This is a genomic window from Variovorax paradoxus (genome assembly GCF_030815975.1).
GTDB lineage: Bacteria > Pseudomonadota > Gammaproteobacteria > Burkholderiales > Burkholderiaceae_C > Variovorax > Variovorax paradoxus_N.
Genome location: NZ_JAUSXL010000002.1, coordinates 1,115,484 through 1,228,728, shown reverse-complemented (window position 1 = coordinate 1,228,728; position 113,245 = coordinate 1,115,484). Strand labels below are relative to the sequence as shown.

Below are 113,245 nucleotides of genomic sequence, written 5' to 3'. Positions count from 1 at the left end.
CGGCCGAGGTCCGGCAGGTGTTCCTGTCGAACCTGAGTTCGCCGTTCGGCATGGCGCTGGTGGGCAACGAGCTGTTCATCGCCAACGCCGACGCGCTCGTCAAGGTGCCCTACACCGAGGGCCAGACCTCGGCCAGCGCAACGCCCACGGTGGTCACGCCGCTGCCCGCGGGCATCAACCACCACTGGACCAAGAACGTGATCGCCAATGCCGAGGGCACCAAGCTCTACGTCACGGTCGGCTCCAACAGCAACATCGGCGAAAACGGGCTGGCCGCCGAAGAGGGCCGCGCCGCCGTCTGGGAAGTGGACGTGAAGAGCGGCGAAAAACGCCTGTACGCGAGCGGCCTGCGCAACCCCAACGGACTGGCCTGGGAGCCCGAGACCAAGGCGCTCTGGACCGTGGTCAACGAGCGCGACGAAATCGGCAGCGACCTGGTGCCCGACTACCTGACCTTGGTGAAGGACGGCGCCTTCTACGGCTGGCCCTGGAGCTACTACGGCGGCCATGTGGATGCGCGCGTCACGCCGCAGAAGCCCGACCTGGTGGCCAAGGCCATTGCGCCCGACTACGCGCTCGGCTCGCACGTCGCGCCCCTGGGGCTGGTCTTCTCGGACGGGCGCGGCATGCCCGCCGAGTTCGCGACCGGCGCCTTCATCGGCGAGCACGGCTCCTGGAACCGCAAGCCGAAGTCCGGCTACAAGGTGGTGTTCGTGCCGTTCATCGGCGGCAAGCCGAGCGGGCCGCCGGTCGACGTGCTGACCGGCTTCCTCACGGCCGACGAAAAGGCGCAGGGCCGGCCCGTGGGCGTGGCGCTCGACAAGAACGGCGCGCTGCTGGTGGCCGACGACGTCGGCAACGTGGTCTGGCGCGTGTCGCGGGCGAGGCCGCAGTAGCCGTTTCGCCTCTGCCTCTAGCGCTGCGGGCGGCCGATTCGAAAGAGCCGGTGCCGGCGCAGCGCGTGCCCCTCGGGCACGGCCGGGTGATCGAAGGCGCCCCCCGCGTCTTCGCGCATGCCCAGGCGTTCCATCACCGCCGCCGAGCGGAGATTGCCGAGCGCGGTGAACGCCACGATCTCTTCGAGTCCGAGCCGCTCGAAACCCACTTGCAGGGCAGCGCGCGCGGCCTCGGTCGCGAGCCCATGACCCCACCATTTGCGCGCGAAGCGCCAGCCGATCTCGACGCAGGGCGAAAAGGGCAGCGTGGCCAGCGGCACGTTGAGGCCTGTGAAACCGGCGAACTCGCCCGATGACTTGTGCTCCACGGCCCAGAAGCCCCAGCCGTTCGTGGCGATGCGCGCCTTGAAGCTTCCCGCCAGCGCATCGCTGTCGGCTCGCGTGGCGACCGGCAGCAGGAACGCCATGACTTCGGGGTCGGCCGCAAGCGCGGCAAATGGTGCGAGATCGCTCTCGCGCCATTGCCGCAACCGCAGGCGCGGGGTTTCGAATTCGATAGGGGGCTGGATGATGCGTTCGGCCATGCGGCCGATTGTGCTCAGGTCGGGCTCAGAACCCCGCGAGCACCACCTTGCCCTGCGCTTTGCCGCTTTCGATCAGCGCATGCGCCTTCCTGAGGTTGGCGGCATTGATGGTCCCGAAGCTCGCATTGGCGGTGGTGCGGATGCGCCCCGCATCGACCAGCGCGGCCACTTCGGCCAGCAGCGCGCCCTGCCGGTCGATGTCCGGCGTTTCGAAGCGCGAGCGCGCGAACATCATTTCCCAGTGCAGCGAGATGCACTTGGTCTTGAGCGGCATCGCGTCGAGCGAGGGCAGGTCGTCGATCACCGCGAGCTGGCCCTGGGGCTTGAGGCTTTCGATGATCTGCGCGTAGTGCTGGCCGGTCTGCGTGAGGCTCGCGACCATGTCGACCTCGCCGATGCCCGCGGCCTTGAGCTCGGCAGCGAGCGGCTTCGAATGATCGATGACCACATGCGCGCCGAGCGCCAGGCACCACGCCCGCGTCTCGGCGCGGGAGGCCGTGGCCACCACGCGCAATTGCGTGAGCTGGCGCGCGAGCTGAATGAGGATCGACCCCACGCCGCCGGCCCCGCCGGTGACCAGCAGCGTCTGGCCCGCGCCGCCGTTCTTCGGCACCCGGAGGCGATCGAACAGCAGCTCGTAGGCGGTGATGGTGGTGAGCGGCAGCGCGGCGGCCTGCGCATCGTCGAGGCTCCTGGGCGCGAGGGCCGCGATGCGCTCGTCCACCGCATGCAGTTCCGCATTGGTGCCGGGCCGCACGATCGAGCCGGCGTAGTAGACGCGGTCGCCGGCCTTGAAGTTCTTCACCCCGGCGCCGACGGCCTCGACCGTGCCCGCGGCGTCCCAGCCCAGCACCTTGGGCTGGCCGGCCTCAGGCGCCATGTTCCTGCGCACCTTGGTGTCGACCGGATTGACCGAGATGGCCTTCACGCGCACCAGCAGGTCGCGCGGGCCGGCCACGGGGGCGGGCAATTCGATGTCCTGCAGCGACTCGGGGTTGTCGATGGGCAGGGGCTGGTAGTAGCCGATGGCTTTCATGGGGAGGAGACCTTTCCTTGTGTGTTTCCTGAACGATGGCTCGACTGTAGGATGGCAACCAGAAATTGATAAGGCGGGCTGAACAAGCAATACTTTCAAATGAAAATTGAAAATCTCTCGGACCTCCAGGTGCTGGTGCAGACGGCCCGCGGCGGCACGCTCACGGCCGCCGCCCACGCGCTGGGCATGACGCCCGCCGCCGCCAGCGCCACGCTCAAACGGCTGGAAACGCAGCTCGGCGCCCGGCTGTTCGAGCGCTCGACCCGCGCCATGCGCCTGACCTCGCAGGGCCAGACGCTGCTCGACTACGCGGTGCGCGCCTTCGAGTTGCTGGACGAAGGCGAATCGCTGGTCACGGCCGAACGCGGCGAACTCGTCGGCACCTTGCGCGTGGCCGCCCCGTCGGACCTCACGCGCAGCACGCTGCTGCCCTGGTTCGATGAATTCCTTGAACTGCACCCCGGCGTGCAGCTGTCGCTGTCCGTCGGCGATCGGCTGCTCGACGTGACGCGCGACGAGGTCGACGTGGCGCTGCGCTACGGCGCGCTGGCCGATTCGCGGCTGGTGGCACGGCCGTTCGCGCTGACCAATCCGCTGCTCACCGCATCGCCCGCCTACCTGCGCCGCCATCCCGCGCCGAAGACGCCGCAAGACCTGGTGCATCACAACTGCCTCACCTTCGACCGCGGCGGGCGCCGCCACCGCACATGGCGCTTCGGGCAGAACGGGCAGTGGACCGAAGTGCGCGTGAAGGGCGACCGCAGCGTGGACGACGCTTCACTCGCGCGCGAGTGGGCCGTCGCGGGGCGGGGCATCGTGCTGAAGTCGGCGCTCGACGTGCGCGAAGATCTTCGCAAGGGAACGCTGGTGCGCCTCTTGCCCGAGTGGGACACCGAGCCCTATCCGCTGCACGCCCTGCTGCCCAGCGGGCGCTTCGTGCCCGCGCGGGTGCGGGCGCTGGTCGACTTCCTGGCCGCGAAGTTCGAGGCGCTGACGGGCGGTTAGATCATTGGCGTCACGGCGCCGTCCATCGCGACGATCGCACCGGTGACGTAGCTCGCCTTCGGCGAGGCCAGGAACACGACCGTGTTGGCAATCTCTTCCGGCGTGGCGATGCGCCCGAGCGGCAGGCGCGCCGTGGCGCGCTGCAGCGCCTCGTCACTGCCGATGCCCTGCAGCTTCGCGTCGGCCTTCAGGCCTTCCTGCAGCCGCTCGGTCAGCGTGAGGCCGGGGTTCACCGCGTTCACGCGCACACCCTTGGCCGCATAGGCCGCGGCCATGCCGGCGCTCACCAGCATCAGCGCCGCATTCGCCGCGCCGCCGGCCATGTGGACCGGGCTCGCGACCTTGCCGCCCTGGCCGATCACGTTGACGATCGCGCCGCGGCCGCGCTGGCCCATGCGCTTGACCACCGGATCGATCATGTGGATGTAGGTGAAGTACTTGGCGTCCATCGCGTCGTGCCAGGCGGTGGCGTCCAGCTCGTCGGGCGGCGTGCGGCGCGCGGCGCCGGCCGAATTCACCAGCACGTCGACCGGTCCGAAGGCCTGCTCGGCCGCATCGAGTGCGGCCACGGCGCTGGCCGGGTCCTTGAGGTCCGCCGCATGCACCGACACCCGGCCCTCGGCCTGCGCGAACGCCTCGGCCAGCGTCCTGCGGCCCCGCTCCAGGTTCTGCAGGTCGCGCGAGACGAGGCTCACGCGCGCGCCCTCCTGCAGGAAGCCCAGCGCGCAGGCCAGGCCGATGCCCTTGCTGCCGCCGGTGATGAGAACGTGCTGATCCTGGAGCTGGAGATCCATGTGGTTGTCCTTGTGTCGTCGAAGAGAGCGCGGTGGCGCGGGGTCGCGTGGATTGAATCACCGCTCTAAGATCGGCGGATGAATGCATCCCCGGTATCCCTGCCCCGCTACTGGTCTCAACTGACGACGCGCGACTTCGCGGCGCTCGATGTGGCAGCCACCGTCGCGGTGCTGCCTCTTGGCGCCACCGAACAGCACGGGCCCCATCTGCCGCTGGGCGTGGACACGGTGCTGGCCGACGGTATCGTGGCCGCGTCGCTGCCGCTGCTGCCGGCCGAACTGCCGGTGCTGTTCCTGCCGACGCAGCAGATCGGCCTGAGCCCCGAGCATGCGCGCTTTGCGGGCACGCTCACGCTGTCGGCAGAGACGCTGATGCGCATGTGGAAGGAGATCGGCGCCGGCGTGGCCCGTGCCGGCGTCAAGAAGCTGGTGCTGTTCAACGCGCACGGCGGTCATGTGGGTGCGATGGACATCGTGGCGCGCGAGCTGCGCGCGGCGCACGGGCTCATCGTCTACAGCGTGAGCTGGTTCAACCTGCCGCTGGGCGATGCGGGCGCGCAGTTCGGCGCGGACGAACACCGCTTCGGCGTGCATGCCGGCGAGATCGAGACCTCGATGATGCTGGCGCTTGCGCCGCAGCAGGTGCGCATGGCCGAGGCGAAGAATTTCCGCTCCACTTCCGAGCAGCGCGCGGCCGACTACGCGATTCTCGGCAACGGCAAGAGCGCCAAGCTCGGCTGGGCCATGGAGGACTACAACGCGCAGGGCGCGGCCGGCAATGCAGCCGCCGCGACGTCGCCGCGCGGACAGGCGGTGGTCGATGCGGCCGCGCAGCAGCTCGCGCTGCTGCTGGCCGAGGTGTCGCGCCTGCCGCTGGACACGGCCAATATCGGGCCGCTGCCGTAGCTTGCTTTGTTGTTTTTCAAGCGCTGTGTTCAGGGCGCGCTCCCGCCGACGGGGTACCTTGCTCCGCGAATGTCCTCCGGCCTGCGGCCTCCCCCTTTATTTCGCTGCGCAAGGCACCCCATCGACGGGAGCGTTGGACAGAGCGGTCGTTGATCAGCTGTGCACCCAGAGCGTGCCCAGGTGCACAGGGCATCGGGTGCTCCCCGCAGCGAAATCAAGGAGGAGCCGAAGGCGGGGGACATTCGCGGAGGGGAGTACCCGGTGGCCTGTGCACGCGCCCTGGACAAGAGCACCAAGAAGAACAGCGCCCTGAACAAAAGCCCCGAACACTCACGCCCAAGTTTTCACACACGCCATGCCGCTGCGCCAACGGACAGGGGTGAATCTCACGAGCGGCCTTTGCTACTTGCGTTCCGTCAGCGCCACGCGCACCGCCAGTGCGGCCAGCACGCTGCCCATGACGTAGCGCTGCGCTCGCAGCCAGCCGGCGCTTTGCGAGAGCACGGCCGTGATGCTCGCGGCGCCGAGGATCATCACGGTGTTGACCGCGGCGCTGCTGGCCATCTGCGCTGCGCCCAGCTGCATGCTCTGCAGCAGCACCGAGCCGCGTTCGGGATGGATGAACTGCGGAAAGAACGAGAGGTAGAACATCGCGACCTTCGGGTTCAGCAGGTTGGTGAGAAAACCCACGCGAAACAGCTTGGCCGGCGGATCGGCCGGCAGCGCGCGCGCCTCGAAGGGCGCATTGCCGCCGGGCCTGACGGCCTGCCAAGCGAGCCACAGCAGGTAGGCCGCGCCGGCCAGCCGGATCGCGTCGAACGCGACCGGCACGGCCAGCAGCAGCGCGGTGAGCCCGAGCGCGGCCGCGAACAGGTGGGCCAGGAAAGCCATCATCACGCCGCCGAGCGAGACCAGCCCGGCGCGCCGGCCCTGTATCAGCGTGCGCGACACGCAATAGATCATGTTCGGCCCCGGCGTGAGCGCCAGCAGCAGCGAGGCGAGTGCGAACCAGGCGATTTCGGTCAAGCTCAGCATGTCAGAGTCCTTCGGATTGAAGCGTGACGGGGCCGCGGGGCGTGTCGAGCACGGCCACCAGATTGGGCGCGCCGGGCTGCACCGCCATGCCGGCCATGCCGATGGCCGACAGCGCGGCAGCCAGGTCGGCCGCGCGTGGATGCGTGGCCTGCAGCGATCGCATCGCCAGCCCCGAAGCCGGCATGGCATCGGTGGGATGCACGGGGCCCCACTGGATCAGCGTGGGCAGTGCGCCATAGAAGAGGCGCTGGCCGTCGTCGCGCACCGTGATCTGCCATTCGAACCGGCCGGCGGGCGTGTCGCGCGAGGCTTCGAGCAGCTGGCCGCGGTCGATGTGCGCGTGCTCCTCGTGCGCCAGCGCCTGCAGCGCGGCCCGCGCGTCGGGCACGCGCGCAACGAAGTGCACCAGCCGCGGTCCGCTTTGTGCGAGCCCCGCCTGCAGCACGGGGTCGTCGAGGTCGAACCAGCGGCGCGTGCCGGGGCGCGATGGCCGCTTGCCGGGCTCGATCGCGATGATTTCCAGGTAGGCCTGGGGAAAGGCCGCGGTCGCGATGTTCAGCAGCCGGTTGTGCGTGCCCATCAGCGGATGCGAGCCGCCGGGGCCGGGCACGACGCCCAGCGTGGCCTCGCACCACGCCACGCCCTCGGCCAGCGAGGCGGCGGCGATCACCAGGTGGTCGAGCTGCGCGCGCATGGTGCCTTGCCCCTACAGCGTGACCTGGCCGTCGACGCAGGTCACGGCATCGCCGCCAACCCACACCTGGCCGTCGCCGTCGCGTTCGATGTGCACGCGCCCGGCACGGCCGAGGCATTGGCCCTGCGCAGCCAGGTAGCGCTCGGGCATGTGGCCGTCGGCAATCAGCCATTCGGCGAGGCTGGCGTTGAGGCTGCCTGTGACCGGGTCTTCTTCCACGCCGATGGGCGCGGCAAAGGCGCGCACCTCGAGGTCGATCTTCGGGCCGTCGTCTTCTTCGGTGGCGGTGGCGGTGGCCTTGCCGCCGAAGGCGCGCGCCTCGCGGTTCGAGCGGCCGATCAGCATCGACGAGCCCTCTGCCACGGGCATGCCCGCCACGCCGGCCTTCACGCCCAGTTCCTTGAGCATGCGGTGGTCGGGCACCAGCCGGAGCACGGTGTCCGCATCGCTGAGCAGCAGGCCGAACCAGACCGGCCCGTTGTCGAGCACCTGCGCCGCGACGACCTGCTGCGCCTTCAGGCCCAGCGCGCCCGCCACCTTGGCCAGCAGCGTGGGGCTGGGCGCGCTGCGCTTGAGCGGCGGGGCCGAGAAAGCCAGGCGCTCGCCTTCATGGCGCAGCGGCACCAGGCCGGCCGCGCACTGCTGCACGATCCGGCCCGCCGCCTTGGGCTTGCCGCCGGCCTGCAGCCAGGCATGGCAGCTGCCGATGGTGGGATGGCCGGCAAAGGGCAGCTCGCCGCCGGGCGTGAAGATGCGCACGCGGTAGTCCGCCGTGGGCTGCGTCGGCGGCAGCAGGAAGGTGGTTTCCGACAGGTTGGTCCACTGCGCGAAGCGCTGCATCTCGGCGTCGTCGAGGCCGCCGCCATCGAGCACCACGGCAAGCGGATTGCCGAAGTAGGGCGTGGCGGTGAAGACGTCGACTTGTTTGAACGGGCGGGGTTTCATGCTTTTCATTCGAGCGGAAGGTCGAGCACGCCGCGCGTGCCCGGACGGGAGATCAGTTCGCCGTACCAGCGTTCGAGGTTCGGCCAGCTCGGGCGCTGGTATTCGGCCGGCGGCAGGCCGAACCAGCGGTGCGCCTCGCAGCCGATCGGAATGTCGGCCATGGTGAAGCGGTCGCCGGCCATGAAGGGCTGCCGGGCCAGGTGCGCGTCGAGCATGGCGAACAGCGCCTCGCTCGCATGGACCGAGGCCGCGATCAGCGCCGGTTCGCGCTCGGCCGGCAGCGTGCGCACCCATTGCACGAAGGCATCGCGGCTCGCGCGGTTGAGCGTGGTCTGCTGCCAGTCCATCCAGCGCTCGGCATCGAAGCGCGCGGGCAGTTCGCTCGGGTAGAACTTGCCGTGCGAATGCTTGGCGCAGAGATAACGCACGATCACGTTCGATTCCCACAGCGTGACGCGCTCGCTGCCTTCGCCGTCGTCGATGGTGGGCACCATCGCGTTCGGATTGAGCGCCAGGTACTCGGGCGTCTGCACCACGCCGAACCGGCCGCCGGCCTCGGTGCGTTGAAAGTCGAGCCCGAGTTCCTGCGCGCACCAGACGACTTTGCGCACGTTGATCGAACTGATGCGGCCCCAGATATTGAGCATGGTGTTCAGCTTCCTTGGACAGGTGTGGCGGACAAGGCGGATGGCACGGCGGGACGGTCGAGCAGCAGCAGGCGGATCGCCAGGCCGACCATCACCAGGGCCAGCAGGCCGCGCTGGAGCTTTTCGGCCCCCGGGCGGCGCTGCAGCCAGCGGCCGACCTGCCCGCTGCAGGCGCCGAGCAGCGTGTTGAACGCGAGCGCGGCTGCCGACAGCATGACGCCGAGCTGCACCAGTTGCAAGGGCACGCTGCCGCGCGCCGGGTCGACGAACTGCGGCAGGAACACCATGAAGAACAGCAGCGCCTTCGGGTTGACGAGGTTGTTCAGGAAGGCCATGCGCACGATGCGTGCGAAGGCGGACGGTTGCGGCTTCGCATGGGTGGGCAGGCCACCGCTGCTGCGCAGGGCCTGCACCGCGAGCCACAGCAGGTACAGCGCGCCCGCATAGCGCAGCAGGTCGAACGAGGGTGGCCAGGCCGCCACCAGCGCGGTCACGCCGGTGGCGGCGAAGAGCGTGTGCACCAGGTCGGCCGACGAGATGCCGAGCGCCGCCGCGAAGCCGCCGCGCGGGCCGTGGGCCACGCCGTGCGAGAGCACGAAGGCCATGTTCGGCCCCGGCGACAGGAACAGCGCCAGCACGGCCAGCAGGAAGAGCGCGAGCGTGGCGAGGCTGATCATGATGCGTCCTGCAGCGCTTCCTTCAGACAGCGGCGGCCGTGGCCGCAGGAACCGACGGAAGATAAGGCTCGATATTGCGCAGCGCGCGCGCCACGTAGTCTTCCTTCTCGCCCACCGGCGCCACATAGTGCAGCGCGCTCCTCGCGGCCTCGATGCCTTCGCTGCGTGCGATGAGCCAGGCCGCGAGGTAGGGCGCCGACAGGCAGCCGCCGGCAGTCGCCACGTTGCCCTTGGCGAAGAAGGGCTGGTTGAGCACCTCGATGCCGGCCTCCTGCACCCAGGGTTTGGTCGTGAGGTCGGTGCAGGCCGGCACCGCGCCCAGGAGGCCCAGCTTGGCGAGCAGCAGCGTGCCCGAGCATTGCGCGCCGATCAGCTGCCGCTTCGCATCGAGGCGGCGCAGCGCGCCCATGATGGCCGGGTCGGCCGCAATCTCGCGCGTGCGGATGCCGCTGCCGACGAGCACCGCGCCGGCTTCGGCGGCTGCTTCGAGCGTGGAGCTCGCATGCACGGTCACGCCGTTCATCGAGGTGACCGTGGCGCTGGGCGCGGCCAGCGTCACGCGCCAGCCCGGCTTCTTGATGCGATTGAGCACCCCGAGCGCAACCAGCGAGTCGAGTTCGTTGAAGCCGTCGAAAGTCAGGATGGCGATGTGCATCGTGGTCTGCCTTGTGTTGCCGCTCAGACGGGCTCGGGTGCGAGCCTGCGCTCGCCCAGCAGCGCCAACTCTTCGCGCAGCGTCAGGGCCAGCGCGGCGATGGCGGTGTCGATCTCCTCGACGCTGGCCGTCACGAACGACAGGCGCAGCGTGCGCGGATCGCCCTGGTCCGCATAGAAGGGCGCACCCGGCACGAAGGCCACGTTGCGTTCCACCGCCTTGGGCAGCAGCGCGACGGTGTCGATGCCCTCGGGCAGGCGCGCCCACAGGAACATGCCGCCCTTGGGCGCGTTGAACTTCACGTCCAGCCCGGCCATCTCGCGCGTGAGCGCGGCCATCATCGCGTCGCGCTGGCGCTTGTAGAGCGCGCGGATGGTCGGCACGTGGCGCTCGAGGAAGTTGTCCTTCATCACGGCCGAGACCATGCGCTGCGTGAAGATCGGCGTGTGCAGGTCGACCGCCTGCTTGGCCTGCAGCAGCTTCGGGAAGATGGCCTTCGGCGCAACCAGGAAGCCCAGGCGCAGGCCGGGCGCGAGCACCTTCGAGAACGAACCCAGGTAGATGCAGCCATCGGGGTTGCGCGCGGTCAGCGGCAGCGGCGGGGCTTCGTCGAACCACAGCTCGCCGTAGGGGTTGTCCTCGACGATCGGCAGGCCGGCCGCGGAAGCGGCAGCCGACACGGCCGCGCGGCGCGCCTCGGTCATGGTGCGGCCGGTGGGGTTCTGGAAATTCGGCAGCAGGTAGACGAAGCGCGCGGCGTCTTCCGAAGCGCGCCCGCCGGTCGCACGGGCCTTGGCCACCAGGTCTTCGACGATCACGCCTTCGTCGTCGCTCGCCACGCTCACCGGGTTGGGCTCCATCGGGCCGAAGGCCTGCAGCGCGCCCAGGTACGTCGGCGTCTCGACCAGCACCCTGCTGCCCGGATCGATCAGCACCTTGGCCACCAGGTCGAGGCCCTGCTGCGAGCCGGTGGTGATGAGCACCTGCGCAGGATCGACGTTCCACGGCAGCATGTCGGCCACGGCCTGGCGCAGCGGCGCATAGCCTTCGCTCGCGGCGTATTGCAGCGCCGCCTGGCCGTCGTTGTGCAGCACCTCGGCACAGGCGTCGGCAAAGGCCTGGATCGGGAAGGTCTTGGGCGAGGGCAGGCCGCCGGCCAGGCTGATGATGCCGGGGCGCTCGGTGACCTTGAGGATTTCACGCAGCACCGACGGATTCATCTTGGCGGCGCGGGCGGCTAGTTTCCAGTTCATGGGGTCTTCTTTCAGGCGAGTGAGGTGAGATCAGGATTGTTCGACAGGCGCTGTGCGCGGCGAAACGGCAGGAACGGGCTGCGGCTGCGAAAGGCGCTTGCCGAGCACCACCGTGCAGACCACGGCAATGGCAAAGCCCAGCGTGACCACGTCGAGCGGTTCGCCCAGCAGCGGAATGGATGCAAGGATAGAGAGAAAAGGCTGCAGCAGCTGGGTCTGGCTCACGCGCAGCGCACCGCCCAGCGCCAGGCCGCGGTACCAGGCGAAGAAGCCGATCCACATCGAGAACACGCCGACATAGACGAAGCCCAGCCAGGCCGAGGTGGCGATGGGTTCCGTGGGCCACATGGCCAGCGTGGCGGGCAGCGTCACGGGCAGCGCCATCACGCAGACCCAGCAGATCACGCGCTCGGCGCCGAGCGACGGCGTCACCTGCGCGCCGTAGATGTAGCCGAACGAAGCCGCGACCACCGCGCCGACCAGCAGCAGGTCGGCCCATTCGAAGCCGAAGCCATGGCCGTTCTGGCTCGCGCGCAGCACCGAGAACATCACCACCAGCAGGCTGCCCGCGATGGCGCAGAGCCAGAAGCCGAGCCGTGCGCGCTGGTGCAGCACCCAGGCCGCGACCGCCGCGGTCACGAGCGGCAGCAGCGCCGTCACCACCGCCGCGTGGCTGGCCGTGACCACGCGCAAGGCATAGGCCAGCAGCAGCGGATAGCCGATCACGTTGCCGAGCACCGCCATGCCGAGGGGCTTCCACTGGTGGGGCGCGGGCCGCGGCGAGCGCGTGGCCAGCAGGAACACGGCCGACAACAGGCCGGCCAGCGCCGCGCGCCCGAGCGTGACGAACCATGGCGACAGCTGCGGTGCGCCCTGCGTGCCGGTGGCCAGCCGCGTCATCGGCAGGGTGACCGCGAACAGCGCCACGCCGATCACGCCGAGCCACATGCCGAGCGTTTCGTCCTTGATAGGGAGGCGGCTGCTCATACGCTCAGCATCCACCACGCGGTGAGCACCAGCACGGCCGCCATCGCACGGTTGAACCACAGCAGGCGCTTGCTCTTGGAGAGCCATTCGCGCAGCAGCGCGCCCGCCAACGCATAGGTGAAGTTGCTGACGAAGGCATAGACCAGCATCACCGGCGCGACGATGGCGAAGCGCCCGAGCGCATCGGGCTGCCCCGCGATCCAGCCGGCCACCAGCGTGAGCGCGAGCAGCCAGGCCTTGATGTTGACGAACTGCAGCATCACGCCCTGGCCGAAACCGACCGAGAGGCTGGCGCCGTCTGCGCGGCCCAGCGTGCCGCTGCCGCTCAGCTTGTAGGCCAGCCACAGCAGGTAGCCCACGCCCAGCGCCTTGATGCCCAGGCGCAGCGAAGGCACCGCCACCACCAACGCGCCGATGCCGGCCGCGCACAGCGCCAGCAGCAGCGTCCAGCCGACCGGCACGGCCACCACGAAGCGCATCGCGCGCGGCAGTCCGCCATTGGCCGCCAAAGCGGTGGAGAGCGTGGTGTTGGGACCGGGCGAGAAACTCATCGCCGTGGCCAGCACCAGCAGCGCGGTGAATTCTTGCCAGTTCATTGCATACACTCTAAACTTTCACACCATTACAGTTCCAATACAGTTAATCGAACATATGCTCAATCTGTATTGGTCTTTCTTTCGACACAGCCTGCACAGATGCTGACACGAACCTCCACCCAGTCGCTCACGGGGCAGTTGGCCGACCGGCTGGCAGAACGCATCCGCACCCGGCTGCTGCCGCCCGGTGCGCGCCTGCCCTCGGTGCGCGAATGCGCGCGCCAGCAGGGCGTGAGCCCCTACACCGTGGTGGCCGCCTACGACCAATTGCTGGCGCAGGGCCTGGTCGAGGCGCGCCGCCAGCGCGGGTTCTACGTGCGCGACTCGGCGCCGGCGCAGGACGGGCGCCCGCCCAATGCGGCGCCCATGGTCGCCCAGATGATGGCCTCGCGCGTGCCGGCCGATGCAAGCTCGCTCATCCGCAGCATGTTTCACCGGCCCAGCGACAAGCCGCAGCCGGGCATGGGGGTGTTTCCGCCCGAATGGATGTCGTCCACCTTCATGCCGACGGCCGTGCGCCGCATGACCAGTACAGCGGCGCTGCAGGAGCTGTCGCTCCAGTACGGCGAACCCTCTGGCGACGCCGCGCTGCGCCGCAGCCTGTCGAACAAGCTCGTGGGCATCAACGTGCCCGCCGCGCCCGACCAGATCGTGACCACGGTGGGCGCCACGCACGCGCTCGACATCGTGAGCCGCACGCTGCTGCGCGCGGGCGATCCGGTGATGGTCGAGGAGCCCGGCTGGGCGCTGGAGTTCGCGCGGCTCGAGGCGCTGGGCATGCGCATCCTGCCGGTGCCGCGCCGCGCCGACGGGCCCGACCTGGAGGTGATGGCGCAGTATTGCGCGCTGCACAGCCCCAAGCTCTTCGTGAGCGTGAGCGTGCTGCACAACCCGACCGGCTACAGCCTCACGCCCGGCAGCGCGCACCGCGTGCTGAAGCTGGCCAACGAGCACGACTTCCACATCGTCGAGGACGACACCTACAGCCATCTCGCGCCCGAGCACGCCACGCGGCTCAGCGCGCTCGACGGGCTGCAGCGCACCATCTACGTCAGCGGCTTCGCGAAGATCCTGGCGCCCAACTGGCGCATCGGCTTCCTGGCTGCCTCGCCCGAACTGAAGGAGCGGCTGCTCGAGACCAAGCTGCTGGCCACGCTCACCACGCCCGCGCTGTTCGAGCGGGCGCTGTCGTGGTGCATCGACCAGGGCCAGTTGCGGCGGCATGCCGAGCGCGTGCGCATCCGGCTCGACGGCGCGCGCGGCCGCGCGGTGAAGCTCGCGATGGCGCACGGCTGCACCTTCGCGTCGGAGCCGGCGGGCCTGTTCGGCTGGGTCGACACCGGCGTCGACACCGACGCGCTCACCCAGCGCATGCTCGACCAGGGCTACCTGCTCGCGCCGGGCTCGCTGTTCCATGCGCGGCGGCCGCCGAGCACCATGATGCGGATCAATTTCGCGACCTCCCAGGAGGCAGCGTTCTGGAAGGTGTTCAGCAAGGTGCGCGCGGAACTCTGAGGGGCCGGCGGGAGGGCTTGCGGGCCCAAAACCGCAATCCCTTGGAGTAAGCTGGCATTACAAGAAAACCCAACCCGGAGACCTCCGCATGAGCAATGCCAGCCAACCCTTCGACTTCAGTCAATTCGTCCCCGGATTCGATTTCCTGAAGAACCTTGCCGGTGGTGCCGCCGGCGGCCCGGCGGGCGGCGCGGTGCCCGGATTACCGAGCCTCGCGAGCTGGGTGGCCCCCACCCTGAGCGTGGAAGAGGTCGACAAGCGCATCCAGGAGCTCAAGACGGTCCAGTATTGGCTCGAGCAGAACGGCCACGCGCTCAAGGCCACCATCCAGGCGCTCGAAGTGCAAAAGATGACACTTTCGACCTTGCGCGGCATGAACGTGCGGATGGAAGATATCGCCAGCGCGTTCACCAAGCAGGCGGCCGCCGTGGCGCCTGCTGCTGCTGCAGCGGCTCCCGCACCGGCAGCCGCTGCGCCGGCCGAACCGGAAGCCGAGCCCGAGGAAGCCCCGGCAAAGAAGGCGCGCAGCAAGCCGGCTTCGGCCACGGCCGCTTCGGGCGGCAATGGCGGCGGCGCCGGAGTGATCGATCCGATGCAGTGGTGGGGCTCGCTGACCGAGCAGTTCCAGCAGATCGCGAGTTCGGCGCTGCAGGATGCGGCCCAGCTCAAGGTGCCGGCCATGGCCCAGCCATTGGCCGACGCGGTGGACAAGGCCATGGGCAAGCCGGCGGCGGCTGCTCCCGCGGCTTCGAAACCCGCAGCCAGGAAGGCGGCAGCGCCCGCTGCCGCAAAGAAGACATCGGCCGCCGCGCGCAAGCGAACGACCGGCCGTCGCTGACGTCATACACACATTCCTAGATTGAAGAGAACGGGTTGGCACGCATCATGAAGCTGTTTCCTTCCGGCCACGCCACCCACCCGCAATGGCGCATGGCAGCCGGCCTCGTGCTGGCCCAGTTGCGCGCGCAGATGGCGCTGCCCGACTACGCGCCATCGCCGACGCTCGGGCTGCTCTACATCACCGACCACTACGCGTCGGACGCGCAGGACATCCTCGACCACCTGAGCGCCGAACTGCCCGAGGTCACCGACTGGTCCGGCACGGTCGGCATCGGCGTCTCGGCCAACAACGCCGAATATTTCGACGAGCCCGGCCTGAGCCTGATGCTCTGCGCGCTGCCGAGCGACCAATACCGCGTGTTCTCCGGCGTGGCGCCGCTGGGCAATTCGGAAATGAGCGGCTTCGAGGCCCACACGGCGCTCGTGCACGCAGACCCCGCCACCCCCGACCTGACCGAACTCATCGGCGAGATGGCGGGCCGCACCAACACCGGCTACCTCTTCGGCGGACTCTCGTCGGGCCGTGCGGGCGCGCTGCAGTTCGCGGTGGGCGGCAACGGCAACATCCGCGGGCATGGCGCCGCGGGCGGCGTGTTCTCGGGCGGCCTGTCGGGCGTGGTGTTCGGCGAGGGCGTGCGGCTGGTCTCGCGCGTCACGCAGGGCTGCCAGCCGCTGCGCTCGGGCGCGGGGCGCGAGCGCGAGATCACCGAAGCCGACGGCAACCTGCTGCTCAAGCTCGACGGCGAGCCCGCGCTCGACGTGCTGCTGGCCGACCTGCAGGTGTCGCTCGAGCGTCCGCAGGAAGCCATCGATGCCGTGCGCGCCACGCTGGTGGGGCTGGCAGCCGCCGGCAGCGACGGCATCCGCCGCACCGGCGACCTGGGGGCCGACGTGCTGGTGCGCCACATCATCGGCCTGGACCCCACGCGCCGCGGCATCGCGATTGCCGACGTGGCGGAGCCCGGCATGCGCCTGACCTTCTGCCGCCGCAATGCGCAGGCCGCGCGCGCCGACCTGATGCGCATCTGCGCGGAGATCCGCGAAGAACTCGAGCCCGAGGAGCAGACGCTGGCCACCGCGCGCGCTGTCGCGGCAGGGGAGGCCGAGGCGGCGCCGCATCCGGCGCGCCGCATCGCGGGCGCCGTGTACGTGAGCTGCTCGGGACGCGGCGGACCGCATTTCGGCGCGCCGGGCGCCGAACTGCAGATCGTTCGGCATGCGCTGGGCGACGTGCCGCTGGTCGGCTTCTTCGCCGCGGGCGAGATCGCCCGCCATCACCTGTATGGCTACACCGGGGTGCTGACGGTGTTCACCAGCAAGGACTGAGCCTCGCCCTGCCTGCCGGCGTTCAGGCCGGCTGCAGCACGCGCGCCACCGGCGCAGGCATGCCGGTGAACGCAAAGTCCACCTCGGGCGCGAGCCCGCTCACGATGCGCGCGATCGACTTGCCCGAGCCGCAGGCATGCGTCCAGCCGAGCGTGCCGTGGCCGGTGTTCAGATAGAGGTTCGGCAGTTTCGTCTTGCCGATCAGCGGCACGTTGCTCGGCGTCGCGGGGCGCAGGCCGGTCCAGAACTGGGCCTGCGTGGTGTCGCCGGCACTTGGGAAAAGCTCTTCGACGCGCCGCACGATCGCCTCGCAGCGCACGCGGTTCAGGTCGCGGTCGTAGCCGTTGAGCTCGGCCGTGCCGGCAATGCGCAGGCGGTCGCCAGAAGCCGAGGTGTAGCGCGAGAACACGAGCTTGAACTCGTCGTCGGTCAGCGAAACCTGGTGCGCCCTGGAGGCGTCCTTCACCGGCAGCGTCACCGAATAGCCCTTGGCCGGATAGATTGGCAGCCGGATGCCCAGCGGCGCGGCGTAGAGCGGGCTCAGCGAACCCATCGCAAGCACGAAGGCATCGCCCCGGATGCGCTGGAAGCGGCCTTCGCTGTCGGTGGCTTCGACGTGGTCGATGCTGTCGCCGGCCTCGCGCAGCGCGGTCACCGTGTGGCTCATGAGGAACTTCACGCCGGCTGCGGCCGCGCGCCTGGCCAGCTCGCGCGCAAAAAGGTTCGCGTCGCCGGACTCGTCCTCTGCCGTGTAGGTGGCGCCGGCCAGCTTGGGGCGGATGTGTGCGAGGGCGGGCTCGATCTTCACGGCCTCGTCGGCCGAGATCACCTGGCGCTCGCAGCCCAATGCGCGCATCTGTTCGGCCGGCTTCAGCGCGCCGTCGAACTCTTTCTGCGTCGTATAGAAATGCAGGATGCCCTGGGTGCGCTGGTCGTAATCCAGGCCGGTGTCGCGGCGCAACTGCTGCAGCACGTCGCGGCTGTAGGTGCCCAGGCGCACGATCTGCTCGATGTTGTGCCGGGTGCGCGCCGGCGTGCATTCGCGCAGAAACTGCAAACCCCAGAGCCATTGCCGTATGTCGGCGCGAATGCGAAAGAGCAGCGGGGCGTCTTCCTTGCCCAGCCATTGCAGCACCTTGAGCGGCGCGCTCGGGTTGGCCCAGGGTTCGGCATGGCTGACCGAGATCTGCCCGCCGTTGGCAAAGCTGGTTTCGGCGGCTGGCGTGGCCTGCCGGTCGATCACAGTCACCTCGTGGCCGAGTCGCTGGAGGTAGTAAGCCGAAGTCACGCCGAGCAGGCCGGCGCCAAGAACGATCACGCGCATTTCAAGTACCTTTTGAAGATTGGCGCTTGAACGACGGAGTTGATGTGCTACTGATTCAATAGCAAGCAACCGGACGACCGCCGTCCAAGTTGCCGCTCCCCCTGTCCTTGGTACCTGAGAGATTCACCTGTTGCGCCTTGCAACGGGTTTGCTCCTTCGGTGCATCACGCGAGGTGATGGCTCTCCAGACGGCGTATCAGTTGATGCAGTACATGCCACGAAACTCTTTGAAAGAACTTCAAGGATTCCGTTCGGCCGACCTGAGCGTTTATGGGAGTTTGCGCCTTCGGTGGAGTAGCAATAAGTACTACTCGCTCTCCTGCAGTGAAACGATTGTAGGCGGGGACCGCAAAGCCGCCAACCATGAATTTTGACAATTCGGACCAATGGGATAATTGTCATCGATTCGAAACTTCGGGGAGACTCATGATCCTGGTAACCGGCGGCGCGGGCTTCATTGGCGCCAACTTCGTACTCGACTGGCTGGCGCAAAGCGATGAGCCTGTCGTGAATCTCGACAAACTGACCTACGCCGGCAACCTCGAGACGCTCGCGTCTCTCAAAGGCGACCCGCGGCACATCTTCGTGCAGGGCGACATCGGCGACAGCGCCCTGGTCGACCGCCTCTTGGCCGAGCACAAGCCGCGCGCCATCGTGAACTTTGCCGCGGAATCGCACGTGGACCGTTCCATCCACGGCCCCGAAGACTTCGTGCAGACCAACGTGCTCGGCACCTTCCGCCTGCTCGAATCCGTGCGCGGCCACTGGAGCGCGCTGCCGGCCGGGCCCAAGGCCGCCTTCCGCTTCCTGCACGTGTCCACCGACGAGGTCTACGGCTCGCTCTCCAAGACCGACCCCGCCTTCACCGAAGACAACAAGTACGAGCCCAACAGCCCCTACTCGGCCAGCAAGGCCGCCAGCGACCACCTCGTGCGCGCCTGGCACCACACCTACGGCCTGCCCGTCGTCACCACCAACTGCTCCAACAACTACGGGCCCTTCCACTTCCCCGAGAAGCTCATCCCGCTGATGATCGTCAACGCGCTGGCCGGCAAGCCGCTGCCCGTGTATGGCGACGGCATGCAGGTGCGCGACTGGCTCTACGTGAAGGACCACTGCAGCGCCATCCGCCGCGTGCTCGAGGCCGGCCAGCTCGGCGAAACCTACAACGTCGGCGGCTGGAACGAGAAGCCCAACATCGAGATCGTCCACACCGTCTGCGCATTGCTCGACGAGCTGCGTCCCAAGGCCGACGGCCAGCCCTACAAAGAGCAGATCAGCTACGTCACCGATCGCCCTGGCCACGACCGGCGCTACGCCATCGATGCGCGCAAGCTCGAACGCGAACTTGGCTGGAAGCCCGCCGAAACCTTCGACAGCGGCATTCGCAAGACCGTCGAGTGGTACCTTGCCAACGGCGAATGGGTGCGCAACGTGCAAAGTGGCGCCTACCGCGAATGGGTCGAGAAGCAATACGACGCCGCCCCCGCGGCCAAGGCCGCAGCATGAAGCTGCTGCTGCTGGGCAAGGGCGGCCAGGTCGGCTGGGAGCTGCAGCGCAGCCTCGCACCGCTGGGTGAACTGGTCGCGCTCGATTTCGACAGCACCGATCTGAACGCCGACTTCAGCCGCCCCGAGCAACTGGCCGAAACCGTGCTGAAAGTGCGCCCCGACGTCATCGTCAATGCCGCGGCCCACACCGCCGTCGACAAGGCCGAGAGCGAGCCCGAGTTCGCCCGCAAGCTCAACGCCACCTCGCCCGGCGTGGTGGCCGAAGCCGCGCAGCAGATCGGCGCGCTCATGGTGCACTACTCCACCGACTACGTGTTCGACGGCAGCGGCAGCAAGCCCTGGAAAGAAGACGACGCCACTGGCCCGCTCAGCGTGTACGGCCGCACCAAGCTCGAAGGCGAGCAGCTGGTGGCCCAGCACTGCGCCAAGCACCTGATCCTTCGCACCAGCTGGGTCTACGCCGCGCGCGGCGCCAACTTTGCCAAGACCATGCTGCGCATCGCCAAGGAGCGCGATCGCCTGACCGTCATCGACGACCAGCACGGCGCGCCCACCGGCGCCGAACTGCTGGCCGACATCACGGCGCACGCCATTCGCGCCACGCTGCAGGACCCGGCCAAGGCAGGGATCTATCACGCCGTGGCCGGTGGCGAGACCACCTGGTGCGGCTATGCGCGCTTCGTGCTCGAGCAGGCCAAGGCGGCTGGCGTCGAGCTCAAGGCCGGGCCCGCGGAAGTCGATGCCGTGCCCACCAGCGCCTTCCCCACGCCAGCGACACGCCCCGCCAACTCGCGCCTGGACACGCGCAAGCTCCAGACCACTTTCGGCCTGGTGCTGCCGCACTGGCAGCAGGGCGTGGCCCGCATGCTGCGCGAGACCCTTTGACAGACAGCAGCGCCAGCGAAGCAAGCACGCAAGCAAGCAAGAAGCGGAGAACACAACACAATGACCACGAAGACCACGCAACGCAAGGGCATCATCCTGGCCGGCGGCTCCGGCACCCGGCTACACCCCGCCACGCTCGCACTCAGCAAGCAACTGCTGCCGGTGTACGACAAGCCGATGATCTATTACCCGCTCAGCACCCTGATGCTCGGCGGCATGCGCGACATCCTGATCATCAGCACGCCGCAGGACACGCCGCGCTTCCAGCAGCTGCTGGGCGATGGCAGCCAGTGGGGCATCAACCTGCAGTACGCGGTGCAGCCCAGTCCCGATGGCTTGGCGCAGGCCTTCATCATCGGCGACGAGTTCCTGGGCAATTCGCCGAGCGCGCTGGTGCTGGGTGACAACATCTTCTATGGCCACGACTTCGCGCACCTGTTGAGCGGTGCCAATGCCGAGCAGTCGGGCGCTACTGTGTTCGCCTATCACGTGCACGACCCCGAGCGCTACGGCGTGGTGGCCTTCGACGCCAATGGCAAAGCAAGCAGCATCGAAGAGAAGCCGGTCGCACCCAAGAGCAGTTATGCAGTGACGGGCCTGTACTTCTACGACAACCAAGTGGTCGAGATTGCCAAGGCCGTGAAGCCCAGTGCGCGCGGCGAACTCGAGATTACCGCAGTCAATCAGGCTTACCTGGACCTCGGCCAGCTCAATGTGCAGATCATGCAGCGCGGATACGCCTGGCTGGACACGGGCACGCATGAGAGCCTGCTGGAGGCCGCGCAGTTCATCCAGACCCTGGAGCATCGGCAAGGGCTCAAGATTGCCTGTCCTGAAGAGATTGCGTGGCGCAATGGATTCATCGATCGCGAGCAATTGGCAAGGCTTGCCGTGCCGCTGCAAAAGAACGGCTACGGCAAGTACCTGAACCATCTGCTGGCCGAGGAGGTGCGCTCGTGAAGGCCACGCCGACCGCCATTCCCGAGGTGCTGATCATCGAGCCGAAGGTCTTCGGCGATGCGCGCGGCTTCTTCTACGAAAGCTTCAACGGCAAGGCGTTCGACGAGGCCGTTGGCCGGCATGTCGAGTTCGTTCAGGACAACCATTCGCGCTCGGCCAAGGGCGTGCTGCGGGGCCTGCACTATCAGATCCAGCAGCCCCAGGGCAAGCTGGTGCGCGTGGTACGTGGTGCCGTGTTCGACGTGGCGGTGGACATTCGCAAGTCGTCGCCGACGTTTGGGAAATGGGTGGGGGCGGAGCTCCGTGAAGACAACCACAAACAGTTGTGGGTTCCCCCCGGCTTTGCGCACGGTTTTCTGGTGCTCAGCGAGACCGCAGACTTTCTTTACAAGACCACTGACTATTACGCGCCGGCGTTCGAGCGGAGTATCAAATGGAACGACGCCCAGTTGGCCATCGATTGGCCGGGTGTGGGCACCGAGTTGAAATTGTCAGCCAAGGATGCGGGTGGGGCGGAGTTGGCTGCGGCCGAACTGTTCGATTGACTGATCGACCGTTTGACTCATTGGTGGATGACGGCCGCTGAAAATAGGCGCTAGGTAATAAATGTTTAAAAAAACGCTGCGGGAGCTGTATCAGCAGCATCAGGGCAAGGTGTCCGACAAGTGGTCGATTTATCTCACTGAATACGACCGGTTTTTTTCTTCATACAGAAACCAGTCGATTCGATTTCTGGAAATTGGAATTCAAAACGGCGGATCGCTGGAAATCTGGAGTGAATTCTTTCCGCAAGCACTAAAAATCGTTGGATGTGATATCAATCCCGATTGTGCGAGGCTCACTTATGCGGACCCTCGTATATCCGTCATAGTCGGCGATGCCAATACTGACGCTGTCGAAGGCAGGATTGCTGCGATAAGCCCTGAATTCGACCTGATCGTCGACGACGGATCCCACACCTCGGGGGATATCGTTCGGTCGTTCGCACGCTATTTTCCTCGCTTGGTCGATGGCGGCCTCTTCGTCGCGGAAGACTTGCATTGCAGTTATTGGGAGAATTTCGAAGGCGGCCTTTTTCATCCGGCTTCGAGCATTGCTTTTTTCAAACGGCTGGCAGATATCATCAGTCATGAGCATTGGGGGGTGCCCTCTCTGCGCAAGGACGTCCTTGCGAGCTTCATGCGAAAATATAACTTCGATATCGATGAAAACCTGCTTTCGCACATTCATTCGGTCGAATTCGTCAATTCACTTTGCGTAATTCGCAAGGCCTCGCCAGCCCAAAATGAACTGGGGCCACGTTTTATCGCAGGAACGGATGAATCGATTGTCGGCGGACATCGCACGCTTCACAATGCACGTCAACCGGTCATTAACGAAGTTGGCAATGCATGGTCCACGCGGATGGAGTTGCCGGAAGATGAATTGGAATCCAAGTCTGCCAGACTCGCGGTGCTCGAGTCTCAATTGTCGAAGGAATCGGCCAAGCTGGCTTTTCTGCGCTCTACCCTTCTTGAGAGCGGTTCAAGAATGGCGAAAACCGGCGCGCTGTTGCGAACCACGGAGCGTGAATTCAGTCGGTTGAAGCAGCAGCACGAAATCATCGCGGCATTCGCTGATTCCAACGGACTGAAGCTTAAAGACCTGCCGGGCGCGTTCGACGGATGTCAACGGCAAATTCAGGAGATGCGCGCATCGCATAGTTGGCGTGTCACTGCGCCGTTACGATGGGGTGGGAAACAGGCAAGACGGGTATTGCGAACACTGAGGATTGTTCTGCCGGCGGTTAGAAAAGCCGGAGATCCCATTTCGGCCTTCAAGAAAATCGTGGAAATACTTCGCGAATCCGGCTTGGGCGGACTGCGTCGTTCAGCCGGGCTGTTCGAGGCTCGATTGGCTGCGCCAACTTTCGTGAAAGGAGGGATGGCGCCCGAAGCGTCTCCAAATACCTACGGTGATTGGCTGAAACTCTATGACCCTGATCCCATGGAGGAGCATGCGCAAGCGGAAATGCGTCGAAGAATCGGGGGCATGAAAAGGACCCCGCTCATTTCAGTTGTCATGCCGACCTACAACGCAAAGTCGGTCTGGTTGCGAGAGGCGATCGAATCCGTGCGCCGGCAGATTTACCCGCACTGGGAGCTTTGCATTGCGGATGACGCATCGCCTTCTGCCGAGACACGTGAGGTCTTGGCTGAATATGCGGCTCGTGATTCTCGAATAAAGGTTGTTTTTCGACCTAAAAATGGCCATATCGTCGAAGCCTCCAACAGCGCGCTGGAACTCGTTTCCGGCGAATGGGTGGCATTAATGGATCACGATGATCTGATTGCCGAACATGCGCTTTTCTGGATTGCAGACTGCATCAACCGCAATCCTGATGCGCAGCTTATTTATTCGGATGAAGACAAGATCGATGAAAATGGCGTGCGCTCGGGGCCATATTTCAAATGTGACTGGAATATTGATCTTTTCTATTCACAAAATATGTTTTCTCACCTCGGGGTTTTGCGAACCGATCTGGTGAGAAATGTCGGTGGATTTCAACCGGGCATGCAGGGCTCCCAGGACTGGGATCTGGTGTTGCGTTGCACGGAGCGCGTATTGCCGTCGCAAATACTGCACGTGCCGCGTGTCCTTTATCATTGGAGAATTCACGACAACAGCACGGCGCGGTCGCCGGATGCAAAGCCTTATGCAGCTATTGCGGGCGAAAGGGCACTCAATGAGCACCTTGAGCGCCAAGGTTTGAACGGAAAAGCCGAATACTTCGGAACCGGGTATCGGGTCCGGTACGCATTGCCACCGAATCCGCCTCTGGTCTCGTTGATCATTCCAACGCGTAACGGCCTTGAGCTTCTTCGCCAGTGCGTGGACAGTATTCTGGTGCGAACGACATACGATAATTACGAGATTATCATTGTCGATAACGGATCAGATGACCCGGCCACTTTGGCTTATTTCAAATCTTTCAAGGACTTGGAGTTGGTCAGGGTGATCCGGGATGACCGCGAATTCAACTACTCTGCGCTGAACAACATGGCGGTCGCCCATGCAAAGGGTGAAGTCGTGGGGCTGATCAATAACGATATCGAGGTCATTTCTCCGGAGTGGCTGTCCGAAATGGTTTCGCTTGCAATGCAGCCGGGCGTGGGTGCAGTTGGCGCGAAGCTGTGGTATCCCGACAAGACTATCCAGCACGCGGGAGTGATCCTAGGTGTTGGTGGTGTTGCAAGTCATGCGCACAAGGGAAATTCCGAAGGGGACAATGGATATTTCGGACGTGCGCATTTGATTCAGTCGTTCTCGGCGGTGACCGCGGCTTGCCTTGTTATCAAAAAAGATCGCTATCTCGCGGTAAATGGTCTTGACGAAGAAAATTTGAAGGTCGCATTTAACGATGTCGATTTCTGCCTGAGATTGCGTGAGGCGGGGTACCGGAACGTATGGACGCCGTATGCCGAGCTTTTTCATCATGAATCTGCGACACGCGGAATTGACTCCACTCCTGAGAAGCAGGAGCGCTTCAGTCGTGAAGTAAATTTCATGCTCGCTCGTTGGGGATCGTTGCTCAATGCAGATCCTGCTTACAACCCCAATTTGACGTTGCTTGCGGATGATTTTTCCTATGCTTGGCCACCGCGGCTGGAATTGCTTTCGACTGCCCATCTCCAATGAACTCGGGCGAAAAATCCAACGCCGAGGTGCCGAGCGTCCCGCGGCGCGTAATTGCTGTCGATCTCGATGGCACGCTGATTCGCTCGGACATGCTCATTGAAAGCCTCTTTCTATTTTGGCGCATCAATCCCCTGCGCGTCTTTGAATTGATCGGCTGGTTGTTCAAAGGCAAGGCCCATTTCAAGAGAAAAATCGCGGAAGCCGTCAATCCCAATGTCGAGACGTTGCCCTACAATCGGCCGTTGATCAATTGGCTTGTCGAGCAACGCGCAGGGGGTGCGACTATTGTGTTGGCAACAGCGTCCGACGTGCGCCTGGCCCAGGAAATAGCGAGCCATCTTGCGATATTCGACGATGTACTCGGGACGCAAAATTTGAATCTGGCCGGTGTGCACAAGCGCGACGCGCTGGTGGCGCGCTATGGCGAGCGCGGCTTCGAGTACGTGGGCAATTCGTCTGCAGATATCCGCGTCTGGCACTCCGCCTCTTTGGCGCATGTCGTCAACCCAGAACGCGGTGTTCTTGCGCGCGCTCGTCGCGTGGGCCGCATGGGGCAGGGGTTCGACGACCAGTTGAGCTATGCAAAGGGTTTGCGTAAGGCTTTCAGGCTGCACCAGTGGGCAAAGAATCTTCTGGTGTTCGTGCCCTTGCTCGCTGCTCACAAATTCGCGGACCTTCACCTCGTGGCAAGCGGGGTGCTTGCATTTCTGTGCTTCGGAGCCTGTGCGTCCAGCGTCTATCTGCTGAATGACATGCTCGATCTGCAGGACGACCGGCAGCATCGGACCAAGCGCAACCGGCCCTTGGCGGCCGGAACGTTTCCGCTGTTCCACGCCATGCTCTGGATCCCGGCGCTGCTCTTTATCTCCTTCGCCGCCGCGCTGATTTGGTTGCCGTTCAAGTTCTCGCTGGTACTGCTAGGCTACTACGTGCTGACCTTGGCCTACTCGTTGGTGCTCAAGCGGGCGGTGATGATCGACGTGGTCGTGCTGGCGATGCTCTACACAACGCGGGTCGTGGCGGGCACCGCAGCCATGTCGATGAAACCGACCTTCTGGATCCTGGCGTTCTGCATGTTCATTTTTCTCAGCCTAGCCTTGGTCAAGCGCTACACCGAGTTATACGAGGTTCGAGAACGAAGGGGACAAGAGAAGGCCCCGGGCCGTGGCTATCTGGCATCGGACTTCGAATTGCTGGCTTCGCTGGGTGGCTCGGCTGGATACATGTCCGTGCTTGTGCTGGCGCTCTATATCAACGATCCGCAAGCGCATGCGCTGTACCGTCATCCGCAGTGGCTATGGGCGGCCTGTCCGCTACTGCTTTTTTGGTTAAGCCGTGTGTGGATCATTGCCCATCGCGGAGAAATGCACGATGACCCCATCGTGTTTGCATTGAGAGACCGCATGAGCCGCTGGGTCTGCGTCTGCTTCATCGCGATTTTTGGGATTTCGGCGTTCTGATGCCGACGCTCGGCTCATGGGGGCGCTATCCCCACCATCCCCAGACCCCTCATTCTGTCGGATGGCCCTTCGAGATCGGCAATGCCTTCTCGCGCATACAGGGCGCAGGGGTGGCATCGACGCTGGGCTATGGATGCGGACGCAGCTATGGCGATTCGTGCCTCGCGCAGTCCGACCATGTGATCGCATTGGCTGGAATGGACCGTGTGATTGCCGCAGACTGGCAGACGGGCGTGGTTACGGTACAAGCCGGGGTGACGTTGGACGGACTGATTCGCATCGCCTTGCCTAATGGCTGGTTCCTGCCGGTCACGCCCGGAACGAAGTTCGTGACCTTGGGTGGGGCCGTGGCAAACGATGTGCATGGCAAGAACCATCATGTGATGGGAACTTTCGGGCGGCATGTGCGCCGGATCGTCCTCCATCGCTCCGATAAGGGCGTTTGCGACTGCTCTCCCGCAGAGAATGAAGAACTTTTCAATGCCACGGTCGGTGGTCTGGGCCTGACCGGAATCATTCTCGCGGTGGAGCTTCAACTTCGCGCGGTGCGCTCCAGCGACATCGAGCAGACCTGCATCAAGTTCGGCGATCTCGACGAGTTCTTTGCCCTGTCTTCGCAGCAGGATTCCAAATACGAATACACCGTGTCATGGGTCGACTGCCTGGCCGGCGGAAAGAGCGCCGGTCGCGGTCACTACATCGGCGGAAATCATTCGGCTGCAGGCGAACTGAAAGTAGCGGACGGCCACGCGAAGCGCATGCCGGTCGACCCGCCGTTTTCCCTGGTCAACACGCTGACATTGAAGGCGTTCAATGCGCTGTACTACCAGCGTCAAGTGCGCAAGGTTGTGGAAACCCGGGTCAGCTACGACCCCTTTTTCTACCCGTTGGACAAGTTGCTGCTGTGGAATCGGATGTACGGCAAGGCTGGGTTCCAGCAGTACCAGTGCGTGATTCCTCCCGAATCCGGACGCGACGCGGTTGCAGCCATTCTTCGGGAGACTTCGATCAATGGCGCGGGATCGTTTCTCGCGGTACTCAAGCAATGCGCGGACATCAAATCCCCGGGCTTGCTGTCGTTTCCAAAGGCAGGTGTTTCGCTGGCGCTGGACTTCGCCCAACGCGACGCACTCAATACGCGGTTGTTCGCTCGACTCGATGCACTGGTGCACGAAGCGGGAGGGCGACTTTATCCGGCGAAGGATGCGCACATGAGTGCCCATCATTTCCAGTCGGCATATCCCGCATGGGCCCGGTTGGAGTCGCTGCGCGATCCATTGCTCATGTCGAGGTTCTGGCGGCGTGTGACTTCTTGAATGGTTGGATCATGAGCAAAAAAAACGTACTTATCATCGGGGCCAGTTCCGGCATCGCCGAAGCGGTCGCCCGTCGCTACGCAGAGCAGGGCAGCAATTTCGTGCTGGTGGCGCGCAGTCAGGCGAAGCTGGATGTCATTGCCGCCGACCTGATCGCGCGCGGCGCGAAGGGTGTCCAGACGAGGCTCTGGGAGGGGCACGACACCGCGTCATTGCCCGAAATCGCTGGCTTCGCCTGGAGCGCGCTGGGAACCGTCGACCTTGCGCTAATCGCGCATGGCACCTTGCCGGATCAGCCTCGTGCCCAGCGCGATCTGGCCTACGCACTGGAGCAGTTCCGCACCAATGGAGAAAGTGCCGTGGCTTGCATGCTCGCGCTGGCAGGGCATTTCGAGGCTCAAGGCAATGGCGTGCTGGCCGTCATCGGATCGGTCGCGGGCGATCGTGGCCGGGGGAGCAATTACGTCTACGGTGCTGCAAAGGCAGCGGTGGACGCCCTCGCCTCGGGCTTGCGCGCGCAACTCTTCAAGAAAGGCGTGCATGTGCTGACGATCAAGCCCGGATTCGTCGCCACGCCGATGACCGCCGAGCTCGATTTGCCGGCGGCCTTGACCGCAACGCCTGATCGCGTAGCGGCCGACATCCAGAGGGCTGTTGATGCCCGTTGCAATGTTCTCTACACACCGTGGTTCTGGACCTGGATCATGCGGATCATCCGGTTCTTGCCGACGGCGATATTCAAGCGCTTGAGCCTGTAGGGCGCGTGATGAGGAACGACGATGTGCGCTCGGATCCAGGGCGGTTCACGCTGCTGCTCCAGTTCATTGCGTTTGGGGCGATCTTGCTGGGCCTGAAGCTATGGCTTATTCATTCGTATGGAAACGAAGTGCCATTCTGGGACCAATGGGATGCCGAAGCCGCGCGGTTGTATCAACCGTTTCTGCGCGGTGAACTGTCGTGGCTTGAGTTGTTTTCTCCCCATAACGAGCATCGCATCTTCACCACGCGAGTTCTCGGCCTGTTGCTGCTGGCAGTCAACGGCTTGTGGAGCCCTTTGCTTGAGATGGTGGTCAATGCCGTTCTGCATGTCCTTGCGCTTGGCACGGCCGTCTGGTTGATGAGCAAGGCAGCGAACAAGTCGTCGCTTCCCGCGCTGCTCCTCTTGGGTTTGCTTCTGTTCGGTATCCCGTTCGGCTGGGAGAACACCTTGGCGGGGTTTCAGGCGCAGTTCTATTTTGTTTTGCTGTTCAGTGTCTTGTCGATCTGGTGGCTCGTCACTGCGCAGGCATTGAGCCGTTGGTGGTGGCTTGGCGTTTTAAGCGCCATCACGGCCTATTTCTCGCTGGCTTCGGGCGTGTTTGCGCTCGCGGCGGCATCTCTGATTTTGCTGGGGCGCTTCGTCCTCATATCGAGAGACAAGCGTGAACTGGCCGGCGCTGTATTGCTCCTTGTCCTCTTTCTGGCGGGCGCCTCCGCGACGCCCGTCGTTGCGCCCCATGCGCAACTCAAGGCGGTGGACGCAAGGCACTTTTTCGAGGCGCTGAGTGTGGTCCTTGCGTGGCCACTTCAAATTTCTCCCGAAGCCGTCAAGGCAGCCAGCGAATGGCCATTACTGAAGGAGTGGCTGCTCGTAATGGTGAGAAATCTCCCGGCAGCCGTGCTCGTGTGTTGCGTGATCTGGAAGCGGCCTTTGCGCAGCAACCCCGTGTGGTTTCTCGTCGCTCTTGCAGTCTGGCTCGGTGGGCAGGCTGCTGCCGTCGCTTATGGACGCTCGAATGATGCGCTCTCATCGCGCTACCTCGATCTGCATGCGATGGGTGTGCTCGTCAACTTAGCGGCGCTTGTCGCGATCTGCACGACGTCGCAGCGATGGCTTCGGGGCGTTGCAGTGGTCGGAGGGGGCCTGTGGCTACTGGCAACGGTAAGTGCCCTTGCAGACACCGCGGGTCGAGGGCTCTCGGCAGCCTTGGCGGAAAAGCGCGATACGTCCTCTGTGCAGGAGTCCAACGTAAAAAACTACCTCGCCGACAAAGATGGCGTCAAATTTCGCGCCCTGCCTTTTCTGAAGCTGCCTTATCCGGATGCCGGCCGTTTGGCAGGACTGCTGGATTCTCCCGACATCCGCAACATTCTTCCAAAAAATCTTCAAGCGCCTTTGCAGCCCGTTGCACTTCCACCCGTCGAGGCGGCCTTTGAGCGCGGTGGCGCATACCCCAGCGTGCCGCCGTGCCATTGCGATTTCTGGGGCAGCTTCGGCGCCAAGGCAGATATTGGAATGGGTGAGACTTTCATGAGATACGACCCGTCCATGGCACCGGTGCGAACAGGGGCCGTCTTCATGCTGAAGGTTGCGGGCTATCCGGCGACGGCAGGGCGCATCGACATCATTCAGGGCGGCAAAACGAGGCGTCTTCGTTTTGCAAAAGATCCACGCGAAACATGGGTCGAACGCTATATCTCCGTTCATCCCGACCAGCCGTTTACCATTCGTCTTGTCGACCAGAGTCCGATGGCATGGCTGGCGGTGAGTCAACCAGTACCTGCTGGCCGATTCGATCCATGGGTGTCGGCCGTGCTTAGCCACTACGGTGCGTTCCTCGGAATTGGAGCGGCCGCACTTGGGCTGCTGTTCCTGGGCTGGTTGAGACCAGGTCGTGAAAAGTCTCTGGGCGCTTCGCATCAGGAGCTCGCCTTGTGAGCGCAGCTCGGGTAGTGCCTGTACCGGGCGCACGCGCGCTTGTTCTCGGATGGGCGGTATTGGGCTTGGTTGGCAGTTGGCTGTTCGTGGGCAGTTCGGCTGTTACCCACACCGTTATTGCCATGTTGGCATGGCACGGCGTGGTCCTGGCATTGCCGTTCATCGCTGCTGTTCTGGAGGCGCTTCATCGCGGGGTCGACGACCCGATACTCTTGGCACTTTGGGGGGGGGCCGTCAGTAGCATTTGTGCATATCTGTCGTTTTGGTGCCTGTTCTTCGATCCGGTGTTCGCGCCCGTCTTGCTGATCTCGGCGCTGATTTCGGCGGCGGTGGTGGTATGGAGATCGAGCATTCGGTTGACCTCGCTCCAGCGCCGCATTTGCAAAGAGCTTTTGACGCCGTTCGGTTTGTGCCTAGCTTATACCGCGGTCCTGCTGATTGTCGCCATTGCGCCATCCGGCGCTATCGACCAGCCCCTGGAAGTCGCTAGGTCGCGATTCAGTCATGCGTTGCCAATGGACAATGCGCTGCCCTTCTTATTCTCGAAAAACGTGCTGGCGAATAACTATCCGTCGCCGATGTTCGGAGACTGGTTGGGCAGCGATCGCCCGCCGCTGCAGTCCGGCTATTTTCTATTTTCGACGCTGGGCATCGGCCAGTTGCCGTGGTTCCGGCCGCATGAAGAATTGAGTTACCAGGTTCAAGGGACGCTTCTGCAATCCTTCTGGTTGGCGGGGCTCTGGATCCTGTTGAACTCCATGAAATTGCGCCGCAGCGCGGTCATTGGTGCAATGGCCGCTTGTGCGATTTCGGGCTTCGCCTTCGTGCATGGTATTTTTGTTTGGCCGAAGTTGCTGCCTGTTTTTTTTCTGAGCTTGATCGCGGGATTTGTTTTCTCCAGTGATCGATCGCAGCTGTCGGGTGCACGAACTGGCGCGCTGCTGGGGTGTGGCGCAGCCTTGACGCTCCTTAGCCACGGCGGCAGTTTTTTTGCAATTGCTGGGCTGGTGATTTACGCATTGATGGCATGGAAAATACCGACCGCCCGATTTTTGATTGCTGCGATCCTGGCTGGGGCCGCCACGCTGCTGCCCTGGAGCCTTTTTCAGAATTACTTCGATCCACCTGGTGACCGGTTGCTCAAGTGGCATCTGGCCGGTGTCGTGAATATAGATGGGCGTTCTTTTGCGACCGCTTTAAAAGATGCCTATCGCGGGATGACTTTCCGGGGGTTTTTCAGCGCAAAATTAGATGGAATCAGCGCGGTGGTCGGGGTGCTTCGGGAGTGGCCTTGGCTTCAATTCAAAACGCTGGTCCTTCAAATATCGGTGCCCGAGGTTTTGCGGCTGCGAGCCAGCCAGTTTTATAATTTGATGGCAACACTAGGCTTCTTTGCCTGGGCTCCTTTCTTGTTTCTTTTTGCGCGGCGAGACGCTTCGAATGCGCAAATGATCGCGGCGAAAAGGTTGCTGGGCCTGAGCATGCTGATTGTGGCGGTCTGGATTTTCGCGATGTATGAACCCGGTTCAACAGTCATTCATCAAGGCAGCCTGGCGATGGTTGCATTTGCATTGGCAGGAAGCTTCTTGTTCTGCTTCGCATGGTGGCCGCTGTTTGCATGGCTCTTGCTTTTTTGCCATTTGATGGTGTCGGTCTTTCTTTATTTTCTTCCGATAAAAGAAGAGGGGCTGCCGAGTTTCGGTTATTTTTCAATGCCGATATTTGACGATGCATTTGCCTTATTTTTGCTATTGGTTGCGGCATTTTTTGTAATGAGGTGGGGCATGAATGGGTCGCAAAGTGCAGTGCGCGCTCCGCCTTGAATTCACATGTTTTCAATGATTCCGCCGAATCTATTTTTTCCTGCGTCCCCCAGAGAGATACTTCCATGAATAAGATTGTTTTGCCTGGCGGCGCTGGCTTGGTCGGCCAAAATCTTGTCGCCCGATTGCGTGCCAAGGGCTATTCGGACATCGTTGTGATCGACAAGCACAAGGAGAATCCTGGCAACGCTCAAGAGCGTGCAGCCTGATGTTCTGGTCGAGCTTGCAGATCTGTCCAAACCCGGCAACTGGCAACGCCATTTCGAAGGTGCCGCGGTCGTGGTGATGCTGCAGGCCCAGATCGGCGGCATCCATTACCAAGAGTTCGTGGACAACAACGTGTCATCCACAAGCATCATTCTTGAAGAAGTGCGCAAGAACGAGATCCCGCAGCTGATTCACATCAGTTCGTCGGTCGTGGAGTCGGTAGCCGACGATTTCTACACGAGGTCAAAAAAGGAGCAGGAAAACTTGGTTTTGGCTAGCGGTATCGAGTGTCCCGTCCTTCGGCCCACGCTGATGTTCGGCTGGTTCGACCGCAAGCATCTTGGTTGGCTTTCGCGTTTCATGGCTAGGCTGCCTGTATTTCCGGTGCCGGGTGATGGGCGTTTCATGCGGCAACCGCTCTACGTGGGCGACTTCTGCAATGTGATCATCAGCTGCATCGAAAACAATGTGAGGCAGGGCGTCTTCAACATCTCGGGTCACGAAAAGGTCGACTACATCGACATCATTCGCGAGATCAAGCGTGCAACCGAAGCCAAGGCAAGAATCGTCAAGATTCCCTATGGCTTGTTCTATGCCTTGCTGTGGGTTTGGGCAATATTCGACAAAAAACCGCCGTTCACGACGCAGCAGTTGCAGGCTTTGGTTGCCAAGGACGAGTTCGAGGTCATCGATTGGCCGGGAATGTTTGGCGTTCGCAGCACGCCTTTCGCCGAAGCGATCAATGAAACCTTCAATCACCCGATCTACAGCAAAGTCGTGCTGGACTTCTAGGCCATGACCCAACCACAACAACGTATTGCCGTACTTGGTGCTGGTCCCATGGGACTGGCGGTTGCCTATCAGCTGGTGCTGGATGGCCATAGGCCCGTGATATTCGAAGCCGATGACCGAGTGGGCGGGATGACGGCAGCCTTCGATTTCAGCGGCTTGCAGATCGAGCGCTACTACCATTTTCACTGCATTTCAGACAGCGCCTTTCTTCGGGTTCTCGCAGAGTTGGGACTGTCTGAAAAAATGAACTGGGTCGCTACCAAGATGGGCTACTGGTACCAAGACCGGTTGCAGCCTTGGGGCAACCCGATGGCGTTGTTGACGTTCAAGGGCCTCGGATGGGTCGCAAAGTTTCGCTACGGGTTGCACGCGTTCCTCTCGACAAAGCGAGACGACTGGAAGCCGCTCGATCATGTGGAGGCGACGGGCTGGATCAAGCGCTGGGTCGGCAAGGAAGCCTACGAGGTGCTTTGGCGGCGCCTCTTCGACTACAAGTTCTATGACTACAGTTCGAACCTGTCGGCCGCATGGATCTGGAGCCGAATCCGCCGGATAGGACGCTCGCGCTACAGCCTGTTCAAGGAGAAGCTGGGCTATCTGGAGGGCGGATCGCAGACCTTGCTAGATGCGCTCAGGTCTGCGATAGAAACCCGAGGCGGGGAAATTCGTTTATCGACGCCGGCCTCCGAGGTGGTCATCGAACACGGAGAGATCAAAGGTGTTCGCACCGCCGTGGGCTTCGAAGCCTTCGACAAGGTCGTCAGCACTGTTCCCTTGCCCTATGTGCCGAAGCTGATCCCCGGTCTGCCGGCATCGACGCTCGAGGCTTTTGCCGCGCTCAAGAACATCGCGGTCGTTTGTGTGATCGCAAAGTTGCGCAAGCCACTCACTGAAAACTTCTGGCTCAACATCAATGACCCGGAAATGGACATTCCCGGTTTGGTGGAGTACAGCAACCTTCGGCCGCTCGATCCGCATGTCTTGTATGTGCCGTTCTACATGCCGGGCGACCATCCCAAGTTCAAGGACGCCGACGAGGTCTTTCTGGCCAAGGTCAGAAAGTACTGCATGAAGATCAACCCAGACCTTGCGCCTGAAGATTTCGTTGACATGCGGGCGAGTCGCTATCGTTATGCGCAGCCCATCTGCGATCCCGGCTATCTCGATCGCCTGCCACCCGCGATGCTGCCGGTGAAGGGGCTGTGGGTCGCGGACACGTCCTACTACTACCCCGAAGATCGCGGGATCTCGGAGAGCATCGGCTTCGGGCGGAAACTGGCAACTGCAGCCGCCGCCGGGACGGGCATGCCCGCATGCTGAGTTCCCAGTTCATCCGGTTCCTGATCGCCGGCGGCGTTGCGGCCGCGGCGAACTATGGGTCGCGCTTTCTGTTCAGCATCTGGCTGAGCTATGGGCCGGCGATCGTGCTGGCGTATCTGGTGGGGATGAGCGTCGCCTTCGTTCTCATGCGCCAGCATGTGTTCTCCGCCGCGGGCGGTGCATTGGGGCCGCAAGTCGCCAAGTTCGTCGCGGTCAACCTTCTGGCGGTGATACAGACCCTGATCATCAGCCTGGTACTTGCACGCTGGATCCTGCCGAGCCTTGGCGTTGTGACGCATGCCGAAGCCATCGCGCATCTCGCGGGGGTTCTCATCCCCGTGGCGACCAGCTATTTCGGGCATCGTATGCTGACTTTCAAAAAGGCGTGAACACACCGGTAGCGGAGTCGAAGGCGCTGCAGGGCAGGCCCATGCACCGAATGCTGCGTTGGCTGGTTCTGTTCGTGCTGCTGGGCGCCGCCTTGAGCATTGGCGGCATGATCTGGAGCGGCTGGGAAGAGGTAAGCCGCGCACTTGCGCGGTTGAGCGGGCTCTTGCTGGTCGGCGCGGCGATCGTTGCCAGTATGGCCTATGTGATTCGGTTCGGACGATGGCACATGGCACTCCGGTGCCTGGGTCATCGCGTGCCGCATGGGACCAACCTTGCGATCTACCTTTCGGGCCTGGCGCTCACCACCTCGCCGGGCAAGCTGGGTGAAACCATCCGATCCTTGTTTCTGCTGCCGATGGGGGTACCCCTTGCCAAGAGTCTGGGCGCGTTCGTGGCAGACCGTTTGTCGGACGTGCTCGGCGTGTGCCTGCTGGGGGCGGCCGCGGGCCTGCTTGCAAGAGGCTCGCTCAACATTGTGGGCGTCATGATGGGCGTTGTCGTAGTAGGCAGCTTTGCCTTTTGCCGACTCGTACGAAGCTCTTCGATGTTTGCTAGTGCAATGGCATTTGCAAGCAGATGGGGCTTCGCGCCCGGGCGGCTTGCCGTCGAGGCGTTGGCGCAATGGGCGCAGATATGGACACTTCGCAATGTGACCTTGTTCACCCTGCTCGCCGCCTTGGCCTATGGCATTCAGGCTGCTGTGTTCACTGTGCTTTGCACGGTATTGAGCCTGACATTGCAGCCAGCGGTAGCGTTGGAGATCTTTGTGAATGCCACGCTGCTCGGTGCCGCCAGCATGGTTCCGGGAGGGCTCGGAACCATGGAGGCATCACTGGTTTTTCAGCTGATGGCGCAGGGCGCGGAAAAGGCGGATGCGGTCGCAATAGCGATCGCAACCCGATGCGTCACCCTCTGGTGCGGCGTTTTCATCGGACTGGTTGCTTTTGCTGGCGTTTGCGTGCGCACGAGGCCGAGCAAGCTCTAGCTTTGCTTGGCAAGCAACATGCGTTTGAGGGTGTCTTCCAGCGCGGGTTCATTCAAGATGGCTCCTTGCCTGGACAAGAGCGCATGCAGCTTCTGCGGGTCGCCACACAGACGGTGCACTTCATTCCCCCTGACGAAGGCCGGATTGATCTCGATGCGCAGGTTGTGCGAGGTCATCCGTGCAAAAGTCTCGATGATTCGGCGCAGCGCATACGGCCGGCCGGAGCAGATGTTGTAGGTTTCGCCCGGCTCTCCATGGGCGAGCAGCAACAGGTAAGCATCACAGACCATCTGCACATCGTTGAACTCGCGTTCGACATCCAGATTGCCCAACTCGATCGACGGCGCACGCGCGGCAAAGTGCGCGGCGAGTTTGGGAGTCAGAAAATGAGCGTCCTGTCCAGGCCCGGTGTAGTTGAAGGGACGCGCGACTACGAGGTTCAATTGCTCGTTGTAGGTTCTTGCCATGAACTCCACGGCAAGTTTGCTCATGCCATAGTGGTTGATCGGCGCCGGCGGCTGGCTCTCGGCAATGGGCGATCGGGCCGTGTTGCCGTAGACGTTGGCGCTGCTGGCCAAGAGAACGCGGGCAGGCCTGGCAGGCAGTTGCACCAGTGCGTCCAGCAGATGGGTGGTCCCGACCACATTGACTGCATAGAACGCTGCTTCGTTGGCGTGCCCCACAAAGCTGATGGCTGCCAGGTGCACCACGGCTTCGGGCGCAAGCGCCAGCACTTCCTGGTGCAGCGCGTCGCGATGCGTCAGATCGGACTGAAGTGCGTTGACGATGTGACCGGCCGCAACGGCTCGCTTGGCAAATACCTGGCCGGTGAATCCTTCGGCACCGGTCAGCAATATCCTCAAAACGACAAACCCTGGGCGTTTCGCCGGAGGTCTGCCTCCACCATCAATTGGCACAACTGTTCGAGCGTGGTGGCGGGTTCCCATCCGAGCTTGGCCTTGGCCTTGGCAGGATTGCCGATCAGAAGCTCCACTTCGGCCGGGCGATAGAAGGCTGGATTGATGCGCATCACGGTCTTGCCGGTGGCCGCATCGACCGCAAACTCCGCTTCGCCGGTGCCTCTGAACTCGACGTCGATACCGGCGCTCCTGAATGCCATGGCAGTGAAATCGCGCACGGTCTCCGTGCGATTCGTTGCGAGCACGTAGGTGTCGGGTTCTTCCGCCTGCAGCATGCGCCACATGCCCTCGACGTATTCCTTCGCAAAGCCCCAGTCGCGCTTGGCGTCGAGATTGCCGAGTTCCAGCACCTCCAGCTTGCCGAGCTTGATCTTTGCAACCCCGTCGGTGATCTTGCGGGTGACGAACTCCCGGCCCCGCAGTGGGCTTTCATGATTGAAGAGGATGCCGCTGCAGCCGAAGATGTCATAGCTCTCGCGGTAGTTGATCGTCATCCAGTGGGCATAGAGCTTTGCAACGCCATAGGGACTGCGCGGATAGAAAGGCGTGTCCTCGGTCTGCGGGATGGCTTGGACCTTGCCGAACATCTCGGATGTCGAGGCTTGATAAAAGCGGATTTTCGGGTTGACCAGGCGGATGGCTTCCAGCAGATGCAGCGTACCCAGGCCGGTGATCTGCGCGGTGGCAATGGGCTGATTGAAGCTGACGCCGACGAAGCTCTGGGCCGCAAGGTTGTAGACCTCGTCCGGCGCTGCGTCGCGGATCAGCGTGATCGAGCTGCCGAGGTCGGTCAGGTCATGCTCGATAAGGTGAAGATCGGGGTTGTTCTGGATTCCAAGCTCTTCGATGCGCCAGAAGTTCACTGAACTGGTGCGCCGGTAGGCCCCGTAGACAACATAACCCTTGGCAAGCAGCAACTCGGCCAGATAAGCGCCGTCTTGTCCGGTGATGCCTGTAACAACCGCATGTTTCTTCATGGAATCCTCTCTCTTGATTCAAGGAAAGCGCCCAAATTTGCACGCTGGATGCCGATACGTGCTGTAGACGCTTGAATTCTGCCTTGGAAGAGAGGGATTTGACACATGGGCTCTACCTGCTTGCCCATGCGTGCGCCGGCAAGGCAGGTCCCTAGGGCCGGTCGTCCAGTTCTGTCGCGTCCACGATCTGGGAAATCTCGGCGGCTTCGAGCCGTCCATGGCTGAGCTTCACGACCATATTGCATTCCTTTGCGATCAGCGCCGGCGAGTGCGAGGCAAGGACCAGGATGCCCGACTTGGAAACGACGTCCCGCATGCGCTTTTCCGCTTTTTCGGTGAAGTCGGCGTCGCCCACCGAGAGCCATTCGTCCATGAGGAGAATATCGGCCTCGACGCTGGTGGAAATCGAAAAGGCGAGCCGCATCATCATACCGGTGGAGTAGGTGCGCACGGGCATGTTCACATACTGCCCAAGTCCGCTGAACTCGCAGATCTCCGGGATCCGTGCGTCGATCTCCTTTTTGCTCAGACCCATGACGAGCCCGCGCAGCATGATGTTCTCGATGCCCGTTGCATCGGGCTCGATGCCAAGGGAAGGATCGATCAGGCTCGATACCGTTCCCTCGCGCTTGAACTCGCCAGCGGAAGGCTCATAGACGCCAGCCAGTGTGCGGAGCAAGGTCGATTTGCCCGCGCCGTTGTGTCCGATCAGGCCCAGGCGGTCGCCGCTCTTCAACTCGAGGTTGATGTCGCTCAGTGCCTGAACGACGGTGACGCCGGTCTCCTTGCCAAACCTGCCGCCGGTGACGGATGCCGCCAGCGTCTTCTTCAATGACGCTGCACCAGCGCCATAGATCGGAAAATTGACAGCAACGTTTTTGAGTGAAATAGAAGCCATGTGTCAGAGCCAATAGACAACGCGTCGACGGTATCTGGAAAACAAAATTGCGGAGCCGACGAGAGTCAAGGCCGACCATCCCAAGATGCCCAGCCAGCTGTGCGCAGCGGCAACTCCGCCCATCAGCGGCGTGCGCAGCAGGTCGAGCATCTGGGCAAACGGATTCCACAGGATGTATTGGGCGCGGTCCGGAAGACTCTCGGGCAGCCAGAATACGGGAGTCAGGAACATCAGCATCTGCATGACGCTGGTCACGATTTGGGTGACGTCGCGGAAACGGGTGCAGATGAGTCCGAGCAGCAGCCCCAGCGCGTGCGCATTGATAATCGCAATTGCCATTGCAGGAATGACCAGCATGACAGACCACGAAAGCGAGATGCCCGCCCAAATGGCAACCGGGATGTACAGCACGATCTGATGCGCAAACTGAATCAGATTCCGAGCCAGACTGCGCCAGACGAACAGACTGATCGGAAAGTAGCCTTGCTTGAGGTAGTTGGAGGATCCAACGAAGGCGTTGCATGACTCCGTGACAACGCTGGAAAAGAAGCCCCAGAAAATGATGCCCAGCGCGAGGTGGGGGAAGAACTTGGAGAGTTCCGTCCCGAACAGCGAACTGTACAGAGGCCCCATGCCGCCGATCATTGCACCCATGCTCAATGTGAGCCAGAGCGGCCCCAGCATCGAGCGGCGATAGCGCAGCACGATGTCGAACCAGGCGAGCGTCCACCAGATGTCGGTGCGGCGGGTACCTTCCCACCAGTCAGCCCATGGGCTGCGATGCAAATTGGAATGGACTTGGCTCATGGACGCCCGCAGGTGTTGGTCAGGCGGACGAAGCCGTCCTCGACTGGATGTTCTCGACACTGGGCTTCAATAAGCACCAGAGCCTCGTTGCCGATGTTCGTCAATCGATGGTTCTCTTTCAATGGATATCGCGGTATTCGCCGAGGAGGGAGCTCGTATTCGACGAGTTTTCCTGTGGCAATGCCAGGCCGACCCGGGATTCTGCGCCTCTCGGGAGGACGGCTGACAGCACGCGCATTTTCTTGTTCGAATGTGAAGAAGTGGATAATTTTACCGGCCCTCGTCTTGGGAGGCTCGTAACTATTGGAACCCGCTATTTTTCATGAGCACCGCTCGCCCCCTTGAGGTCTCCGTTGCTCTCTGCACCCACAACGGCGCGCATTTCCTGCGCGAGCAGGTGCGCAGCATCTGCCTCCAAACCTTGCCGCCCGTGGAAATCGTGCTGTCCGACGACGCGTCGACCGACGGCTCGGTGGACGTGGTGCGCGCTGCAGTGGCCGAGTGCGCGGCCGAACGGCCGGCGCACCCCGTGGCCCTGCGCATTTTCGAGAACAGGCCCGCGCTGCGCGTCGTCAAGAACTTCGAGCAGGCCATTGGAGCCTGCACCAGCGAACTGGTTGCGCTCAGCGACCAGGACGACGTCTGGCTCCCCGAGCGCCTCGCCCAGATGGTGCCGCTTTTCGAGAGTGATCCGAATCTTCTGCTTTTGCACACCGATGCGCGCCTTGTCGACGCCGAGCGGCGCGACATCGGCGATACGCTGTTCCATGCGCTCGAAGTCACCCCCTCGGAAATCGAACGCATCCATGGCGGCAAAGCCTTCGACGTGTTCCTGCGGCGCAACCTCGTGACCGGCGCGACCACGGTTTTTCGCCGATCGCTGCTTGAGCACGCGCTGCCTCTGCCCGTCGAATGGGTGCATGACGAGTGGCTGGGCATCATCGCGTCGGCCATCGGCCGGGTCGATCTTTTGGAGCAGCCGCTGATCGACTACCGCCAGCACGCGTCGAACCAGATCGGGGCGCGACGCGACACCTTCGCAGCCAAGGTGCGCAAGGCACTGGCTTCCAGGGGTAACACGCATGTCGAGCGGGCCATCAAGGCTGAGTTGCTCTTTGGACGGCTGCAGAAGATCGGAGACAGGGTGTCGCCCGAGATTCTCGACAAGGTGCGTAGCAAGATAGAGCACCAGCGCTTTCGCGCGGCCTTGCCCGAGTCTCGATTGGCGCGCTGTGTGCCCATCCTGCGCGAAGCCATGTCCGGCCGCTACGACAAGTTCGGCCGTGGCTTCCGGGGCGTGGTCCGCGACCTCTTCGAATCTGTGTAGGTTGCGCCAAAGCGAATTGCGTCACTCCAGAAAAACAATGACCACCACGAATCCCTTTTCAGCAGCCATCGCCGGCGCCTCAGGCCCATCACCTTCCTGCGATCCTTCGCAAGGGCTACAGCATCACTTCGTGGACAGCCTACCTGCCGATCGCGGTTCGCCGTAGGGTCGCATGTCGTTGCTCCCGGCTCTCTTGGCTGCGGTACTTGCCGGCTCCACCCGCACTTCGGCCTTTACTTTCCGAATAATTGACCCATCCATGAGGCCTTCGCTGTCCGCGCCATCCCCCGCTGCCCATGTCCGCGCCGTCGGGGCCACCGTCCGAGCCACCGCATGACAACTGGTCTGGCCATGCGGCGCCGGATCGCCAGCATCCTGGGCAAGGTGCGCGGCGCCATCGCCCGGGGCCGTGGCATCGGCGCCACCTTGGTGCGGGGCGCATTCCCGGTTCTGCGCGAATCGGGGCTTGGCGGTTTCGTGCGCGCGGCACGCGCCCTGCAGCGGGGCGAGGGGCCTCCGTTGCTGACCGATCCGCAAGGCCCCGATCGCTTCCGGTATCGCGAATGGATCCGGCGCTACGGCCAGCCTGCCGCGACCGGCTGGTGGCGCCTGACCGATGCGGCGGCCCGCGTACGCGCCGAAGCCATGACGTTCACCGTCCTCATGCCGCTCGATGCTGGCACAGGCGAGCAGTTCGCCCGCGCCGTCGCGTCGGTTCGCCAGCAGGTGCATCCGAACTGGACGCTGCACCTCGTGGCCGCGCCAGGCCAGCGTACCGGTCTCCACGGGTCGGCGATGCGACTTGCCGCTGAAGACGCGCGCATCGCATATTGTGAAGCGCCGTTGCCGCAGGCGATCGCGAGCGTCGCAACCCCTTGGCTGGCGCTGCTGGACGCGCGCGATGCCCTCGCACCCGATGCGCTCTTGCGTGTCGCCGAGGCGCTGGTTTCTGAGCCGCAGGTGCGTCTGGTCTATTCCGACGAAGACCGCGTCGACGCCCACGGACAGCGATCCGCGGGTTGGTTCAAGCCCGACTGGAACCTCGATCTGCTGCGCTCGCAAGACTTCATGTCGCGGCTGGCGGTCCATGACGCGCGGCTGGTGCGAGAGGTGGGTGGACTGGACGCGGCCTGTGGCGAAGCGGCACCCTATGACCTCGTGCTGCGCTGCGTCGAACGGCTCGCGCCGGCGCAGATCGCGCACGTGCCGCAGGTGCTCTATCACCGGCACGTGGCGGCGGCGGACAACGGGCATGCCGATCTGTCCGATGGTGCACCGGCAGGCGGCGAGCAGGCGCTGCAGGCCCACCTGGCACGCTGCGGCGTGGCCGGCGCGGTGCAGCGCGTTTCCTTCGGCTTCAAGGTGCGTTACGCGCTGCCGGCCGACGCGCCGTTGGTGTCGTTGATCATTCCCACCCGCAATGCGTTGGCGCTGGTGCGGCAATGCATCGAAAGCATCCTGGCGAAGACGGCGTATCCGCGATTCGAGATCATCCTGGTCGACAACGGATCCGACGACCCCGAGGCGCTGCGCTACTTCGACGCACTTGCGCGGCGTCCCGACGTGCGCGTGCTGCGCGACGACGGCCCATTCAACTACTCCGCGCTCAACAACCGGGCCGCCGCGATCGCGCGGGGCGAGTTCCTCGGGCTCGTCAACAATGACATCGAGGTCATCGCGCCAGAATGGCTGGTCGACATGGTCGGCATCGCGCTTCAGCCCGGCGTCGGAGCAGTTGGCGCGCGCCTTTGGTATCCCGACCGCACGCTGCAGCATGGCGGCGTGGTGCTGGGCTACCGCGGCGGCGTGGCCAACCATGCGCACCGCGGGCTACGGCAGGGCGAGCCGGGCTACTTCGGCCGCGCGGCGCTGACGCAAAGCTTTTCCGCCGTGACGGCCGCGTGCCTCGTCGTGCGCAAGCGCCTCTACGACGAACTGGGGGGACTCGACGAGGAACACCTCACGGTGGCCTTCAACGATATCGACTTCTGCCTGCGCCTTCGCGAAGCCGGTTACCGCAATGTCTGGACGCCCGAGGCCGAACTGTTCCATCACGAATCAGCGACGCGTGTCTCGGATTTCGCCGGGCCGGCGCTGCAGCGCTTTCTTCGTGAAGAGCAGTTTATGCGCCGGCGCTGGGGCGCGCTGCTGACGGCCGACCCCGCCTACAACCCCAACCTGAGCCTCGCCGCCGAGGATTTCAGCTACGCTTGGCCGCCTCGAAACCCTTGGCTCCCCCCTTCGACATGACAGCAGGCCCGAACGCCGCCGCCGCGCCAACGCCCCCTTTGTTTCCGTCGCGCTGTGCACCTGGAACGGCGTGCGCTTCGTGCGCGAGCAGGTGCGCAGCATCTGCCCGCAAGTCCGACCGTGTTGCACCGGATACCATACACAAGGCGCGCGACAAGCTGGTGTATCAGCGCTTCCGGGCCGCGCTACCGCAATCGCGCCTGGCGCGCTGCGTGCCGGTATTGCGCGAGGCGGTGCCCGGCCGCTACCAAAAGTTCGGCCGTGGCGTCCGCGGCGTCGTGCGCGACCTGTTCGAGGCAGTGTAGCCCCGGGGTTCGTCGCACCCCTGTCCGTGCCTTCCCAAAAAAAAGACCTGCATGAACCCTGTTACCCGTCGCTTCAATCCTCCGGACCCAACCGTCGTCGTGATCATTCCTTTCTACGACGGTGCGAGCTTCATCGAAAGGGCCGTGCGGAGCGTGTTCGAGCAGACCGTTGCGGCGGACGAAGTCGTTGTCGTCAACGACGGCTCGTCGCCCGAAGAGCGATTGGCGCTGGGCCTCTTGGCTGAGCGCTATCCGTTTCGCATCGTCGACAAGGAGAACGGCGGACAAGGGTCGGCCAGAAACGCGGGCGTGAAGGCATCGAGCGCGAACTACATCTGCTTTCTGGATCAGGATGATTTTTATCTGCCTAACCACATCGAGATCCTGGTCGAAGCGATTCCCGCTAACGAGGCGCGGTTCGGCTTTGTCTATGCGGATCTCTACGAGGCCGATGCGGACGCCAATGTGATCCGGACCGGCGTGGTCAAGCTGGGCGCCAAGTCGCACCCCAAAACGGATCTCTTCGACCTGCTGCGCCACGACATGTTCGTCCTGCCATCGGCCAGCCTGATCAGCCGAACCGCCTTCGATGCTGTCGGGGGGTTCGATCCGCAGTTCACGGGGTATGAAGACGATGATCTTTTTCTGAGGATCTTCAGGAAAGGCTACACCAACCATTTCGTCGATCGGGCCGTGACGGTCTGGTGCATCCACACCGCGAGCACCTCGTTCGGCATCCGCATGGTTCGCAGCCGCTTCAGGTATTTCATGAAGTTGGTTGCGGCCTTTCCGGATGAACCGCGGCGGTCGCTGTTCTACCTGCGTGACTACCTGGTGCCGAGATTCCAGTCGTACTTCGTGGATCATGCAATTGATTCGGCCAAGCACGACAGCCAGTATCGCGCCGAGATGCTCGACATCCTGATCCAGTACGCCGCGGTGATCTTCGCGAGTCCGTCGGTGCAAACCAAGTCGAAGCTCAAGCTGCGCATCACCATCTTCCTGCTGCGCCACGTATCGCCTTCCATGGTCGCAGGGATCGGCTCCCTGACCAAGCTGCCAGGGCTTCGCGCGGTCAGGCGCCTGCTCGACTGATGGCGCCTGGCGTCGTCGGGGCGAGCTGAGCGGCCGGCCTGGCCTTCATAGGCCGTGGCCCTCGAGCAGGATGTCGTCGAGGTAGGGCACTGTCCGAGCGTAGTCCGATCGAAAATGGTCACGATCTTTGTACACCGGCGTCCCGTCGGGCAGTGCCCGGACGCATTGATTCTCGGGGCACAGGAAAGGCAGCGGATCAACAGTCGCTGCACCGCTGCGGACGGCGATCTCGGCCATGCGCCGGTTGAGGTCGTTCTGCGTTGTGCGAAGCGCAATGCGAGGTGTCATCCGCCCGACGTGCATGGTGCCGAGCCGGTGGCCGCTGATCAGATGCTCGGGGCTGTATTCCAGCCCGATCGGGTTGTCCAGCAGCAGGTAGACCTTCTTCCTGGAAGCGATGCGTTTCAGCAGAATCTCCAACGAGGCCAGCGATGCGTCCACCCCGCTGCCTTCGCGGAAGAGAAGTTTTTGTGGGCCTGCGCGGAAGTAGAACCCTTCCTCGCTGAGGGGGCCCGTGGCCGGCTGGGCCTGATCGATGAAATAGCAGTTCCAGCATCCCCCGATGACGATGGTGTCGACATCGTCGGTCAAGGCGTAGTCGATGAAGGCCGTTCGCAACTCGTCGCAGCCCGGCGTGGCGTCGCGAAAAATCCCCGGAACGAACGGACATCCGGGTGCGGTTGCGAACGTGATCGAGTTCATCTGCTGCGCTGGATCCTTCGCCAGTTGTGCGGCACGGATCCCATATTGCTCGACGTGGCTGTCGCCCATGATCAAGACACGCTCCTTGCCGGAGCCGACCCGAAAGACGGTCTGTCCGCTTTTCAGTTTTGCCGGGGTGAGGCCGTCCCCGTACACCCAGTTCTTCCGTGCCGCCTCGACCGTGTCGAAGTAAGTGTCATCCAGGCGGCCTGTGAGCCGGCTCGTCAGGGCGAAGACACCGAGCACAGCCAAGCAGGCCACGGCTGCGCCGAGCGTGCGCGCCATGCGCGGCGCCGACGAGACTCGTGCCGGGCGTTCGACAAATCGGTAGGTGATCCAGGCCAGCAGAACCGCTGTCGCCAGCAGAAGGGCACGCAGGCCTTCGGATGGCAGGCCGCCTTCCACGATGCGCGCGAACACCAGCAGCGGCCAGTGCCAGAGATAGAGCGGATAGCTGATCAGGCCGACCCACACCATCGGCTTCGAGGCGAGCACGTAGCGGTTGAGCACGCCGGTCGGGCCGGCCGCAATGCAATAGAACGCGCCCAGCGTGGGCAGGATGGCCCAGAACCCCGGAAACGCCTTGTCGCTGCGGATGAATGCGAGGCCGAGGCCGATCAGCGCCAGCCCGGCGATCGACTGCGCATGGCGCCCCCAGCCCGGCTTGGGCAGCGGCCGGTGCAGCCGCATGTACGCCAGCATGCCGCCGATCATCAGCTCCCAGAAGCGCGAAAGCGGCGAATAGAACGCCGCCGTGCGGTGGCTGTGGATGGTCGTGACATTGAGCAGGAACGACATGGCCGCCACCGTGCCCACCACCGCGAGCACGCGCCACTTGCGCTTCCAGGCCAGGCCGATCAGCACGGGCCAGAAGATGTAGAACTGCTCCTCGATGCCCAGCGACCACAGGTGCAGCAGCGGCTTGGTCTCGGCCGCGTTGTCGAAGTAGCCGGCCTCGCTCCAGAAGGCGAAGTTCGAGACGAAGCCCGCACCCGCGGCCACGTGCTTGCCGAGCTGCTCCCATTCGTGCGGCAGCAGCGCATACCAGCCGAAGGCAAAGGTGGCCGCCAGCACCAGCGCCAGCGCCGGAAAGATGCGCTTCACGCGCCGGGCGTAGAACTCGCGGTAGCTGAACCCGTCGCCCTCGAAGCTGCCCAGGATGATGGTGGTGATCAGGAAGCCCGAGATGACGAAGAAGATGTCGACCCCGATGAAGCCGCCCTTGATCCACTGCGGAAACGCGTGGTAGCCGAGCACCGAAAGCACGGCGACGGCGCGCAGGCCGTCGATGTCGGGTCGGTACTTGGGATGGAGCAGGTGGGCGTGTTCCTGCGGGGCTGTCGGGCTGCTCGTGGTCGTCATCGTCGTCGTAGGGGAGGGGAAGCGCCTGCGGGTGTCTGGCTTTCCGGCCCCGGATTGTCTTCGCAAACGCAAGCGCGTCCTTTTTCAGGCCCCGCCGGATCGGGCTCGCAGATAGCGCCAGAAAGCGCCCGAGCTCCACACCTTGAGCAGGCTGGTCACGTGCCAGTAGAGGTGCTTCCTGCTGCTGCGGCTGGCGCGCTGGGCCTCGTGGCGCGCGAGCAGGTCTTCCCCCACCTGCAGCTTCCAGCCCGCGAGCCGGGTCCGGGCGCAGATGTCGAAGTCTTCGCCGTACATGAAGAAGCGCTCGTCGAAGCCCCCGATCTGGCGGTAGGCCTGGCTGCGAAACAGCATGAACAGGCCCGGAATCCAGTCCGGCACCGTCGGGCGCACATACCCCGGCTTGCGGCGTGTGAGGATCTCGAGCGGCGTGATGATGGCGCGGTGCTGCTCGGGGGTGCTTTGGCCCGGTTCGAGGATGCGCGGCGTCAGCAGGCCGGCGTCGGGCGCGGCCTGGGCCATCAGCGGCGCCAGCACGTCGCCGTCGAGGCGGATGTCGGGGTTGAGCACCAGGAACCACGGCGTATCGCAGCGCCCGAAGGCCTGGTTGTGGTTGGCGCCAAAGCCCTTGGGGCTGGCGTTTTCGATCCGCTCGACCGCAAACCCCCATTCCAGGCCGGCCAGCACGTCGGGTTCGGGGATGTTCAGCGTGAGCACGACCTTGGCGGTCGAATTGCGGCAGAAACGGTCCAGTTGATCGAGCAGCGGGCGCACCAGCGCGAGCTGGCCGTGGCTGACGATCGAAATGGTGATCGGGGGGGTAGAAGGGGAAGGGGGCGCTGGCATGGTCTAATTTCGCTCGGGAATTCTAGGGTTCCCCAACACCCACACATGATTGCTCTGATCGTCATCAGTTTCTTCGTCTCCGCCTTCGGGGTCCAGCTGTTCATGCGCCGCGCGCGCAGGCACGCCCGGCTCTATGGCGCGGACATGCCCCAGCGCTTCCACAAGGGCCACGTGCCGCGGCTCGGAGGGGCGGGCATCATGCTCGGCATGGGGGTGGCATGGCTGGCCTCCGGCATCACCGGCACCGACCCGTTCAACGTGTCGTGGCCGATCAAGACGTCGGCGCTCACGCTGCTGTGCATTGCGCCGGCGGTCCTCGGCGGCATCGTCGAAGACGTGACGCAGAACGTCAAGGTGCGCTGGCGGCTGGCGCTGACCATCGGCTCCGCCCTGCTGGCGTGCTGGGTGCTGGGCCTGGGCCTGTCGCGCACCGGCATCGAGGCGGTCGACGGCTGGCTGGCCATGGTGCCGTACGGCGCCGTGCTGTTCGCGGCCCTGGCCATCGGCGGGCTGCCCCATGCCTTCAACATCATCGACGGCTACAACGGGCTGGCCGGCACGGTGGCGGTGCTGGTCTGCCTTGCCATCTCGCACGTGGCCCTGCAGGTGGGCGATCGCCAACTCGCGGCCATGATGGTGTGCCTGGTCGGCGCCACCATCGGTTTTCTGATCTGGAACTATCCGCGCGGCAAGATCTTTGCGGGCGACGGCGGCGCCTACGTGTGGGGCATGGTGATTGCCGTGGCCTGCGTGACGCTGGTCCAGCGGCACCGCGTGGTTTCGCCGTGGTTCCCGATGCTGCTGCTGATCTACCCGGTGTGGGAGACGCTGTTCTCCATCTACCGCAAGCTCGCGCGGGGGCAGTCGCCCGGCACTGCCGACGCGCTGCACTTCCACCAGCTGATCTTCCGGCGCATCGTGCGCGTGGCGTTCGCGGACGACGAGGCGCGCCAATTGCTCGCCCGCAACAACCGGACCTCTCCATACCTCTGGATGTTTGCCGCGCTGTCGGTGGTGCCGGCCGTGCTGTTCTGGAACAACACCATCGTGCTGATGCTGTTCTGCCTGCTGTTCGTCACGACCTATGTGGGCGCCTACCTGATGATCGTGCGCTTCAAGGTGCCGCGCTGGCTGCGCCCGTGACGGCGTCCTTGCCGCAAGAATTTTTTCCTTCCATCGTCCTCAACGTTCTGGAGCCCGCCCGCCCATGACCGATCCCGTCCTCAACATTCCCCCGCGCGACAAGGCCGAGATCCTGGCCCAGGCGCTGCCGTACATCCGCAAGTTCCACGGCAAGACCATCGTCATCAAGTACGGCGGCAATGCCATGACCGATCCGGCGCTGCAGGCCGACTTCGCCGAAGACGTGGTGCTGCTGAAGCTGGTCGGCATGAACCCGGTCGTGGTGCATGGCGGCGGCCCGCAGATCGAGGCGGCGCTCAACCGCCTGGGCAAGAAGGGCAGCTTCATCCAGGGCATGCGCGTGACCGACGCCGAAACCATGGAGGTGGTCGAATGGGTGCTGGCCGGCGAGGTGCAGCAGGACATCGTGGGCCTGATCAACCAGGCCGGCGGCAAGGCCGTGGGCCTGACCGGGCGCGACGGCGGCATGATCCGCGCGCAGAAGCTCAAGATGGCGGACCGCACCGATCCGAACCTGCACCACGACGTGGGCCAGGTCGGCGACATCGTCTCCATCGACCCCAGCGTGGTGAAGGCGCTGCAGGACGACGCCTTCATTCCGGTGGTCAGCCCGATCGGCTTCGGCGAGGAGAACGAGAGCTACAACATCAACGCCGACGTCGTCGCCGGCAAGCTCGCCACCGTGCTCAAGGCCGAGAAGCTCATGCTCCTGACCAACACGCCCGGCGTGCTCGACAAGGACGGCAAGCTGCTCACCAACCTGAGCGCGCGCGAGATCGACGAGCTGTTTGCCGACGGCACCATCTCGGGCGGCATGCTGCCCAAGATCGAGGGCGCGCTCGATGCGGCCAAGAGCGGCGTGAACGCGGTGCACATCATCGATGGCCGCGTGCCGCACGCCATGCTGCTCGAGATCCTGACCGACCAGGCCTACGGCACGATGATCCGCGCGCGCTGAGGCCGCAGCAGCCTCAGCCGCCGTTCGCGCCCACCCTGGCAACCGCGGGTTTCCGGCCGAGGAACTCGAAGCCCGCGGCGCCCACCTCCTGCACCGACTGGGGCAGCTTCTCGAAATCGGTCCACAGCGGCGTGCCGCGCAGCGACGGATCGCGCCACAGGTCCACCAGCTCGCCCGTGGGGGCATCGCGGAAGCGCTCCGCGGCTTCGTCGGACACGTTGGCGCGCAGCGCCTGCTCGCACTCCGACGCGAGCCAGCTGACGGCATGGCTGGGCGCGAAATTCTCCGACACCCGCACGCGCTCGGCTTCGAACTCGCGGAACCACTGCTCCAGCCCGTAGCGGGTGCAGTTGAAGAAGTGCCACGGCCGCTCGTGCAGCGGCTGCATGAAGGCGGTGCGAACCAGGATGCGGCCGCCGGGCTTGAGCACCCGCAGCAGTTCCGCCGCCACCTTCTGTGGTTCGCGATAGTGCTCGAAGGCGTTCATGACGATCGCGGCGTCGAAGACCTCGTCGTCGAACGGCAGCACGTGGGCGTCCGCGACCACGTCCGTGTGCCTGAACAGGCTGTATTCGACCTCGACCACGTTGTCGAGCTTTTCCTGCGAGCCGCCGCCACTGAGATTCAGCACCCATCCCTTGGTGCTCCTCGCGAGCTTCAGGGCTTCGGGCGGCAGCGCGTTGCTGACGTGCTCGGCGGGCTTCACCTCGGGCTCGCCGATGTCCTCGCAAAGAACCGGCCGGCCCTGGACGACGGGCCAGCTCCTCCAGCCGTCCACGGTCACCAGTGCGCCGCTTGCCGCGTCGGCCGTGAGCTTGAGTCCCGTCTTCGGACAGCGAAGTATCGGCAGCAGCGTCTGGAGCCGCGACTTCGCGCCGTCGTCGCCGAGAGCCACCTGCAGGGCCGGCGGCTTGCGCGCAAGCCGCTCGTCGATCAGCGAAACCCAGGGGTGCTGGGCCTTGAAGTTCTCGATCAGCCGGCGGTAGTTCTCTGGAACCGTGGTCTCGGCCTTGATCATCGAGCCCGCATGCACGCGGTAGTCCGCGAGCGTTTGCGGCTCCCGCACGCCGCGCTGGCCCTGCTCTGCGAGCCGGCACCAGAAGTCGAAGTCCTCCCAGCCGTGGCGAACATGGTTGTAGCCGCCGACGATCGCCCACGCCTCCTTCGAGACCAGCGCCATCGCATCGATGTAGTTGCCGGCCACGAAGCGCTGCGGCTCGTAGCGGGCGTCGCCGAGCATCGCGCTGGACGCGCCGAAATGCTGGATGGTCGGGTAGGCGAAGGCCACGCGTTCGGTGCGGATGGCGCGGCGCAGCTCCTCGCAGCATTTCGGCCGCAGCCGGTTGTCCGCATCCAGCGGCAGCACGTACGGACTGTCCGCAAGGTTGAAGCCGGCATTGCGAGTCAGCCCCAGGCCGCAGTTCGACGCATGCTGGGCGACCACCACGCGGTTGAAGCGCCTGGCGTGCTGCCGAGCCCATGCCAGTGCGGTGTTCAGCGAATCGTCGGTCGAGCAGTCGTCCACCACCACCAGGTCCAGCACCGCGAGCGTCTGGGCGCGCACGGATTCCAGCGCCTCGACGATGAACTGCTCGTAGTTGTAAAGCGGAATGACGACCGAGACTTCGGCGATCTCGCCCTCGTCGGCCCTGTGTTCGAACAGCACTTGCAACGGCATCAGGCTGGGGCGGCGGATCGGCGCCGAGCGAATGCGCGCATCGAGCGCAAAGCCGCGCGCGGCCAGTGCGTCGCCCTGCAGCTGATCGAGCACGCGGCCGAACTGCGCGGCGCGCTGCAGCGGGCCGTATGAGGCCATGGCATGCAGAAACGCGGCCGAGCCGATGCGGGCCCTGAGCGCGGGGTCCGCCGCAAGCGTCGAAAGGTAGTGGTACCAGTCGTCGGCGGTGGTGGCCAGGAAGCCCGAGACGCCGTGCTCGATCGTCCGCCTGAACGGGCCGGTCGGCGAAGCGATGGTGGGAACGTCGACCAGCGCGGCTTCGAAGAACTTCAGCTCGCTCTTGGCCTCGCAGAACGGGTTGCCGAACTCCAGCGGCGCGATGTTGATGTCGAAGCGCGCAATTTCGCGCGGCAGGGTTTCCAGGGTCTGGAAGGGCCGCCATTCGATGCGGTGCTCCAGGCCGGCCATCGCGGGGTATTCCTCCACGTCGACCAGGCGCATGCCCGATTCGGTCTGGAAAAGCACGAGGCGGCACAGTTCGTTTTCGCGCAGCACGCGCGCAATCGCCTCGATGGCCAGGCCCAGGTCGCGCTGGTGCGTGCGCGATCCGCCGGCATAGCCGATGCGCACCAGGTTGTCGGGCCGCGCGCTGCGCCATTGCGTTGCGCTCTGCCTGGAGAGCTCGAAGGTCTGGTCGTCGAAGCCGTTGAACAGCACATGGGTGGCCTTGCCCGCCCAGCGCATGTGGTAGGCCAGCTCCTGCGTGCTGGCAATGCACACGTCGGCCGCGAGCATCGCCCTGCGCACGCTTGCAAAAAGCGCTCGCACCCCTTCTTCCGGATGGGCGTTGGACCGGATGCCGTCGATCACCTTGGTGTCGGCCAGGTCGGGCTCGATCATCAGGTCGTCGATGTCGAACACCACCTTCTTGCCTTGCGCATGCATCAGCGCGATGGCTTTTTCGAGCACCGGGCTCCACTGGGTGCGCCAGAGAATCATCACGTCGTTCCGCGAGGTCAGGTCGAGCCGCGCTTCGAGCTGGTCCTGCGGGACCCACTCCGCCGGAACGCCGTTCATCCGTGCCGCTTCGATGTAGCGCGCAACCCGGTACAGATGGCCGGGCGTATCGGCCTCGCCGGACACGTAGAAGATCGAGAAGACCCGGCTCGGCAGCGGGGGAATGGGTGGCGGCTCCGTGTCGTCGCTGCCGAGCAGGCCGGCGCGCCGGCCCTCCCGCGCGCCGACCAGCATGTAGTGAAGCAGCGGGTTGAAGCCCGCCGCATCGGCGTAGCGCGCCGCATATTCAGCGCCGCTGAACCAGGGGCCGGGCTGGCGCCCTTCGGCCGCGCCGTGGGTGACGTAGTGCTCCGCGGGGTCCGTGCCGGCCGATGCGACGTCCGGGTAGGTCTTCAGGTACCACTCCCGGTCGAAGTAGGGCGAGAAACGCACGGTCTCCACCGCGCCCAGGTCCACGGGCTTGCCGGCAAGGCGCCGGGCAAGCAGCCGCAGGCGCCTGCGCAGCTTGGCCTTGACGCTCAGGGAGGGGTCGACCCGCAGACGCGTGAAGCGCTCCATCAGCGATTCGACCCGGTCGTCGGCATGGCCTTTCCATGCCAGCGCGGTGCGCTGCTGCAGGCTCTTGGCTTCGCTGGTCTCCTTCAGGTCGTCTCGGGCCTTGTTCAGGTCGGTGGCCAACTGCGCCACGACGTTCCGAAGCTCGGCCACGCGCCGGTTCGCCTGCTCGTGGGCGAAGCCGGTTGCGCGGGCGGCAGCTTCGGCCTGGGCGGCCTTCGCCTGCGCATCGCTGGCCTGCCTGTTCAGGTCTGCCAGCTGGGCGGCCTTCTGGGCCACCTCCTGGGACAGGGCGTTCACCTGGCCTTCGGCGCTGGCGCGGGCCTCGGCCTCGGCCGCGCGGGCGGCCGCCACCTGGGCCAGCTCGGCTTCCACCGGCGCGCGCTGGGCATGGGCCTCGTGGATGCGCTGATGCAGGTCGGCCGAACCGAGTTGTTCGCGCGTGGTGACGAACCAGCGCGTTCCCAGGTGCGAGAAGCGCGCCCTGGCGGCATCCGCGCGCTCGGGTTCGAGGTTGCACAGCGCCATGGCGGCGGCCGGCGCGCGGTCCCCCACGGCCAGCACGCCGAGCCCATGGCCGTGCAGGAACTCGAAGGAGGGATAGTGCCGCGCCTGTTCGGCAAAGAACCGGAACACGCCGAAATTGCCGCTTCGCACATTGGTGTCGTGGAACAGCACCACGGCCTTGTCCGACAGCTTGGGAAGCCAGGTTTCGAAGTCGTGCTTGACCGCCTCGTAGGTATGGAAGCCGTCGATGTGCAGCAGATCGATGGAGCCGTCGGCGAAGTACGGCAAGGCATCGTCGAAGGTGGACTTCAGCAGCTCGGAGAAGGCGCTGAAGTGCTTGTCGTGGAAGTCGCGAAGCTCGTAATAGACCTGGGAATCGAAATGCCCCGCATGCTCGTCTCCGGCCCAGGTGTCCACGGCGTAGCAGCGCGTGGCCGACTTGAGCCGCGCGACGGCCTCGCAGAACGCCGCATACGACACGCCGTTGTGCGTGCCCAGTTCCACCAGCAGGCCTGGCTTGCAGGCGGCCACGATCCAGAACGCGAATGGCGTGTGCGTCCACCAGGCGCTCGCCTTGCCGAGCAGGTGCGGCGTCCAGAAGATCGGATCGAGCACCGGGTGCGTCAGCACGTCGAGCGATTTGTCGACCGTCGGAAGGATAAGTGTGGGTTCTTTCATTTGTATTCCTGCCCGGACGAGTCCGGGCCTCCGCTAGAAAGTCGATGAAACCGCGGCGCCCGGTTCAGCGCGCGAGCTGCCAGGGCTGGCCGGCGTTGTGGGCCAGGTGCGCGCCGGTGAGCCAGTCCAGCTGGACATTCGGGTTGTGATAGGGGTCGTGCTCGAAGCGATCGATCCACTTGGTGCTGGCGTGCGCCTGCTCGCGCTCTGCCCGCCGCTGCTTTTCTTCGGACACATGGTCGTGCCCGCGCGAGGCGCTCTCGAGGTGCAGCAGGGACGCGAACGGCGTGCAGATGTTGCGGTAGCCCGCATCGTTCACCTTCAGGCACAGGTCGATGTCGTTGTAGGCCACCGGCAGGTGCTCGCCGTCGAAGCCGCCCACCTGCTCGAACACCGAGCGCCGAACCGCCAGGCAGGCGCCCGTGACCGCCAGGTAGTCGCGCGTGCCGGCGAGCCGCCCGTCCAGGCCGGTGTCGGTGGCGCCGTCGGTGCGGCAGACATGCATCGCCAGCGGGCCGCGCTGCAGCATGACGCCGGCGTGCTGGACCGTGCCGTCGCCGTACAGGAGCTTGGCGCCCACGCAGCCGATGTCCGGCCGCATGGCTTCGCCGACCATCTCCCTGAGCCATCCGCCATCGAGGATCTCGATGTCGTTGTTCAGGAAGAGCAGCACCTCGCCGGTCGAGGCTTGCACGCCCACGTTGTTGATGGCCGAGAAATTGAACGGGCCGGGAACGCGCAGCACGCTGACGCGAGGGTCCGCACGCAGCTCGGCGAACAGCGACAGGGTTGCCGGCTCGACGCTGTCGTTGTCGAGGACGAGGACTTCGAAATCCGGGTAGTCGGTCTTGCGCAGCAGGCCGTCCAGGCAGGTCCTCACCAGATTGGCGCGGTCGCGCGTCGGCACGAGCACGCTGACCCGTGGCGCGGGGCTGGGCAGCGGGCGGCGCACATGGTTGACGAACTCCGCGATCGGCGAGGGCAGCACCTCGGCCGCCACGCCCGTCTGCCGGAACGCCGCTTCAGCCGCCACCCGCCGGGCCACCGCCGCATAGGCCTCGACGGCTTGCCGGGTGTCTCCCGCATCCATCACCGGCGGGACCTGCCGGTGATACAGCACCGAGGGAATATGGCGCACCTGGCTGCAGGGCAGCGGCATGGCCACCCTGCAGTGCAGGTCGTAGCCGGCGGCCGGCTCGAATTCGGCGCGAAAGCCTCCGGCCGCCAGCACGTTGGCGCGCTTCATCACGCACAGGCCGTCGAGCAGGTCGAAGCCGAGCTGCGCCTCCGGATCCCATGCCGACTTGAAGCGCGGCTTGCATCGTGTCCCGTCCTGGGCGATCCAGTCTTCGTCCGCATAGACGACGGCCGCATCGGGCCACTTCGCGAGCGTGAGCTGGATCGACGAAACGGCCTGCGCGGCGAGCCGGTCGCCCGCGAGGATCACGCCGAACCAGGGCTCGGCCGTGTGTTCGAGCGCGAGCTGCTGCAGTTCGAGCCGGCTCGCCGGCGCGCTCGCGGCCACCAGCCGCACGTGAATCGAATCGCGGACGAACAGGAGCAACTGGCCGACCGCTTCGGCGCGTGAAGGGCTGCATGTCACCACCACGTCGAAGCGCTGGCACAGCTGTGCGCAGAGCGAAGCCAGCGTGTTGCGCAATGCCTCGTCGCTGCCGCTGTCCGCGATCGCGAAGGTCAAGCCGTCGCGGTACGGAAGATTCTTCAGCGCCAGTTGAAGCGCTGGCTGTTCTGCCTCGTGGCGGGATGCTTCTGCGTGTGTCCACGCACGGTAGGCGGCATCGGTGAACGGCGAGAACCGGCACGCCGCGGCCCATTGGGCGTATCGCGCTTGATCGATAGGCAAATCATTCCCCCTACTCTGCAAGAGATGGCACAACCCCTGGGGCTTGCCGGCATGCAGAGCCCCCCATCAATTCAGAATAGCGACGCGAAAGATCGGTTGGGTAACAATCGGCTTAACATTTGTTGCCGACAGGTTCCAGCGTGTGCATTCGTTACATGCCCCAGAAAGCATCTGGGAGCTTCTTTCCGGAGGCGCAGCCGGGAGCGGTCAGCAAGTGGTCAGTGACCTTTCGTATCCGTTCGGATTGCCCTGCTGCCAGCGCCAGCTGTCGGCGCACATCTGGTCGAGCCCGCGGTGCGCGCGCCAGCCCAGCGTGGCCTCTGCCAGCGACGGGTCGCCCCAGTACGCGGGCACATCGCCGGGCCGGCGCGGGCCGATCTCGCAAGGCAGCGCCCGCCCGCTCGCGCGCTCGAACGCACGCACCACGTCGAGCACGGAGGCGCCGCGGCCCGTGCCGAGGTTCAGCGTGACCAGGCCCGCATGGCCCTGCGCATGCCGCAGGGCCGCCACGTGCCCTTCGGCCAGGTCCATCACATGCACGTAGTCGCGCACGCCGGTGCCGTCGGGCGTGGGATAGTCGTTGCCGTGGATCAGCAGCTTGTCGCGCTGGCCCACGGCCACCTGGCACACGAAGGGCATCAGGTTGTTCGGCTTGCCCTGCGGGTGTTCGCCGATGAGCCCGCTTTCATGGGCGCCCACGGGGTTGAAGTAGCGCAGCAGCGCAATGCGCCAGCCGGGCTGGGCGTGCTGCAGGTCGGCCAGCGCTTCTTCCACCATGCGCTTGGAGCGGCCATAGGGGTTGGCCGGCCTGCAGGGCGCGTCCTCCGGAATGGGCGAGTGGTCGGGCTCGCCGTACACGGTGGCGGACGACGAGAAGATCAGTGTCCGCACGCCCGCCTGCTGCATGGCCGAGGCGAGCACGAGGCTGCCGTGCACGTTGTTGTCGTAGTAGGTGAGCGGGTCGGCCACCGAATCGCCCACCGCCTTGAGGCCCGCGAAATGAATCACGGCGGAAAAGTTCTCTTCGCCCAGCACGCGGTCGAGCAGGGCCCGGTCGCGCACGTCGCCTTCGATCAGCCGCGGAGCGCTGCCGGTGATCTGCCGCAACCGCTCCAATACCCGGATGTCGCTGTTGCCCAGATTGTCGAGAATCACCGGTGTGTATCCGGCGGTGGCCAGCGCGACGCAGGTGTGGCTGCCAATGAAACCTGCGCCACCCGTCACCAGAACGCTTGTTGAGGCCATGAGAACTTTTGCTTGGTTGAATGGGCTGATTCTGTACGAGCTTTCCCGGGGCTGGTTTGCGCGCGCTCACTGCGCGGCCCTGTGCGAGAATCAATTGATTACATCTTTGCACGCGCTGCCATGCAGAACGAAGAGACAAGCTATCCCGGCATAGAAACCCAGACCGAAACGTTGACGCCCGTCGCGCCGGTCCGAAAACGCCCCAAGCCCGGGGAGCGGCGCGTGCAGATCCTGCAGGCGCTGGCCGCCATGCTCGAACAACCCGGCGCCGAGCGGGTAACGACCGCGGCATTGGCTGCGCGGCTCGACGTCAGCGAGGCCGCGCTCTACCGCCACTTTGCGAGCAAGGCGCAGATGTTCGAGGGCCTGATCGACTTCATCGAGCAGAGCGTCTTCACGCTGGTGAACCAGATCCTCGAGCGCGAAGGTGCGACGGGGGCCCAGCAGGCCGCAAAAATTCTCACGCTGCTGGTGCAGTTTGCCGAGCGCAACCCCGGCATGACGCGCGTCATGGTGGGCGACGCGCTGGTGTTCGAGAACGAGCGGCTCCAGCAGCGCATGAACCAGTTCTTCGACAAGATCGAAGCCACCCTGCGCCAGGTGCTGCGCGGAGCGGCCGCCGCAGACGGCTCGGCCACCCCGAGCGTGGATGCGCAGGTGCGCGCCGCCGCGCTCACGGCCTTCGTGGTCGGCCAGCTGCAGCGCTTCACGCGCTCGGGCTTCCGCCGCGCGCCTTCGGAACACCTCGAAGCCACGATCGCGCTGATCGTCTAGGTCGGCCGCCTCCTATCGAGGCGATAGCTCAATGCGATGCGGCAAGGCTGCATCCATTGAGCACCCCGAGGACACCTCGTGCAGGCCGGCGACCTCTATCGCCTGATGGACGAGGAAGTGAGCGTGCAGGTCGGCAAGCCGGCGCACGACGCGAGCCGCAGCTGAGGATCCGCGGTGGCGATGGGGTATCCAGGGTAGGCGCCGCGCTCGACTTGCTTCATGGCGAAGCGTAGGATCAGCGCCCCCTTGCCGCTGAGTCGCGGCGACAAGCCTGTGTTCGTGTAGCTTCTGAACGGAGGTTCGTATGAGCTATCACCTGGAAGGTCGCCTGCTCGAAGTTTGCAACTGCAATGTCCTGTGTCCCTGCTGGATCGGCGAGGACCCGGACAACGGCACATGCGACACCATCGTCGCGTGGCGCATCGACAAGGGAACGATCGACGGCATCGACGTGGGTGGCAACACCATCGCGGCCGTGGCGCACGTGCCCGGAAACATCCTCGAAGGCAACTGGACGGCGGCGATCTTCGTCGACGACAACGCCTCCAAGGAACAGGAAGAGGCGCTGCTCAAGGTCTACACCGGACAGGCCGGCGGGCCGATCGCCGATCTGGCCGCTCTCATCGGCCAGGTGGTGTCGGTCGAGCGGGCGCCCATCCGCTTCACCGTGAACGAAGGCAAGGGCGAACTGGAGATCGGCACCAACTACTACGCCGAACTCGAGCCCTACCGCGGCGCCACCGGCGGCCAGACCACGCTTTCGGATACCGTGTTCTCCACGGTGCCGGGCGCGCCGGTGTTCGTCGGCAAGGCCCCCACCTACCGCTCGAAGAACGCCGCGCTCGGTATCGATCTCGACATCAAGAACCACAACGCCCTGCAGAGCACCTTCGTCTTCGATTCATGAGCGCCGCGCCGGGCCGCCCCATGCAAGCTCGCACCGCAGTGCGAAGCACGGAGGTTGCCCAATGAACCCGACGGCCGGCTCGCTGCCGCGCAACGCCGTGCGTCACCGCCGCGTGTTCGTGCCGGTTCTTGCCGCGCTGGCCGCGCTCGCGTGGGTGGCGTTGTGGGCCTGGGCGCGCAGCCCTTACGGGCGCTATCTCGAACACGGCGACTGGACCGCCTCGGGGCCGGCCGCGTTCCTGTGCCAGGCCATTCCCGCCGGCGACGTGATCGTGCCTGCGGTGCTCTACGCCTCTTCGTGGATCCTCATGACGGCGGCCATGATGCTGCCCACCACGCTGCCGCTGTTCAACGCCTTCGACCGATTGACCGCCGGGCGAGCGGACCACGCACGCCTGCTCGTGCTGCTGGGGCTCGGCTACATGGCCGTGTGGGGAGCCTTCGGGCTGCTGGCGCACGGGCTCCACAGCGCGGTGCTGGCGCTGCTCGCCAGTGCGCCCACGCTGGCCTGGCACGGCTGGGTGATCGGCGCCGCGACCATCGCGCTGGCGGGCGCCTTCCAGTTCAGCAGCCTCAAGCACCGCTGTCTGGAAAAGTGCCGCACGCCGCTCAGCTTCGTCATCGAGCACTGGCGCGGCCACGCGCAGGCCCGCCAGGCCTTGGCGCTGGGCATGCACCATGGCCTGTTCTGCGTCGGCTGCTGCTGGGCGCTGATGCTGCTGATGTTCGCGCTCGGCACCGGCAGCCTGGGCTGGATGCTGCTGTTGGCCGCCGTCATGGCGCTGGAAAAGAACGTGCCCTGGGGCCATCGGCTGAGCGCGCCGCTCGGGTTCGCGCTCCTGGGCTGGGCCGTCTTCATGGTGGCGGCGCATGTCTGAAGCCGTGTCCGAAGCGCGCCGCGCGCCGTCCATCCTGCAGACCGTCGCCCTCACCGCGGTGGCCATGGTCGCGTTCGCGGCCAATTCGCTCCTGTGCAGGCTGGCGTTGCAGCAACGGGGCATCGATCCGGCCAGTTTCGGCAGCATCCGGCTGGTTTCCGGTGCGATCACGCTCGCACTCGTGCTGCGGTTCAGGGCGCAGCCTTCTTCTTCGTCCGGCCATGCCGACTGGCTCGCCGCCGCCATGCTGTTCGCCTATGTGGCGTTCTTTTCTTTCGCTTACCTCAGCCTGTCTGCGGGCACGGGAGCGCTGATCCTGTTCGGTGCGGTTCAGCTCACGATGCTGGGCGCAGGGCTGGGCTCGGGCGAGCGCTTCGGGCCCGTGGCAGGGATCGGCTTCGTGCTGGCGGCGGGCGGGCTCGTCTACCTGGTGCTGCCGGGCGTCGCCGCGCCGCCGCTCCTGGGCGCCGTGCTGATGGCCATCGCCGGCGTGGCCTGGGGCGTGTATTCGCTGCGCGGCCGCGGCGTGCCCGATCCGCTGGCCGCCACGGGCCGCAACTTCATGCGGGCCGTACCGCTGGCCCTGGTCCTCAGCCTCGCCTTCGTGATGCGCGCGCATGCGGACGCGACCGGCGTCGCGCTGGCCGTGGCCTCCGGCGCATTGACCTCGGGTCTTGGCTATGTCGTCTGGTATGCGGCGCTGGCGCGTCTTTCGGCCATGCAGGCGGCCACCGTGCAGCTGTCGGTGCCGCTGCTGGCGGCGTTCGGCGGCGTGCTGCTGCTGTCGGAGGCGATCACGCCGCGGCTGGCCGCCGCGTCGGTGGCCATTCTGGGCGGCATTGCGATCGTGCTGAGCCAGAAGTCGCGCAAGGCGCGCCGCTGAGCGCCTGAGCTGCTAGGCGGCGGCAATCGCCACGCCCACCTTGGCTCCGGCCGCAACGATCTCGCCCCACGTCGCATCGTCCAGCCAGATGCCGTCGCGCTCGCGCGCCACGCGTGCGGCGCGCTCCGGTTCGCCGGCGATCTGCACCTGGTCGAAGCCGGCGCCCGGCGGGCTCTGGCGCAGCCAGTCGACGAAGGCCGTCGCTTCCTGCGCGAAGCTGGCCTGGGTTCCAAGCTTGGCAGGGTCGATCAGGATCGTCAGCATGCCGTTGAGCACCGTGCGCGCCGTGTCGGCCGGGCGGTGCCAGGTGCCGCCGCCGGTGAGCGCGCCGCCCAGCAGCTCGCAAGCCATCGCCATGCCGTAGCCCTTGTGCTCGCCGAAGGTCATGAGCGCGCCGAACAGGCCGTTGGCCTGCGGCACCACCACCACGCCGGGGTCGTTGGTGGGCGCGCCGCGCTCGTCGATCAGGTAGCCGTCGGGCACGCGTTCGCCCTTGTTGTGGGCGACGCGCATCTTTCCCTGGGCCACGCGGCTGGTCGCAAAGTCGAGCAGGAAGGGCTCGGCGCCCGCCAGCGGAATGCCGATGCAGCACGGGTTGGTGCCGAAGCGCCCGTCGCCCCCGCCCCACGGCGCCACCACGGGCCGCGTCAGCACGTTGACGAAGTGCATCGAGACCAGGCCCTCGGCCGTCGCCATTTCGGCGAAATGGCCAATGCGGCCCAGGTGGTGCGCATTCGCGAGCGTGAAGATGCAGCTGCCGTGCTGCTTCGCCCGCTCGATGCCGAGCGCCATCGCCTGCACGCCGACGATCTGGCCGTAGCCATGCTGGCCGTCGAGCGCGAGCAGCGTGCCGATGTCGGCATTGATCTTGACCGCGGCATTGGGCACGAGCCCGCCTTCGGCCACCGCGTCCACATAGCGCGGCAGCATGCCCACGCCGTGCGAATCATGGCCGCTCAGGTTGGCCAGCACCAGGTTGGCGGCCACCTGCGCGGCTTCGGCCGGCGTGCTGCCGGCGGCTTCGAGGATATTGGCGCATTGCGACCGCAGAACAGAGGAGGAAAGGGTTTGAGGCATAGGTTCCTTACATGACTGCGCCGACTTGCCACGGCACGAATTCGTTCTGGCCGTAGCCATGTTTCTCGCTCTTCGAGGGTTCGCCAGATGCAGTGGCCAAGACCAGTTCGAAGATCCGCTGGCCCATCTCCTGGATCGACGACGTGCCATCCACGATCTCGCCGCAGTTGATGTCCATGTCCTCTTCCTGCCGCTGCCACAGCGCCGAGTTGGTCGCGAGCTTGAGCGAAGGAGAGGGCGCGCAGCCGTAGGCCGAGCCGCGGCCGGTCGTGAAGCAGATGACATTGGCGCCGCCCGCGACCTGTCCGGTGGCGCTCACGGGGTCGTAGCCCGGCGTGTCCATGTAGACGAAGCCGTGCGCCGTGACCGGTTCGGCGTATTCGTACACCGCCTCGAGGTTGCTCGTGCCGCCCTTGGCCACGGCACCGAGCGACTTCTCGAGAATGGTCGTGAGGCCGCCCGCCTTGTTGCCCGGCGAGGGGTTGTTGTTCATCTCGCCTTCGTTGATCTCGGTGTAGTGCTCCCACCATTTGATGCGGTCCACCAGCTTCTGGCCGACCTCGCGCTTGACGGCGCGGCGCGTGAGCAGGTGCTCGGCGCCATAGACCTCGGGCGTTTCGCTGAGGATGGCCGTGCCGCCATGCGCCACCAGCAGGTCGACCGCCGCACCGAGGGCAGGGTTGGCGCTGATGCCGGAGTACCCGTCCGAGCCGCCGCACTGCAGCCCGATCGTGATGTGCGCCGCGCTGCAGGGTTCGCGCTTGACCGCATTGGCGCGCGGCAGCATCTCGTTGATCAGCGCAATGCCCTTCTCGACCGTCTTGCGCGTGCCGCCGGTGTCCTGGATGTTGAAGGTGCGGAAGTTCTCGCCTTCGGCCAGGTGGCCGGTCGCGAGCCAGGCATTGATCTGGTTCGCCTCGCACCCGAGGCCCACCACCAGCACGCCCGCGAAGTTCGGGTGCGTGGCATAGCCCGTGAGCGTGCGCTCCAGGATCTGCATGCCCATGCCTTGCGTGTCCATGCCGCAACCCGTGCCGTGCGTGAGGGCCACGATGCCGTCGACGTTCGGGTAGCCGGCCAGCGCCGGCGGGTTGGTCTTGCGCGAGAAGTGGTCCGCAATGGCGCGCGCCGCGGTGGCCGAGCAGTTCACGCTCGTGAGCACGCCGATGTAGTTGCGCGTGGCCACGCGGCCGTCGGCCCGCTTGATGCCCATGAAGGTGGCCTCGCGCTTCGCGGGCGCGGGCTTCACATCGGCGCCGAAGGCGTAGTCGCGTTCGAAATCTCCCTTGTCGGGGCCCATGTCGAGGTTGTGCGTGTGCACATGCTCGCCGGCCGCAATCGGCTTGCTCGCGAAGCCGATGATCTGGTTGTAGCGGCGCACCGGCTCGCCAACGGCAATGGCGTGCGTCGCCACCTTGTGCCCGGCGGGAATCAGGCCGCGCACGGCAAAGTCTTCGACCTTGGCGCCGCCGACCAGCTGGCTGCGCGCGATCACGACATCGTCGGCCGGATGCAGGCGAATGAAAGGATTCATCGTGGAACTCGTGTTGTGTTGGGAATCAGAAGAACATTTTCGGGAGCCAGAGTACCAATGAAGGTACATAGGTGATCACCACCAGCGCCAGCAGCAGCGGAATGAGCCACGGCAGGATCGCCATGGTCGTGCGCTCGAAGCTCAGGCCCGCCACGCGCGCCAGCACGAACAGCACCATGCCCATCGGCGGATGCAGCAGGCCGATCATCAGGTTCAGCACCATCACCAGGCCGAAGTGGATCGGGTCCACGCCCAGCTGCGTGGCAATCGGCAGCAGGATCGGAACCAGGATGGTGATGGCGGCCGTGGGCTCCAGGAAGCAGCCCACGAACAGCATCAGCAGGTTGGCCAGCAGCAGGAACACCCAGGCTTCCTTGGTGAAGCCCAGCACCCAGCTTGCGATGTCGGTGGTCACGCCGGTGGCGGTGAGCATCCAGCCGAAGATCGACGCGGCCGCCACGATGAACAGCACGGTGGAGGTGGTCTCGATGGTGTCGAGGCAGACCTTGACGAACATCTTCCACGACAAGGTCTTGTACCAGCCGAAGCCCAGGATCATTGCCCACACGCAGGCGGCAATCGCGCCCTCGGTGGGCGTGAACAGGCCCGTGCTCATGCCGCCGATCAGCAGCACCGGCGTCATGATGGGCAGCAGCGCCTCGAAGCGGAAGATGCGGTCCAGCACGAACAGCGACGCCAGCCCCGCAAACACCGTGAGCTGCGGCGGCGTGCCCAGCCTGGCCACCAGCAGCCACATCAGCAGCGGCCAGGCGATCACCACGGCGAGCTCGCACATGGCCTTGACGAAGCGCGTGCTCGAGAACTTGACGTCGCCGCCCCAGCCGTTGCGGTGCGCGAAGTAGGCCACCGTGAGCATCATCAGAATGGCCAGCAGCGCTCCGGGCAAGATGCCCGCGAGGAACAGCGCCCCCACCGAGACGTTGGCCATCATCCCGTAGATCACGAACGGCAGGCTGGGCGGAATGATCGGGCCCAGCGTGGCCGAGGCGGCGGTCACGCCCACCGCGAATTCGGTCGAGTAGCCATGCTCCTTCATCGCCTTGATCTCGATGGTGCCCAGGCCCGCGGCATCGGCAATGGCGGTGCCGCTCATGCCCGCGAAGATCACCGATCCGAGCACGTTCACATGGCCCAGCCCGCCCTTGAGCCAGCCCACCAGCGCGAGCGCGAAGTTGTAGATGCGGGTGGTGATGCCCGCGTTGTTCATCAGGTTGCCGGCCAGGATGAAGAAGGGCACCGCGAGCAGCGGAAAGCTGTCGATGCCGCTCACCATGCGGTGGATGACGACGAAGGGCGGCAGGCTGCCGCTCACCACGATGTAGGCCAGCGAGGCGCCGGCCATGGCCACGGCCACCGGAATGCCGCCCGCCATGAAGATCAGGAAGAATATTTTCAGCATGCAGATGTTCTCGGAGGCTCAGCGGTCGGCGAGAGTGGATTCGGGGCGCTCGAGCACGCTGTAGCCGCGCTTCCAGTGAACGCGCGCCACCTGGACCGAGCGCCAGGTCATCGCGGCGAAGCCGAACAGGCACAGGCCGTAGACGATGTTCATGGGGGCATCGACGATGGTCATGCGCGTGGTGTTGCCGATCTTCAGCATCATCTGCACCGTCATGACCACGGCCGCGGCAAAGAAGGCGGTGCGCAGCACGTCGACCGCGCGCGACACCCAGCGGCCGATGGCCGCCGGCATGTGGCGGTAGAAGAAGTCGACCTGGATCTGGCTGTTCTTCGCCACGCCGACGGCCGCGCCGATGAAGACCACGGCGATCAGCATGTAGCGCGCCACCTCCTCGGTCCATGCGGCCGAGTCGTTCATCACATAGCGCGTGACGAACTGGTAGAACACCGTGAGCGCGAGCATCCAGAAGATCGCGAGCGAGATCCAGCCTTCGGCAATGGTGTGGGAAAGGTCGACGGCCTCGTCTTCCGCGTGGAAGTGGCCTTCGTCGTCGATGATCTTTTCGTCGTGCATGGTGTTGTCCCCTCTCCCGGAGGGAGAGGGAGAAAGAGAGTGCTTACTTGATCGCGGTAATCCGGTCGTAGTCCTGCTGGCGGTAGCCGTGGTCGGTCGGCTTGGTGTTCTTCAGCACCGCTTCGCGGAATGCGGCTTTGTCCACCGTGATCACGTTGTTGCCCCGCTTCTTGAACTCTTCGGTCAAGCGGGCTTCCGAGGCGATGATGTCGCGGCCGGTTTTCTCGGCGGCTTCCTGCATCACCTCGGTGAAGATCTTCTTCTCGTCGGCCGAGAGCTTGCCCCACAGCGGGCCGGAAACCACGGTCAGCAGCGAGTCGATGATGTGGCCCGTGAGCGAGATGTTCTTCTGCACCTCGAAGAACTTCTTGGCCTCGATGGTGGGCAGTGGGTTCTCCTGCGCATCGACCGTGTTGTTCTGCAGCGCCAGATAGACCTCGGCAAAAGCGATGGGCGTGGCATTGGCGCCCAGCGCCTTCGGGAAGGCCAGGTAGGCGGGTGCGTCGGGCACGCGGATCTTCAGGCCCTTCATGTCTTCGGGCTTGGTCACCGGCCTGGCGGCGCTCGATGTGACATGGCGCGCGCCGTAGTAGTTGAGCGCGGTGATGTGGTTGCCGCTCTTTTCGTCGTAGCCCTTGGCAAGCTCCTGGAACACATCGCTCTTGGCGTACTTCAGCAGATGCTCCGCATCGCGGAAGATGAACGGAAAGTAGGTCACGGCCAGCGGCTTGTAGGTGTTGCCCGCAAAGCTGGCGCCGGTCAGCACGATGTCGACAGTGCCGAGCGTCAGGCCCTGGTTGATGTCCGACTCCTTGCCCAGGCTGGAAGCCGGAAACACCTGGATGTCGTACTTGCCGTTGGTGCGCTTCTTGATTTCTTCCGCGGCCCACACGGAGTACTTGTGGAATGGCTCGGAGGTTTCGTAGACGTGCGCCCACTTGAGCTTGGTCTGCGCACCGGCAATGCCGGCCGTGCCCAGCGCGATGGCCGCCAGGGCACAGGCGGCGATGGCTTTGAGGGTGTTGCGTTTGCTGTTCATCGGTGGGTCTCCGTTTTGGTGATGCGGTGAAGAAGTCGCTGGCGGTTCAGGACGAGGCTTTTTTTGCGCGGCGCCAGCTCGCGCTGAATCGCTGGTGCGAGTTGTCCATGTGGGCGTGCATGGCGGCGCGCGCGGCCTCGGCCTCGCGCGCGGCCACGGCGTCGCGGATGGCCTCGTGCTCGGCGATGGCCGAGCGCCAGGAGGCCACCGTTTCGAAGTAGCCGCCCAGGCGCGTGAAGATCGGGCCGTTGCGCGAATCCCAGAAGCTCTGCACCGTTTCCACCAGCACGGCGTTGCCGCTGGCATTGACGATGGCCACGTGGAATGCGCGGTCGCCTTCGAGCGGCAATATTTCGCGGTCGGCGAGCCCGCGCATCGTTTCGATGGCGCGGCTCATGGCGTCGATGTCCTTGCGCTTGCCGACGGTGGCCGCGATGGCCGCGGTTTCGCCCTCGATCACGCGGCGCGCGCGAATCAGCTCCAGCGGACCCCATTCGGTGGGTGCCACCGGCTTGCTCGCGCGGTGCGAGCGGTCCAGCACATACACGCCAGAACCGGTGCGGACCTCGACCCAGCCCTCGACCTCGAGCGCGATCAGCGCCTCGCGCACCGAGGGCCGGCTCACGCCGAACTGCTTGGCCAGGTCGCGCTCGGCCGGCAGCCGCGCGCCGGCCGCGAACTCGCCCTTGCCGATCAGCCCGCGGAGCTGGTCGGCAATCTGGCGATAGAGGCGCTGGGGTTCGACGGTCTGGAGCGGCACGGCGGCGGGTTTAAGGGTTGTCCTGAATTGGACAAGTGGTAAGGCCAATTCAGAATACGATCCGTACCGCGCCGTCGCCATCGGGCCAAACCCTGAACGCTGAACAGCCGGTGCTCCACTTTCCAAGGAGACATGCATGAGACTCAAGGGCAAGACCGCGCTCGTCACGGCGGCCGGACAAGGCATCGGCCACGCGAGCGTGCTCGCCATGGCTGCCGAAGGCGCGCAGGTGTGGGCGACCGACGTCAACGAGAAGCTGCTCGAGCGCTACGCCGGTGTCGCCAACGTGCGCACGGCCAGGCTCGACGTGCTCGACAAGGACGCGATCGGCGTCTTCTTCAAGAGTCTTCCCGCGCTCGACGTGCTGTTCAACTGCGCCGGCGTGGTGCACAACGGCACCGTGCTCGAGGCCACCGACAAGGACCTCGAATTCGCATTCGCGCTCAATGTGCGCGCGCAGTTCTGGACCATCCAGGCCGCGCTGCCCGGCATGCTGGCCGCAGGAAGCGGCAGCATCATCAACATGGCGAGCGTGTGCTCCAGCATGAAGGGCCTGCCCAACCGCTTCGTCTACGGCACCACCAAGGCCGCGGTGCTCGGCCTCACCAAGAGCGTGGCGGCCGACTTCGTGGCGCGCGGCATCCGCTGCAATGCCGTCTGCCCCGGCACGGTCGACACGCCTTCGCTCGGCGAGCGCATCAACGCCAACGAGGACCCCGAGGCGGCACGCAAGGCCTTCATCGCGCGCCAGCCCATGGGGCGGCTCGCGCAAGCCGAGGAAATCGCGCCCGTGGTGGTGTTCCTGGCCAGCGACGAATCGGTGTTCGCCACCGGCCAGGCCTTCACGGTGGACGGCGGCCTCACCATATGAACCAGCTCGATTTCGCCGGCCGCCACGCGGTGGTGACCGGCGGCGCGGCGGGACTGGGCTACGGCATTGCCGAGCGGCTGATCGCATCGGGCGGCAGCGTCACGCTCTGGGACCGCGACGAGGCCGCGGCCGCCAAGGCCGCAGCGGCACTGGGCCCCAAGGCCTTCGCGGTGAAGGTCGACGTGGCGCAGCAGTCTTCCGTGGCCAGCGCCATGGCGGCCACGCTGGCGCATTCGCCGCGCATCGATGCGCTGGTCAACAGCGCCGGCATCACCGGCCCCAACACCAGGCTCTGGGACTACCCGGTGGACGACTGGCGCCAGGTCATGGAGGTCAACATCAACGGCGTGTTCCTGTGCTGCCGCGAAGTGGTGGCGCAGATGCGAAGGCAAGGCTACGGCCGCATCGTCAACATCGCCTCGGTCGCGGGCAAGGAAGGCAACCCCAACGCCAGCGCCTACAGCGCGAGCAAGGCCGCGGTGATCGCGCTCACCAAGTCGCTTGGCAAGGAGCTGGCCGACACCGGCATCCGCGTCAACTGCGTGACGCCCGCGGCGGTGAAGACCGCCATCTTCGACCAGATGACACCGGAGCACATCGCGTTCATGCTCTCGAAAATACCGATGGGCCGCTTCGGCACGGTGGAGGAGGTGGCCGCGATGGTCGGCTGGCTCTGCACCGAGGATTGCTCGTTTTCCACCGGCGCCGTGTTCGACCTGTCCGGCGGCCGCTCCACTTACTAATCAGTCTCCCAAGGAAAGGACAACATGAAACTCGTTCGCTATGGCAACCCCGGCAAGGAAAAGCCCGGCCTCATCGACGACAACGGCCAGCTGCGCGACCTGAGCGCGCTGGTCAAGGACATCGGGCCCGAGCAGCTCGGCGACGCCGCGCTTGCCAAGCTGCGCAAGCACAAGGTCGACAAGCTGCCGCTGGTCAGGGGCAAGCCGCGCTTCGGCAGCCCGGTGGCCAACGTCGGCAAGTTCATTGCCATCGGCCTGAATTACGCCGACCATGCGGCCGAATCCGGCCTGCCGATTCCGAAGGAGCCGGTGGTCTTCATGAAGGCCACCAGCTGCATCCAGGGCCCGAACGATCCGGTCATGCTGCCGAAGAACTCGGTCAAGAGCGACTGGGAAGTCGAGCTCGGCGTGGTCATCGGCGCGCGCGCGCGCTATGTCTCGCAGAAGGACGCGCTCAACTTCGTGGCCGGCTACTGCGCCATCAACGACGTGAGCGAGCGCGAGTTCCAGATCGAGCGCGGCGGCACCTGGGACAAGGGCAAGGGCTGCGACACCTTCGGCCCCCTCGGCCCGTGGCTCGTGACGCGCGACGAAGTGCCCAATCCGCAGAAGCTGTCGATGTGGCTCGACCTCAACGGCAAGCGCATGCAGACCGGCAGTACCAAGACGATGATCTTCAGCATCGCCAAGATCGTGAGCTACCTGAGCCAGTTCATGACGCTCTTGCCCGGCGACGTCATCACCACCGGCACGCCGCCCGGCGTGGGCCTGGGCATGAAGCCGCCGCTCTACCTGAAGAAGGGCGACGTGATGACGCTGGGCATCGAGGGGCTGGGCGAACAGCGCCAGGAAGTGGTTCCGTTCAAGCTGTAAGCGGCAAGCGAGCAGCCACCAACGGCGCGGCGGGCGATGTCCCGGCGCGCCGTTTCTTTTTTGTGCCGCTGCGGTTTTAAATGTCCCATTGACAGAACATTGAAACTGCAAAAACATCAAAGGCATGTCGCAGATGCCTTTGCCGAAGTACCACCAGATCTACCTGGTTCTGCGTGAGCAGTTGCACGAAGGCCGTTTCGCGGAGGGGCTGCCCGGCGAGCTTGCGCTCATGGCGCAGTTCAACGTGGCGCGCGTCACGGTGCGGCGCGCACTCGAGCAGCTGTCTTCCGAAGGCCTGATCGCGCGCAACCCGGGGCGCCGCACGCGCGCGCTGCCGCCGCCCGCGGCAGCCGGTGAATCGCAGGGCACCAAGAGCATGGAGCGCGCCAATCTGCGCGGCCTGCTCGAGAACCTGGTGGCGATGGGCCTGCACACCTCGGTGAAAGTGATCGAGGTGGCCACCATCACGGCTTCCACCCAGGTGGCCGAGGCGCTGCAGCTGCAGTTGGGCGACCCGGTGCAGAAGGCGGTGCGCGTGCGTTCCACCAAGGAAGGCCCGCTCTCGCACATCACCACCTACGTGCCCGACACGATCGCGCGCCGCTTCGGCCGCCGCGAGTTGTCGAAGAAACCCATCCTCGTGCTGCTCGAGGAGTCGGGCGTCAAGGTGGGGCGCGCGCACCAGACCATTTCAGCTCGCCTGGCCGACAGCCTGATCGCGCAGCACCTCGACGTGTCGGTCGGCTCCGCGCTGCTCGCGGTGCGCCGCCTGATCTACGACGAGGACGAACGGCCCGTGCAGTGGCTGCATGGCCTCTATCGCCCCGATCGCTACACCTACGAAATGCAGCTCTCCCGCGTGGGCGGCATCGACGCGAAGGTGTGGGTCAGCAAAGACGTGTCAGCCCAGTTCAACTGAAGAGAAAAAGGAAAGCCCCATGCAGAACCGCCGCAGTTTCGTGTCGCAGTCCGCCGCCCTGGCGACCGCCGTCGCCTTCCCGCTCGTGGCCGGCGCGCAGCCCAAGGCCGTCAAGGTCGGCGTGCTGCATCCGGTCACCGGGGCGCTGGCCTACTCGGGCCAGCAGTGCCGGCTCGGCGCGCTGATGGCCATCGAGGACATCAACGCTGCCGGCGGCATCAAGTCGCTCGGCGGCGCGAAGCTCGAGGCCCTGCTGGGCGATGCGCAATCGCAGCCGCAGGCCGGCGCGGCCGAGGTCGAGAAGATGAACGAGGCTGGCGTCTCGGCCATCGTGGGCGCCTACGCCTCGGCCATCTGCCTGGCGACCACGCAGGCGGCGGCCAAGTACAACCTGCCGCACGTGGTCGACGTGGGCGTGGCCGACCAGATCGTCGAGCGCGGACTGAAGAACACCTTCCGCTTCGGCCCCGGCTACAAGAAGTCGACCGAGGTGGCCATGGCCAACCTGCTGGTGCTCAACAAGGCCGCGGGCAACCCGGCCAAGACGGTGATGATCATTCACGAGGAGTCGCTGTTCGGCGCCGGCACCGCGCAGCTGCTCTCGCGCGAACTGCCGGGCTACGGCTTCGAGGTGAAGGAGGTGGTGAAGCACGCCAACCCCACGCGCGATTTCAACAACATCGTGCTGCGCATGAAGTCGATCAACCCGGACATCGTGATCCCGGCCAACTACTACAACGAGTACGCGCTGCTGGTGCGCACCATGCAGCAGCAGAAGGTGGTGCCCAAGGCGATCTTCTCGGTGCTGGGCGGTGCCGCATCGAGCTACAAGTTCGTGAAGGAGTTTCCGGACGCGGCCAACGGCATCATCGACTGCAACCACTGTTCAACCCGAAGGACAAGCGCTCGCAGGAGCTGCGCAAGCGCGTGGAGGCCAAGGGTCAGTTCTTCAGCTACGAGGTCTTCATGACCTACACCTCGATGTGGCTGCTGGCCGATGCGCTGGAGCGCGCGAAGTCGGCCGAACGCGCGGCCATCGTCGACGCGCTGGAGAAGAGCACCTTCTCGAATCACATCATGCCGTACGGCCCCACGAAGTTCGTCAACGGACAGAACGAGGGCGCGCAGCCGTTGATGACGCAGGTGGTGAAGAACGACATCAAGGTGATCATTCCGCGCGACTACCGCGAGGTGGAACCTGTGTTTCCGCTCAGGGCATGAACTCCTTGTGCTTGAGTGTCGGGGGCGGTGACGATAAGCCCCCGTATTCCGCCGCTCGCCGATCAAGCATGGAGCCCGGTATGCGGTGCGGGTCGGGCGAACCCCTCTGCGCCGCCGAGGAGCGCAGCGTTTCGCGGATCAGGGCTCGCAGCTGTTTGAGCGAAGCGAGTTCTGCGAGACCCCGCGAAACGCGAGCACCGCAGGGCAGCCCGAAGGGCCGGCGCAGTGGGGTCGCACGGCCCGCACCGCATGCCGGGCGGACCTCACAAGGCGCACGAAACAAATGTTCGATCTAAGCATCCTCTTCCCCTCGATCCTGAACGGCCTCACGACAGGCGCCGTCTATGCCCTGATCGCGCTGGGACTCACCCTGATCTACGGCGTGCTCCACATCATCAACTTCGCACACGGTGCGAGCCTGATGCTGGCGCTGTACGCCGTCTACTTCCTCAAGGAGCGCTGGGGCATCGACCCCTACATGGCGCTGCCCATTGCCGTCATGGGCATGTTCGCGCTCGGCTACGCGTTGCAGCGCATCGTCATCAACCGCGCGGGCCACGGCAAGGACGAGAACATCCTGCTCGCCACGCTCGGCATCGCCATCGTCATGGAAAACCTCGCGCTGCTGTTCTTCAAGTCGGACACGCGCAGCATCGACACCGCCTATTCGCTCAGCACCGTCGCCATCGGCCCCGCGATGATCGCCGTGCCCAAGCTCGTGGCCTTCGCGGGGGCGCTCGCCGTCTCCGGCATCCTGTTCTGGATCATGGGCCGCACCGACCTCGGCCGCGCCATCCGCGCCGTCGCCAAGGAGAAGGAAGGCGCCAAGCTCATGGGCATCGACGTCGACCATGTCTATGCCATGAGCTTCGGCATCGGCCTGGCCTGCCTCGGCGCGGCGGCCTGCTTCCTGCTGCCGGCCTATTACGTCAACCCGCAGGTGGGCGGCGGCTTCGTGCTCGTGGCCTTCACCATCGTCGTGCTCGGCGGCATGGGCAGCTTCGTCGGTGCGCTCGTCGGCGGCTTCCTGGTCGGCGTGGTCGAGTCGCTCGGCGGGCTGTACCTTGGCGAATCGCTGGGGCAGATCGGCATCTTTGCGATCTTCATCGGCGTGGTGCTGTTCAGGCCCCAGGGCATGTTCGGAGCCAGGGCATGAGCAGCGCGCACAGACAACTCGCGGGCATCGCGCTCTTCGCGGTGCTGGCCGGCTGCGTGCCGCTCGTCACGAAGTCGGGCGTGACGCTGAACTTCGTGATGATGGCGCTCTACGCCACGCTCATCGCGCAGGCCTGGAACATCCTCGGCGGCTTCGGCGGCCAGTTCTCGTTCGGGCATGCGCTGTTCTTCGGCACGGGCGCGTACGTCCAGGCCATCGCGCAGCTGCAAGGCGGCATCAACGCCTGGGTCGCGCTGCCGCTGGCGGTGGCAGGCGCCGCGCTGGTCGGGCTCTTCGTCGGCGCGCTCAGCTTTCGCTACGGCCTCAAGGGCTCCTACTTCGCGCTCGTCACGCTGGCCTTCGCGGAGGTGTTCCGCATCCTCGCGCTGTCGGTCGACTTCACGGGCGGCGGCGTGGGCCTGATGGTGCCGCTACGCGAATCGGCGGCCAACCTGCAGTTCGCCTCGCGCGCCGGCTACCTGTGGGTGGTGCTGGCCATGGTGGTGCTGGCGCTGCTCGTCACCTGGTGGCTGCGCAACGGCCGCTTCGGCGCCTACCTGCAGGCCGTGCGCGACAACGAGGACGCAGCGCGCGCCGTGGGCGTGAACCCGTTTCGCGTCAAGCTCGCGGCCATCGGCCTCTCGGCCGCCTTCATGGGGGCGGCCGGCGCCTTCTACGTGCAGGTGTTCCAGTACATCGATGCCGGCATCGCCTACGGCCCGGCGGTGTCGGTCGAAGCGCTGGTGGCGGCCATCGTGGGCGGCATGGGCACGCTGTGGGGCCCGGTGCTGGGCGCGGTCGTGCTGCACCTGCTGTCGGACCTCACGCGCAACCTGTTCGGCGAGCTGCCGGGCATCAACATGGTGATCTACGGCACGGTGCTGGTCGTGATCGTGATCTTCCTGCCCCGCGGCGTCGCCGGGCTCGGGCTGTCGGTGCGGCAGCTGTGGAATGCGAAGCGAGGAGGTCGCCATGGCTGAGGCGCTGCTGGCCGTGCGCGGGCTCTCGCGTTCCTTCGGCGGACTCAAGGCCGTGCAGGACGTCAGCCTGTCGGTGAAGGAGGGCAGCCTGAGCGCGCTGATCGGCCCCAACGGTGCCGGCAAGACCACGCTGTTCGCGCTGATGTCGGGCTTCCTCAAGCCCGACAGTGGCACCGTGCGCTTCGCGGGCCAGGACATCGCGGGCCGCGAGCCTCACCGCAATGCGCTGCTCGGCATGACGCGCACCTTCCAGATCGTGAAGCCCTTTGCGGCGCAGACGGTGCGCGAGAACATCGCGGTCGGTGCGCACCTGCACCTGCGCGGCCGCCGCGAGGCGCTGGCGCATGCCGAGGCGGTGGCGCTGCGCGTGGGCCTTGCGCCGCAGCTCGGCAAGCCCGCCTCGGACCTCACGGTGGCCGGCCGCAAGCGGCTCGAACTGGCGCGCGCGCTGGCCACGCGCCCGCGCCTGCTGCTGCTCGACGAGGTGCTCGCCGGCCTCAACCCGCAGGAGATCGCCGAGATGATGCCGGTGGTGCGCGGCATTGCCGACAGCGGCGTGACCGTGCTGATGATCGAGCACGTGATGCAGGCCGTGATGCACCTGGCCGAGCATGTGTGGGTGCTGGCGCAGGGCCAGCTGATTGCCGAAGGCAGCCCGGCGCAGGTGACCTCCGACGACAAGGTCGTCGAAGCCTACCTGGGCCACGGCACGGCGGCGCGGCTGCGCAAGGCTGCTTCGGGAGCTGTCGAATGACCGCGTTGCTGGAGATTCAAGGCCTGCGCGGCGGCTACGGCCGCGTCGAGGTGCTGCGCGGCGTCGACCTGCAGGTGAACGCCGGCGAAATGGTCGCGCTGCTCGGCAGCAACGGCGCGGGCAAGTCCACGCTCAACAAGATGGTCTGCGGCCTGTGCCCCGCATGGAGCGGCAATGTGCGCTTCGACGGCAAGGACCTCAGCGGCGCGCACTACCGCGACGTGGTCAAGGCCGGCCTGATCCAGGTGCCCGAGGGCCGCAAGGTGTTTCCCAACCTCAGCGTGCTGGAGAACCTGGAGCTCGGCTCCTTCACGCGGGCGCGCGAGCGCCGTGCGGCCAACATCGAGAAGATGTTCCACATCTTCCCGCGGCTGCGGGAACGCATGGCGCAGCCCGCTGGCACCATGAGCGGCGGCGAGCAGCAGATGCTGGCCATCGCGCGCGGGCTCATGGCCGAGCCCGTGTTGCTGATCCTCGACGAGCCCTCGCTCGGTCTCTCGCCGCGGCTGGTGGAAGAGATGTTCACGCTGATCCGCGAACTGCGCGACGGCGGCCTCGCGGTGCTGCTGGTGGAGCAGAACGTGGGCCAGTCGCTCGAGATCGCGGACCGCGCCTATGTGCTGGAGAACGGCAGCGTGCGCTTTTCGGGCCTGCCCGCCGAGCTGCTCGGCAGCGACGAACTGCGGCGCGCCTACCTGGGGCTCTGAAGCCCGCTACCCATCGAGATACCGCCGATTCCCGGAGACAAGACACATGAAGAGACGCGACACCCTTCTTTTTCCACTGGCCGCCGCATGGGCCGGCAGCGCCTTCGCGCAGATCGGCAACGCGCCGGTGCGCATCCTCGTCGGTGCGCCGGCGGGCGGCTCGACCGACACGCTGGCGCGTTCGCTGGCCGTCAGCATGGGCCCGGCGCTGGGCCGCACGGTGATCGTCGAGAACAGGCCCGGCGCGGGCGGCAACATCGCGGCCGATGCCGTGGCCAAGGCCGCGCCCGACGGCAACACGCTGCTGATGAGCTTCACCAGCCACGCGATCAACGCCACGCTCTACCCGGCGCTGCCGTTCGACCCGGTGAAGGACTTCACCGCGCTCACGTGCGTGGCGACCTCGCCCTCGATCCTGGTCGCGCACCCGTCGGTGCCCGCAAAGGACGTGCGCGAACTCATCGCACTCGCCAAGGCGAAGCCGGGCCAGCTCAACTTTGCGATCGGCGCGGTGGGCTCGTCGCTGCACATGGCGGGCGAGGCCTTCAAGATGCAGTCGGGCGTCGACATCGTGAACATTCCCTACAAGGGCACCTCGCCCGCCGTGCAAGATGTGCTCGCCGGCCAGGTGCAGCTGATGTTCGCAGCCGTGGGCAACGTCAAGGCGCACATCCAGGCCGGCAAGCTCAGGGCACTGGGCGTGACCACGGCCAGGCGGCTTGCGGCCTTTCCCGACGTGCCCGCCATTGCCGAGGCGCTGCCGGGCTACGAGTCGAGCGCGTGGTTCGGCCTCTTCGGCCCGGCCCGCATGCCGGCGGACCGCATAAAGCAGATCGGCGATGCCGCGCGCCATGCGCTGCAGCAGGCCGACATGCGCCAGCGCCTCGACACCGAGGGCGCGATCCCGGTGGGCAACTCGTCCGAGCAGTTCTCCGCCTTCGTGCAGAGCGAGATCGTGCGCTGGGCCCAGGTCGTCAAGTTCTCGGGAGCCAAGCCGGAATGACCTTCAATGCTCCAGACCGCGCGCCGGCACAGACGCTGGCGCAGAAGCTCATCGCGCGCGCCAGCGGCCGCGCGCAGGTGGCGGTGGGCGAGATCGTGACCTGCGGCGTCGACATGGCCATGTTCCATGACTCCTCCGGCCCGCGCCGGCTGCAGCCGATGCTCGAGGAGCTCGGCGCGCAGATCTGGGACCGCTCCCGCGTGGTGCTTGTCATGGACCACTACGTGCCCGAGCGCGACGACGACTCGCGCCGCATCGTGCGCATTGCGCGCGACTGGGCGCGCGAGCAGCAGCTGCCGCACGTCTACGACAGCCAGGGCATCTGCCACGTGGTGGTGCCGCAGCACGGCCACATCCGCCCCGGCATGCTGTGCGTGGGCGGCGATTCGCATTCGCCCACGGGCGGCGCATTCGGCGCCTACATGTTCGGCATCGGCAGCACCGAGATGCTGGGCGTGATGGTCACCGGCGAGATCTGGCTGCGCGTGCCCGAAACCATCCGCATGTGGTGGGACGGCGCGCTTTCTGCCGGCGTGACCGCCAAGGACATGATGCTGCACATGATCGGCCGCTTCGGCATGAACGGCGGGCGCTACCAGGCGGTGGAGTTCGCCGGCCCGGCCGTCGCCGCGCTGTCGATGCAGGAGCGCATGACGCTCTCCAACATGAGCGCCGAGCTGGGCGCGCAGGCCGGCCTGATCGCGCCCGATGCCACCACCGCCGCGTTCCTCGCGCAAGCCGGCGCCCCGCCAGTCGACATGGCACCCTGGTTTACCGACGAAGGCGCCGCGCTCACGCACCACCGCTTCGACGCCGCCACGCTCGAGCCCTACGTCGCCGCGCCGCACAGCCCGGCCAACGCGCACGGCGTGAGCCGCTACCTGGGCACGCATGTCGACGTGGCCTACATCGGCGCCTGCACCGGCGCCAAGCTCGACGACCTGCGCGCCGCGGCCCAGGTGCTGCGCGGCCACAAGGTGGCGGCGGGCATCCGCCTGATCGTGGCGCCGGCCAGCCTGCACGACCAGGAGCGGGCGCGCGAAGAGGGCGTGCTGCAGGTGCTGATGGACGCCGGTGCCGAACTCTTCCCGACCGCCTGCGGCGCCTGCTCGGGCTACGGCGATCCGATGGGCGACGGCATCACGGTGATCTCGACCACGGCACGCAACTTCAAGGGCCGCATGGGCTCGCCGACCGCGCAGGTGTACCTGGGCTCGCCCTACACGGTGGCGGCGGCCGCACTGCGCGGCTGCGTGACCGACCCGCGCGAGGTGCTCGCATGACCGCGGAAAGCCTGCACCGCCTGCACCGCGTCTGGCGCCTGGGCGCCGATATCGACACCGATGCGCTCGCGCCCGGCCATGCGATGAAGCACGGCATCGATGTGATCGCGAAGCATTGCCTCGAAGCCGTGCGCCCCGATTTTGCGCGCGGGGTGCGCCCCGGCGATGTGATCGTGGCCGGTCCCAACTTCGGCATTGGCTCGTCGCGCGAGCAGGCTGCGGCCGTGCTCGTGCAATTGGGCGTGGCCGCGGTGATTGCCCCCTCCTACAGCGGCCTGTATTTCCGCAATGCCTTCAACGTGGGCCTGCTGCTCTTGACCTGCGCCGAAGCCGAGTCGCTGAACGATGGCGAGCGCATCGCCCTGGACACCACGGTGCCCGCCGTCGTCTCGCCTGGCGGCGCGCGGCTGGCCTGCGAGTCCGTGCCCGGATTCCTCATGGACATGGTCCGCGCCGGCGGATTGATGAACCAGTTACGCCAGCGTGGCGGCTCCCCGGACCCTCAGAAAGCAAGCAATGTCTGACCCTTCTTCCGCTGCGACGATCGACCCCGTCACGCTCGCCGTGCTGCGCGGCCGCCTCGAACAGGTGGCCGACGAGATGGACGCCACGCTCTACCGCAGCGCGTTCAACCCCATCATTGCCGAGGCGCACGACGCCTGCCACGGCCTGTACGACGCCACGACCGGCGACACGCTGGTGCAGGGCAAGTCGGGCCTGCCGGTGTTCGTGGGCGCCATGGCCTTCGCGGTGCGCGCCACCGCCAAGGCGGCCACGCCACGCGGCGGCATGAAGGAGGGCGACATCTGGATCAGCAACGACGCCTACGACGGCGGCACGCACGCCAACGACTTCAAGCTGGTCAAGCCCTTCTTCCGCAACGGCAAGCTGTATTGCTACATGGCCTCGGCCGCGCACTGGCACGACGTGGGCGGTGCGGTGCCCGGCAACTACAACCCCGCGGCCACCGAATGCTGGCAGGAGGCGGTGCAGATTCCGCCCGTGCGCATCGTGCAGGGCGGTGTGCTCGATGCCGACGTGCTCGCCATCCTGCAGGCCAACACGCGCCTGCCCGACAGCCTCTGGGGCGACCTCAACGGCCAGCTCGCCGCGCTGGAGCTCGGTGCCAAGCGGCTGCACGGCCTGCTCGACGAATACGGCGACGACCTGGTGCTGAATGCGCTCGGCGAGCTGCGCGGACGCGCGCTGCGCCTCATGCGCTCGCACATCGCCTCGCTGCCCGACGGCCGCTACAGCTTCGAGGACGTGCTCGACAACGACGGCATCGTCAACCAGCCGCTGACCATCGCGCTCGACATGACGGTGGCCGGCGACCGGCTCACGCTCGACTTCTCGCGCACCTCGCCGCAATGCGCGGGGCCGGTGAACATCTCGCGCGCCACGGCGGTCGCGGCCTGCTACGTCGCGCTCAAGCACCTGTTCCCCGACGTGCCCGCGAACGCCGGCGTGCTCGACGCGGTCGACTTCGTGATTCCCGACAAGCTGGTGATCAGCGCCGAGCGCCCGCGCCCGGTCGGCGGCTACACCGAGACCATCTTGCGCATGATCGACGTGATCTTCAGCGCCGCCGCGCGGGCCGACCCCACGCGCGCCGTGGCGCAGGCCTACGGCACCATCAACGCGCTGTCGATCGCAGGCCACCGCAGCGACAAGGGCCGCGAAGGCCAGCGCTGGGTGATGTTCAGCTTCTTCGGCGGCGGGCACGGCGGCCATTCGGGCGGCGACGGCCTCTCGCACGGCAACGCGCCGATCTCGACCGCGACGATCCCGCCGCTCGAAATCCTCGAGGCCGCCTACCCCGTGCGCTTCACCGAGTGGTCGCTGCGCGCCGACTCGGGCGGCGATGGCAGACATCGCGGCGGCCTCGGCGCCGTCTACGAGATCGAGCTGCTCGAAAAGGACGCCGAGGTGTTCGTCTTCGGCGAGCGCGGCACCTCGCCGCCCAAGGGCATCGCGGGCGGCGGCTCGGGCGCCCTCAACGTGTTCCGCTACGAGAACGCGGGCGCGTGGCACACGCCGCCCATGGTGTCGAAGATGCGCGGCATTCAGCTCGCGCGCGGCGAGCGCGTGCGGCTCGAAACGCCCGGCGGCGGCGGCTGGGGCCGTGCCAGCGAGCGTCTCTCGTCGCAACGCGCCGCCGATGCCGCGATGGGCTACGTCACCGACAGCAAGCAGAAAGCACCCGAATGACTCCCACAGGCAATTCTCTCGTCGTCGGCGTTGATGTCGGCGGCACCTTCACCGACCTGTTCGTGCTCGACGAAGCCAACGGCAGCGCGCGCATCGTCAAGGTGCCCTCCACGCGCGGCGAGGAAGCGCGCGGCTTCATGAACGGCGTGGCGCGCGTGGCCGACTCGGCGGCGGCCATCGCCACCATCGTGCACGGCACCACCGTCGGCACCAACGCGCTGCTCGAACGCAAGGTGGCTCGCACCGGCATCATCACCACGCGCGGCTTTCGCGACGTGCTCGAGATGCGCCGCCGCGACCGGCCCGAGACCTGGGGCCTGCGCGGCAGCTTCGTGCCGGTGGTGCCGCGCGACCTGCGCCGCGAAGTCGACGAGCGCGTGCTGGCCGACGGCACGCTGCACACGCCGGTCGACCTGGACCAGGTGCGCGCCGAAGCACGCTCGCTGCTCGAAGCGGGCTGCGAGGCGGTCTGCGTGTTCTTCATCAACACCTACGCCAACGCCGAGAACGAACGGCTTGCCGTGGCGGCCGTGCGCGAGTTGTGGCCCAACCCGCACGTCACCTCGGCCAGCGAAGTGCTGCCCGAGATCCGCGAGTTCGAACGCTGCTCGACCGCGACGCTCAATGCGGCGCTGCAGCCGGTGGTCGGCAGCTACCTCGGCCGCCTCGAAGCCGACCTGCGCGCGCAGGGCTTCGCGGGCGAGCTGCTGGTGGTGCAGAGCAACGGCGGCGTGATGTCGCGCCAGACCGCGAGCGACCTGCCGGTGCGCACCGCGCTCTCGGGCCCGGCGGCCGGCGTGATCGCCTGCGCGGCCATCGCGCGCGCGGCGGGTTTTCCCAACGCGATCACGGGCGACATGGGCGGCACTTCGTTCGACGTGTCGCTGGTGGCCAACGGCGAGGCCGCGCTGGCCGCGCAGACCGCCATCGAGTTCGGCATGGTGATCCGCTCGCCGATGATCCAGATCGAGACCATCGGCGCCGGCGGCGGCTCCATCGCTTCCGTGGATGCGAGCGGCATGCTGCAGGTCGGCCCCGAGTCCGCCGGCAGCGTGCCGGGGCCGGCATGCTACGGGCGCGGCAACATGCGCCCGACCGTGACGGATGCGAACGTGCTGCTCGGCCGCATCGCCGCCGACCGGCCGCTGGGTGGCGGGCTGCTCGCGGCGCTCGATGCGCAGAAGTCGCGCCAGGCAATCGAGGTGCACGTCGCGCGCCCGCTGGGCCTCGACGTGCACGCCGCGGCCGAGGCGATCCTGACCGTGGCCAATGCGCGCATGGCGGGCGCAATCCGCCTCGTGTCGATCGAGCGCGGGCACGATCCGCGCCGCTTCGCCTACATGCCCTTTGGCGGTGGCGGCGCGTTGCATGTGTGCGCGATGATGCGCGAGGTGGGCGTGGCCACGGGCATCGTGCCGCGCTATCCCGGCGTGACTTCGGCCCTCGGTTGCGTGATCGCCGATATGCGCCACGACGCGGTGCAGACCCTCAACAAGCCGCTCGCCGAACTCGACGTGGCCGACTTGCAGCGTCGCATCGACGAACTCTCGGCGGCGTGCCAGCAGCGGCTCGACTCCTCGGGCGTGCGCTTCGACGAAGTGCGCGAGGTGATCGCGCTCGATATGCTCTATGCGGGCCAGACGCACACGCTGCCCGTGGTGCTGGCCGATGCAAGCAGCACGCCGATCACCGCGCCATCCATCCGTGCCGCATTCGAGGCCAGCTACAGCGCCGCCTTCGGCCGGGTGCTCGACGGCATCCCGATCCGCGTGATGAACCTGCGCTACGCGCGCATTGGCGTGCGGCCCAAGTTCGACCTGAAGGTGCTGGCGCCCGAAGGGCAGGGCAGCACCGCGCCGCTGGGCATGCAGCGCGTGTTCCACCACGGCCAATGGCACGAGGCCGTGCGCTACGCGCGGCTCGAACTGCCGGTGGCTGCGCGCATCGAAGGGCCTGCGATCCTCGAGCAGGCCGACACCACCGTGTGGCTCGAGCCCGGCTTCCATGCCGAGGTCGACGCGCACGGCAACCTGCTGGTGAGGCGGTCATGAGCGCAACGACGAAACCGATCGCGGCGAAGACGGCGCTGGTCGTCATCGACCTGCAGAACGATTTTCTCGATGCCAAGGGCGCCTACGCGCGCGGCGGCGACACCAACCTGCCCGCACTGCTGCTGCCGGTGCGCGTGGCCGCGGTGGCGCGTGCGCTCAAGGCGGCCGGCGGCCTGGTGGCCGCGAGCCAGTTCACGCTGTGGCCTGATGCAGCCGGCGAGCCGATGGTGTCGCCGCACCTGAAGGCGCTGCGCCCCTATCTGAAGAAGGGCGACTTCGCGCCCGGCAGCTGGGGCCAGGCGAACGTCGATGCGCTGGCCGGGCTCGTCGACGTGGCGGTCAGCAAAGTCGCGTACTCGGCCTTCTTCAACACCCAGCTCGACTGGGTGCTGCGCCGCGCGGGCATCGACACCGTGGCCGTGTGCGGCATCGTGACCAATGGCGGCGTGGCCAGCACCGTGCGCGACGCCCACATGCGCGACTACCGCACGCTGGTGCTGGCCGACGGCTGCGCGGCCTTCGGCGAAGAGCGCCACCAGACCTCGCTGGCCGACATGCGCAACGTGGCCGAGGTGACCGACTGCGCGGCGTTCACTGCATCGCTCGCATGACTGGAAGCCCCTCGCGCCTCATCCGCCGCGCGGCGCAGGCCGAGGCCGACGTGCATGTGCCGGTGGCCATCGTCGGGGGCGGCGCCTGCGGGCTCACGGCCGCGCTGATGCTGGCCGATGCGGGCGTGGACTGCGTGGTGCTCGAGCGCGACGCGCTGCCGAGCGGCTCGACCGCGCTGTCCTCGGGCTTCATTCCCGCGCCCGGCACGCGCACGCAGCGGGCGCACGGCGTGCAGGGCGACAGCGCCGAGCGCTTTGCCACCGACATCCAGGCCAAGGCCCACGGCCGCGCGGCGCCTGCGCTGGTCGAGGCCTACGCAGCCTCCATCGGCCCGGCGCTCGATGCGCTGCAGGAGCGGCACGGCCTGCAGTGGATGCTGCTCGACGGCTTTCTCTACCCGGGCCACAGCGTTCATCGGATGCATGCGCTGCCGCAGAAGACCGGCGCATCGCTGATGGCGGCGCTGCAGGCGGCCGCCGAGGCGGCGGGCATTCCGGTGCTGGCAGAGGCGCTGGTCGACACGCTGGTGCTCGACGGCGAAGACTGCGTGATCGGCATCGAGTATGTGCGCCCCGACGGCGGCCGCGAGACCTTGGCGTGCGACGCGCTGCTGCTCGCCTGCAACGGCTTCGGCGGCAATGCGGAAATGGTGCGCGCGCTGCTGCCCGAGATGGCCGAGGCCAGCTTCGGCGGCCACGCCGGCAACGACGGCAGCGCCATCCTCTGGGGCGAAGCGCTGGGCGCGCGCTTGCGTGATCTTGGCGGCTACCAGGGCCATGGCTCGTGGGTCACGCCGCAGGGCGCGCTGATGTCCTGGGCCGTGATGATGGAAGGCGGCGTGCAGATCAACCGCGAAGGCCGGCGCTTTCACGACGAGACAGAGGGCTACTCGGAAGCCGCCGTGCATGTGCTCGCGCAGCCGGGCGGCATTGCGTGGAACGTGTTCGACGCGCCGCTGCTTGCACTGGCGCGGGGCTTTCCTGATTTCTGCGAGGCCGAAGCGGCGGGCGCGCTGCGCCGCTGCGAAACGGTGGCCGCGCTGGCGGACTGCATCGGCTGCGAGCCTTCGATGCTGCAAGCCACGCTCGATGCCATGCGCGCCGGCACGCCGGCACCCGATGGCCGCGTGTTCGCGCGCGCACTCGAAGCGCCGTACTTCGCAGTGAAGGTCACGGGCGCGTTGTTCCACACCCAAGGCGGCCTCGACACCGCGCCCGACATGCGCGTACTGCGGCACGACGGCACGCCCTTTCCGAATCTGCTTGCCGCCGGCGGCGCGGCTGGCGGCGTCTCGGGCGATGCGGTCTGGGGCTATCTCTCCGGCAACGGCCTGCTGAGCGCGGTGGCCGGCGGCTACATCGCGGCACGCACCGCTGCCGCACTGATCCAATCGACGAAAGCGTCCAAATGACGAACCCCTCCCTCAAGACCCGGCTCGCGCGCAAGGACATCGTGCTCGCGCCCGGCGTGTACGACGCGCTCAGCGCACTGGTGGCCGAGCAGGCCGGCTTCGAGGCGCTGTACCTCTCGGGCGCCTCCATTGCCTACACGCGCCTGGGCCGCTCCGACATCGGCCTCACCACCTTCACCGAGGTGGCCGACACGCTCGGGCGCATCACCGAGCGCGTGAGCCTGCCGGTGATCGTCGATGCCGACACCGGCTTCGGCAACGCGCTCAACACGCAGCGCACCGTGCGCGGCTTCGAGCGCGCGGGTGCGGCGATGGTGCAGATCGAGGACCAGACCTTTCCCAAGCGCTGCGGCCACCTCGACGGCAAGGCCGTGGTGCCCGAGCGCGAGATGATCGGCAAGCTCAAGGCCGCGCTCGATGCGCGCGTGTCGAGCAATACGCTGATCCTCGCGCGCACCGATGCCGTGGCCGTCGAAGGGCTGGAGGCCGCGCTCGACCGTGCCGAGGCGTACCTGGCCTGCGGCGTGGATGCGCTCTTCATCGAGGCGCTGCGCTCGCCCGCGCAGATGGATGCCGCCTGCCAGCGCTTCGGCGAGCGCGTGCCGCTGCTGGCCAACATGGTCGAAGGCGGCAAGACGCCGATCCAGGACGCCGATGCGCTGCAGCAGCATGGCTTTCGCATCGCGATCTTTCCGGGCGGCACGGCGCGCGCGGTGGCGCACACGCTGCAGGGCTACTACGCGAGCCTGCACCAGCACCGCACCACGCAGCCGTGGCGGCCGCGGATGCTGGACTTCGACGCGCTCAACGAGGTGATCGGCACGCCGGAGCTGATGCGCACCGGCCAGAAGTACGACTGACGAGCCGCGGACACGGCGCGCTCAGCGCAGCACCCGCACCAGCTCGTCGTACACCAGCCGCACCCGTGCCGGCACCGGCGCGCGCTGCGGGCGGTAGACGTGGATCGGCCAGGGCTCGGGCGCCTCGGCCTCCAGCACGGGCAGCATCGCGCCTGTGCGCAGCCACGGTTCGGCCAGCGGCCCGATCAGTTGCCCGAAGCCGACGCCCGCGAGCACGGCGGCGCATTCGGCATCGATGCTGTCGGTCACGAAGGCGGGCGAGGACACCGTCACCACCCGCCGCCTGCTGAACGCCCACGGCCAGGGGCGGCCCGAGCCGCGGTCGATCAGCGCGGTGAGCGGCAGCGCCGAAAGCGCGTCGAGGCCCTGCGGCCGGCCCACTCTGTCGATCAGCGCCGGCGCCGCCACCACATGCAGCGCCATCCTGCCGACGGCGCGCGCCACGAAGCGCGCATCGCGCATCGGCCCGACGCGCACGCCGATGTCGATCTGCTCGTCGACCACGTCGGCATGCTGCTCCGACAGGCGCAGGTCGAGCACCAGCCCGGGGTGCGCCGCCAGCAGTGGCGCCAGCGCCTGCGGAATGAGCCGGGCATACACATGCGGCGCCGCGACCCGCACCGTGCCCGCATGCTGCGACAGCGTGCGCCGGTCGATCTGATGGAACAGTTCGTCGACGCTGCCCACCGCCACGCGGGCGCGCTCGGCGAGCTGCCGGCCGAAGTCGGTGAGCCGCACGCCGCGCGTGCTGCGGTGGAACAGCGGCTCGCCCAGTTCTTCCTCGAGTTCGCGCACCGCGCGCGTCACCACCTGCGGCGAGACGGACAGGCGCGCGGCGGCCTCGCGGAAGTTGGCGGCAGCGGCGGCGGTGCAGAACACGCGCAGGGCTTCGAGACGGTTGGCCACGGTGATGCTTTCAAGAGGAGGTGCGTTCCAGATTGGGGAATTCTGAAGTCGCCAGAGTTTCATTTACGGGAATGCGTGGATTTTCCACACTGTGTGCACTTCTTCTTCAACACACGCCAAAGGAATTTCCATGACATCCGTTCAAGACAACATCCGCGGCAAGGTCGCCATCGTCACCGGCGCGAGCAGCGGGCTGGGCGAATCGACCGCGCGCCACCTGGCCGCGCGGGGCGCCAAGGTGGTGCTCGCGGCGCGGCGCACCGACCGCCTGGACAAGGTCGTCGCCGACATCCGCGAGGCCGGCGGCGAGGCCATCGCCGTGGCCACCGACGTGGCCCGCCGCGCCGATCTGGAAAAGCTCGCCGCCGCCACCGTCGAGGCCTTCGGCCGCATCGACGTGCTGGTCAACAACGCGGGCGTGATGCCGCTGTCGCCGCTCGACAAGCTCAAGGTCGACGAGTGGGATCGCACCATCGACGTCAACATCAAGGGCGTGCTCTACGGCATTGCCGCGGTGCTGCCGCGCATGCAGGCGCAGGGCAGCGGCCACATCGTCAACGTGGCGTCGATCGCGGGGCTCAAGGTGTTCACGCCGATCGGCACCGTCTACAGCGCGACCAAGCATGCGGTGCGCGCCATCTCCGAAGGGCTGCGCGTGGAAATGGGCAACAGCGGCGTGCGCGTGACCATCGTCTCGCCCGGCGCGGTGGAGTCGGAGCTGAAGTTCGGCAGCACCGACGCCGAGAGCGCGGCCGGCGTGAAGGCGTTCTACGAAGCCAACCAGATTCCCGCCGATTCGGTGGCGCGCGCCGTGGTCTATGCCGTGGAGCAGCCCGCGGACGTGGACATCAACGAGGTGGTGCTGCGGCCGGTGTCGCAGGAGTTCTGATCCGGCAGAGCGGGGCATGGCGGCCCCGCCGCGCTTCCATTAACCTTCAATCGCAGAAGGTCATTGACAGCCCAAAGTGCAAAGCCCTGCAAAATAGAACGACCGTTCGTTTTATTCCGGAGCTTCCACGATGTCTGTCAATGCCGTTCCCGCCAAGCCGGTCCGCGCCGCCCAGAAGGGCCAGCAGACCAAGGCCGTGATCGTCGACGCCGCGCTGGCGCTGGCGGCGCAGATCGGGCTCGAGGGCCTGTCGATCGGCGCGGTGGCCGAGCTCACCAAGATGAGCAAGTCGGGCGTCTTCGCCCACTTCGGCTCGCGCGAGGAACTGCAGATCTCCGTGGTGCGCGAGTATCACGCACGTTTCGAGCAGGAGGTGTTCTTTCCCGCGCTCGAGGCGCCGCGCGGCCTGCCGCGCCTGCGCGCCATGTTCGCCAACTGGATGAAGCGCACCTCGGCCGAGATCGACTCGGGCTGCATCTACATCAGCGGCGCTTCCGAATTCGACGACCGTCCCGGCCCGGTGCGCGATGCGCTGGTGGAGTCGGTCAGCATCTGGCAGGCGGCCGTGCTGCGCGCCATCGTGCAGTCCAAGAGCGAGGGCCACTTGCGTGCCGATGCCGACGAGCGGCAGCTCGCCTTCGAGATCCACGGCCTGATCCTCGCGCTGCACTACGAAGCGCGCTTCCTGCAGGTGCCGGGCTCCATCGGCCGCGCGAACGTCGGCTTCGACAACATCCTTGCGCGCAGCGCCACGCCCGATGCGCCGCCCGCCGAAGCCGCGGCGCCGGCCAAGCCCGCCGCCTCCCGCCGGCTCAAGCCGGTGCGCTGACCGGCCCTTTTTCCCCTTTTTCTTTTTCCCTTCAGTTTTCGACCAGGAGAGTCCCGGATGCCTACCTACAACCCACCCGTACGCGACATGCAGTTCGTGCTGCACGAAGTGCTCAACGTCGCCGACGAACTCAAGGCGCTTCCGGCCCATGCCGAGACCGATGCCGACACCGTCAACGCGGTGATCGAGGAAGCCGGCAAGTTTGCCGCCGAGGTGACCTTTCCGCTCAACATCAGCGGCGACGAAGAGGGCTGCACGCTCGACAAGACCACGCACGAAGTCAAGACGCCCAAGGGCTTCAAGGACGCCTACGCCAGGTACGTCGAAGGCGGCTGGCCCGCGCTGTCATGCGACCCGGCCTTCGGTGGCCAGGGCCTGCCCTTCGTGGTGAACCAGTGCCTGTTCGAGATGCTCAACAGCGCCAACCAGGCCTGGACCATGTATCCCGGCCTCTCGCACGGCGCCTATGAGGCGCTGGTGGCCCACGGCACCGAAGAACAGAAGAAGACCTACCTGCCCAAGCTCACGAGCGGCGAATGGACCGGCACCATGTGCCTGACCGAGCCGCACTGCGGCACCGACCTGGGCCTCTTGCGCACCAAGGCCGAACCTCAGCCCGACGGCAGCTACCGCATCACCGGCAGCAAGATCTTCATCTCGGCCGGCGAGCACGACATGGCGGACAACATCATTCACCTGGTGCTGGCCCGCCTGCCCGATGCGCCCAAGGGCAGCAAGGGCATCAGCCTGTTCGTGGTGCCCAAGTACAAGGTCAAGGCCGACGGCTCGCTGGGTGAACGCAACCCGATCTTCTGCGCCGGCCTGGAGCACAAGATGGGCATCCACGGCAACGCCACCGCGCAGATCGTGATCGAAGGCGCCACCGGCACGCTGGTGGGCGAGCCCAACAAGGGCCTGCAGGCCATGTTCGTGATGATGAACGCCGCGCGCCTGGGCGTGGGCAACCAGTCGCTCGGCCTGACCGAAGTGGCCTACCAGAATGCGCTGGCCTACGCGAAAGACCGCACGCAGATGCGCTCGCTCTCCGGCGTGAAGGCCAAGGACAAGGAAGCCGACCCGATCATCGTGCACCCCGACGTGCGCAAGATGCTGCTCACCGCCAAGGCGTATGCCGAAGGCGGCCGCGCGCTGCAGATCTTCTGCACGATGCTGCTCGACAAGGAGCACCACCACCCCGACGAGAAGGTGCGCAAGGACTCGGGCGAACTGGTGGCGCTGCTCACGCCCATCGTCAAGGCCTTCATCACCGACAACGGCCACATCGCAACCAACGCCTGCATGCAGGTGTTCGGCGGCCACGGCTTCATCAAGGAATGGGGCATGGAGCAGTTCGTGCGCGACAACCGCATCAACATGATCTACGAGGGCACCAACACCATCCAGTCGCTGGACCTGCTGGGCCGCAAGGTGCTGGGCAACAACGGCGCCTCGCTCAAGAAGTTCGGCAAGCTCGTGGCCAGGCTGGTGGAAGAAGAGGGCGTGAACGAGAAGATGGCCGAGTTCATCAACCCGATCGCGGGCCTGGGCGACCAGCTCACCAAGTTCACGACCGAGATCGGCTTCAAGGGTTTCCAGAACCCCGACGAAGTGGGCGCCGCCGCGGTCGACTACCTGCGCGTGGCCGGCCACTTCGTGTTCGGCTATCTGTTCGCCCGCATGGCGCAGGTCGCGCTGCGCCAGATCGCGAGCGGCAACACCGACCCGTTCTACGTCGCCAAGCTGCAGACCGCGCGCTTCTACTTCGCCAAGCTGTTCCCCGAGACCGCAACGCTGATGCGCACCGCACGCGCCGGCAGCAAGGTGCTGATGGATACCGATGCGGCGCTGGCCTGAGGCCTTCGTCCTTTCTCATCGTCCAAACGGGAGCCGTTCATGAAATCGACGCTTGCAGCCATTGTTCTTGCCGCCACCTGCGTCATCGCCGCCGCCCAGACCACGCCCGTGGGGCTGTGGCGCAACGTCGACGACAAGACCGGCGAGGCCAAGGCCGAGATCCGCATCGGCGAGGCGAATGGCGCGCTCATCGGCCGCATCGAGAAGTCGCTGAGGAAGGACGCCAAGCCCGACGCGATCTGCGATGAATGCAGCGACGACCGCAAGGGAAAGCCCATCACCGGGCTCGACATCATCCGCGGCGGCAAGAAGGCCGAGGGCAAGGACGTCTGGGAAGGCGGAAAGATCCTCGACCCCGAGAACGGCAAGGAATACCGCGCGAGCTTCACGCCGATCGAGGGCGGGAAGAAGCTAGAGGTGCGTGGCTACCTAGGGCCTTTCTGGCGCACTCAAACCTGGAACCGCATTCCTTGACCCACCCCCGTAGCTGCTCACTTCGTGTAGCCGCCTCCCCCTCAAGGGGGCAACACCGGTGGCCCGGCAAAGCCGGTTCCACGGTGTTCCCCGAATTAACACAACACTTCAAAGCCCAGTTATGTCTCGATTCCAAGTGAAGAAAGTCGCCGTGCTCGGCGCCGGCGTGATGGGTGCGCAGATTGCGGCCCACCTCGTCAACGTGCGCGTGCCTGTGGTGCTGTTCGACCTGGCCGCCAAGGACGCGACCGGAGCTGTCGCTCAAGGTGCGGCGAAGAACGGCATCGTCGCGCGCGCCATCGACAACCTCAAGAAACTCAAGCCCGCGCCGCTCGGCGACGTGGCCGATGCGGTGCTCATCGAGCAGGCCAACTACGACGACGACCTCGCCAAGCTCGGCGAGTGCGACCTCATCATCGAAGCCATTGCCGAGCGCATGGACTGGAAGCTCGATCTCTACAGGAAGATCGCGCCGCACGTCGCCAGGCATTCGATCCTGGCCTCGAACACCTCGGGCCTGTCGATCACCAAGTTGAGCGAGGCATTGCCCGAAGCGCTGAAGCCGCGCTTCTGCGGCATTCACTTCTTCAACCCGCCGCGCTACATGTTCCTGGTGGAGCTGATCAACACGCCGACCACCGAGCCGCAGGTGCTCGACGATCTCGAGGCCTTCGTCACCCGCACGCTCGGCAAGGGCGTGGTGCGCGCGCACGACACGCCCAACTTCATCGCCAACCGCGTGGGCATCGCCGGCATGCTGGCCACGCTGAAAGAGGTCGAGAAGTTCGGCTTGACGCCCGACGTGGTGGACGACCTCACCGGCAAGAAGCTGGGCCGCGCGAGCTCGGGCACCTTCCGCACGGCCGACGTGGTGGGCCTGGACACCATGGCCCACGTCGTGAAGACGCTGCAGGACAACCTCGATGCAGAGACCGACCCGTTCTACGCCAACTTTTCGACGCCGCCGGTGCTTGCCAAGCTGCTCGAGATGGGCAACCTGGGCCAGAAGACCAAGGCCGGCTTCTTCAAGAAGGTGGGCCGCGACATCCTGCGCTTCGATCTGCAAAGCGGCGAATACGTACCCGCCGGCGCGAAAGCCGACGAGGTGTACGGCCGCATGCTCAAGAAGCCAGCGGGCGAGCGCCTGAAGCTCTTGCGCGAAAGCGAAGGGCCGCAGGGCCAGTTCCTCTGGGCGATTTTGCGTGACAGCTTCCACTACGCGGCCGTGCACCTGGCGACCATTGCCGAAAGCGCGCGCGACGTGGATTTTGCGATGCGCTGGGGCTTCGGCATGAAGCAGGGCCCGTTCGAGCTCTGGCAGGAAGCCGGCTGGGCGCAGGTCGCCCAATGGGTGCAGGAAGACATCGACGCCGGCAAGGCGCTGAGCACGGTGCCGCTGCCCAAATGGGTGTTCGAAGGCGCCGTGGCCAAGGCCGGCGGCGTGCACACGCCGGAAGGTTCGTGGAGCGCGTCGCAGGGCCAGTTCGTTCCGCAGCGCAAGCTGCCGGTGCATGAGCGCCAGTTGTTCCCCGAGAGCGTGCTCGGCGCGAATGCGGCCGACGCCAACACCGCGGGCAAGACGATCAGCGACGAAGGCGACGTGCGCGTGTGGACGCTCGATGGCGAGGTGCTGATTGCCAGCATCCACTCGAAGATGCACGCCATCAGCCCCGATGTGGCCGAAGCGCTTGGCGCTGCGGTCGACCTTGCCGAAGCCGAATACAAGGGCCTGGTGATCTGGTCGCCCGACGAGGTGTTCTCGGTCGGCGCCGACCTGCAGGCGATGCTGCCGGCCTTTGTGGTCGCGGGCATCGGCGCCGTCGAAGGCGCGGAAGAAGAACTGCAGAACGTGATGCTCAAGATCCGCTATGCGAGCGTGCCGGTGGTCTCCGCCATGCGCGGCATGGCGCTGGGCGGCGGCTGCGAGCTGGCCGTGTATTCGTCGAAGCGTGTGGCGGCGATGGAAAGCTACATCGGCCTGGTCGAAGTCGGCGTGGGCCTGATTCCCGGCGCCGGCGGCCTGACGTACATCGCTCGCCGCGCCGCGGAGAACGCAGCGGCCTCCACAGGCACCGACCTGCTGCCGTTCCTGACTGAAGGCTTCACCGCAGCGGCGATGGCCAAGGTCGGCACCGGCGCGCTCGATTCGAAGAAGCTCGGCTACCTGCTCGACAGCGACGTGATCGTGCCGAACAAGGACGAACTGCTCTACGTGGCGCTGCAGCAGGCCAAGGCCATGGCCGACGCGGGCTACCGCCCGCCGCTGCGACGCACATTCCGCGTGGCCGGCCGCAGCGGCGCCGCGACGATCAAGGGGCAGCTCGTGAACATGCGCGACGGCGGCTTCATCAGCGCGCACGACTTCCACATCGCGAGCCTGATCGCGAACGTGGTGACCGGCGGCGACGTGGATGCGGGCTCGCTAGTGACGGAGGAATACCTGATGACGCTGGAACGCAAGGCGTTCTGCTCGCTGATCGTGCATCCGAAGACGCAGGAGCGGATCATGGGGATGCTGAGCACGGGGAAGCCGGTGCGCAACTGACCAGGCCCAGACCATGAAAGAGGACGCTGGCATGTCTGGTCCCCTCTCCCGCGAGCGGGAGAGGGCTAGGGTGAGGGCAAGAGCATTGCGCGAAGCCCCCACGGACGCCGAGTCCCTCCTCTGGTACCACCTGCGCGACCGCCGCCTTGCCAATTTCAAGTTTCGTCGTCAACGTCCGATCGGTCCGTATTTCGCAGACTTTGCATGCCTCGAAGCGAAGCTGATCGTCGAACTGGATGGTGGGCAGCATGTGGAAGCTGCGGCATATGACGAGAACCGGACACGCTTCATGGAGGCGCAGGGCTATCGCGTCCTCCGGTTCTGGAACAACGAAGTGCTGACGCAGACGGATGCCGTTCGCGAACGGATCCTGCAGGCGCTGCAGGAAGACAACCCTCACCCCAGCCCTCTCCCGCAAGCGGGAGAGGGGGCAAGACAAGATACAAGGACTGAAGAGAAGCCATGAAACAGATTCAAGACGCCTACATCGTCTCCGCCACCCGCACCCCCATCGGCAAGTCGCATCGCGGCTACTTGCGTAACTACCGGCCCGACGACCTGCTCGCGACCACGCTCAAGGCGGCGCTCGCCGCCGTGCCTGGCCTCGACCCCAAGGCCATCGAGGACATCATCTGCGGCTGTGCGATTCCCGAATCGCAGCAGGGCCTGAACGTGGCGCGCATCGGCGCGGTGCTCGCCGGTTTGCCGACCAGCATCGGCGGCATCACCGTGAACCGCTTCTGCGCATCGGGCCTGTCGGCCGTGCAGATGGCTGCGGACCGCATTCGCGTGGGCGAGGCCGACGTGATGATCGCGGCCGGCGTCGAGAGCATGAGCATGGTGCCGATGATGGGCAACTCGCCGTCGCTGTCGCCTTCGATCTTCGAACGCGAGGGCGACGTGGGCATTGCCTACGGCATGGGCCTCACGGCCGAAAAAGTGGCGCAGCAGTGGAAGGTGAGCCGCGAGGCGCAGGATGAATTTGCACTCGCCTCGCACCAGAAGGCACTGGCCGCGCAGAAGGCCGGCAAGTTCACGGGCGAGATCACGCCCATCGAAGTGACCGACCGCACGCCGGACCTTGCCACCGGCGAGTCGATCGCGAAGACTCGCACCGTGAACCTCGACGAAGGCGCGCGCCCCGACACCAGCCTCGAAGGCCTGGCCAAGCTGCGCACCGTGTTCGCCGCGCGCGGCACCGTGACGGCCGGCAACAGCTCGCAGACTTCCGACGGCGCGGGCGCGCTGATCCTCGCGAGCGAAAAGGCCGTGAAGCAGTACGGCCTCACGCCGCTCGCGCGCTTCGTGAGCTTTGCCAGCAAGGGCGTGCCGCCGCACATCATGGGCATCGGCCCGATCGAGGCCATTCCGGCCGCGCTGCGCTATGCGGGCCTCAAGCACGAGGACATCGACTGGTTCGAGCTCAACGAGGCCTTCGCGGCGCAATCGCTCGCGGTGATCAACACGCTGGGCCTCGATCCGAGCAAGGTCAATCCGATGGGCGGCGCCATTGCACTGGGCCATCCGCTCGGCGCGACGGGCGCGATCCGCGCGGCGACGGTGGTGCATGCGCTGCGCCGCGAGAACCTGAAGTACGGCATGGTCACGATGTGCGTGGGGATGGGACAGGGCGCCGCAGGCATCTTCGAGCGCGTGTAGGGCGGCTACTGCGCGGGCGATCTGCGGCGTTGCGGGGCCCGTCGGGAAATCCTCACGACCCTGAAGGTCGCTCCGGTTTCCCGCCACCCGCGCCTTGCATCTCATCCCGCTCGCTACGCCGGGAAGATTGCGGCCGATGGTTCATAAAAGCGAAGGAGACAACTTCATGCAGACGCAACAGCTCCCGGTCGACGACGGCGTGCAAGTGGCCGTGCGTCGCTACGAGCCGGCCGGCGAAGCCCGTGCCAGCATCGTGATCGGCGGCGCGATGGGCGTGCGCCAATCGTTCTACGAACCCTTCGCGCAGTGGCTCGCGCAGCAGGGCCTGCGCGTCTGGACCTTCGACTACCGCGGCTCGGGCGATTCGCGCAACGGCGCCTCGCTGCGCGGCTTCGAGGCCGACCTGTTCGACTGGGCGCGCGACTACGAAGCGGTGATCGACGCCGCCAAGGCCGCGCTGCCCGAACAGCCGCTCTACCTCGTCGGCCACAGCCTGGGCGCGCAGCTGCCGGGTTTCCTGCAGCGGCCCGGGCAGGTCGATGGCCTCGTCAGCATTGCGGCCGGCAGCGGCTACTGGCGCGAGAACGCGCCGAAGCTCAAGCGCAGCATCCTCTACTTCTGGTTCGTGCTCGTGCCGCTGGCCACGCGGCTGTGCGGCTACTTTCCGGGGCGCCGGCTCAAGAAGGTGGGCGACCTGCCGCGCGGCGTGATCCTGCAGTGGCGGCGCTGGTGCCTCCATCCGCGCTACAGCGTGGGTGCCGAAGGCGAACTCGCCCTGCAGAGTTACGGGCGCGTGCGCTTCCCGGTGCTTGCGCTGTCGATCACCGACGACGAACTCATGACGCTTGCCGGCACCGAAAGCCTGCTGAGCTTCTATGCCGGCGCGCCGCGCGCCATGGAGCGCATTGCGCCGGCCGACGTGCAGGCGCGGCGCATCGGGCACTTCGGTTTCTTCCGCGAACAATTCAGCCAGAGCCTGTGGCCGAGCATGGTCGACAAGCTGCACCGGCTGGCCGCGCTTACCGCAGTGCAGCAAGCCGGCGTCCCGCACACGACTGCGTGACGCCATCCATCGGAGGCACACTGCAGTTCATCATGAGCACGCAACACCCCTTCGACAAGGCCCTGGCCCTGCACCACAGCGACATCCGCGTGGGCCACTTCACGGGCATGACCAGCCCCGACTACTGGAACATGGTCGGTCCCTTCGGCGGCACCACCGCAGCCCTTGCGCTGCAGTCGGTGATGCAGCATCCGGATGTGCTGGGCACGCCGATCGCGCTGACCGTCAACTACGCAGCGGCACTCGAAGCCGGCGCCTTCGACATCCAGGCCACCGCGGTGCGCACCAATCGCTCGACGCAGCACTGGACGGTGCAGATCACGCAGGCCGGCGCCAGCGGCGCGCCCCACATGACCACCACGGCGACGGTGGTCACGGCCGCGCGCCGCGAGACCTGGGGCCAGAGCGACATGCCGATGCCCGAGGCGCCAAGGCCCGAGACGGTCGAGCGCCTGAGCATCGGCCCGTCCGGCGTGGCGTGGATCCACCAGTACGAGATGCGCCCGTTCAGCGGCGGCATTCCCGCGAAGTGGGACGACAGCCTGCAGCACAGCGAAAGCCGGATCTGGCTGCGCGACGCGCAGGCGCGGCCGCTCGACTTTGCCTCGCTGGCCGCGATGAGCGACATGTTCTATCCGCGCGTCTGGCTGCGCCGCGCCAGGCATGTGCCGGCGGGCACAGTGTCGATCACGACGTATTTCCACGCCGGACCGGCGCAGCTGGCCGAGGTCGGCACGGGCTACCTGCTGGGCCGCGCGGCGGGGCAGCAGTTCTTCAACGGATTCTTCGACCAGACAGCGCATCTGTGGAGCGAGCAGGGCGTGCTGCTTTCCACCTCGAACCAGATCGTCTACTACAAAGAATAGCGATGACTTCCATGCAAAAAACCGCACTCATCGTCGGTGCCGGCGACGCCACCGGCGGCGCCATTGCCCGCCGCTTCGCACGCGAAGGCTTTGCCACCTGCGTCACGCGGCGCAGCCTCGACAAGCTGCAGCCGCTGGTCGCGCAGATCGAGGCCGACGGCGGGCGCGCCCACGCCTTCGGCTGCGACGCGCGCAAGGAAGAGGAAGTGGTGGCGCTCGTCGAGCAGATCGAATCGACCATCGGGCCGATCGAGGTGATGGTGTTCAACATCGGCGCCAACGTGCCCGAGAGCATCCTGAACGAGACGGCGCGCAAGTATTTCAAGGTGTGGGAGATGGCCTGCTTCTCGGGCTTTCTCAATGGGCGCGAAGTGGCCAAGCGAATGGTGGCGCGCGAGATGCCGAAGGGCGGGCATCGCGGCACGATCATCTTCACGGGCGCCACGGCGTCGCTGCGCGGCGCGGCGAACTTCGGCGCCTTCTCGGGCGCGAAGATGGCGCTGCGGGCGTTGGCCCAATCGATGGCACGAGAGCTCGGGCCGCAGGGCATTCACGTCGCGCATGTGGTGGTCGACGGCGCCATCGACACCGAGTTCATCCGCAGCAATTTCCCCGAGCGCTATGCGCTGAAGGACAGCGACGGCATCCTGAACCCCGAGCACATCGCCGACAGCTACTGGATGCTGCACTCGCAGCCGCGCGACGCTTGGACGCACGAACTCGATCTGCGGCCTTGGTCGGAGAAGTTCTGAGATGACGTCCGGCTGTTCAGGGCGCGCTCCCGCCGACGGGGTACCTTGCTCCGCGAATGTCCTCCGGCCTGCGGCCTCCCCCTTTATTTCGCTGCGCAAGGCACCCCATCGACGTGATCGTTATGCGCAGCGGTCGTTGATCAGCGGTGCACCAGCGGCGTGCCCAGGTGCACAGGGCATCGGATGCTCCCCGCAGCGAAATCAAGGGGGAGGCCGCAGGCCGGAGGACATTCGCGGAGGGGAGTACCCGGTGTCCTGTGCACGCGCCCTGAACAACAGCGCCCTGAACAACAGCGCCAAGATCAAGAGCACCCCCTAAGGAGACCCCAATGACAAAGACAGTCGACTTCTATTTCGACTTCGGCAGCCCCGCCGCCTACCTGGCCGCCACACAGCTGCCGCACGTGTGCGCCGACACCGGCGCAGAGTTGATGTGGAAGCCCATGCTGCTGGGCGGCGTGTTCCAGGCCACCGGCAACCGTTCGCCGGCCGAGGTGGTGCCCAAGGCGCCGTACATGACCATCGACCTGCAGCGCTTCGCCAGGCGCTACGGCGTGCCCTTCGTGCACAACCCGCACTTCCCCATCAACACGCTGCTGCTGATGCGCGGCGCCACCGGCCTCCAGATGAAGGAGCCGGCGCGCTTCGGCGCGTATGTCGATGCCGTCTTCCATGCGATGTGGGTCGAGCCGAAGAACATGAACGACCCCGCCACCGTGGCCGGCGTCTTGCAGAATGCGGGCTTCGATGCGGCCGCCCTGCTCGCGCTGGCCGGCACGCAGGACGTGAAGGACCGCCTGAAGGCCGTCACGCAGGAAGCGGTGGCGCGCGGCGTGTTCGGCGCGCCCACCATGTTCGTCGGCGACCAGATGTTCTGGGGCCAGGACCGCCTGGATTTCGTACGCGAAGCCCTCGACGCCTGATCGCGCCGCCATCCAAACAAGCAGATAAACCGTTTTCATCCAAGGACCATTCCCATGAGCGACATCCTCGTCCACACCGAAGCCGGTGTGATGACCCTCACCTTCAACCGCGTCGACAAGAAGAACTCCATCACCAGCAGCATGTACGGCGAGCTCGCCGATGCACTGGCTGCGGCCGAGGGCGATGCGGCCGTGCGCTGCGTGCTGATCCAGGGCGACCCCACCATCTTCAGCGCCGGCAACGACATCGGCGACTTCCTCAACGCGCCGCCGGCCGGCAAGGACTCGCCGGTGTTTCGCTTCCTGCGCGGCATCGCGGCCTTTCCGAAGCCTGTCGTCGCGTCGGTGTGCGGCCCGGCCGTGGGCATCGGCACCACGATGCTGTTCCATTGCGACCTGGTCTACGCGGGCGACAACGCGGCGTTCTCGATGCCTTTCGTGAACCTGGGCCTGTGCCCCGAAGCGGCGTCGAGCCTGCTGGTGCCGCAGATGCTGGGCTACCACCGCGCGGCCGAGGCGCTGTTGCTGGGCGAGCCCTTCATGGCCGAGGCCGCGCTCGAAGTGGGGCTGGTCAACCGCATCGTGCCGCCCACCGAAGCCAATGCCATCGCGCAGGTGCAGGCCCGCAAGCTCGCGGCCAAGCCGTTGAGCGCGCTGGTCGAGACCAAGCGGCTGCTGAAGAAGGCGCAGATGCCGGCCGTGCTCGAGCGCATGGACGAAGAAGGCGCGAGCTTCGGCCGCATGCTGCGCGAACCCGCGGCGCGCGAGGCTTTCGGCGCCTTCATGGAGAAACGCAAGCCCGATTTCTCGAAGGTCTGAGGCGCGTTTCACGCTTGCCCGCAGACGGTGCATGCGTACACTGCTGCCGTGCAACTTTTAGAGACAAGATCGACGGCAATGCCCGGCCGGCGCAAGATCGGTGCTACTGAAAAAGTAGCAATCGACGCGGCGCGCAGGCGTACTTTCGGCCTGCTCGCGGGCACCCTGGCCGCGCCTTCGCTGGCTTTTGCCCGCGTGCGGCCGCTGCGCATCGGCCTCATCGGTTCCTGGTCCGGCCCCTATGCCGCCGGCGGGCGCCAGTTCGATGCCGGCATGTCGGTCTGGCTCGCCGCCCACAACCAGCGCATCGCGGGGCGCCCGGTCGAACTGCTGCGCCGCGATGTGCCCGGCAGCGCGCCCGAGCAGGCGCGCCGCCATGCGCAGGACCTGGTGGAGAGCGAGCGCGTCGACCTGCTGGCGGGGCTGGACTTCAGTTCCAACGCCTATGCGGTCGGCGCCGTGGCCACGCAGGCCAAGGTGCCCCTCCTGGTGATGAACGCGGCTTCCTCGGGCATCACGGCGCGCTGCCCGTTCGCGGTGCGGGTGTCCTTCACCATTGCGCAGGTCGCGATGCCGCTGGCGCGCTGGGCGCTCCAGCAGGGGCTGCGCGATGTCTGCACCGTGGTGGCCGACTACGCCTCGGGGGTCGATGCCGAAAGCGCCTTCGTCTCGGCCATCACCGCCGGCGGTGGGCGCGTCGGCGCGATGCTGCGCGTGCCGCTCAGCACGTTCGACTATTCAGCCTACATGCTGCGGCTGCGCGAACTCAGGCCGCAGGCGGTGTTCTTCTTCCTGCCTTCGGGCCAGATGCCGGCGACCTTCCTCAAGTTCTGGCGCGACCGCGGCATGGCCGACACCGGCATCCGCCTGCTCGCGACCGGCGACGCCACCGACGACCACTACCTCGAAGGCATCGGCGAGCTGGCCGATGGCCTGGTGACCAGCCACCACTATTCGTTCGCCCATGAGTCGGCGGCCAATCGCCGCTTCACCGGCGTCTTCGAGACCGAGTACGGCAGCCATCTGCGGCCGGGCTATTTCGCGGTGGCGGCGCACGATGCGCTCGCGGCCGCCGACGCTGCGATGAGTTCGCCGGCCATGCGCGGCGGCGCGGGCGCGGAGCAGCTGGTGGATGCTTTCCGGGGCCTCCAGCTCGAGAGCCCGCGCGGCCCGATCGAGATCGACGCCCACACCCGGGACATCGTGCAGGCCGTCTACATCCGCCGCACCGAAAGGCTCGACGGGCGCTGGATCAACCGCGAGTTCGAACGCTTCGAGCGGGTGCGCGATCCGGCGCTGTGAGCGCGCTCAGGGCTGCTGCTGCTCGATCGGCCGGGGCCGGCCGTTGTCGTCGATGGCCACGTAGGTGAAGGTGGCTTGGGTGACCTTGACGTATTCGCCCTGCGCCTTGAAGCGCTCGGCGAAGACCTCGACCGTGACGGTGATCGAGGTGCGCCCGATGCGCACCAGCTTCGAATAGAAGGACAGGATGTCGCCCAGCCGCACCGGCTGCTTGAAGATGAATTCATTCACCGCGACGGTGGCCATGCGCCCCTTGGCGTAGCGTGCCGGAATGACCGAGCCGGCCAGGTCGCACTGCGCCATGACCCAGCCGCCGAAGATGTCGCCGTTGGCATTGACGTCGGCCGGCATTGGAATGACCTTGAGCACCAGCTCCATGTCGGTGGGCAGGCTCTTGAGGGTTGCGGCGGCAGCGGTGCTGGAAATATCGGACATGGGCACAATCTGGAACAAACAAGCAACCACGATTGTCCCTCATGCGCCGCAGCGGCGAAGCCCTACCTCCTCCCTCCCACACCGCCACCGGCCATGCGCCGGCGCGCAGCGACCGTTCCGATTGGGCGACGCTGCGCCGCCTTTTCCCCTACCTCTGGCAGTACAAGTGGCGGGTGATCGCCGCGCTCGGCTTCATGGTGGGCGCCAAGGTGGCCAACGTGGGCGTGCCGGTGCTGCTCAAGAACCTGATCGACACCATGACGCCCAAGCCGGACATGGCGCAGGCGCTGCTGATCGTGCCGATCGGACTTTTGCTGGCCTACGGGCTGCTGCGCTTTTCGACCGCGCTCTTCGGCGAGCTGCGCGAGCTGATCTTCGCCAAGGCCACCGAGGGCACGGCGCGGCAGATCGCGCTGGAGGTGTTCGGCCATCTGCATTCGCTGAGCCTGCGCTTCCACCTGGAGCGCCAGACCGGCGGCATGACGCGCGACATCGAGCGCGGCACGCGCGGCGTGCATTCGCTCATTTCGATGTCGCTCTACAGCATCGTGCCGACCATCATCGAACTGGCGCTGGTGCTCACCATCCTGGGCGTGAAGTTCGATTCGCTGTTCGTCTGGATCACGGGCGTGGCGCTGGTGCTCTACATCACCTTCACGGTCACGGTGACCGAGTGGCGCACGCAGTTCCGCAAGACCATGAACGAGCTCGACTCGATGGCCCAGAGCCGCGCCGTCGATTCGCTGCTGAACTACGAAACCGTCAAGTACTTCAACAACGAGGAGTTCGAGGCGAAGCGCTACGACGCCAGCCTGGACCGCTACCGCAAGGCGGCCATCAAGAGCCAGCGCACGCTGAGCATGCTCAACACCGGGCAGCAGCTGCTGATTGCCGTGAGCCTGGTGCTGATGCTGTGGCGCGCCACCTCGGGCGTGGTCGAAGGGCGCATGACGCTGGGCGACCTGGTGATGGTCAACGCCTTCATGATCCAGCTCTACATTCCGCTCAACTTCCTGGGCGTGATCTACCGCGAGATCAAGCAGAGCCTGACCGACCTCGACAAGATGTTCGTGCTGATGGAAAAGGAGCGCGAAGTGCGCGATGCGCCCGGCGCGCAGCCCTTGTCTTTGCTCCCTCTCCCCCCGGGAGAGGGCGGGGGTGAGGGCAGCGGCGTCGACTCCACCATCCGCTTCGAGGACGTCAGCTTCGCCTACGAGCCCGACCGCCCCATCCTCAAGCACGTGAGCTTCGAGATTCCCGCCGGCAAGACGGTGGCCGTGGTCGGCCCCTCGGGCTCGGGCAAGTCGACGCTCGCGCGGCTGCTGTACCGCTTCTACGATGTTCAGCAGGGCCGCATCACCATCGGCGGCCAGGACATCCGCGAGGTGCAGCAGTCGAGCGTGCGGCGCGCGATCGGCATCGTGCCGCAGGACACGGTGCTGTTCAACGACACGGTCGAATACAACATCGCCTACGGCCGCCCCGGTGCCACGCGCGAAGAGGTGGAAGGCGCGGCCCGCGCGGCGCGCATCCACGACTTCATCTCGGCCACGCCCAGGGGCTATGAAACCACCGTGGGCGAGCGCGGCCTCAAGCTCTCGGGCGGGGAGAAGCAGCGCGTGGCCATTGCGCGCACGCTGCTCAAGAACCCGCCGATCGTGATCTTCGACGAGGCCACCTCGGCGCTCGATTCGGCCAACGAACGCGCCATTCAATCGGAACTCAGGAGCGCCGCGCAGGACAAGACCACGCTGGTCATCGCCCACCGCCTGTCGACCGTGGTCGATGCGCACGAGATCCTGGTGCTCGAAGCGGGCGTGATCGTCGAGCGCGGCACCCATGCCGAGCTGCTTGCGAAGCAGAGCCGCTATGCGCAGATGTGGGCTTTGCAGAAAAGCGAAGCCACACCGCTGATGTAGCCCGATCATTCATTTTTTCAAATCGATCCAGGAGTTCAGACGTGCCGACCAAGATTCCCCTGCTGGTGCTCAACAGCCTCTCGAGCGCCCACCAGGCCCAGATTGCCGAGGTCTACGACGTGACCTATGCCTTCGACCCCGCCGCGCGCGCCGCCGCGATTGCCGAACATGGCAAGAAATTTCGCGCGGTGCTGACCATCGGCGTGATCGGCATCACGCCCGAAGAAATCGCGGCCATGCCGGCCGTCGAACTGATCTGCTGCATGGGCGCGGGCTACGAAGGCGTGCCGCTCGAAGTGACGCGCGCCCGCGGCATCGCCACGGCCAATGGCGCGGGCACCAACGACGACTGCGTGGCCGACCATGCCTTCGGCCTCCTGATCGGCATCGTGCGCGAGCTTCGCAAGCTCGACCGGCTGTGCCGCGAGGGCGTGTGGCGCGAAGCCATTCCGCAGCCGGCCAACGTCTCGGGCAAGAAGCTCGGCATCCTGGGGCTCGGCACCATTGGCCAGAAGATCGCCAAGCGCGCGGCCGCGTTCGACATGGAGATCGGCTATCACAACCGCAAGCCGCGCGAAGGCGCGGCGCACCGCTACTTCGGCGACCTGAAGTCGCTCGCCGCCTGGGCCGATTTCCTGGTGCTGGCCGCGCCGGGCGGACCGGCCACGCGGCACCTCGTGAATGCCGAGGTGCTCGATGCGCTCGGGCCGCAGGGCTATCTGGTCAGCATCGGGCGCGGCAGCGTGGTCGATACCGAGGCGCTCGCTGCTGCGCTGCGCGGGAACCGCATCGCGGGCGCGGGGCTCGACGTGTACGAAAGCGAGCCGAATCGTCCCGAACCGCTGGTCGGCCTCGACAACGTGCTGCTGACGCCGCACATGGCGGGCTGGTCGCCCGAGGCCACGCAGGCTTCGGTGGACCGCTTTCTCGCGAATGCCGAGGGCCACTTTGCGGGGCGCGGCGTTATCTCGCCCATCTGATGTGTTGCTCCTTCCCCCGCTGGGGGAAGGCCGGGATGGGGGCGGGCAGGGCGTCCAATGGATGCGCCGCATGCCCCCACCCCAGCCCTCCCCCGGAAGGGGAGGGAGCAAGTCAAGCCAGGGCCGGGGGGCGACGAGAGGCCCATCCGCAGGCCTGGTCATAGGCATGCCCGAGCCGCAGCACGTCGAGGTCCGCATGGATCGGCCCGGCCAGCTGCAGGCCCATCGGCAAGCCGCCTTCGCCGAAACCCGCGCGCACATTGAGCGTCGGCAATCCCGCCAGCGTGAACGGCGTCACGATCTCCATCCACCGGTGGTAGGTGTCGCTTGGCACGCCGGCCACTTCGGCGGGCCAGTGCAGTTCGGCATCGAACGGGAACACCTGCGCGGTCGGCGCCAGCACGAAATCGAAGCGCTCGAACAGTCTGAGGAACGCACGGTACACGTTCGATCGGTAGAGCGAAGCCTGGTAGAGCGAGGCCGCATCCAGATGCCGGCTCTGCTCGATTTCCCACCGCGCTTCGGGCTTGAGCTGCGCGAACAGCTTCGGGTCGCTCAGGTAGGCGCCGAGCTTGCCGCCCACCAGCAATTGGCGCAGCCGCAGCCAGGCGCTCCAGTTGTGCTCGCGCGGCATGTCGAGCGTGCAGGGCTCGACCTCGCAGCCGATGGCGCGGAAGGTGCCCAGCGCGCGTTCGCCCAATTCGCGAATACCCGGCGCCAGCGGCAGATCCGGCCAGATGCTGCCGAGCCAGCCGACGCGCAGGCCCTGCACATCGCCGTCGAGCTGCAGCGCATCGGGCGAAGGCAATGCCTGCGGCGACGACAGCGGCACGCGCGTGTCGAAGCCCGCCTGCACCGCGAGCAGCCGCGCCGCGTCTTCCACTGTGCGGGCCATCGGGCCTTCGGTGCCCAGTTGCTGGAAGAAGAGCTCCTGCTCCGGATCGCCGGGCACGCGTCCGCGCGAAGGCCGCATGCCGATCACGTTGTTGAACGCGGCCGGGTTGCGCAGCGAACCCATCATGTCGCTGCCGTCGGCCACCGGCAGCATGCCCAGGGCCAGCGCCACAGCGGCGCCGCCGCTGCTGCCGCCGGCGCTGCGCTCGGGCGCATAGGCGTTGCGCGTGATGCCGAACACCGTGTTGTAGGTGTGCGAGCCCAGGCCGAATTCGGGCGTGTTGGTCTTGCCGATCACGATGGCGCCGGCCGCGCGCATTCGGGCGACATGGAGGCTGTCGGTGCGCGCCGGCGAGCGCGGCGACAGCGGCGAGCCCATCGAGGTCGGCAGGCCGGCGGCGTGGCTCAGGTCCTTCACCGCGAGCGGAAAGCCGTGCATCCAGCCGCGCCGCTCGCCGTGCGCCAGCTCGGCATCGCGCTCGCCCGCTTCGGCCAGCAGCTGCGCTGGCTCGCGCAGCGAAACGATGGCATTGAAGCGCGGGTTGAGCGCCTCGATGCGCGCCAGCGAAGCCTGCATCAGCTCATGGCAGGACACGCTGCGCGAGGCGATGCGGCGCGAGAGTTCGGTGGCGCTCAAGTCGAGCAGATCGGCTGAAGGCATGGCGAATGCGGGAAAAGAGGGGGCGCCCAGTATGGCGCGGCGCTCGCATAATCGCCGCGTATGGAAACAAAGTGGCTCGAAGACTTCATCAGTTTGGCGGAAACGCGCAGCTTCAGCCGCTCGGCCCAGTTGAGGCACGTGACCCAGCCCGCGTTCTCGCGCCGCATCCAGGCGCTCGAAGGCTGGGCCGGCACCGACCTGGTCGACCGCAGTTCCTACCCCACGCGCCTCACGCCCGCGGGCCAGACGCTCTACAGTCAGGCGATCGAGATGCTGCAGTCGCTGCAGAGCACCCGCGCCATGCTGCGCGGCCATTCGGCCGCCGGGCAGGATGTGATCGAGATCGCGGTGCCGCATACGCTGGCCTTCACTTTCTTTCCCTCCTGGGTGACCAGCCTGCGCGAGCACTTCGGCCCCATCAAGAGCCGGCTCATCGCGCTCAACGTGCACGACGCCGTGCTGCGCCTGGTCGAGGGCAGCTGCGACCTGCTGATCGCCTACCACCATCCTTCCCAGCCGCTGCAGCTGGACGCCAACAAGTACGAGATGGTCAGCCTGGGCGAGGAAACCGTGGCGCCCTGGGTCAAGGCCGATGCCGACGGCGCGCCGCGCTTCCGGCTGCCCGGCCGGCCGGGCCAGCCGCTGCCCTACCTGGGCTACGCACCCGGCGCCTACCTGGGACGCGTGGTCGACCAGCTGCTGAAGGAGTCGGGCACCGCCATCCACCTCGACCGGGTCTATGAAACCGACATGGCCGAAGGCCTGAAGGTCATGGCGCTCGAAGGCCATGGCATCGCGTTTCTGCCGCAGAGCGCGGTGCGCAACGAGATCAAGGCGCGCAAGCTGGTGAGCGCGCTGCCGCCCGAGATCGACAGCCTGGAGGCGACCATGGAGATCCGCGCCTACCGCGAGCGGCCGAGCGCGCCGGCACCCGTGAAGACGGGCGGCAGCCGCGCCGCCAAGGCGGCCGCGGGCTCTGAAGGCCTTCAGCCCAAGCGCACGGCCGATGCGCTGTGGTCGTATCTGGTCGGCGCCCAGCCTGGCGGTGGGCATGGATCGATCGATTGACGCGGCGAATTTGTGCGCTGCACAATCTATAAATGCCGCGCATAAGGCTCCCCGCAAACGGCATTGGCGCCGCGAGCCCGGCGCCACTACAGTCGCGGCAGTTTTTGCCGCTGTCACACAGCAATCTTTCAGGCACGCGCCCTCCGCGTGCTTTTTTTTAGCCGAGGAACCTGCATGAGCCCCAATTTCAGGACCGAACACGACTTTCTCGGCGAGAAGCAGATTCCTGCCTTTGCCTACTGGGGCGTGCACACGGCGCGCGCGGTCGAGAATTTCGCCATCTCCGGCACCCGCATTTCGGCCATGCCCGATCTGGTGCGCGCGCTGGCCTATGTGAAGAAAGCCGCCACCCGGGCCAATGCCGACCTCGGCGCCATCGACCGGGACCGCGCGGCCGCCATCATCCTGGCCTGCGAGGACCTCATCGAGGGCAAATTGCTCGATGAATTCGTGGTCGACGTGATCCAGGGTGGCGCCGGCACCTCCACCAACATGAACGCCAACGAGGTGATCTGCAACCTCGCGCTCGAGAAGCTCGGCCATGAAAAGGGCCGCTACGACGTGCTGCACCCCAACGACCACGTCAACGCCTCGCAAAGCACCAACGACGTGTACCCCACGGCGGTGCGGCTGGCGCTGTGGTTCGCCATCGGCAAGCTGCTCGAATCCATGGCCGCGCTGCGGCGCAGCTTCGAGGCCAAGGCGCTCGAGTTCAAGGACATCCTGAAGATCGGCCGCACCCAGCTGCAGGACGCCGTGCCCATGACGCTGGGCCAGGAGTTCCTGACCTACGCCATCATGATTGGCGAAGACGAGGCCCGGCTGGGCGAGGCGCGCGCACTCATCGAGGAAATCAACCTGGGCGCCACCGCCATCGGCACCGGCATCAACGCGCCGCACGGCTATGCCAACCTGGCCTGCCAGTACCTGGCCGAGCAGACCGGCGTGCCGCTCAAGCAGTCCGCCAACCTCATCGAGGCCACGCAGGACACCGGCGCCTTCGTGCAGCTGTCGGGCGTGCTCAAGCGCGTGGCCACCAAGCTCAGCAAGACCTGCAACGACCTGCGCCTGCTGTCGAGCGGGCCGCAGGCGGGCTTCGGCGAGATCCGCCTGCCGGCGCGCCAGGCGGGCTCGTCGATCATGCCGGGCAAGGTCAACCCGGTGATCCCGGAAGTCATGAACCAGGTGGCTTTCGAGGTCATCGGCAACGACATCACGGTCACGATGGCCTCGGAGGCCGGCCAGCTGCAGCTCAACGCCTTCGAGCCGATCATGGGATGGAGCCTGTTCAAGAGCATCAAGCACCTGGGCAATGCCTGCGACACGCTGCGGCAGAACTGCGTCGATGGCATCGAAGCCAACCGCGAGTTCCTGGCCAAGCGGGTGCGCGAATCGGTCACGCTGGTCACCGCGCTCAATCCGCTGATCGGCTATGAAAAGGCGGCGCTGATCGCCAAGACCGCGCTGGCCACCGGCGGGCCCATCGACCTGGTGGCCGAATCGCTCGGCATCATGACGCGCGCCGAGATGGAGGCGCTGCTCGTGCCCGAGAACCTGACCCAGCCCGTGCGCCTGTCCGCGCCGGTGCCGCCGGCTGCCGAGCCCTCGGGCACAAAGGCTGCTTAGTGAAAGTCGGACAATGCCAATGGGTTCGCCTGCACCACGACAGCGCTCGAATGCGCGCGGCCGGTGCGGTCGTCATTGGGAATGCACCGGGTTGGCCCGGGTATTCCCCATGACGTGAATGTCTAGAATTTCGTTGTATCTGTATCTTCCAGTCACCTCAGGAGTTTTCCGTATGAACAAGCAAGTATTGGCATTGGCAATTGCAGCCCTGGCTGCCGGCGGCGCATTTGCACAGGCCAATGACACCCTGGCCAAGATCAAGGCCTCGGGCGCCATCACCGAAGGCGTGCGGGAATCTTCCGGCCTGTCGTACACGCTGGGCAACGGCCAGTACACCGGTTTCCACTACGACATCTGCGCCAACATCATCAAGGACATCCAGAAGAACCTGGGCCTTGCCAAGCTCGAAACCAAGTACCAGCCCGTGACCTCGCAGAACCGCGTGCCGCTGGTGCAGAACGGCACCGTCGACATCGAGTGCGGCTCCACCACCAACAACGCCACGCGCCAGAAGGACGTTGCCTTCGCGGTGACCACCTACGTCGAGGAAGTGCGCATCGCGGTCAAGGCCAACTCGGGCATCACTTCGATCAAGGACCTCAACGGCAAGACCGTGGCCACCACCACCGGCACCACGTCGGTCCAGCACCTGCGCAAGAACGAGCGCGCCGGCGGCATCGACTTCAAGGAGCTCTATGGCAAGGACCACTCCGACAGCTTCCTGCTGCTCGAATCGGGCCGCGCCGACGCCTTCGTGATGGACGCTTCCATCCTGGCCTCGAACATCGCCAAGTCCAAGTCGCCTGCCGACTACAAGATCGTGGGCGAAGTGCTCAGCGTCGAGCCCATCGCCATCATGATCCGCAAGGACGACGCCGCCTTCAAGAAGGTGGTGGACGACAGCATCAAGGCGCAGATCAAGAACGGCGACCTCGCCAAGCTCTGGGACAAGTGGTTCCTGAAGCCGATCCCGCCAGCAAACGTCACGGTGAACCTGCCGCTGTCCGAAGCCACCAAGGCGGCCTGGGCCAACCCGAACGACAAGCCGATGGAAGACTACGCCGCCAAGAAGTAAACACCGCAAGGTCATCTGCGCAACGCCCGCCGCCCCCGGCGGGCGTTTGTTTTCGCAAACGCGGCGCGCGGGCACGGCCTCTGCAAGCTAGCTAGATAGCAGTCTGGAAATCTGAAAGAAGGAGAGTCCCCGATGGGATCAAACTGGGATTGGCAGGTCTTCTTGCAAGACCCGGGCGGGAAGTACCCGACCTACTGGCAATGGATGCTGTCCGCATGGGGCTGGACCGTGTCCGTGGCCCTGCTGGCGCTGATCGTCGCGCTGGTGCTGGGTTCGCTCGTCGGCATCATCCGCACCTTGCCCGACAGTCCATGGCTCATACGCCTGGGCAATGCCTGGGTCGAATTGTTCCGCAACATCCCCCTGCTGGTGCAGATCTTCCTCTGGTACCACGTGATTCCGGCGCTGGTGCCGGTTATGAAGGGCGTGCCGAGCTTCGTGCTGGTGGTGCTGGCGCTGGGCTTCTTCACCTCGGCGCGCATTGCCGAACAGGTGCGCTCGGGCATCCAGGCGCTGCCCAAGGGCCAGCGCTATGCGGGCATGGCAGTGGGTTTCACCACGCCGCAGTACTACCGCTACGTCATCTTGCCGATGGCCTACCGCATCATCATTCCGCCGCTCACCAGCGAGACGATGAACATCTTCAAGAACTCGTCGGTGGCATTTGCCGTGTCGGTGACCGAACTCACGATGTTCGCCATGCAGGCGCAGGAAGAAACCTCGCGCGGCATCGAGGTGTACCTGGCGGTGACGGGGCTCTACGTGATCTCGGCCTTTGCGATCAACCGCCTCATGGCGTTCATCGAGAAGAAGACCCGCGTGCCGGGCTTCATCGTCTCGGCCAGCGCTGGCGGCGGGGGGCACTGACATGATGAATCTCGACCTGTCGTTCTACAACTGGGACGTCATCAGCAACTTCGTCGTCAAGGGCTTCTACTTCAGCATCATGCTGACGATCGTGGCCACCATCGGCGGCGTGCTCTTCGGCACCGTGCTGGCGCTCATGCGCCTGTCGGGCAAGAAGTGGCTCGATGCGCCCGCCGCCATTTATGTCAACGGCATGCGCAGCATTCCGCTGGTGATGGTGATCCTGTGGTTCTTCCTCTTGGTGCCGGCCTCGTTCTACGCGGCCTTCGGCTCCATCGGCTCGAACTACCGTTCGGAAATCTCGGCCGTGATCACCTTCATCGCGTTCGAGGCGGCCTACTTCAGCGAGATCATGCGCGCGGGCATCCAGTCGATTCCGCGCGGCCAGGTGAATGCGGGCCAGGCGGTCGGCATGACCTATGGCCAGAACATGCGTCTCGTGGTGCTGCCGCAGGCCTTCCGCAACATGCTGCCGGTGCTGCTCACGCAGACCATCATCCTGTTCCAGGACACCTCGCTGGTCTATGCCATTGGCGCCTACGACATGCTCAAGGGCTTCGAGACCGCGGGCAAGAACTTCGGCCGCCCGATCGAGGCCTACCTGCTCGCGGCCGTGGTTTACTTCATCATGTGCTATGCCTTGTCGTGGCTCGTCAAGCGCCTCCACAAGAAGATCGCCATCATTCGCTAGCTGATTGGCTGAACCGGAGAAAGAAATGTCCGAAAAAATGATTGAAATCAAGAACGTCTCGAAGTGGTATGGCCCGGTGCAGGTGCTCAACGAGTGTTCGGTGAGCATCGCCAAGGGCGACGTGGTGGTGGTGTGCGGGCCCTCGGGCTCGGGCAAGTCCACCCTCATCAAGACCGTGAACGCGCTCGAGCCCTTCCAGAAGGGCGAGATCACCGTCAACGGCATTCCGCTGCACGACCCCAAGACCAACCTGCCCAAGCTGCGCTCCAAGGTCGGCATGGTGTTCCAGCACTTCGAGCTGTTTCCGCACCTGTCGGTCACCGAGAACCTCACGATCGCCCAGATCAAGGTGCTGGGCCGCAGCCCCGACGAAGCCAAGACCCGCGGCCTCAAGATGCTCGACCGCGTGGGCCTGATGGCGCACAAGGACAAGTTCCCTGGCCAGCTCTCGGGCGGCCAGCAGCAGCGCGTGGCCATTGCCCGCGCGCTCAGCATGGACCCGATCGTGATGCTGTTCGACGAGCCAACCTCGGCGCTCGACCCCGAAATGGTCGGCGAAGTGCTCGACGTGATGGTGGCCCTGGCCAAGGACGGCATGACCATGATGGTGGTCACCCACGAAATGGCCTTTGCCCGCAAGGTGGCGAGCCGCGTGATTTTCATCGACGTGGGCGGCAAGATCCTGGAAGACTGCCCGAAGGACGAGTTCTTCAGCCACCCTGAAAACCGCCAGCCGCGCACGAAGGATTTCCTCAACAAGATCCTGCAGCACTGATCGATTCGCTGCGGCACAAAAAGCAAAAGCCACGCTGTTCACAGCGTGGCTTTTTTATTTGCCCGTGGGGGCTTTATGGCAGCCGCGCGATGTGTTCGGTCAGCAGGTCGAAGAAGCCCTGTGCATCGCCCTCAACGATCCAGTTCACGTTGGGTGTGCGATGCAGGCTGCCGTACCAGTCGGCCACCGTCTGCCCGAAGCCCATGCCTTCGCGGCTGTCGACTTCGACGTTGATCAGCTTGCCTCTGAAGAGCGAGGGCTGCAGCAGGTAGGCGATGACCGTGGCATCGTGCACCGGGCCGCCGGGCATGTCGTAGTGCCGCATTTCCTGCGGGGCATAGGCGCCCAGGATGTCTGCGACGATCTGGCCGGCCTGGTTGCCGATGGCGCGCAGCCGCGCGATGCGCTCGTCGCTCGTGAGGATCTTGTGCGTCACGTCCAGCGGCAGCATGGTGATCGGCACGCCGCACTTCAGCACGGCCTCGGCCGCATGCGGATCGGCGAACACGTTGAACTCCGCGGTCGGCGTGATGTTGCCGCCGTTGAAATGCGCGCCGGCCATGAGCACCAGTTCGCGCAGGCCGCGCACGATGTCGGGCGCTTGTTCAAGGGCGAGCGCCAGGTTGGTTTGCGGGCCGAGCATCGCGAGCGTCAGGCTTTTTTCGGGCACAGCGCGCAGCGTGCGGACCAGGTAGTCGACCGCATGGCCTTCGGCCAGCGGCGCGGCGGGTTCGTGCACCGTCACGCCGGTAATGCCTTCGCGGCCGTGGATGTTGGCCGCGTAAATCGGCGCGCGCTGCAGCGGCTGTTCGGCGCCCGCGTACACCGGAATGTCCGGCCGCCCGGCCCATTCGCAGGCGAGGCGCGCGTTGCGCGAGGTCTTGGCCAGCGGAACATTGCCGGCCACCGTGGTCAGCGCCTGAAGCTTCAGCGCTTCGGGCGCCGCCATGGCAAACAGCAGCGCGATCACATCGTCCGCGCCCGGGTCCGTGTCGATGATCAGGGTGTGCATCGCGACATTGTCGCGTCCCACCCCGATCCGGCGCCGACCCTGCCTGTTTACTTCTTGCGCGCCGCGATCGCCTTTTCGGCGGTGGCCACCAGGTCCGCGCCCACCGTGGTCTTCCACTTGTCGTACACCGGCCGCGTGGCCTTCACGAAGGCTTCGCGCTCGGCGGGCGTGAGCTGGGTCACGGTCACGCCCATGCCGGCAATGTCCTTGAGCACCGGCTTGTCGGCTTCCACCAGGCCCTTGCGCGCGATCTCGATTTCCTGCTTGCCGGCATCGACGGCGGCCTGGCGCACGATGGCCTGGTCGGCCGGCGTCCACGAAGCCCAAATTTCCTTGTTGACCACGAACACCAGCGGGTCGGCCACGTAGCCCCAGGTGGTCACGAACTTCTGGCCCACGGTGTGCATCTTGAGCACGGTGAACAGGAACAGCGGGTTCTCCTGGCCGTCGACCGCGCCGCTGGCGAGCGCGGGCTGCGCATCGGCCCAGCTCATCTGCGTGGGGTTGGCGCCGAGCGCGGTGAACATGTCGGAATAGATCGGCGAGCCGACCACGCGGATCTTCATGCCCTTGAGGTCGGCGGGCGACTTGATCGGCTTCTTCGAGTTGGTGATCTCGCGGTAGCCGTTCTCGCCCCAGGCGAGCGGCACGACGCCGGCCTTGTCGAGGGTCTTGAACATTTCCTTGCCCACGTCGCCCTGGGTGAGCGCGTCGATGGCCGCGTAGTCGGGCATCAGGAAGGGCATGGAGAACAGGTTGAGCTGCTTGACTTGCGGCGACCAGTTGATGGTCGAGCCCACGGCCATGTCGATCACGCCCTGGCGCAGCGCGCTGAACTCGCGCGTCTGGTCGCCCTGGATGAGCGACACGCCGGGGTACAGCTTGATGTTGATGCGGCCCTGGGTGCGCTCCTTCACGAGGTCGGCCCAGAGCTTTCCGGCCTGGCCCCAGGGTGTCGGCGGGCCGAGCACCAGCGACATCTTGTATTCGGGCTTGTAGGCAGCCTGCGCCATGGCGCCTGTCGAGAACATGCCCAGGGCGGTGGCTGCGGCGGCAAGGCCCAGCAGGGTGCGGCGGAATTTCATGAGAGGTCTCCTTGTTTTCTGAACACAACTAAGCGATGGGATATTTTCAGGAACGGTACTGAGCTGGAGGTGTTCGAGGTGCTCTTGTTCGGGGCGCTGTTGTTCGGGGCGCGTGCACAGGCCACCGGGTACTCCCCTCCGCGAATGTCCCCCGGCCTTCGGCCTCCTCCTTGATTTCGCTGCGGGGAGTACCCGATGCCCTGTGCACCAGGGCACGCTCTGGGTGTATCGCTGATCAACGACTGCTCTGAATCACGCTCCCGTCGATGGGGTGCCTTGCGCAGCGAAATTAAGGGGGAGGCCGCAGGCCGGAGGACATTCGCGGAGCAAGGTACCCCGTCGGCGGGAGCGCGCCCTGAATGGCGGCCGACGCAACGCAAAGCAATGCAGCGTCGCATTTCAGTACCCCAGCTTCCTCGGCAGCCACAAAGCAAGTTCCGGAAACGCGATCACCAGCACCATCACCACGAACATCGAGAACAGCATCCAGCCGACCCAGCGCACCGTCTCTTCCATGCGCACCTTGGCGATGCGGCAAGAGACCATCAGGTTGACCGCGAGCGGTGGCGTGAACTGGCCCAATGCGACCTTGAGCGTGAGGATCACGCCGAACCACACCGGGTCCCACTTGTAGTACTGCACGATCGGCAGCAAGAGCGGCACGAAGATCAGGAAGATCGACACGCCGTCCAGGAACATGCCCACCGTGATCAGCAGCAGGATCAAGAGCGCCAGGATGCCGTATTCGCCCAGGCCCGAATTCACGATGGCGCGCGTCACCGGGTCGATGATGCCCAGCGTCGAGAGCGAGTACGCGAAGATGCCCGCGAGCGACACCACCAGCAGGATCACGGCCGAGAGTTCGCCCGATTCCCGCAATATGACGAACAGGTCGCGCACCTT

The 113,245-nt window shown here is 65.9% G+C and carries 100 protein-coding genes, 2 pseudogenes and 2 riboswitches (2 of these 104 only partly in view); of the genes and pseudogenes, 68 read left to right on the top strand and 34 right to left on the bottom strand.

Annotated elements, in window-relative coordinates:
• Positions 1-896, top strand: the 3' portion of a protein-coding gene (locus tag QFZ47_RS09520; RefSeq protein ID WP_307655410.1) for a PQQ-dependent sugar dehydrogenase. Its footprint begins 466 nt before the window's first position; the window shows 896 of its 1,362 coding nt (coding positions 467-1,362); the start codon falls outside the window, past its left edge; its stop codon occupies positions 894-896.
• Positions 897-913: 17 nt separating this feature from the next.
• Here the strand turns inward: QFZ47_RS09520 and QFZ47_RS09515 are convergent, their stop codons facing one another.
• Together QFZ47_RS09515 and QFZ47_RS09510 are read right to left on the bottom strand one after the other, a co-directional pair.
• Positions 914-1,480 (bottom strand): GNAT family N-acetyltransferase, encoded by a 567-nt coding sequence (locus tag QFZ47_RS09515; protein WP_307655409.1) that lies wholly within the window; start codon positions 1,478-1,480, stop codon positions 914-916.
• Positions 1,481-1,505: 25 nt separating this feature from the next.
• Positions 1,506-2,516 (bottom strand): zinc-binding alcohol dehydrogenase family protein, encoded by a 1,011-nt coding sequence (locus QFZ47_RS09510; protein ID WP_307655408.1) that lies wholly within the window; start codon positions 2,514-2,516, stop codon positions 1,506-1,508.
• A gap of 99 nt (positions 2,517-2,615) precedes the next feature.
• Here QFZ47_RS09510 and QFZ47_RS09505 point away from each other — a divergent pair, with 99 nt between their 5' ends.
• Positions 2,616-3,521, top strand: a complete 906-nt coding sequence (locus QFZ47_RS09505) for a LysR family transcriptional regulator (RefSeq protein ID WP_307655407.1) — start codon at positions 2,616-2,618, stop codon at positions 3,519-3,521.
• Here the strand turns inward: QFZ47_RS09505 and QFZ47_RS09500 are convergent.
• Positions 3,518-4,315: an SDR family oxidoreductase gene (locus QFZ47_RS09500; protein ID WP_307655406.1), complete on the bottom strand. Its 798-nt coding sequence runs from the start codon at positions 4,313-4,315 to the stop codon at positions 3,518-3,520. The two genes, QFZ47_RS09505 and QFZ47_RS09500, sit on opposite strands and share 4 nt — an antisense overlap.
• Positions 4,316-4,393: 78 nt before the next feature.
• On the opposite strand from QFZ47_RS09500, the gene QFZ47_RS09495 reads away from it, so the two are divergent.
• Positions 4,394-5,221, top strand: a complete 828-nt coding sequence (locus QFZ47_RS09495) for a creatininase family protein (RefSeq protein WP_307655405.1) — start codon at positions 4,394-4,396, stop codon at positions 5,219-5,221.
• A gap of 402 nt (positions 5,222-5,623) precedes the next feature.
• Here QFZ47_RS09495 and QFZ47_RS09490 read toward each other — a convergent pair whose 3' ends face one another.
• From QFZ47_RS09490 to QFZ47_RS09450, 9 genes are read right to left on the bottom strand one after another with little or no spacing between them, the layout of a single operon-like run.
• Entirely contained in the window at positions 5,624-6,256 is a 633-nt protein-coding gene (locus tag QFZ47_RS09490) for a LysE family translocator (protein ID WP_307655404.1), read from the bottom strand.
• Between the two features lies 1 nt (position 6,257).
• On the bottom strand, positions 6,258-6,950 hold the full coding sequence (locus QFZ47_RS09485) for a VOC family protein (RefSeq protein ID WP_307655403.1): 693 nt from the start codon (positions 6,948-6,950) through the stop codon (positions 6,258-6,260).
• A 12-nt stretch (positions 6,951-6,962) separates the two neighbouring features.
• On the bottom strand, positions 6,963-7,895 hold the full coding sequence (locus tag QFZ47_RS09480) for a PhzF family phenazine biosynthesis protein (protein ID WP_307655402.1): 933 nt from the start codon (positions 7,893-7,895) through the stop codon (positions 6,963-6,965).
• 5 nt (positions 7,896-7,900) lie between these two features.
• Complete coding sequence (locus QFZ47_RS09475; RefSeq protein ID WP_307655401.1) at positions 7,901-8,542, bottom strand: glutathione S-transferase family protein; 642 nt, start codon at positions 8,540-8,542, stop codon at positions 7,901-7,903.
• Between the two features lie 5 nt (positions 8,543-8,547).
• Positions 8,548-9,219 (bottom strand): LysE family translocator, encoded by a 672-nt coding sequence (locus QFZ47_RS09470; protein ID WP_307655400.1) that lies wholly within the window; start codon positions 9,217-9,219, stop codon positions 8,548-8,550.
• Positions 9,220-9,241: 22 nt separating this feature from the next.
• Positions 9,242-9,874, bottom strand: coding sequence for a DJ-1/PfpI family protein (locus QFZ47_RS09465; protein ID WP_307655399.1), 633 nt, complete (start codon positions 9,872-9,874; stop codon positions 9,242-9,244).
• A gap of 23 nt (positions 9,875-9,897) precedes the next feature.
• Positions 9,898-11,127: an aminotransferase-like domain-containing protein gene (locus QFZ47_RS09460; RefSeq protein WP_307655398.1), complete on the bottom strand. Its 1,230-nt coding sequence runs from the start codon at positions 11,125-11,127 to the stop codon at positions 9,898-9,900.
• Between the two features lie 30 nt (positions 11,128-11,157).
• Positions 11,158-12,114: a DMT family transporter gene (locus tag QFZ47_RS09455; protein ID WP_307655397.1), complete on the bottom strand. Its 957-nt coding sequence runs from the start codon at positions 12,112-12,114 to the stop codon at positions 11,158-11,160.
• Entirely contained in the window at positions 12,111-12,710 is a 600-nt protein-coding gene (locus tag QFZ47_RS09450; RefSeq protein WP_307655396.1) for a LysE family translocator, read from the bottom strand. The genes QFZ47_RS09455 and QFZ47_RS09450 overlap by 4 nt, the downstream gene beginning before the upstream one ends.
• A 99-nt stretch (positions 12,711-12,809) precedes the next feature.
• On the opposite strand from QFZ47_RS09450, the gene QFZ47_RS09445 reads away from it, so the two are divergent.
• The 3 genes from QFZ47_RS09445 (at position 12,810) to QFZ47_RS09435 (ending at position 16,391) form a co-directional block, all read left to right on the top strand.
• Positions 12,810-14,225: an aminotransferase-like domain-containing protein gene (locus tag QFZ47_RS09445; protein WP_307655395.1), complete on the top strand. Its 1,416-nt coding sequence runs from the start codon at positions 12,810-12,812 to the stop codon at positions 14,223-14,225.
• 88 nt (positions 14,226-14,313) lie between these two features.
• A complete protein-coding gene (locus tag QFZ47_RS09440; protein ID WP_307655394.1) occupies positions 14,314-15,063 on the top strand; it encodes a PhaM family polyhydroxyalkanoate granule multifunctional regulatory protein in 750 nt (249 codons plus the stop codon).
• A gap of 47 nt (positions 15,064-15,110) precedes the next feature.
• Positions 15,111-16,391 carry an FIST signal transduction protein gene (locus QFZ47_RS09435; protein ID WP_307655393.1) on the top strand — a complete coding sequence of 427 codons (1,281 nt, stop codon included), beginning with the start codon at positions 15,111-15,113 and terminating at the stop codon, positions 16,389-16,391.
• A gap of 22 nt (positions 16,392-16,413) precedes the next feature.
• On the opposite strand, the gene QFZ47_RS09430 is transcribed toward QFZ47_RS09435, so the two are convergent.
• Complete coding sequence (locus tag QFZ47_RS09430) at positions 16,414-17,715, bottom strand: D-amino acid dehydrogenase (RefSeq protein ID WP_307655392.1); 1,302 nt, start codon at positions 17,713-17,715, stop codon at positions 16,414-16,416.
• A gap of 91 nt (positions 17,716-17,806) precedes the next feature.
• A riboswitch (glycine riboswitch) is annotated at positions 17,807-17,913 on the bottom strand.
• 39 nt (positions 17,914-17,952) lie between these two features.
• Positions 17,953-18,047: riboswitch (glycine riboswitch) on the bottom strand.
• 94 nt (positions 18,048-18,141) lie between these two features.
• On the opposite strand from QFZ47_RS09430, the gene rfbB reads away from it, so the two are divergent.
• The 14 genes and pseudogenes from rfbB (at position 18,142) to QFZ47_RS09360 (ending at position 35,740) form a co-directional block, all read left to right on the top strand.
• The gene (gene rfbB, locus QFZ47_RS09425) at positions 18,142-19,224 is read left to right on the top strand and encodes a dTDP-glucose 4,6-dehydratase (protein WP_307655391.1); all 1,083 of its coding nucleotides are present in this window, start codon (positions 18,142-18,144) and stop codon (positions 19,222-19,224) included.
• Positions 19,221-20,111, top strand: coding sequence for a dTDP-4-dehydrorhamnose reductase (gene rfbD, locus QFZ47_RS09420; RefSeq protein ID WP_307655390.1), 891 nt, complete (start codon positions 19,221-19,223; stop codon positions 20,109-20,111). Before rfbB ends, rfbD begins: the two co-directional genes overlap by 4 nt.
• 60 nt (positions 20,112-20,171) lie before the next feature.
• The gene (gene rfbA, locus QFZ47_RS09415) at positions 20,172-21,071 is read left to right on the top strand and encodes a glucose-1-phosphate thymidylyltransferase RfbA (RefSeq protein ID WP_307655389.1); all 900 of its coding nucleotides are present in this window, start codon (positions 20,172-20,174) and stop codon (positions 21,069-21,071) included.
• Positions 21,068-21,616 carry a dTDP-4-dehydrorhamnose 3,5-epimerase gene (gene rfbC, locus QFZ47_RS09410; protein ID WP_307655388.1) on the top strand — a complete coding sequence of 183 codons (549 nt, stop codon included), beginning with the start codon at positions 21,068-21,070 and terminating at the stop codon, positions 21,614-21,616. The genes rfbA and rfbC overlap by 4 nt, the downstream gene beginning before the upstream one ends.
• A gap of 1,441 nt (positions 21,617-23,057) precedes the next feature.
• Positions 23,058-24,749 (top strand): glycosyltransferase family 2 protein, encoded by a 1,692-nt coding sequence (locus QFZ47_RS09405; protein ID WP_307658913.1) that lies wholly within the window; start codon positions 23,058-23,060, stop codon positions 24,747-24,749.
• On the top strand, positions 24,746-26,209 hold the full coding sequence (locus QFZ47_RS09400; protein WP_307655387.1) for a UbiA family prenyltransferase: 1,464 nt from the start codon (positions 24,746-24,748) through the stop codon (positions 26,207-26,209). The genes QFZ47_RS09405 and QFZ47_RS09400 overlap by 4 nt, the downstream gene beginning before the upstream one ends.
• On the top strand, positions 26,209-27,525 hold the full coding sequence (locus QFZ47_RS09395) for an FAD-binding oxidoreductase (protein ID WP_307655386.1): 1,317 nt from the start codon (positions 26,209-26,211) through the stop codon (positions 27,523-27,525). The genes QFZ47_RS09400 and QFZ47_RS09395 overlap by 1 nt, the downstream gene beginning before the upstream one ends.
• A gap of 11 nt (positions 27,526-27,536) precedes the next feature.
• Positions 27,537-28,283 carry an SDR family oxidoreductase gene (locus QFZ47_RS09390; protein WP_307655385.1) on the top strand — a complete coding sequence of 249 codons (747 nt, stop codon included), beginning with the start codon at positions 27,537-27,539 and terminating at the stop codon, positions 28,281-28,283.
• Positions 28,211-30,223: a hypothetical protein gene (locus QFZ47_RS09385; protein ID WP_307655384.1), complete on the top strand. Its 2,013-nt coding sequence runs from the start codon at positions 28,211-28,213 to the stop codon at positions 30,221-30,223. The genes QFZ47_RS09390 and QFZ47_RS09385 overlap by 73 nt, the downstream gene beginning before the upstream one ends.
• Positions 30,220-32,046, top strand: coding sequence for a hypothetical protein (locus QFZ47_RS09380; RefSeq protein ID WP_307655383.1), 1,827 nt, complete (start codon positions 30,220-30,222; stop codon positions 32,044-32,046). Before QFZ47_RS09385 ends, QFZ47_RS09380 begins: the two co-directional genes overlap by 4 nt.
• 65 nt (positions 32,047-32,111) lie before the next feature.
• Positions 32,112-33,045, top strand: a pseudogene (locus tag QFZ47_RS09375) (NAD-dependent epimerase/dehydratase family protein).
• A 3-nt stretch (positions 33,046-33,048) separates the two neighbouring features.
• Positions 33,049-34,365 (top strand): NAD(P)/FAD-dependent oxidoreductase, encoded by a 1,317-nt coding sequence (locus tag QFZ47_RS09370; RefSeq protein WP_307655382.1) that lies wholly within the window; start codon positions 33,049-33,051, stop codon positions 34,363-34,365.
• Positions 34,359-34,754 carry a GtrA family protein gene (locus tag QFZ47_RS09365; RefSeq protein WP_307655381.1) on the top strand — a complete coding sequence of 132 codons (396 nt, stop codon included), beginning with the start codon at positions 34,359-34,361 and terminating at the stop codon, positions 34,752-34,754. Before QFZ47_RS09370 ends, QFZ47_RS09365 begins: the two co-directional genes overlap by 7 nt.
• Before the next feature lie 41 nt (positions 34,755-34,795).
• On the top strand, positions 34,796-35,740 hold the full coding sequence (locus QFZ47_RS09360) for a lysylphosphatidylglycerol synthase transmembrane domain-containing protein (protein ID WP_307655380.1): 945 nt from the start codon (positions 34,796-34,798) through the stop codon (positions 35,738-35,740).
• Here QFZ47_RS09360 and QFZ47_RS09355 read toward each other — a convergent pair.
• The 4 genes from QFZ47_RS09355 to QFZ47_RS09340 all read right to left on the bottom strand — a co-directional run bounded on the left by QFZ47_RS09355 (position 35,737) and on the right by QFZ47_RS09340 (position 39,342).
• Complete coding sequence (locus QFZ47_RS09355) at positions 35,737-36,603, bottom strand: GDP-mannose 4,6-dehydratase (RefSeq protein WP_307655379.1); 867 nt, start codon at positions 36,601-36,603, stop codon at positions 35,737-35,739. The genes QFZ47_RS09360 and QFZ47_RS09355 overlap by 4 nt on opposite strands.
• Positions 36,600-37,637 carry a GDP-mannose 4,6-dehydratase gene (gene gmd, locus QFZ47_RS09350; RefSeq protein WP_307655378.1) on the bottom strand — a complete coding sequence of 346 codons (1,038 nt, stop codon included), beginning with the start codon at positions 37,635-37,637 and terminating at the stop codon, positions 36,600-36,602. Before gmd ends, QFZ47_RS09355 begins: the two co-directional genes overlap by 4 nt.
• A gap of 151 nt (positions 37,638-37,788) precedes the next feature.
• A complete protein-coding gene (locus QFZ47_RS09345; RefSeq protein ID WP_307655377.1) occupies positions 37,789-38,535 on the bottom strand; it encodes an ABC transporter ATP-binding protein in 747 nt (248 codons plus the stop codon).
• Positions 38,536-38,538: 3 nt separating this feature from the next.
• Positions 38,539-39,342, bottom strand: coding sequence for an ABC transporter permease (locus QFZ47_RS09340; RefSeq protein ID WP_307655376.1), 804 nt, complete (start codon positions 39,340-39,342; stop codon positions 38,539-38,541).
• Positions 39,343-39,664: 322 nt separating this feature from the next.
• On the opposite strand from QFZ47_RS09340, the gene QFZ47_RS09335 reads away from it, so the two are divergent.
• The 4 genes from QFZ47_RS09335 (at position 39,665) to QFZ47_RS09320 (ending at position 44,319) form a co-directional block, all read left to right on the top strand.
• Entirely contained in the window at positions 39,665-40,669 is a 1,005-nt protein-coding gene (locus tag QFZ47_RS09335) for a glycosyltransferase family 2 protein (RefSeq protein ID WP_307655375.1), read from the top strand.
• A 333-nt stretch (positions 40,670-41,002) separates the two neighbouring features.
• Complete coding sequence (locus QFZ47_RS09330; protein WP_307655374.1) at positions 41,003-42,919, top strand: glycosyltransferase family 2 protein; 1,917 nt, start codon at positions 41,003-41,005, stop codon at positions 42,917-42,919.
• 161 nt (positions 42,920-43,080) lie between these two features.
• Complete coding sequence (locus tag QFZ47_RS09325; RefSeq protein WP_307655373.1) at positions 43,081-43,224, top strand: hypothetical protein; 144 nt, start codon at positions 43,081-43,083, stop codon at positions 43,222-43,224.
• Between the two features lie 51 nt (positions 43,225-43,275).
• Positions 43,276-44,319 carry a glycosyltransferase family 2 protein gene (locus tag QFZ47_RS09320; protein ID WP_307655372.1) on the top strand — a complete coding sequence of 348 codons (1,044 nt, stop codon included), beginning with the start codon at positions 43,276-43,278 and terminating at the stop codon, positions 44,317-44,319.
• A 45-nt stretch (positions 44,320-44,364) separates the two neighbouring features.
• On the opposite strand, the gene QFZ47_RS09315 is transcribed toward QFZ47_RS09320, so the two are convergent.
• Positions 44,365-46,383 (bottom strand): acyltransferase family protein, encoded by a 2,019-nt coding sequence (locus QFZ47_RS09315; protein ID WP_307655371.1) that lies wholly within the window; start codon positions 46,381-46,383, stop codon positions 44,365-44,367.
• Between the two features lie 84 nt (positions 46,384-46,467).
• Positions 46,468-47,226, bottom strand: a complete 759-nt coding sequence (locus QFZ47_RS09310; RefSeq protein WP_307655370.1) for a galactosyltransferase-related protein — start codon at positions 47,224-47,226, stop codon at positions 46,468-46,470.
• A gap of 45 nt (positions 47,227-47,271) precedes the next feature.
• Between QFZ47_RS09310 and QFZ47_RS09305 the strand changes: the two genes are divergently transcribed.
• On the top strand, positions 47,272-48,369 hold the full coding sequence (locus QFZ47_RS09305; RefSeq protein ID WP_307655369.1) for a glycosyltransferase family 4 protein: 1,098 nt from the start codon (positions 47,272-47,274) through the stop codon (positions 48,367-48,369).
• A 64-nt stretch (positions 48,370-48,433) separates the two neighbouring features.
• Positions 48,434-49,327 (top strand): acetylglutamate kinase, encoded by an 894-nt coding sequence (gene argB, locus QFZ47_RS09300; RefSeq protein WP_021005506.1) that lies wholly within the window; start codon positions 48,434-48,436, stop codon positions 49,325-49,327.
• A gap of 13 nt (positions 49,328-49,340) precedes the next feature.
• On the opposite strand, the gene QFZ47_RS09295 is transcribed toward argB, so the two are convergent.
• The 3 genes from QFZ47_RS09295 to galE form a co-directional block, all read right to left on the bottom strand.
• Positions 49,341-53,762, bottom strand: coding sequence for a class I SAM-dependent methyltransferase (locus QFZ47_RS09295; protein WP_307655368.1), 4,422 nt, complete (start codon positions 53,760-53,762; stop codon positions 49,341-49,343).
• Between the two features lie 64 nt (positions 53,763-53,826).
• The gene (locus QFZ47_RS09290; RefSeq protein WP_307655367.1) at positions 53,827-55,461 is read right to left on the bottom strand and encodes a glycosyltransferase family 2 protein; all 1,635 of its coding nucleotides are present in this window, start codon (positions 55,459-55,461) and stop codon (positions 53,827-53,829) included.
• A 372-nt stretch (positions 55,462-55,833) separates the two neighbouring features.
• On the bottom strand, positions 55,834-56,871 hold the full coding sequence (gene galE / locus QFZ47_RS09285; RefSeq protein ID WP_307655366.1) for a UDP-glucose 4-epimerase GalE: 1,038 nt from the start codon (positions 56,869-56,871) through the stop codon (positions 55,834-55,836).
• A 120-nt stretch (positions 56,872-56,991) separates the two neighbouring features.
• On the opposite strand from galE, the gene slmA reads away from it, so the two are divergent.
• The 4 genes from slmA (at position 56,992) to QFZ47_RS09265 (ending at position 60,312) form a co-directional block, all read left to right on the top strand.
• Positions 56,992-57,645, top strand: coding sequence for a nucleoid occlusion factor SlmA (slmA, locus tag QFZ47_RS09280; RefSeq protein WP_012745930.1), 654 nt, complete (start codon positions 56,992-56,994; stop codon positions 57,643-57,645).
• Positions 57,646-57,949: 304 nt separating this feature from the next.
• Entirely contained in the window at positions 57,950-58,552 is a 603-nt protein-coding gene (locus QFZ47_RS09275; protein WP_307655365.1) for a DUF1326 domain-containing protein, read from the top strand.
• Positions 58,553-58,613: 61 nt separating this feature from the next.
• Positions 58,614-59,429: a DUF2182 domain-containing protein gene (locus QFZ47_RS09270; protein WP_307655364.1), complete on the top strand. Its 816-nt coding sequence runs from the start codon at positions 58,614-58,616 to the stop codon at positions 59,427-59,429.
• Positions 59,422-60,312 carry a DMT family transporter gene (locus QFZ47_RS09265; RefSeq protein WP_307655363.1) on the top strand — a complete coding sequence of 297 codons (891 nt, stop codon included), beginning with the start codon at positions 59,422-59,424 and terminating at the stop codon, positions 60,310-60,312. The genes QFZ47_RS09270 and QFZ47_RS09265 overlap by 8 nt, the downstream gene beginning before the upstream one ends.
• A 12-nt stretch (positions 60,313-60,324) precedes the next feature.
• Here the strand turns inward: QFZ47_RS09265 and QFZ47_RS09260 are convergent, their stop codons facing one another.
• From QFZ47_RS09260 to QFZ47_RS09235, 6 genes are read right to left on the bottom strand one after another with little or no spacing between them, the layout of a single operon-like run.
• Positions 60,325-61,389 (bottom strand): malate/lactate/ureidoglycolate dehydrogenase, encoded by a 1,065-nt coding sequence (locus QFZ47_RS09260; protein ID WP_307655362.1) that lies wholly within the window; start codon positions 61,387-61,389, stop codon positions 60,325-60,327.
• A gap of 7 nt (positions 61,390-61,396) precedes the next feature.
• Positions 61,397-62,923 carry a UxaA family hydrolase gene (locus tag QFZ47_RS09255; protein WP_307655361.1) on the bottom strand — a complete coding sequence of 509 codons (1,527 nt, stop codon included), beginning with the start codon at positions 62,921-62,923 and terminating at the stop codon, positions 61,397-61,399.
• Positions 62,924-62,948: 25 nt separating this feature from the next.
• Positions 62,949-64,343: a TRAP transporter large permease gene (locus QFZ47_RS09250; RefSeq protein WP_307655360.1), complete on the bottom strand. Its 1,395-nt coding sequence runs from the start codon at positions 64,341-64,343 to the stop codon at positions 62,949-62,951.
• An 18-nt stretch (positions 64,344-64,361) separates the two neighbouring features.
• Positions 64,362-64,919, bottom strand: coding sequence for a TRAP transporter small permease (locus QFZ47_RS09245; protein WP_307655359.1), 558 nt, complete (start codon positions 64,917-64,919; stop codon positions 64,362-64,364).
• A gap of 43 nt (positions 64,920-64,962) precedes the next feature.
• Positions 64,963-65,958 (bottom strand): sialic acid TRAP transporter substrate-binding protein SiaP, encoded by a 996-nt coding sequence (locus tag QFZ47_RS09240; protein WP_307655358.1) that lies wholly within the window; start codon positions 65,956-65,958, stop codon positions 64,963-64,965.
• Positions 65,959-66,004: 46 nt separating this feature from the next.
• Positions 66,005-66,718, bottom strand: a complete 714-nt coding sequence (locus QFZ47_RS09235; RefSeq protein WP_307655357.1) for a FadR/GntR family transcriptional regulator — start codon at positions 66,716-66,718, stop codon at positions 66,005-66,007.
• A 136-nt stretch (positions 66,719-66,854) separates the two neighbouring features.
• Here QFZ47_RS09235 and QFZ47_RS09230 point away from each other — a divergent pair, with 136 nt between their 5' ends.
• The 17 genes and pseudogenes from QFZ47_RS09230 to QFZ47_RS09150 all read left to right on the top strand — a co-directional run bounded on the left by QFZ47_RS09230 (position 66,855) and on the right by QFZ47_RS09150 (position 84,373).
• Entirely contained in the window at positions 66,855-67,589 is a 735-nt protein-coding gene (locus QFZ47_RS09230; RefSeq protein WP_307655356.1) for an SDR family oxidoreductase, read from the top strand.
• The gene (locus QFZ47_RS09225; RefSeq protein WP_307655355.1) at positions 67,586-68,332 is read left to right on the top strand and encodes an SDR family NAD(P)-dependent oxidoreductase; all 747 of its coding nucleotides are present in this window, start codon (positions 67,586-67,588) and stop codon (positions 68,330-68,332) included. Before QFZ47_RS09230 ends, QFZ47_RS09225 begins: the two co-directional genes overlap by 4 nt.
• 24 nt (positions 68,333-68,356) lie before the next feature.
• On the top strand, positions 68,357-69,205 hold the full coding sequence (locus tag QFZ47_RS09220) for a fumarylacetoacetate hydrolase family protein (RefSeq protein WP_307655354.1): 849 nt from the start codon (positions 68,357-68,359) through the stop codon (positions 69,203-69,205).
• Positions 69,206-69,338: 133 nt separating this feature from the next.
• Positions 69,339-70,124, top strand: coding sequence for a GntR family transcriptional regulator (locus QFZ47_RS09215; protein WP_307655353.1), 786 nt, complete (start codon positions 69,339-69,341; stop codon positions 70,122-70,124).
• Positions 70,125-70,143: 19 nt separating this feature from the next.
• Positions 70,144-71,345 (top strand): annotated as a pseudogene (locus tag QFZ47_RS09210) (ABC transporter substrate-binding protein).
• Between the two features lie 283 nt (positions 71,346-71,628).
• Positions 71,629-72,501, top strand: coding sequence for a branched-chain amino acid ABC transporter permease (locus QFZ47_RS09205; protein ID WP_307655352.1), 873 nt, complete (start codon positions 71,629-71,631; stop codon positions 72,499-72,501).
• On the top strand, positions 72,498-73,481 hold the full coding sequence (locus QFZ47_RS09200; protein ID WP_307655351.1) for a branched-chain amino acid ABC transporter permease: 984 nt from the start codon (positions 72,498-72,500) through the stop codon (positions 73,479-73,481). The genes QFZ47_RS09205 and QFZ47_RS09200 overlap by 4 nt, the downstream gene beginning before the upstream one ends.
• The gene (locus QFZ47_RS09195) at positions 73,474-74,235 is read left to right on the top strand and encodes an ABC transporter ATP-binding protein (protein ID WP_307655350.1); all 762 of its coding nucleotides are present in this window, start codon (positions 73,474-73,476) and stop codon (positions 74,233-74,235) included. The genes QFZ47_RS09200 and QFZ47_RS09195 overlap by 8 nt, the downstream gene beginning before the upstream one ends.
• Positions 74,232-74,942 (top strand): ABC transporter ATP-binding protein, encoded by a 711-nt coding sequence (locus tag QFZ47_RS09190; protein ID WP_307655349.1) that lies wholly within the window; start codon positions 74,232-74,234, stop codon positions 74,940-74,942. Before QFZ47_RS09195 ends, QFZ47_RS09190 begins: the two co-directional genes overlap by 4 nt.
• Positions 74,943-74,988: 46 nt before the next feature.
• A complete protein-coding gene (locus QFZ47_RS09185) occupies positions 74,989-75,945 on the top strand; it encodes a tripartite tricarboxylate transporter substrate binding protein (RefSeq protein ID WP_307655348.1) in 957 nt (318 codons plus the stop codon).
• The gene (locus tag QFZ47_RS09180; RefSeq protein WP_307655347.1) at positions 75,942-77,228 is read left to right on the top strand and encodes a 3-isopropylmalate dehydratase large subunit; all 1,287 of its coding nucleotides are present in this window, start codon (positions 75,942-75,944) and stop codon (positions 77,226-77,228) included. Before QFZ47_RS09185 ends, QFZ47_RS09180 begins: the two co-directional genes overlap by 4 nt.
• Positions 77,225-77,752 carry a LeuD/DmdB family oxidoreductase small subunit gene (locus QFZ47_RS09175; protein WP_307655346.1) on the top strand — a complete coding sequence of 176 codons (528 nt, stop codon included), beginning with the start codon at positions 77,225-77,227 and terminating at the stop codon, positions 77,750-77,752. Before QFZ47_RS09180 ends, QFZ47_RS09175 begins: the two co-directional genes overlap by 4 nt.
• A complete protein-coding gene (locus QFZ47_RS09170) occupies positions 77,745-79,439 on the top strand; it encodes a hydantoinase B/oxoprolinase family protein (RefSeq protein ID WP_307655345.1) in 1,695 nt (564 codons plus the stop codon). The genes QFZ47_RS09175 and QFZ47_RS09170 overlap by 8 nt, the downstream gene beginning before the upstream one ends.
• Entirely contained in the window at positions 79,436-81,490 is a 2,055-nt protein-coding gene (locus QFZ47_RS09165; RefSeq protein WP_307655344.1) for a hydantoinase/oxoprolinase family protein, read from the top strand. Before QFZ47_RS09170 ends, QFZ47_RS09165 begins: the two co-directional genes overlap by 4 nt.
• Positions 81,487-82,101: a cysteine hydrolase family protein gene (locus QFZ47_RS09160; RefSeq protein ID WP_307655343.1), complete on the top strand. Its 615-nt coding sequence runs from the start codon at positions 81,487-81,489 to the stop codon at positions 82,099-82,101. Before QFZ47_RS09165 ends, QFZ47_RS09160 begins: the two co-directional genes overlap by 4 nt.
• The gene (locus QFZ47_RS09155) at positions 82,098-83,513 is read left to right on the top strand and encodes an FAD-dependent oxidoreductase (RefSeq protein WP_307655342.1); all 1,416 of its coding nucleotides are present in this window, start codon (positions 82,098-82,100) and stop codon (positions 83,511-83,513) included. Before QFZ47_RS09160 ends, QFZ47_RS09155 begins: the two co-directional genes overlap by 4 nt.
• The gene (locus QFZ47_RS09150; RefSeq protein WP_307655341.1) at positions 83,510-84,373 is read left to right on the top strand and encodes an isocitrate lyase/PEP mutase family protein; all 864 of its coding nucleotides are present in this window, start codon (positions 83,510-83,512) and stop codon (positions 84,371-84,373) included. The genes QFZ47_RS09155 and QFZ47_RS09150 overlap by 4 nt, the downstream gene beginning before the upstream one ends.
• 21 nt (positions 84,374-84,394) lie before the next feature.
• Here QFZ47_RS09150 and QFZ47_RS09145 read toward each other — a convergent pair whose 3' ends face one another.
• Positions 84,395-85,279, bottom strand: a complete 885-nt coding sequence (locus QFZ47_RS09145) for a LysR family transcriptional regulator (RefSeq protein ID WP_307655340.1) — start codon at positions 85,277-85,279, stop codon at positions 84,395-84,397.
• Between the two features lie 130 nt (positions 85,280-85,409).
• Here QFZ47_RS09145 and QFZ47_RS09140 point away from each other — a divergent pair, with 130 nt between their 5' ends.
• From QFZ47_RS09140 to QFZ47_RS09080, 13 genes are all read left to right on the top strand, one after another.
• Entirely contained in the window at positions 85,410-86,168 is a 759-nt protein-coding gene (locus tag QFZ47_RS09140) for an SDR family oxidoreductase (protein ID WP_307655339.1), read from the top strand.
• Between the two features lie 130 nt (positions 86,169-86,298).
• Positions 86,299-86,997, top strand: a complete 699-nt coding sequence (locus QFZ47_RS09135) for a TetR/AcrR family transcriptional regulator (protein WP_307655338.1) — start codon at positions 86,299-86,301, stop codon at positions 86,995-86,997.
• Positions 86,998-87,054: 57 nt separating this feature from the next.
• Positions 87,055-88,851 (top strand): acyl-CoA dehydrogenase C-terminal domain-containing protein, encoded by a 1,797-nt coding sequence (locus QFZ47_RS09130; RefSeq protein WP_307655337.1) that lies wholly within the window; start codon positions 87,055-87,057, stop codon positions 88,849-88,851.
• A gap of 39 nt (positions 88,852-88,890) precedes the next feature.
• Positions 88,891-89,325, top strand: a complete 435-nt coding sequence (locus tag QFZ47_RS09125; RefSeq protein ID WP_307655336.1) for a DUF2147 domain-containing protein — start codon at positions 88,891-88,893, stop codon at positions 89,323-89,325.
• A gap of 121 nt (positions 89,326-89,446) precedes the next feature.
• Entirely contained in the window at positions 89,447-91,870 is a 2,424-nt protein-coding gene (locus QFZ47_RS09120; RefSeq protein WP_307655335.1) for a 3-hydroxyacyl-CoA dehydrogenase/enoyl-CoA hydratase family protein, read from the top strand.
• A gap of 13 nt (positions 91,871-91,883) precedes the next feature.
• A complete protein-coding gene (locus QFZ47_RS09115) occupies positions 91,884-92,336 on the top strand; it encodes an endonuclease domain-containing protein (protein ID WP_307655334.1) in 453 nt (150 codons plus the stop codon).
• Positions 92,333-93,529, top strand: coding sequence for an acetyl-CoA C-acyltransferase (locus QFZ47_RS09110; RefSeq protein ID WP_307655333.1), 1,197 nt, complete (start codon positions 92,333-92,335; stop codon positions 93,527-93,529). Before QFZ47_RS09115 ends, QFZ47_RS09110 begins: the two co-directional genes overlap by 4 nt.
• A 166-nt stretch (positions 93,530-93,695) precedes the next feature.
• Positions 93,696-94,592: an alpha/beta hydrolase family protein gene (locus QFZ47_RS09105; protein WP_307655332.1), complete on the top strand. Its 897-nt coding sequence runs from the start codon at positions 93,696-93,698 to the stop codon at positions 94,590-94,592.
• 32 nt (positions 94,593-94,624) lie between these two features.
• Positions 94,625-95,458, top strand: coding sequence for an acyl-CoA thioesterase (locus QFZ47_RS09100; protein WP_307655331.1), 834 nt, complete (start codon positions 94,625-94,627; stop codon positions 95,456-95,458).
• Between the two features lie 2 nt (positions 95,459-95,460).
• Positions 95,461-96,210, top strand: a complete 750-nt coding sequence (locus tag QFZ47_RS09095; protein ID WP_307655330.1) for an SDR family oxidoreductase — start codon at positions 95,461-95,463, stop codon at positions 96,208-96,210.
• Between the two features lie 329 nt (positions 96,211-96,539).
• Positions 96,540-97,133 carry a 2-hydroxychromene-2-carboxylate isomerase gene (locus QFZ47_RS09090; protein WP_307655329.1) on the top strand — a complete coding sequence of 198 codons (594 nt, stop codon included), beginning with the start codon at positions 96,540-96,542 and terminating at the stop codon, positions 97,131-97,133.
• 54 nt (positions 97,134-97,187) lie between these two features.
• Complete coding sequence (locus QFZ47_RS09085) at positions 97,188-97,952, top strand: enoyl-CoA hydratase (RefSeq protein WP_307655328.1); 765 nt, start codon at positions 97,188-97,190, stop codon at positions 97,950-97,952.
• A 195-nt stretch (positions 97,953-98,147) separates the two neighbouring features.
• Positions 98,148-99,254, top strand: a complete 1,107-nt coding sequence (locus QFZ47_RS09080; RefSeq protein ID WP_307658912.1) for an ABC transporter substrate-binding protein — start codon at positions 98,148-98,150, stop codon at positions 99,252-99,254.
• 6 nt (positions 99,255-99,260) lie between these two features.
• On the opposite strand, the gene QFZ47_RS09075 is transcribed toward QFZ47_RS09080, so the two are convergent.
• Positions 99,261-99,689: an acyl-CoA thioesterase gene (locus tag QFZ47_RS09075; protein WP_307655327.1), complete on the bottom strand. Its 429-nt coding sequence runs from the start codon at positions 99,687-99,689 to the stop codon at positions 99,261-99,263.
• Positions 99,690-99,730: 41 nt separating this feature from the next.
• Between QFZ47_RS09075 and QFZ47_RS09070 the strand changes: the two genes are divergently transcribed.
• Positions 99,731-101,608 carry an ABCB family ABC transporter ATP-binding protein/permease gene (locus tag QFZ47_RS09070; protein ID WP_307658911.1) on the top strand — a complete coding sequence of 626 codons (1,878 nt, stop codon included), beginning with the start codon at positions 99,731-99,733 and terminating at the stop codon, positions 101,606-101,608.
• Positions 101,609-101,649: 41 nt separating this feature from the next.
• Entirely contained in the window at positions 101,650-102,588 is a 939-nt protein-coding gene (locus QFZ47_RS09065; RefSeq protein ID WP_307655326.1) for a 2-hydroxyacid dehydrogenase, read from the top strand.
• A 112-nt stretch (positions 102,589-102,700) separates the two neighbouring features.
• Here QFZ47_RS09065 and QFZ47_RS09060 read toward each other — a convergent pair whose 3' ends face one another.
• A complete protein-coding gene (locus tag QFZ47_RS09060) occupies positions 102,701-104,143 on the bottom strand; it encodes an amidase (protein ID WP_307655325.1) in 1,443 nt (480 codons plus the stop codon).
• Positions 104,144-104,203: 60 nt separating this feature from the next.
• Here QFZ47_RS09060 and QFZ47_RS09055 point away from each other — a divergent pair, with 60 nt between their 5' ends.
• The 6 genes from QFZ47_RS09055 to QFZ47_RS09030 all read left to right on the top strand — a co-directional run bounded on the left by QFZ47_RS09055 (position 104,204) and on the right by QFZ47_RS09030 (position 110,245).
• Positions 104,204-105,211 carry a LysR substrate-binding domain-containing protein gene (locus QFZ47_RS09055; protein WP_307655324.1) on the top strand — a complete coding sequence of 336 codons (1,008 nt, stop codon included), beginning with the start codon at positions 104,204-104,206 and terminating at the stop codon, positions 105,209-105,211.
• Between the two features lie 174 nt (positions 105,212-105,385).
• Positions 105,386-106,837 (top strand): aspartate ammonia-lyase, encoded by a 1,452-nt coding sequence (locus QFZ47_RS09050; RefSeq protein WP_307655323.1) that lies wholly within the window; start codon positions 105,386-105,388, stop codon positions 106,835-106,837.
• A 172-nt stretch (positions 106,838-107,009) separates the two neighbouring features.
• On the top strand, positions 107,010-107,912 hold the full coding sequence (locus QFZ47_RS09045) for a transporter substrate-binding domain-containing protein (protein WP_307655322.1): 903 nt from the start codon (positions 107,010-107,012) through the stop codon (positions 107,910-107,912).
• A gap of 132 nt (positions 107,913-108,044) precedes the next feature.
• The gene (locus QFZ47_RS09040; RefSeq protein WP_307655321.1) at positions 108,045-108,779 is read left to right on the top strand and encodes an amino acid ABC transporter permease; all 735 of its coding nucleotides are present in this window, start codon (positions 108,045-108,047) and stop codon (positions 108,777-108,779) included.
• 1 nt (position 108,780) lies between these two features.
• Entirely contained in the window at positions 108,781-109,470 is a 690-nt protein-coding gene (locus QFZ47_RS09035; protein WP_018903697.1) for an amino acid ABC transporter permease, read from the top strand.
• A 37-nt stretch (positions 109,471-109,507) separates the two neighbouring features.
• Positions 109,508-110,245: an amino acid ABC transporter ATP-binding protein gene (locus QFZ47_RS09030; RefSeq protein ID WP_307658910.1), complete on the top strand. Its 738-nt coding sequence runs from the start codon at positions 109,508-109,510 to the stop codon at positions 110,243-110,245.
• Between the two features lie 73 nt (positions 110,246-110,318).
• Here the strand turns inward: QFZ47_RS09030 and QFZ47_RS09025 are convergent, their stop codons facing one another.
• The 3 genes from QFZ47_RS09025 to QFZ47_RS09015 form a co-directional block, all read right to left on the bottom strand.
• Entirely contained in the window at positions 110,319-111,257 is a 939-nt protein-coding gene (locus QFZ47_RS09025) for a nucleoside hydrolase (RefSeq protein WP_307655320.1), read from the bottom strand.
• Positions 111,258-111,304: 47 nt separating this feature from the next.
• Positions 111,305-112,342 carry a DctP family TRAP transporter solute-binding subunit gene (locus QFZ47_RS09020; protein ID WP_307655319.1) on the bottom strand — a complete coding sequence of 346 codons (1,038 nt, stop codon included), beginning with the start codon at positions 112,340-112,342 and terminating at the stop codon, positions 111,305-111,307.
• Positions 112,343-112,741: 399 nt separating this feature from the next.
• Positions 112,742-113,245, bottom strand: the end of a protein-coding gene (locus QFZ47_RS09015; RefSeq protein ID WP_307655318.1) for a TRAP transporter large permease. Its footprint extends 795 nt past the window's final position; only the last 504 of its 1,299 coding nucleotides appear in the window; its start codon lies off the right edge, out of view; its stop codon occupies positions 112,742-112,744.

What these genes read in the sequence shown, in the direction of transcription:
- gmd (WP_307655378.1), bottom strand. Translation starts at nt 37,637, where the DNA reads ATGAAGAAACATGCGGTTGTTACAGGCATCACCGGACAAGACGGCGCT.
- QFZ47_RS09135 (WP_307655338.1), top strand. Translation starts at nt 86,299, where the DNA reads ATGTCTGTCAATGCCGTTCCCGCCAAGCCGGTCCGCGCCGCCCAGAAG.
- QFZ47_RS09450 (WP_307655396.1), bottom strand. Translation starts at nt 12,710, where the DNA reads ATGAACTGGCAAGAATTCACCGCGCTGCTGGTGCTGGCCACGGCGATG.
- QFZ47_RS09110 (WP_307655333.1), top strand. Translation starts at nt 92,333, where the DNA reads ATGAAACAGATTCAAGACGCCTACATCGTCTCCGCCACCCGCACCCCC.
- QFZ47_RS09225 (WP_307655355.1), top strand. Translation starts at nt 67,586, where the DNA reads ATGAACCAGCTCGATTTCGCCGGCCGCCACGCGGTGGTGACCGGCGGC.
- QFZ47_RS09490 (WP_307655404.1), bottom strand. Translation starts at nt 6,256, where the DNA reads ATGCTGAGCTTGACCGAAATCGCCTGGTTCGCACTCGCCTCGCTGCTG.
- QFZ47_RS09400 (WP_307655387.1), top strand. Translation starts at nt 24,746, where the DNA reads ATGAACTCGGGCGAAAAATCCAACGCCGAGGTGCCGAGCGTCCCGCGG.
- QFZ47_RS09185 (WP_307655348.1), top strand. Translation starts at nt 74,989, where the DNA reads ATGAAGAGACGCGACACCCTTCTTTTTCCACTGGCCGCCGCATGGGCC.
- QFZ47_RS09505 (WP_307655407.1), top strand. Translation starts at nt 2,616, where the DNA reads ATGAAAATTGAAAATCTCTCGGACCTCCAGGTGCTGGTGCAGACGGCC.
- QFZ47_RS09180 (WP_307655347.1), top strand. Translation starts at nt 75,942, where the DNA reads ATGACCTTCAATGCTCCAGACCGCGCGCCGGCACAGACGCTGGCGCAG.
- QFZ47_RS09330 (WP_307655374.1), top strand. Translation starts at nt 41,003, where the DNA reads ATGACAACTGGTCTGGCCATGCGGCGCCGGATCGCCAGCATCCTGGGC.
- QFZ47_RS09370 (WP_307655382.1), top strand. Translation starts at nt 33,049, where the DNA reads ATGACCCAACCACAACAACGTATTGCCGTACTTGGTGCTGGTCCCATG.
- QFZ47_RS09395 (WP_307655386.1), top strand. Translation starts at nt 26,209, where the DNA reads ATGCCGACGCTCGGCTCATGGGGGCGCTATCCCCACCATCCCCAGACC.
- QFZ47_RS09495 (WP_307655405.1), top strand. Translation starts at nt 4,394, where the DNA reads ATGAATGCATCCCCGGTATCCCTGCCCCGCTACTGGTCTCAACTGACG.
- QFZ47_RS09215 (WP_307655353.1), top strand. Translation starts at nt 69,339, where the DNA reads ATGCCTTTGCCGAAGTACCACCAGATCTACCTGGTTCTGCGTGAGCAG.
- QFZ47_RS09050 (WP_307655323.1), top strand. Translation starts at nt 105,386, where the DNA reads ATGAGCCCCAATTTCAGGACCGAACACGACTTTCTCGGCGAGAAGCAG.
- QFZ47_RS09100 (WP_307655331.1), top strand. Translation starts at nt 94,625, where the DNA reads ATGAGCACGCAACACCCCTTCGACAAGGCCCTGGCCCTGCACCACAGC.
- QFZ47_RS09340 (WP_307655376.1), bottom strand. Translation starts at nt 39,342, where the DNA reads ATGAGCCAAGTCCATTCCAATTTGCATCGCAGCCCATGGGCTGACTGG.
- rfbA (WP_307655389.1), top strand. Translation starts at nt 20,172, where the DNA reads ATGACCACGAAGACCACGCAACGCAAGGGCATCATCCTGGCCGGCGGC.
- QFZ47_RS09440 (WP_307655394.1), top strand. Translation starts at nt 14,314, where the DNA reads ATGAGCAATGCCAGCCAACCCTTCGACTTCAGTCAATTCGTCCCCGGA.
- QFZ47_RS09445 (WP_307655395.1), top strand. Translation starts at nt 12,810, where the DNA reads ATGCTGACACGAACCTCCACCCAGTCGCTCACGGGGCAGTTGGCCGAC.
- QFZ47_RS09160 (WP_307655343.1), top strand. Translation starts at nt 81,487, where the DNA reads ATGAGCGCAACGACGAAACCGATCGCGGCGAAGACGGCGCTGGTCGTC.
- QFZ47_RS09365 (WP_307655381.1), top strand. Translation starts at nt 34,359, where the DNA reads ATGCTGAGTTCCCAGTTCATCCGGTTCCTGATCGCCGGCGGCGTTGCG.
- QFZ47_RS09150 (WP_307655341.1), top strand. Translation starts at nt 83,510, where the DNA reads ATGACGAACCCCTCCCTCAAGACCCGGCTCGCGCGCAAGGACATCGTG.
- QFZ47_RS09320 (WP_307655372.1), top strand. Translation starts at nt 43,276, where the DNA reads ATGAACCCTGTTACCCGTCGCTTCAATCCTCCGGACCCAACCGTCGTC.
- QFZ47_RS09475 (WP_307655401.1), bottom strand. Translation starts at nt 8,542, where the DNA reads ATGCTCAATATCTGGGGCCGCATCAGTTCGATCAACGTGCGCAAAGTC.
- QFZ47_RS09245 (WP_307655359.1), bottom strand. Translation starts at nt 64,919, where the DNA reads ATGCACGACGAAAAGATCATCGACGACGAAGGCCACTTCCACGCGGAA.
- QFZ47_RS09360 (WP_307655380.1), top strand. Translation starts at nt 34,796, where the DNA reads ATGCACCGAATGCTGCGTTGGCTGGTTCTGTTCGTGCTGCTGGGCGCC.
- QFZ47_RS09430 (WP_307655392.1), bottom strand. Translation starts at nt 17,715, where the DNA reads ATGCGCGTGATCGTTCTTGGCGCCGGCCTGCTCGGCGTGACTTCGGCT.
- QFZ47_RS09040 (WP_307655321.1), top strand. Translation starts at nt 108,045, where the DNA reads ATGGGATCAAACTGGGATTGGCAGGTCTTCTTGCAAGACCCGGGCGGG.
- QFZ47_RS09085 (WP_307655328.1), top strand. Translation starts at nt 97,188, where the DNA reads ATGAGCGACATCCTCGTCCACACCGAAGCCGGTGTGATGACCCTCACC.
- QFZ47_RS09275 (WP_307655365.1), top strand. Translation starts at nt 57,950, where the DNA reads ATGAGCTATCACCTGGAAGGTCGCCTGCTCGAAGTTTGCAACTGCAAT.
- QFZ47_RS09200 (WP_307655351.1), top strand. Translation starts at nt 72,498, where the DNA reads ATGAGCAGCGCGCACAGACAACTCGCGGGCATCGCGCTCTTCGCGGTG.
- QFZ47_RS09240 (WP_307655358.1), bottom strand. Translation starts at nt 65,958, where the DNA reads ATGAACAGCAAACGCAACACCCTCAAAGCCATCGCCGCCTGTGCCCTG.
- QFZ47_RS09265 (WP_307655363.1), top strand. Translation starts at nt 59,422, where the DNA reads ATGTCTGAAGCCGTGTCCGAAGCGCGCCGCGCGCCGTCCATCCTGCAG.
- QFZ47_RS09460 (WP_307655398.1), bottom strand. Translation starts at nt 11,127, where the DNA reads ATGAACTGGAAACTAGCCGCCCGCGCCGCCAAGATGAATCCGTCGGTG.
- QFZ47_RS09120 (WP_307655335.1), top strand. Translation starts at nt 89,447, where the DNA reads ATGTCTCGATTCCAAGTGAAGAAAGTCGCCGTGCTCGGCGCCGGCGTG.
- rfbB (WP_307655391.1), top strand. Translation starts at nt 18,142, where the DNA reads ATGATCCTGGTAACCGGCGGCGCGGGCTTCATTGGCGCCAACTTCGTA.
- QFZ47_RS09125 (WP_307655336.1), top strand. Translation starts at nt 88,891, where the DNA reads ATGAAATCGACGCTTGCAGCCATTGTTCTTGCCGCCACCTGCGTCATC.
- QFZ47_RS09255 (WP_307655361.1), bottom strand. Translation starts at nt 62,923, where the DNA reads ATGAATCCTTTCATTCGCCTGCATCCGGCCGACGATGTCGTGATCGCG.
- QFZ47_RS09305 (WP_307655369.1), top strand. Translation starts at nt 47,272, where the DNA reads ATGATTGCTCTGATCGTCATCAGTTTCTTCGTCTCCGCCTTCGGGGTC.
- QFZ47_RS09220 (WP_307655354.1), top strand. Translation starts at nt 68,357, where the DNA reads ATGAAACTCGTTCGCTATGGCAACCCCGGCAAGGAAAAGCCCGGCCTC.
- QFZ47_RS09060 (WP_307655325.1), bottom strand. Translation starts at nt 104,143, where the DNA reads ATGCCTTCAGCCGATCTGCTCGACTTGAGCGCCACCGAACTCTCGCGC.
- QFZ47_RS09455 (WP_307655397.1), bottom strand. Translation starts at nt 12,114, where the DNA reads ATGAGCAGCCGCCTCCCTATCAAGGACGAAACGCTCGGCATGTGGCTC.
- galE (WP_307655366.1), bottom strand. Translation starts at nt 56,871, where the DNA reads ATGGCCTCAACAAGCGTTCTGGTGACGGGTGGCGCAGGTTTCATTGGC.
- QFZ47_RS09470 (WP_307655400.1), bottom strand. Translation starts at nt 9,219, where the DNA reads ATGATCAGCCTCGCCACGCTCGCGCTCTTCCTGCTGGCCGTGCTGGCG.
- QFZ47_RS09175 (WP_307655346.1), top strand. Translation starts at nt 77,225, where the DNA reads ATGACCGCGGAAAGCCTGCACCGCCTGCACCGCGTCTGGCGCCTGGGC.
- QFZ47_RS09190 (WP_307655349.1), top strand. Translation starts at nt 74,232, where the DNA reads ATGACCGCGTTGCTGGAGATTCAAGGCCTGCGCGGCGGCTACGGCCGC.
- QFZ47_RS09155 (WP_307655342.1), top strand. Translation starts at nt 82,098, where the DNA reads ATGACTGGAAGCCCCTCGCGCCTCATCCGCCGCGCGGCGCAGGCCGAG.
- rfbD (WP_307655390.1), top strand. Translation starts at nt 19,221, where the DNA reads ATGAAGCTGCTGCTGCTGGGCAAGGGCGGCCAGGTCGGCTGGGAGCTG.
- argB (WP_021005506.1), top strand. Translation starts at nt 48,434, where the DNA reads ATGACCGATCCCGTCCTCAACATTCCCCCGCGCGACAAGGCCGAGATC.
- QFZ47_RS09055 (WP_307655324.1), top strand. Translation starts at nt 104,204, where the DNA reads ATGGAAACAAAGTGGCTCGAAGACTTCATCAGTTTGGCGGAAACGCGC.
- QFZ47_RS09045 (WP_307655322.1), top strand. Translation starts at nt 107,010, where the DNA reads ATGAACAAGCAAGTATTGGCATTGGCAATTGCAGCCCTGGCTGCCGGC.
- QFZ47_RS09230 (WP_307655356.1), top strand. Translation starts at nt 66,855, where the DNA reads ATGAGACTCAAGGGCAAGACCGCGCTCGTCACGGCGGCCGGACAAGGC.
- QFZ47_RS09405 (WP_307658913.1), top strand. Translation starts at nt 23,058, where the DNA reads ATGGAGGAGCATGCGCAAGCGGAAATGCGTCGAAGAATCGGGGGCATG.
- QFZ47_RS09465 (WP_307655399.1), bottom strand. Translation starts at nt 9,874, where the DNA reads ATGCACATCGCCATCCTGACTTTCGACGGCTTCAACGAACTCGACTCG.
- QFZ47_RS09075 (WP_307655327.1), bottom strand. Translation starts at nt 99,689, where the DNA reads ATGTCCGATATTTCCAGCACCGCTGCCGCCGCAACCCTCAAGAGCCTG.
- QFZ47_RS09105 (WP_307655332.1), top strand. Translation starts at nt 93,696, where the DNA reads ATGCAGACGCAACAGCTCCCGGTCGACGACGGCGTGCAAGTGGCCGTG.
- QFZ47_RS09020 (WP_307655319.1), bottom strand. Translation starts at nt 112,342, where the DNA reads ATGAAATTCCGCCGCACCCTGCTGGGCCTTGCCGCCGCAGCCACCGCC.
- QFZ47_RS09260 (WP_307655362.1), bottom strand. Translation starts at nt 61,389, where the DNA reads ATGCCTCAAACCCTTTCCTCCTCTGTTCTGCGGTCGCAATGCGCCAAT.
- QFZ47_RS09515 (WP_307655409.1), bottom strand. Translation starts at nt 1,480, where the DNA reads ATGGCCGAACGCATCATCCAGCCCCCTATCGAATTCGAAACCCCGCGC.
- QFZ47_RS09310 (WP_307655370.1), bottom strand. Translation starts at nt 47,226, where the DNA reads ATGCCAGCGCCCCCTTCCCCTTCTACCCCCCCGATCACCATTTCGATC.
- QFZ47_RS09205 (WP_307655352.1), top strand. Translation starts at nt 71,629, where the DNA reads ATGTTCGATCTAAGCATCCTCTTCCCCTCGATCCTGAACGGCCTCACG.
- QFZ47_RS09270 (WP_307655364.1), top strand. Translation starts at nt 58,614, where the DNA reads ATGAACCCGACGGCCGGCTCGCTGCCGCGCAACGCCGTGCGTCACCGC.
- QFZ47_RS09315 (WP_307655371.1), bottom strand. Translation starts at nt 46,383, where the DNA reads ATGACGACCACGAGCAGCCCGACAGCCCCGCAGGAACACGCCCACCTG.
- QFZ47_RS09030 (WP_307658910.1), top strand. Translation starts at nt 109,508, where the DNA reads ATGATTGAAATCAAGAACGTCTCGAAGTGGTATGGCCCGGTGCAGGTG.
- QFZ47_RS09295 (WP_307655368.1), bottom strand. Translation starts at nt 53,762, where the DNA reads ATGAAAGAACCCACACTTATCCTTCCGACGGTCGACAAATCGCTCGAC.
- QFZ47_RS09095 (WP_307655330.1), top strand. Translation starts at nt 95,461, where the DNA reads ATGACTTCCATGCAAAAAACCGCACTCATCGTCGGTGCCGGCGACGCC.
- QFZ47_RS09485 (WP_307655403.1), bottom strand. Translation starts at nt 6,950, where the DNA reads ATGCGCGCGCAGCTCGACCACCTGGTGATCGCCGCCGCCTCGCTGGCC.
- QFZ47_RS09140 (WP_307655339.1), top strand. Translation starts at nt 85,410, where the DNA reads ATGACATCCGTTCAAGACAACATCCGCGGCAAGGTCGCCATCGTCACC.
- QFZ47_RS09025 (WP_307655320.1), bottom strand. Translation starts at nt 111,257, where the DNA reads ATGCACACCCTGATCATCGACACGGACCCGGGCGCGGACGATGTGATC.
- slmA (WP_012745930.1), top strand. Translation starts at nt 56,992, where the DNA reads ATGCAGAACGAAGAGACAAGCTATCCCGGCATAGAAACCCAGACCGAA.
- QFZ47_RS09195 (WP_307655350.1), top strand. Translation starts at nt 73,474, where the DNA reads ATGGCTGAGGCGCTGCTGGCCGTGCGCGGGCTCTCGCGTTCCTTCGGC.
- QFZ47_RS09115 (WP_307655334.1), top strand. Translation starts at nt 91,884, where the DNA reads ATGAAAGAGGACGCTGGCATGTCTGGTCCCCTCTCCCGCGAGCGGGAG.
- QFZ47_RS09130 (WP_307655337.1), top strand. Translation starts at nt 87,055, where the DNA reads ATGCCTACCTACAACCCACCCGTACGCGACATGCAGTTCGTGCTGCAC.
- QFZ47_RS09035 (WP_018903697.1), top strand. Translation starts at nt 108,781, where the DNA reads ATGATGAATCTCGACCTGTCGTTCTACAACTGGGACGTCATCAGCAAC.
- QFZ47_RS09250 (WP_307655360.1), bottom strand. Translation starts at nt 64,343, where the DNA reads ATGCTGAAAATATTCTTCCTGATCTTCATGGCGGGCGGCATTCCGGTG.
- QFZ47_RS09390 (WP_307655385.1), top strand. Translation starts at nt 27,537, where the DNA reads ATGAGCAAAAAAAACGTACTTATCATCGGGGCCAGTTCCGGCATCGCC.
- QFZ47_RS09090 (WP_307655329.1), top strand. Translation starts at nt 96,540, where the DNA reads ATGACAAAGACAGTCGACTTCTATTTCGACTTCGGCAGCCCCGCCGCC.
- QFZ47_RS09335 (WP_307655375.1), top strand. Translation starts at nt 39,665, where the DNA reads ATGAGCACCGCTCGCCCCCTTGAGGTCTCCGTTGCTCTCTGCACCCAC.
- QFZ47_RS09070 (WP_307658911.1), top strand. Translation starts at nt 99,731, where the DNA reads ATGCGCCGCAGCGGCGAAGCCCTACCTCCTCCCTCCCACACCGCCACC.
- QFZ47_RS09170 (WP_307655345.1), top strand. Translation starts at nt 77,745, where the DNA reads ATGTCTGACCCTTCTTCCGCTGCGACGATCGACCCCGTCACGCTCGCC.
- QFZ47_RS09345 (WP_307655377.1), bottom strand. Translation starts at nt 38,535, where the DNA reads ATGGCTTCTATTTCACTCAAAAACGTTGCTGTCAATTTTCCGATCTAT.
- QFZ47_RS09500 (WP_307655406.1), bottom strand. Translation starts at nt 4,315, where the DNA reads ATGGATCTCCAGCTCCAGGATCAGCACGTTCTCATCACCGGCGGCAGC.
- QFZ47_RS09480 (WP_307655402.1), bottom strand. Translation starts at nt 7,895, where the DNA reads ATGAAACCCCGCCCGTTCAAACAAGTCGACGTCTTCACCGCCACGCCC.
- QFZ47_RS09510 (WP_307655408.1), bottom strand. Translation starts at nt 2,516, where the DNA reads ATGAAAGCCATCGGCTACTACCAGCCCCTGCCCATCGACAACCCCGAG.
- QFZ47_RS09435 (WP_307655393.1), top strand. Translation starts at nt 15,111, where the DNA reads ATGAAGCTGTTTCCTTCCGGCCACGCCACCCACCCGCAATGGCGCATG.
- QFZ47_RS09165 (WP_307655344.1), top strand. Translation starts at nt 79,436, where the DNA reads ATGACTCCCACAGGCAATTCTCTCGTCGTCGGCGTTGATGTCGGCGGC.